The sequence below is a fragment of the Actinomadura sp. NTSP31 genome (genome assembly GCF_041951385.1).
Lineage (GTDB): Bacteria > Actinomycetota > Actinomycetes > Streptosporangiales > Streptosporangiaceae > Spirillospora > Spirillospora napierensis.
In genome coordinates this window covers 55,017-165,953 of the sequence record NZ_JBGNUT010000016.1, presented here as the reverse complement: position 1 = coordinate 165,953, position 110,937 = coordinate 55,017, and the positions used below count along the sequence as shown (strand labels likewise).

Below are 110,937 nucleotides of genomic sequence, written 5' to 3'. Positions count from 1 at the left end.
CTCGGTCGTCAGGTTGGCCGCGGCGGCGCGGATGTGGGCGCGCATCACCGATTCGGCCCAGTCGGGGTCGCGGGCGGCCAGTGCGGCGACCAGCTCGCGGTGGTGGTTCATGCTGCGGGCCATCGCGCCGGCGTCGTAGCGGCGGAACGTCCCGACGATCAGGGGGGCGTGCATGACCGACGTCAGCATCGCCGGGAGCCGCCGGTTCTGCGACGCCTCAATGACGGCGGCGTGGAACAGCGAGTTGAGCTGCGCGACGCGGGTGAGGTCGCCGTCCGCGACCGCCGCCTCCATCGCGTCGCACCGGGCCAGCAGGTCCGCCAGGACGTCCTGCTCCGGCGCCATGCGGGCCGCGCGCGCCGCCGCGTAGGGCTCCAGCAGCGACCGGAGCTCGAAGATCTCCTCCAGGTCCCGCCGGGTCCACCGGACGACCCGCGCGCCCCGGTGCGGCAGCACCTCGACCAGGCCGTCCGCGCCGAGCCGCTGCAGCGCCTCCCGGACGGGCGTGCGCGACAGCCCCAGCGTCTCGGCCAGCTCCGCCTCGCCGAGCCGGCTGCCCGCCGGGGCCTCGCCGGACAGGATCATCCGCCGCACCGCGTCGTAGGCGGCGTCGGTCGCCCGTGCCATCGAACCCCCTCTGCGCTGATTGCATGCAATATAGTCGCATCGAGGTCGAATCACGCAAGCTGGAGGCCGGGTTGCATACAACAGTGCTCGAAGTGGGGCCGCGCGACGGGCTGCAGAACGAAGACCGCGTGCTCACCCCCGACGAGAAGATCGCCTTCATCGCCCGCTGCGTGGACGCCGGGGCCCGCCGCATCGAGGCCGTCTCGTTCGTCAACCCCAAGCGCGTGCCGCAGATGGCGGGCGCCGAGGAGGTCATGGCCGGGGTCCCGCGCCGCGACGGCGTTTCCTACAGCGGCCTCGTCCTCAACCGGCGCGGCCTCGACCGCGCCCTTGAGGCGGGTGTGGACGAGGTGAACGTCGTGCTCGTCGCGTCCGACACCTTCAGCGTCCGCAACCAGGGCCGCACCATGGCGGAAATGCTCGACGTCTGGGACGACATCGCCGCCGCCGCACGCGACGCGGACGTCCCCGCCGGCGTCACCATCGCCGTCGCGTTCGGCTGCCCGTTCGAGGGCGAGACGCCGCCCGAGCGCGTCGCCGAGATCGCCCGCCGCGCGCACGCCGCCGGCGCGGCGGAGATCGCGATCGCCGACACGATCGGCGTGGGCGTCCCGGCGCAGGTCCGCGACCTCACCGCGCGCGTCGGCGACGCCGCCCCCGGCACCCCGCTGCGCTTCCACTTCCACAACACGCGCAACACCGGCTACGCCAACGCGCTCACGGCCGTCGACCTGGGCGTTCCCACGCTCGACGCCAGCACCGGCGGCTTCGGCGGGTGCCCGTTCGCCCCCGCCGCCACCGGCAACATCGCCACCGAGGACCTCCTCTACGCCCTGCACCGCAGCGGCGTCGAGACCGGCATCGACATGGACGCCGTCGCCGCGACCGGGACGTGGCTCGCCGGCCTCCTCGGCGAGCCCGCCCCCGCGCTGCTGGGCCGCGCCGGCGGCTTCTGACGAGCTAGCGGCGGTTCCTCGCGACGTCGAAACGGTCGAGGTCGTTGCCCAGCGTGATGCGGCCGCGGTAGCGGGCCTTCCGGGCGCTGGCGTCGGCGGCCTTCTGCCAGCCGGCGTTCGAGAGGACCGCCGGATCGGCCGGCGAGATGTGGCTGATCACGATGTGCCGGGCTCCCGACTCGACGCCGATCGCGCCCAGCTCGCCCACCTCGGTGTGGACGGCGCCGATGTGCTCGACGACCGCCGGCGGGTAGCCGATCGCGGCGACGGCGTCCCGGTGGAAGGCCTCGTGGACGAGGACGTCGGCGTCGTCGGCCAGCCGCGGGACGTTGGGCGACCGGGCGGTGTCGCCGGAGAAGACGATCACGCCGTCCTCGGTCTCGATCCGGTAGGCGAGCGCGGGGAACACCGGCCCGTGCGGGACGAGGATCGCGGTGACCTTGAGGTCGTCGTTCTCCATCACCGGGAACGGGTCCATCCTCGGCGCCGTGTTGGTCGCGCCGGCCCCGGCCGACGCGGGCGGCTGGATCTCGTGGGCCCGGACGTAGTCGGCCGGGTCGCTGCCCATGTGCTCGGCGATGAACCCGTTCGTGGAGTAGGCGAACGCCGCGTTCGACAGGCGCAGCATGGTCGCGATACCGGGGACGGGATCGTCCGCCTCGACCCAGTGCGACCCGGGCGGCGGACCGGCCGGCAGCCGGCCCGCCGAGCCGGGCCCGTACACGTCGATCGGCTTCTGGAACCCCTGCTTGCCCACGACTCCGGCGCTGAGCAGCGGGAACGAGAACAGGTCCACGGTGTGGTCGGCGTGCAGGTGCGTCAGGAAGATCGCGGCGAGGGACGGCATGGACAGCCCGGCCCGCATGAACTGGGTGACGGCCGCCCGTCCGGCGTCGATCACGTAGGTGCGGCCGTTGACGACCAGCGCGGACGCGATGCCGGTGCGGGCCGCGAGCGGCGGCGGCCCGCCGGCGGTGCCCAGCAGGAACAGCTCGGTGCCGCGATGGCCGGGGCGGCGGCCACCGGGTGCCGCCTGGGCGCTGGCGGCAGGGGCCAGGCCGGCGAGCGCGGCCGCGCCGCCGCCGAGGACGGCGGCCCTGAGGACCGCCCGGCGGCCGGAACGCGTGGTCTCGGAAGCCGGGGTTTCGGACGCCGGGGCTTCGGCGGGGCCCTCAGCGGGGTGGGATGCGCAGGTGCACACGGAGACAACCTTCGGCCGACGGGTGGATGCCTGGCGTTCGCTCAGGTCAGGGGTGTCATCTAAGGAAGCAGAGGGCGCGGTCGCGGCACCAGGTCACGGATGATCGTTATTCCGGATGCCGGTCATCGACGGAACGGATACCGGCGGTGCGCCGGGGCAGGGGTGTCCGGATGTGACAGAACCTCGTCGTGGCGGACATGGCGGCGCGCCGGTGACAATGGGCTCATGTCCGCACCGCACCGTGTCGTTGTCGCCGTGTTCCCGGACGTCGACCTGCTCGACGTCACCGGGCCCGCGGAGGTGTTCGCGCTCGCGAACCGGGAGATGTCCGGCGGGACGCCCTACGAGGTGCTGCTGGCCGGACCCGACGGCGGCCAGGTGCGCACCGGCGCCGGCGTCCGGGTCGCCACCGACCTGACGTTCGGGGAGGTCGGCGACCGGGTCGACACCCTGGTGGTGCCGGGCGCGGTGGACCGCGACGGCGCGCCGGTGATCGATCCGGACCTGGTCGGCTGGATCGCCGAGACCGCCGCGCACGCCCGCCGCGTCGCCTCGGTGTGCGTCGGCGCGCACCTGCTGGCCGCGGCCGGGCTGCTGGCGGGCCGGACGGCGACCACGCACTGGGCCACCGCCGACCGGCTCGCCGCCGACCACCCGGACGTCGACGTGGACCCCGACCCGATCTACGTCCGGTCGGGGAACGTGTGGACGGGCGCCGGCATCAGCGCCTGCATGGACCTGACGCTCGCCCTCGTCGCCGAGGACCACGGCGAGCGGCTCGCCCTCGCCGTCGCCCGTCAGCTGGTGATGTACCTCAAGCGGCAGGGCGGGCAGAGCCAGTTCAGCGTCCCGCTGTGGCAGGCCCCGGCCGAGCGCCGCGACCTGGACGAGCTGCGGGCGTGGATCACCGCGAACCCGGCCGCCGACCTGTCGGCGGCGGCGCTCGCCGACCGGATGTGCCTCAGCGAACGGCACTTCGCCCGGGTCTTCCGCCGGGAGACCGGCGCCACCCCGGCCGCCTTCGTGGAGGCGGCGCGGGTGGAGGCGGCGCGGCGGCTCCTGGAGGGCACCGACGAGCCCCTCGACCAGGTCGCCGGCGCGTCCGGGCTCGGCTCGGTCGAGACGCTGCACCGCGCGTTCAGGCGGCGCCTCGGCACCACCCCGGCGGCCTACCGGCGGCGGTTCCGCACGGCCGCCTGACCACCGTTTCCCCGTCCCGGCCCGGTCGGGCCGGTGCTGCACGCTGCCCGGATTTCCAGAATCACAGGAGGAATGAGATGACCGTTTCCACCACGCTGCGCCAGGTGATCGGCCTGGACGGTGCGCTGCCCAGGCTGTCCACCAGCGCCCTGGTCCTGATCGACTTCCAGAACACCTACCGCACCGGCGTCATGGCGCTGCCCGGCGCCGACCCCGCCCTGGACGCCGCCGCCCGGCTCCTCGACCGCGCCCGCGCGGCCGGGACGCCGGTGGTCCACGTCGTCAACGACGGCGGCGAGGGCAGCCCGTACGACATCCGCGCCGAGATCGGGCGGATCGACTCCCGCGTCGCGCCCCGGGACGGCGAGCCGGTCGTCGTGAAGGGCTTTCCGAACTCCTTCCACGAGACCGACCTGGCGGACGTGCTGAGCCGGCTGGACGCCGGCCCCGACCTGGTCCTCGCGGGCTTCATGACCCACATGTGCGTCCAGTTCACCGCGCAGGGCGCGTTCAACCTCGGCTACCGGCCCACCGTCGTCGCCGAGGCGTGCGCGACCCGGCCGCTGGCGGGCCCGGACGGCGCGCCGATCCCGGCCGACGCGCTGCACGCCGCCGCCCTCACCACGATCGGCGACATCTTCGGCCTGGTCGCCGCCCGCGTCACCGACCTGCCCGACTGACCCGGCCGCCCTGGCGAGGGCGCCGCGGGCGGAACCCGCGCCGGTTCCGCCCGCGGCGCGTCGTCCGCCGCGCGGGCCACGCAAGCGTCAGGCGCGCGACGGACGGGCGATCGTGAACCGGTCGATCTCCATGCCGTTCTCGGCCAGCGCCCGGACCGACAGCGTCGAGGTCCGTCCGCGCGACGCCGGGGCCACGTCGACCCGGATGAACGAGTAGCCGGTGAACCGCACCCGCGACCAGTGCACGGTCTCGGCGACCTTGTTGCGGTCCTTGTCCCAGACATAGGTGGCCACGGAGTCGAGCGGCTTCTCGTTGCCCTCGTAGGAGTCCGGCACCGGGAAGCTGTAGAGGCTCTTGCCCGCGCCTCCCGCCGTCACGTACACCACGCCGTCGCTCTCCGGACGGGCCGTGCCGCCGATCGGCACCTGCTTGCCGACCGCGTTGCCCTTGATGGCGTCGGTGCGCTCGTAGACGTGGTTGTGCCCGTTCACCACCAGGTCGACCTGGTACTTCTCGAACAGCGGCACCCACGCGTCGCGGGCGCCGCCCTCGGAGGCGTGCTGGTTCGTGGTGGAGAACGCGCAGTGGTGGAAGAACACCACGATGAAGTCGACGTCGCGGCGCTGCCGCAGCGACTTGAGCTGCGCCTCCAGCCACGCCGTCTGCTTCCCCTTGGACAGGCCCTGGTTCGCGGGGATCTCGTAGGAGACGTCGTTGGCGTCCAGCGAGATGACCGCGGTGTTGCCGTACACGAATGAGTACACGCTCGGCAGGTTCTTCGGGTCCGGACCGTTCCCAGGAAGCTGGAAGCGGGCCTCCTCGCCCCCGTAGCCGTTGGGCGAGTACCAGGCCTCCATGTCGTGGTTGCCGTACCCGACCATCCACGGCACCTGCTTAGCGACCGTCTCGGTCTGGGCGAGGAACTGGTCCCACGTCCGCACGTCGAAGGTGTCGCCCGTCTGGCCCGCCCCGGACGAGTCGGCGTAGCAGATGTCGCCGGCGTGCAGGTGGAACGCCGGGTTCTGCCCGAGGATCAGGCTGTCGTTGGCCAGCGCGTGGTAGCTGACGCCCTGGTCGCCGAACGCGGTGAAGGTGAATTTCGACCGGCTCGCGGGGGCCGTGGTGAACGTCCCGACCGTCCCGGCGAGGTGCGAGCTGGCCGGGTCGAAGCCGTCGTGTCCCACGCCGTAGTAGTAGGTCGTGCCGGGGTGCAGCCTGCTCAGCTGGACGTGCAGGTAGTACTGGGTGTAGTTCGGGCTCGAACCGACGCCGGCCGGCGTGTGGAGGCTGCGGACCTCCGCCGGGATGCGCTTCGACAGGTTCCACGGGTGCGTGCCGATGCGCACGAACGGGTTCTTCACCGCGACGGGGACCTGCCAGGACACGGTCATCTGCGTCCGGGGGTCGGCGCCGAAGGCGAGGTGCCGGCCGATCGGCGCCACGAGGGCCCCGTCGACGTGCTCGGGGGAGGGGGCCAGCAGCCGCGGGGCCGCCGGCGCCGACGCGTTCGCGGTGCCGGACAGCAGCCCGCCGGCGGCGAGGCCGCCCGCCGCGACCGCGCCGCCGCGCAGCAGGCCGCGGCGGGAGAACTTCGAGTGCAGGTATTCGTGCTGCTCCGCCATGCTCATGCGCTCGGCGAGGCGCTGGGGGATGCCCATGCGAGGAGTGTTCACGTTCGTTAGGGTGGCGAACGATTCGTGCGCGCGGGCGTCCGCGACATGAACGGACGGCGTACGACCCGCGGCGGGAAGATCACCGTTGGGCGAGACCCGCTGGTCGTGGCCGCCGCCCGTCCCCGGCGGGGCCCGTCAGGCGGGGAGTGCGAGGTGGCGTGGGTTGGCCACGGTGAGCTTGTCGATGGTCGCGGCGCGGATCGCCTCGACCACCTCGTCGCGGCGGTCGTCGAGGGTGCCGTCGCGGATCGCGGCGGCCAGGTCGGCGTCGGTGTCGCAGCCCAGTTTGCGCAGGCGGGTGGCGTGCGCGGCCTTGTGGGCCTCGCCCAGCAGCAGCTCGCGGCGCGCGATGCGCAGCGCGGACGCGGCCACCCGGGCGTGGAAGCGCAGCCGTTCGTCGGGCTGCTCGGCCTCCAGCAGGAACGCGCCGACGGCGTCGATGAGCGCGGACGCGTTCGGGCGGTCGTGCGGCGGCGAGCCGGGCGTCGCGGCGAGCGGGTCCCGGACGGTGACGGGCGAGGTGAGGCCGAGCGCGAGCAGGATGTCGTGCTCCTGCTCGCAGACCTTGCGTCCCAGCACGGCGTACTCGATGGACGTGTCGGAGCCGCTGAGGAACCGCTCGGCCTGGTGGCGGCACAGGATCGTCCAGCGGAGGGTGCCGTAGACCTCCCACCAGTGCAGCTCATCGGGGGTGGGCGGGGTGCCGCCGGCCTCGGCGTAGCCGGCGAGCAGGTCGTCGCGGGAGCCGAAGCCGCCGACCGGGTGCGGGGACCCGAACCGCCACGCCTTCACGCAGAGCCAGCCGAGGTCCTCGGCGGGGTCGCCGAGGTGGGCGAGCTCCCAGTCCAGGACGCCGGTGACGCCGTCCGGAGCGATCATCAGGTTGCCGTTGCGGAAGTCGCCGTGCACGACCGTGCGGCGCCCGGACGCGGGCGGGCGGTGCTCGCGCAGCCAGCGCAGCGCCAGTTCCACGGCGGGGCGCGGCTCGTCGAACGCCGCGTAGTAGGCGGTGATCGCGGTGAGCGGGTCCTCCTCGGGCAGGCCGGGGACGGGCGCCATCGTGTGCAGGCGGGCGAGGATGCCGCCGAGGTCGCGGGCCAGCCGCGGGCGGACCGCGGCGAACGCCTCGTCGCGCAGCAGCCGGCGCGGGATCGTCTCGCCGGACAGCCGCTCCATGATCATGAAGGGCGCGCCGGCCAGGTCGTCGCCGTGGTCGACCAGCGAGGGGACCGGGACGCCGGCGCGGGCGGCGGACGCCAGCAGCGCCGCCTCGCGCGCCATCGCGTCCGGGTCGGGCGACCCCGGCGGGTCGCGGCGCAGGACGAGCGGGCGCCCGTCCGCGTCGAACGACCAGGTCTCGCGGCTCGCGCCGCCGGAGAGCCGGTGCGGGTCCGTCACGTCCGCGCCGAGCCGGGCGGCGAGCGCGGACTCGACCGCGGTCACGCGCGGGCCGCGCGCTGGGCGGCGGCGAGGTCGCGCAGCGGGTCGCTGCCGCGGGTGTCGGCGTACTCCTCGATGCGGGCGATGCGCCCGGAGCCGTCCACGGTGACGAACAGGCACGCGGCGATCTCCAGGGGCGCCCCGTCCGGGAGGGTGCCGCGCAGGACGTGCCGCTGGACGTACCCGCCGGGCAGCTCGTCCCGGCGGATCTCCTCGTAGCGGAAGCCGCCGAGGTTGCGCGACAGCCAGCGGAGCGTGCGCAGGTTGTCGTCCACGCCCTGCTCGGCGCCGCCGCCGGGGCCGGGGCCGTTGTGCCAGATCAGCGCGCCGGGCGCGTAGAGGGAGCGGAGCGTGTCGGCGTCGCCGCCGGTGATGGCGGCGATGAAGCGGTCGGCGAGTTCCTCGTGCACGCGGGTCTCCTTCGGGGGAGTTCTCAGGGGTGGGGGCGCAGGCCGAGGGCCCGGACGTTGAGGGCGTCGAGGGTGTCCAGGAGCCGTTCGGTGTCGGACGTGTCGTCGCCCTGGACGAGCCAGAGGTACAGCGAGTGGTCGACCATCGCGGCGAGCGCGCGCGCCGTCATCTCGGGGTCGATGCCGGGGTCGACGAGCCCGGCCCGCTGCCAGCGCTCGATCGCGCGGGCGGACCGTCCGACGGACTCGGCGCGGTGCTTGCGCCGCATCTCCTGGAACTCCTCGTTGAACGTGGAGACCTGCTCGATGATCGCCATCATCTTGGCGTTGCGCCGGTACGCCTCGTAGTAGGAGCGGTTGGCGCGGCGGATGCGCGCGGCGGGCTCCAGGGCGGCGGGCTCCGGGGCGGCGGGATCGGCGCCGGGGGTGAAGGAGTGCCGCGTCATGTCCTCGAAGAGCCGGTCGGCGACCTCGAGGAAGACGGCCTCCTTGGACGGGAAGTAGGTGTAGAAGGAGCCGTAGGCGACCCTGGCGTGCCGGGCGATGTGCGCGACCCGGGTGTCGAGGAAGCCGCGCTCCTCGAAGACCTCGCGGGCCGCGGCGAGGAGGCGCTCCCTGGTGCGGGCGCCGCGCTCGGTCAGCGGCGCCTGCGGGCTCTCGCCGGCACCCGTGTCCGCCATCCCGTGGTTCCTTTCGCCGGGGGCCGCCGCCCCGCGGGGGGCTTGACAACCCGATGTTCGCAGGAACAGTATCCGAGCATCGAGCAAGTTGATATGACTGTCAAGTCAACTTCGGGGAGGCGCCGGTGCGGCCATGCTGATCAGCGACATCGTCGAGTACGCGGCCCGCAAGCATCCCGGCCGCGCCGCGCTCCGGTTCGAGGACCAGGTGATCGGCTACGCGGAGCTGCGGGACCGGGTCCGCCGGGCCGCCAACGCGCTGCGGACGATCGCCGAGCCCGGCGACCGGGTGGCCGTCCTGTCGGGCAACCGGCCCGAGTACGTCGACCTCTACTACGGTGTCCCCGCCGCCGGGATGGCGCTGACGTTCCTCAACCACCGGCTCCACCCGTCCGAGATCACCGCGCTGGTCGAGCACGCGCAGGCGACCGTCCTGGTCGTCAGCGGCGAGTACCTCGACGCCATGACCGAGCACCGGCACGAGATGCCCGGCGTCAAGGTCGTCGTCGGGCTCGACGGCGGCGGCGACCGCGGCTACGCCGACCTCCTCGCCGGAGCGGACGCGACCGAGCCGCCCCGCCCCGACGAGGACTCCATCGCCTGGCTCGTCTACACCAGCGGGACGACCGGCACGCCCAAGGGCGTCATGCTCACCCACCGCAACCTGGTCACCGGCGTGATCAGCTCCGCCGCGCAGTGGGAGATCCCCGACGACAGCGTCTTCCTGTTCTGCTTCCCGCTCTGCCACGTCGGCGGGTACGCCGTCCTCGTCAACCACATGCGCTCGGCCACCGTCGGGATCGTCCGGTCCTACGACAACGCGACGTTCCTGCGCCTCGTCGCCGACTGGAAGGTCACCCAGACCGGCCTCGCCCCGACCATGATCGCGTTCCTGCTGGACCACCCCGGCATCGAGGACCACGACCTCGGCACGCTGGAGGCGATCGGGTACGGCGCGTCCGCGATCCCCGCCGAGGTGCTGCGGCGCGGCATGGAGGTCCTCGGCTGCGACTTCTACCAGGGCTTCGGCATGAGCGAGCTCGGCGGCAACATCCTGTACTTCGGGACCGCCGAGCACCGCCGCGCCGCCGCCGGCGAGACCCACCTGCTCGCCGCCGCCGGACGCGTCATGGACCTCGCCGACATCCGGATCGTCGACGCGGACTTCAACGACGTCCCGGACGGCGAGCCAGGCGAGATGGTCGTGCGCTGCGACCAGGTGATGCGCGGCTACTGGCGCGAGCCCGAGCTGACCGCCGAGGCGTTCCGCGACGGCTGGTTCCGCACCGGCGACGTTGTCCGCCGCGACGCCGAGGGCATGGTCTCCATCGTGGACCGCATCAAGGACATGATCATCACGGGCGGCGAGAACGTCGCGTCCCGCGAGGTCGAACAGGTCCTGTACCGGCACCCCGACGTCGCGGACGCCGCCGTGTTCGGCGTCCCCGACCCGCGCTGGGGCGAGGCCGTCTGCGCCGCCGTCGTGCTGCGGCCCGGCGCGTCCGCGAAGTCCGGCGACGTCATCGCCTTCGCCCGCGAGCACCTCGGCGGCTACAAGGTCCCGCGCCGCGTCGAGGTGGTCGCCGAGCTCCCGCGCAACGTCGCGGGCAAGGTCCTCAAGCGCGACCTGCGCACCCGCTACGCCGCTCCCCTCTGAAGGAGGTCCCCCAATGGCAACGAACAAAGAGTTCGAGCTCGGCGGAATCAACCACCTCGCGCTCGTCTCGTCCGACATGCAGCGGACGATCGACTTCTACTCCGGCGTCCTCGGCATGCCGCTCATCAAGACCCTCGACCTGCCCGCCGGAATGGGCCAGCACTTCTTCTTCGACTGCGGCGGCGGCGACTGCGTCGCGTTCTTCTGGTTCCCGGACGCGCCCGACGGCGTCCCCGGCATCTCCGCGCCGAAGACCCGCCCCGAGCAGGGCGAGCTGCTCAGCGCCGTCGGGTCGATGAACCACGTCGCGTTCCACGTCCCGGTCGAGAAGTTCGAGGAGTACCGGACGCGGCTGCAGGAGAAGGGCGTCGAGGTCAGCCCCATCCTCAACCACGACGACAGCGAGTGGGGCGTCGCCCGCGAATTCAACGAGGAGGTCTTCGTCCGCTCCTTCTACTTCCAGGACCCCGACGGGATCCTCCTCGAATTCGCCTGCTGGACCCGCGCCTTCGACGAGTCCGACGTCTCGCACACGCCGAAGACCGCCGCCGACCGCACCGCCACCAAGGAGAAGAGCAATGCCGCGTCTGCGTGAAGTACCCCGCGCCGAGGTCACCGACGAGCGCATCCTGTTCTTCTACGACCACCTCTTCGCCCCGGACCGGGACCCGGCCGTCGACCACGGCACCGCGACCGGCTCGCCCGGCGACTGGTGGACGGTTTTCGCCCAGGACCCGGACGTGTTCAAGCACGCCGTCCGCGGCTTCGCCCTCTACCGCAACGCCACCCTCGACCCGGTGCTGCGCGAACTCGGGCAGTGCCGGGCCGGCTGGGCGCGCGGCAGCCAGTTCGTGTTCTCCCAGCACTGCAAGCAGATGCGGGCGCTGGGGATGTCGGAGGACCGGATCGAGTCCATTCCGCATTGGCAGACGGCCGACTGCTATTCGGAACTGGAGCGGGCCGTCCTCGCCTACACCGACGGGCTCGTCCTGGACGGCGGGCGCGTCCCCGACCGGGTTTTCGAGATCCTGCAGAAGCACCTGTCCGACAAGGAGATCCTGCAGCTCACCTACATCACCTGCATGTACGAGATGCACGCGACGATGTCCCGGGCGCTGCGGCTGGAATTCGACGACCGCCCCGAGCCGATCGTCGAGGTCGCCGCGCCCGAGGGCTACGGCACCCGCGACATCTCCGCCGACCTCACCGGGGGCAGTTGATGCTGTTCCCCGTGCCGAACCGGGTGCGGGACGTCCGCGACGCCGTCCACGCGTTCATGACCGAACGCGTCGAACCGGCCGAGCCCGCCCTCAATTCCGGTGACCGCGACACCCTTCTGCGACTCCGCGAGGAGGCGAAGAAAGAAGGGCTCTGGGCGCTCGGGCATCCCGAGGAACTGGGCGGCGGCGGCCTGCCGTTCCTCGACTACGTCTACGTCAACGAGGTCCAGGGACGCAGCGAATGGGGGCAGCTGGCCCTCGGCACGTTCACGCTCCAGGACTCGCTGATGCTGCACAAGTACGCGAGCCCCCGCTGGCGCGAGCGCTACCTCGCCCCGATGGTCGCGGGCGAGGTGTCCCCGAGCTTCGCGATGACCGAACCCGACCACGCGGGCTCCGACCCGACGCAGCTCCAGACGAAGGCCGTCCTGGACGGCGACGAATGGGTCATCACCGGACGCAAGTGGTTCACCACGGGCGCCGCGCAGGCCGCCTACACCACCGTGATGTGCCGCACCGAGCCCGAGGGGACGGCCCCGCACCGCGCCTTCAGCATGATCGTCGTGCCGACGGACACGCCGGGCTACCGGATCGTCCGCGAGACGCCCGTCCTCGGCCTCGAAGGCGGGCACTACGAGGTCGCCTACGAGGACGTCCGCGTCCCCGCCGACAACCTGCTCGGCCCGCGCGGGCACGGCTTCGTCATCGCCCAGGACCGGCTCGGCCCCGGCCGGATCTTCCACTGCATGCGCTGGCTCGGGCAGGCGCAGCGGGCGTTCGAGCTGATGTGCGCCCGCCTCGGCACCCGCGTCGCGTTCGGCGAGCCGCTCTCGGCGAAGCAGCTGATGCAGCAGCACGTCTTCGACTCCTACACCGAGATCCAGGCGTCCCGCCTGCTCACCCTCCAGGCCGCCGAGCAGATCGACGCGGGCGACCAAGCCCGCATCGAGATCGGCGCGATCAAGGTCGTCGGAGCCCGCATGCTGCACAACGTCATCGACCGCGCCATCCAGGTGCACGGCGCGGCCGGCCTCACCGACGACCTCCCGCTGTCGCGCATGTACCGGCACGCCCGCGAGGCCCGCCTGTACGACGGCCCCGACGAGGTCCACGTCCAGTCCACCGCGCGCCGGATCCTGAAGGCCATGGCGTGAAGATCACCCGCCGGGCGCTGATCTCCGGCATCGGCATGGCCGCCGTCCTCGGCCCGACCGGCACCGCGGCCGCCACCGGTCCGCGCCGTCCGCGAAAAGGAAGCAAAATGAAGATCACCAAGCTCGCGAGCGGCCTGCTGTTCCCCGAGGGCCCGACCGTCCTGCCGAACGGGGACGTGCTGGTCGTCGAGATCCACCGCGGCACCCTCACCCGCGTGAAGCCGGACGGCACCACGTCGATCGCCGCGACGACCGGCGGCGGCCCGAACGGCTCCGCGCTCGGCCCGGACGGGCGCGTCTACATCGCCAACTCCGGCGGCCTCCGCCGCTTCGAGGTCGGCGGCTTCGTGTTCGCCGGCGGCATCCCCGACGACTACACGGGCGGCAGCCTCCAGGCCGTCGACCTGGCCGACGGCTCCGTCGAGACGCTCTACACCGAGGCGGACGGCGTCCCGCTGCGCGGCCCCAACGACCTGGTGGTGGACGCCCACGGCGGCATCTACTTCACCGACTACGGCAAGAGCGACGGCGTCACCGGCGACAAGGGCCGCCTCTACTACGCCAAGGCGGACGGCTCGTCCATCAAGCAGATCGCCGGCGGCATGGAGGGCCCGAACGGCATCGGCCTGTCGCCCGACGGCACCCGCCTCTACGTCAGCGAGACCTACACGGCCCGCGTCTGGTGGTGGGACGTCGCCGGCCCCGGCGAGATCAAGGGCGGCCGGTCGCTCGGCGGCTCCGGCGGCGGCAACTTCCTCTACACCGCCCCGGACTACGTCAACTTCGACTCGCTCGGCGTCGACGGCCACGGGAACGTCTGCGTGGCGTCGATGGTGCACGCCGGGATCTCGATCGTCAGCCCGAAGGGCGACCTCGTCCGGTTCGTCGACATCGACGTGGACGGCGACCCGGGCATCACCAACATCACCTGGGGCGGCCCCGACCTGCGCACCGCCTACGTCACCGCCTCCAGCACCGGCCACCTCCTCAAGATCGAGAACTGGCCCTTCCCCGGCCTCCGCCTGAACCACCCCGCCTGACCCTCGAAGGCGCGGGCGGGGGAGGCCGTCAGGAGGACTTGACGTCAGGGTGCGTTGACGGAGAGGCTGTGGGACATGGTCACTCCTGAGGGCATCGAGAAAGAGTTCACGCTGCTGTCGGCGACGGCGCGGCACAACGAGCTGTGGGTGCGGGACGCCATGGGCGACCTTCCGCTGCTGCGCGAGGAGACCCTCGAAATGCTCGCGCTCGGCGAGGTCATCGCGCGCAAGGCCGTGTACGGGCGGCAGCTCGCGGTGCGGTCGGCGCGGGAGGCGGGCGCGTCGTGGTCGCAGATCGGGGCCGCGCTCGGGGTCAGCAAGCAGGCGGCCTGGGAGGCGCACGCCCACTGGATCGACGAGCAGGAGGAGCAGCACCGGCGCGCCGACTTCCGCGGACTGGACGAGGAGCAGGCCGCGCAGGAGCGCGAGCTGGCCGGAAGCGCCGACGAAGGCTGACCGCCGCCGTTGACCCCGCCGGTGGCCGGAGTTTCCGATGTGCGGTATTGGGAATTCTTGCCACTAGCGAGGGAACGGAGGCGCATGGTATGGAGGTCGTCCTTGAGATGACCCTGCCGAGGAACGCCGAGAGCGCTCCGCTGGTGAGGCATACGCTCGACGCCTCCCTGCGCGGCCTCGGCGTCCCGCCGGAGGTCCGCGCCGACATCGCGCTGGCGTTGGGCGAGGCGTGCGCGAACGTGATCCAGCACGCGACGGCGGGCAGGGCCTACGAGGTCAGGGCGCGGATGGACGGGGCCAAGTGCGTCGTCGAGGTCATCGACGGGGGCGCCGTCGTCAGCACGACCGAGGGCGGTGACGCCGCGCGGACCGCCCCGGGCTGGGACGCCCCGCCGGCGCCGCCGGGCGCCGAGCACGGGCGGGGCCTGCAGCTGATGCGGGCGCTCACCGAGGAAGTCCATATTCTCGATCGCGTCCAGCGGAACGGGGCGATCGTGCATTTCGAGAAATCGTTCGCCGTCTGACGCGGAAAGCCGCACGCGCCATTTCGCGCGAACGGCCCGGCGGTGGGCACCGCCGGGCCGTCCGCGTCCGGAACGGTCAGCCGGTGACCGCGAGGTCGTGGTGCCTGACCGGCTTCGGCGCCGGCGCCTCGGCGGGACGCTGCGCGGCGGCGCGGCCGCAGGTGGCGGACGCGACCCGCACGGCGCCCTTGCCGCCGGGCAGGTTCAGCTGCATGGCGGTGACGGCGAGCCGCCCGTCCGGCATCTGCTGCTGCTTGTTGAGGACGAGCGAGGTGCGCCCGACGCCCTCGACGTCCACCGGGACGGTCGTGTTGGGCGGCGGCGTGGCGTCCAGCCGCTTGCCCGCGACGACCGCCTGCGTCAGGTGCGCGCCGCCCCGGCCGTCGCGGCAGGTGGCGCTCACCGCGTCCGCCGCCAGCTTCGCGGTCGGGACGGCCAGGTCGGAGACGTTGGAGCGGGCGTTCGCCGGCGTCGCGTCCACGTTCAGCGCGGAGGCCCGGACGAACTTGGTGTGGTCCTCGCGCAGCAGGCTCTTGTGCGCGGCGCCGCGCTCGGACGAGACGGCGGGCACCGGCGGGACGGCGCCGAGCGGGCCGCTGACGGCCAGCCCGTAGGCGGAGCCGACCGGGTCGGACGGCGCGGACGCGCCGGCCGGGACGGCGGCGGCGGTGAGGCCGGCGGTGCCGAGGCCGGCGGCGAGCAGGCCGGCGGTGGTCATGCGTCTGAAGGCGTGCATGGATCGTCTCCGATCGTGTGTGGAGTCCGGGCGGACGGGACGGCCGCGCGGGGCGGTGATCAGCGGGGTCGGCTCACGCGTCGATGAACACGAGGCTTCCGAGCGGGACCTTGGCCAGGGACCGCAGCGCGTCCTGGGGCACGCGCACGCAGCCGTGCGTGACGGCCTTGCCGAACACGGAGCGGTCGGGCCAGCCGTGCAGCGCGACGGTCCCGGGGCCGCCGCCGAAGGTGTCCAGGGTGGCCGAGTGCGTGCCGAGCGGCAGCACCAGCGGGCTGGGCGTCTTCTTGGCGGGGGCGAGGTCGGCCAGCAGGAAGGTGCGGCCGGTCGGCGTCGGGGTCTTCGCGCCGCCGACCGCGACCGTCCAGGAGCCGGCGGCCTTGCCCGACTTGAGCAGGGTGAGCCGGCGCTGCGACAGGTCGACCCTGACGGTGTAGGGCGTGTGCGCGGTGAGCAGGCCCTCGGTGGTGCCGGAGATCCAGCCGCTGGCCCGGTTGGGCCGGCTGGGCAGCAGCACGCGCCGCCAGTCCCCGGAGCTCTGCACCACGGGCACCCAGGTCGGGCCGCCCAGCTCCTGGGTGGGCAGCGTGGCGACCGTCCGCCCGCCGGGCTTGTCGAGCACGGGGACGGGCTTGGCGGGATGGACGACGAGCCCGCCCGTGGAGCGGCCGGGCTCGGTGTCGCGCGGGGCGCCCTTGAGGCGGGCGAACGTGGTGGCCTCGGGGGCCTGTGCGGTGCCTCCCGCCGGGGCCTGCGCCGGGGGCGTGGCGCGCCTGGCGCCGTCCCCGGCGGACGCCGAGTTGGCGGAGGAGTGCCCGCAGCCGCCCAGCAGCAGCCCCGCGCCCGTCGCGAGCGCGCCCGCCGCCAGCGCGGCGCGCCTGGGCGCCCGCACGGCGGGAGCGGCGCGGGAGCGGCGTTCGGTCATCGCGGCCTCCCGGCGGACATTCCGGCCTTCCGGCCCGGCCGATCGGGAAAGGCATTGTCATTCGCCATGGAGCCGGATGCTAGTAGTGGTCACAGCCCGTGTTGGGTAAACGCCGAAAAAGAGCGCGGCGTGTCCGATGAAGTGACCGAATAATTGCCGTCTGTTTTCCGTTTACCGGGAGATTTGGCAATTGTAGGACTTTGCGGCGGGCAAGGTGGATTCTGGGGAGATGACGGAACCCGCGGGGAAGGGGGTCAGGCCAGCATGGGGAACGAGCCGCCGTCGGCGTCGCGGCCGGACGCCGCCTCGCGGAACTCCGCGAGGCCCCACAGCAGCGCCGCCCGCGCCGGGGCCGGCATCGCGTCCAGCACCCCGGCGAGCTCCGCGCGCCGCCGCTGCCGCAGCCGGTCCAGCAGCGCCTGCCCGTCCGGGGTGAGCCGGACGGTGACCTCGCGGCGGTCCCGGCCCGGGTCGCGGATCAGCAGCCCGGCCCCCTCCAGCCGGTCGCACAGCCGGCTCGCCGACGACACCAGCGCGTCCAGCCCGGTGGCCAGGCGGCTGATGTTGACCGGCCCGCGCTCCAGGATGAACAGCGCCCTGAGCTGCGTCGACGGGACCGGCACGTCCGGCGCGTTGTGCGCGTGCGACCATACGCTCATCAGCGCGAACGCGGCGTCGTCGAGGGCGGCAGCGGACCGGGCCGCGTCCTCACCCGACGTGTCCACCATGCCCTCCACTGTTACACACGACATTCCAGACGGCATCCCGGGCCGGTGGCGTCCCCGGGCGAGATGAGGATCCGATGCATTCCCGACCCGGGCGCGACGAAGCGTTCGAGGCGATCGAGAAGGCGATCTGGGCCGCCCGTCCGGACGAGCTGGTCGCCGCCGCCACCGGGGAGCTGGCCCGCCGGTGGCCCGGCGCGCGCGCCGAGGTACTGCTCGTCGACTACCGGCAGGCCTACCTCGTCCCCGTCGCGCGGGACCTCGCCGAGGTGTTCGGCCGCGACCCGGACGGCGGGGACGTCCCGCTGGACAACACCGGCCCCGGGCGGGCCTTCGCCGGGCAGCGGGCGATCCGGGAGCGGTCCGGGCGGATCGGCGCCGACGTCGTCCACCTCCCGCTGACGGTGCAGGGCGAGCGGCTCGGCGTGCTGACCGTCCGCCGCCCCGGGGAGGCGGGCCTCGGCGGACCGGAACCGGAATGGCTGTACCCGGCGGCGCACGCGCTCGCCCGCGCCCTGAAGATCGCCGACTCGGCCACGGACCTGTACCGGCGGGTCCGGCGGCGGACGCGGCTCACGGTGGCCGCCGAGATGCAGTGGGACCTGCTGCCCCCGCTGTCCCGCGACGCCGCCGGGTTCCGGCTGGCCGGCCAGCTCGAACCCGCCTACGCGGTGTGGGGCGACAACTTCGACTGGACGGCGTCCGGCGACCGGCTGACGCTGACGGTCAGCAACGGGATGGGGACCGGGACGACCGCCGCGGCGCTCACCCACCTGGCGGTCAGCGCGCTGCGCAACGCGCGCCGGTCCGGCGCCGGCATCGCCGAGCAGGCCGAGCTCGCCGACCAGTCGGTGTACGCGCTGCACCGGGGCGAGCGGAGCGTCGGGACGCTGCTGATGGAGTTCGAGCTGTCGTCCGGGCGGGTCCGGGTGGTCGACGCGGGCTCGCCGAAGCTGTACCGGATGCGCGGCAACCTCACCGAGGCGATCGAGTTCGACGAGCAGCTGCCGCTGGGCATGTTCGGCGACAGCCGGTACTTCGTCGAGGACTTCAGGGTCGAGCGCGGCGACCGGCTGGTCGTCGTCAGCGACGGGGTGCACGCGGCGCTGTCGCCGATGGGCGAGCCGTACGGGCCGGTCGCGCTGCTCCAGGCGCTGCGGGACACCCGGCTGCAGCTGCCGCCGGAGGCCGTCCGCGCCCTGGTCCGGCACTACGTCGCCTACCACGAGGGCGGCGAGCCGGCCGACGACGCGGTGATCGTCTGCGTCGACTGGGACGGCGACGCCGACGCGTACGACACCGACGGCGCGGCGGGCCAGGCGGGCGAGACGGGCGGGACCGGTGCGGCGGTTACCGGGGGAGCTTGACGACCGTCACGAAGAAGTCGTCGATCCGGCGGACGACCGACACGAACTGCTCGAAGTCGACCGGCTTGGTGACGTAGGCGTTGGCGTGCAGGTGGTAGCTGCGCAGGATGTCCTCGTCGGCCTCGGACGTGGTCAGCACGACGACCGGGATGCTGCGCAGGCCCTCGTCGGCCTTGACCTCGGAGAGCACCTCGCGGCCGTCCTTGCGCGGCAGGTTCAGGTCCAGCAGCACCAGGTCGGGACGCGGCGCGTCCGCGTACTCGCCCTCGCGGCGCAGGAACGCCATCGCCTGCTCGCCGTCGTTGACGACGTGCAGCGTGTTGGCGACCTTGTTGTGCTCGAACGCCTCGGTGGTCAGCAGCACATCGCCCGGGTCGTCCTCGACCAGCAGCACCTCGATGGGACGCGGCCCGTCATTCATTGTCGTCTCCGATGGGAAGGGTCCAGTGGAAGGTGGTGCCGGGGTCGCCGTCGCCGCGCTCGTCCTCGTCGAGCCAGATGCGGCCCCCGTGGTACTCGACGATCTTCTTGCACAGCGCCAGGCCGATGCCGGTGCCGGTGTACTCGTCGCGCGGATGCAGCCGCTGGAAGATCAGGAAGATCCGGTCGGCGTACCGGGGCTCGATGCCGATCCCGTTGTCGGCGCAGGTGAACAGCCACTCGTCGCCCTCCCGCCGGACGTCGACGGCGACGTGCGGCGCGGCGTCCGGGCGGCGGAACTTGATCGCGTTGCCGACCAGGTTCTGGAACAGCTGGGTGAGCTGGGTGCGCTCGCCCGGCACCGTCGGCAGGTCGGCGATCTCGACCCGCGCGCCGGTCTCCTCGATCAGCGAGCCGAGGTTGTCCACCGCCTGGCCGGCGACCTCGTTCAGGTCGATCGCGTCCTCGGGACGCGCCATGCGGCCGACGCGGGAGAAGCCGAGCAGGTCGTTGATGAGGGCCTGCATCCGCTTGGCGCCGTCCACCGCGAACTGGACGTACTGCCGCCCGCGCTCGTCGAGCTGGTCGCCGTAGCGGCGTTCGAGCATCTGGCAGAAGCTCGCCACCTTGCGCAGCGGCTCCTGCAGGTCGTGGCTGGCGACGTAGGCGAACTGCTCCAGCTCGGCGTTGGAGCGGCGCAGCTCGCCGGCCTGCTCGTCCAGCAGGACGGCCCGCTCGGTGCTGGTCCGCCACTCCTCGATGATCCGCCGCCGCATCGCGTCGATGATCACGGCGAGCTCGTCGATCTCGGCCGGCCCGGACACGTCCAGCCGGTGCGCGAAGTCGCCCTGCGCCACCTCGCGGACCTGCTCGCTCAGCGACGCGACGGGCCGCACGACCGTCCGCCGGATCACCAGGGCCAGCAGCAGCGCCGCCAGCGCGGTGATCGCCAGTGCCGCGCCGACCGACCACAGTGCGGTGTTCGCGCGGACCCGCAGCCGGTCGGCGGCCCTCTCATGCAGGTCGGTGATGCCGGCCTGCAGGGGCGTCATGCCGTTGCGGGCGCGGTCGAACAGCCCGCCGGCCTGCCGGCTCCGGCCGCCGGTCAGCCCGCCGCCGCCGCGCTGGGCCGCGACCGGGTCGGCGAACCGTGCGCGCCACTCCCGCGAGCCGGCGGTCACCTCGTCGACGAGGCGGACCACCCGGCCGCCGCCGGAGACGCCGGCCAGCAGCCGCCGCATCGTCGCGGCGGACCTCGCCTCCTGCGCGACCGCCGTCCGGTACTCGGCGAGCCGGTCCGAGCCGCCCTCCTCGGTGTACCGGCGGATCGCGGTGTCCTGCGCGGCGATCGCCGAGGACAGCTTGTACTGCTCCAGCGCGACCGGGTCGACCTCGTTCACCAGCGTGCCGCGCGCCTTGCCGGCCTGGTACAGCGCGGATCCGGCCACCGCGAACGCCGCGACCAGCAGGACGGCGAGGACGAGGGACCCGATCCGGTAGATCTGAACGAGCCGGACGCGGCGGATGCCGTACGGCCTGGGCAGCTCGGCGTCGGGCAGGACGACCGGCGGCGCGAGCAGCTCGGCCCCGTCGGCCGGGGCCTCGCCGGTGTGCTCCTCACCCCCCGCCGCCTCGTCTTCCTTGGCCTCGGTCCCGGCCTTGGTCTCGGTCTCGGTCTCGGCCTCGTCGCCGGGCTTGCGGGCGTCCGCCTCGGGCGGCGTCTCCTCGGGGCCGGCCGTCACAGCTCGCCCCGGCTCAGCATCAGCACCGCCAGGTCGTCGGACAGCACGTCTCCGTTCAGCCGCTCCGCCTCCGCGATCAATCCGTCCACCAGCACGTCCCCGCGCTCGCCGCGGGCATGCGCGGCGCGCGCGAGCTCCTCCAGCCCGGTCAGGTCGAGGCGCTCGCCGCCGTCGCCGACGCAGCCCTCGATCAGCCCGTCGGTGTAGAGCATGATCCCCCAGTCGTCGCCGAGCTCGATCTCCTCGGCCGGCCAGTCCGCGCCGGGGATCAGGCCGAGCGCCGGGCCGTGCGGGCCGTCCGGGAGCGCCCGCACGCCGGACGGGCCGAACAGCAGCGGGCACGGGTGCCCGGCCCGGTGCAGCCGGGCGGTGCGCCGGTCCGGCGCGATCGTGACCATGCACAGCGTGGTGAAGATCTCCTCGCCCCAGCGCTCGTGCTCCAGCACGGTGTCGAGCGTGGACAGCAGGTTGTCGCCGGTGTGCCCGGCCAGCACGAGCGTCCGCCACGCCATGCGCAGCCGCACCCCGAGGGACGCCTCGTCGGCGCCGTGCCCGCTGACGTCGCCGATCACGCCGTGCACGGTGCCGTCGCCGGTCTGCACGGTGTCGTGGAAGTCGCCGCCGAGCAGCGCGCGGTCGCGGCCCGGCCGGTACCGGGTGAGGTGGTGCAGCGTGCCGTCCCTGAGGATCGGGACGGGCAGCAGCCCGCGCTCCAGCCGCGCGTTCTCCCGGCCCACGGCGCGCGCCTCGACCAGCTGCCGCTCGGACTCGTCGGCCCGCTTGCGCTCGATCGCGTAGCTGATGGCGCGGCCGAGCAGCGCGCCGTCCACGTCCTGCTTGACGAGGTAGTCCTGGGCGCCGGCGGCGACCGCCTGCACGCCGACGTGCGCGTCGGCGAGCCCGGTCAGCACGAGCACGGCGGTGGTGGGGGCGCGGGCGATCACCTGGCGCAGCGCGTCCAGCCCGGACGCGTCCGGCAGGGACAGGTCGACGATCACGCACTGGACGTCGGGACGCAGGCTCGCCAGCGCCTCGGCGAGGGTCCGCGCGACGGTGATCTGCACGTTCGGCTGGACCTCGGTGAGCAGCTCCTCGAACAGGTACGCGTCGCCCGGGTCGTCCTCGACCAGCAGGAGATGAGGGGAGCCGGCCACCCCCGGAAGGCGTTCGGCACCGCGACTGTGCATCGCGGTCATACATCAGCTCCTTCGCCCCGGGAGGCCCCCGCAGGTGGGGGCGGCGTTGGTTGCCATCGAGCAAATATTACGGGCAGTCCCGCAGTGGCAGGACCGACACGCACACTATGGGGTGTTCCAGTACGGCGGTAACGATCGTCCTTTCCGGGCCACTTCCTGGTGATGGACACACCAGGAAGGACGGAGGAGCACCCGGTGGCAGACGAGGCCCCCGAGAGACGCTTCACCGCGATGTACGACGCCTGCCGGCAGCGGGTGTGGGCGTACGCCGCCGCCCGCGCCGGGCGGCAGATCGCGGACGAGGTGGTGAGCGAGACGTTCGCGGTGGCGTGGCGGCGGCTCGCGGACGTTCCCGACCCGCCGCTGCCGTGGCTGCTCGGCGTCGCGCGGAACGTGCTGCGCGACGGGCACCGCGCCGAGGTGCGGCGCGAGGCGTTCACGGCCGAGCTGGCCCGCTGGGCGCCGCGGCCCGCCGGCGACGTCGCCGAGGACGTGGCCGAGCGGCTCGCCGTGGTCCGCGCGATGGCGGAGATCCCCGAGGGCGACCGGGAGATCCTGATCCTCGTCGCCTGGCAGGGGCTGAGCCCGCGCGAGGCGGCCCGCGTCGTCGGCTGCTCGCCGGCGGCGCTGCGCGTCCGGCTGCACCGGGCCCGCAAGCGCCTGCTGCGCGCCGCCGACGACGGGCTCGACGCGGCCGGGCGCCCGGCCGCCACGGCGTCGCGGGCCGGCGCGCCTCCGGGCGGCGCCGGGCGCGGGGCGGCGGCGGAGGCGGTGGGACGTCCGGTACGTCCGCAGATGGGAATCGTCAGTGAGGAGAGGGCATGAACGACGTGCTGCGGACGCTGCGCGAGGCCAGGCCGGCGGAGCTGAGCCCGGACGCGCCGGTCGACGAGGGCGTCCGGCGATCGGAGCTGGCGCGCGCGATGGCGGCGCCGGCCGGTGACCGGGTGCGCGAGGCGCGGGTCCCGCGCCGGTCGCGGGTGCGGCCGATGTGGGGGCTCGGGCTGGCCGGCGCGGTCGCGGCGGCCTCGGTGGGCGTGGTCGCCGTCACCTCCGGCGGCGACGGGAACGCGCCGGTGCACGGGCCGGACGCGGTGCCGGAGGAGCGGCCCATGGACGCCCGTACCGTGCTGCTCGCCGCCGCCGAGAAGCTGGACGGGGCGTCGGAGCCGGTGGCCGGTGCGTACTGGCACAAGGTGGTGATCGGCAGCGACTCGATGGTGGCGACGGGCGCGGGCGGCGAGCGCTACAGCGTCGTTCTCAACGAGAAGTCCGAGGAGTGGGCGCCCGCGAAGCCCGGCCGCAAGATGGTCGCGCGGCAGCAGCGGCTCGGCGTCGCGCCCGCGACCAAGGCCGACGCGGCGGCGTGGAAGCGAGCGGGGTCGCCGTCGACCCTTTCGCTCCAGGTGGCGATCCAGCCGAGCGGCAAGGGCGGCTACAAGGCCATGAAGGTGTCGACCGGGCCGGGGCCGGTGGAGACGAGCCGGACCCCGCTCGTGGGCGGCGACAAGGTCTACTGGCTCGGCCGGAACGTGTCGATCAAGCAGCTGCAGGGCCTGCCGGCCGACCCGGCGCGGCTGAAGAAGGAGCTGCTGCGCTGGTACGGCGGGCACGACACCGAGTCGTCGAGCGTGCCGATGGCGGCGGACGCGTGGCTGTTCCGCGTCGCGGGGAGCCTGGTGACCGAGCTGCCGGTCACGCCGAAGGTGCGGGCGGGGGCGTTCCGGATGCTGGCCGGGCTGAAGACGGTCCGGTCGGTCGGGAAGGTCACCGACGTGAAGGGACGCAGCGGCAACGCGATCGGGATGGAGGAGAAGGAGCTGAGCGGGGTCGTCCGGCACCTGCTGGTGATCGACCCGGGCAGCGGAAAGGCGCTGGCGGAGGAGCGGGTGCTGGTGACGCCGTCCGCGAAGGAGCCGCGGCCCGCCGGGACGGTGCTCGGCTCCACCGCCGTGATCGCGATGGAATGGACGGATTCCGCGCCGAAGTGACCCGCCGGGCAATGGCGGGCGCCGGTCGGCGGGCGCGCGTTGGGAGGGGACGGTGCCGGGCCGTGACGGGCCGCGCGCCGTCCCTTCCGCCGCTTCCGGCCGGGGCCTTAATGGCCGGGATGTGATCGGGACGTGATCAGGCGCTTTTCGGAGTCCGGCGGGCGGTTCTCTGGACGGCCCGGCGCTGCGCGGCGGCGTTGCGGGCGCGGTTCAGGCTGTCGCGGACGCGGGCGGCGCCGCGCATTGCGGTGGTGGTGTCCTTGACGCGTCCGGCATAGGCGGCGAGGACCTCCTCGACGGGCGGCGGCTGCCATTCCTCCTTCGCGGTGACCGGCGGGACGGGGGGTACGGCGGGCCCTGTGGTGGGTACTGCGGCGGGCACCGCGGCGGGGGCGGTATTTCCGGGCACGGGGACGAGCGCGAGATGGGAATGGCAGTGCGGGCACTGCACCCCCGGATGAGTGTCTCTGCTCATAACACGAATCATTACCCGTGCCACTGACAAAACTGCGGCGCGCCCTTTTGACGATCACCCGTCAGCGGTCCGGCCGCCGGCGGGTCAGGGCGCGAGGGAGCGCGCGCCCTTGCGGGCGGCCGGCTGCGCCGACCGCCGTCCGAAGGACGAAAAGGGCTGGTGGGAGCGGTTGCGGCCGGACGCCTCGGGGTGCTGGTGGCGGACGAACAGCAGCCCGCAGCACACCAGCGCGAGGGCGACCGCGAGCCAGGCGGCCATCCGCCCGGCGCGCAGCCCGTACCCGCTGGTGATCCACAGCACGTGCAGGGCCCAGCGCCGCCACTGGCGCGGCTCGCTGCGCCGGCGCATCTCCAGCGCGCTGTAGCGGAAGTCGCGCGCGAGGCGGGCGCGGTCGGAGCCGGCCGTGGCGCGGGCCAGCTCCCGGTAGAGGGCCTCCAGCCCGCCGTCGCCGCCTCCCGGGCCGGCGGCGCCGCGCGCCAGGTCGTCGGCGAGCACGGCGCGGGCGCCGCGCCGGAGCCGCCACCGGCGCCGGGCCGGGACGGTCGCGAACGGGCAGTCGCCGCTGATCCGCAGCCGGTCGGGGTGGACGAGGCCGAGGAAGCCGCATCCGCTGAGGTCGACGTCGGCGAGGTGCAGGTGCGCCGCGTCCACCCGGCGCAGCGACACGACCCGGACCGCCGCCGGACCGGTCCACGACGCCGGCTCGGCGAGCCCCTGGATCGGGTGCGGCAGCGACCGGACGTTCACCGCCGCGTCGAAGCAGGCGCCCTCCAGGTCGAGTTCGGCGCGCCGCAGCCGGAACTCGGCCTCGCCGTGCACCGTCACGGCGCGCGCGCTCACCAGCCGGGCCGCCGCGGTCACCCGCAGCCCGCCGCGCGCCGTCGCGTCCGCGAGCGCGATCCGGCCGCCGGCGACCAGCGGGCCGAGCCACAGCCCGCGCCGGAACCGGGTGCGCTCGAACCGGGCGTGCCGGGCGACGCGGACCCGCCGGAACGACACGGCGCCGCCGAAGCAGGCGCCCTGCATCGCCGCGTCCCGCCCGAACCGGGCCCGGTCGAAGCAGGCGGCGCCGAAGAACACGGCCATGCGGAACGCGGCGTCGGCGTGCCAGAGGGCCTCGCCGAACAGGGCGTCCCCGGTGAACACGGCCTCCTCGAAGGAGGCGTGCCGGTGGAAGCGCGCCTCGTGGAAGGAGGCGTTGCCGCCGAACCGCGCGCCCCGGAACGAGACGTTGCCGAAGAACCGGGCGTCGAAGAACGAGGCGCCGCCGAGGAAGCAGGCGCCGTCGAACGAGCTGTCGCCCTCGACGCACGCCCCGCGCAGCACCGCGTGCGAGGGCAGCACGGCGCCGTCGAACCGGGTCCGGCCGAGGTGCGGGCGCCCGTCCGGGCCGGTGACCGCGTCGAGCACCGCGTCCAGCAGCCACCCGGGCACCGTCACGCCCCGCAGGTCGAGGTCGCCGCCGGGGCGCAGCCCGGCCGCGAACCGCGCGAACTCGGCGGGCGCGAGGTGGGCGGGGCAGCCCCCGAACCCGCCGGCGGCGCGCCCGGTGCATCCGTGGACGGCCGAGCACCGCGGCCACAGGACCGCGGTGGCAGGCGGAGGGGAAGGCTCGTGAGAGGTCACGTGTCCCGTTCTACCTACCGGGGGTTCCGGCGGGAAGCTCTCCGGGTGGCCAGGTCGTTACTTCCGCATGGTTACTGTACGCAGGGGAACGGCCACACTAGGACGTTGATTGGCCGTTTACCTCGCCTGTCACCGGTTTCGCCCAAGTCCCTGGTTCTTCATCGGGTTTGTCCTTGTGGTCGTACTGTGAGCGCATGGGGGAACGGAGCCGCTGGATCGCCGACCTGGACGCGCTTCCCGGCGACGCGCCGGACCTCGCGGACCGCCTGCTGCGCCGCCTCGTGGACGCGGGGATCGTGGTGGCCGAGCGGACCGACTGCGTGCTCGGCGACGTCCCCGGCGGGTACGCGCCCGGCCCCGCCGCCGGATCGGTGGTGATGGGCGACCCGGCCGGCTTCCCCGACGTGTGGCCGAACGGCCTGGAGATCGACGTCGGCCGCGGCGCCTACTACGGAACGATGCGCCAGGACGACCGGGTGCGGTGCCCGCGCTGCGGGGCGTGGCTGCCGTTCGAGACCGTCCTGGACGCGGTCGAGGAGTGGCAGTACGGCGGCGGCACGGACGTGCTGGCCTGCGCGCGCTGCGGTGTGCGGACGGACTTCAACGGGTGGCGGTGGCCGGTGCCGTGCGCGTTCGCGGAACTGGGACTGCGGTTCTGGAACTGGCCGCCGCTGAGCGACGCGTTCGCCGCCGACCTGGCGGGGTGGCTGGGCCACCGCCTGGTCGCCGGATCTTTCGGCACGTAGCGGGCAAAAACCGAGTGATCAACAGGAACCGCGGGCATGATCGACGTATCTGACTCCTCGCCGAAACATCTCTGTTCCACCGCTGTTCACCTTGGTCAGGAAAAATTGGGGACATGACCGTCAACCCGGGACACCATCTTCCTCGTGCCTCCGAAGCGCTGCCCGACGACCGCTTCCTCGACCGCGAAGAGAGCTGGTTGCGCTTCAACCAACGCGTCCTGGAGCTGGCGGAGGATCCGGAGCTGCCGCTGCTGGAGCGCGTCCGGTTCCTGTCGATCTTCTCGAGCAACCTCGACGAGTTCTTCATGGTCCGCGTCGCCGGCCTCGCCCGCCGGATGGCGACCGGCCTCGCCGTCCAGTCCGCCAGCGGCCGGCAGCCCCGCGAGGTGCTGGAGCGCACCGGCCAGGTCGCGCACGGGCTGATGCGCCGGCACGCCGCCTGCTTCCGCGAGGAGGTCCTGCCCGACCTCGCCCGGGAGGGCATCGAGATCCTGCGCTGGGACGAGCTCGCCGAGACCGAGCAGGAGCGGCTGCGCCGGCTGTTCCGCGACCGGATCTACCCCGTGCTCACCCCGCTCGTCGTCGACTCCGCGCACCCCTTCCCCTACATCTCCGGGCTGTCGCTGAACCTCGCCGTGATCGTCCGCGACCCGGAGACCGACGCGACGATGTTCGCCCGGGTCAAGGTGCCGCCGCTGCTGCCGCGCTTCTTCGAGGCGTCCCCCGACCGGTTCACCCCGCTCGAGGACGTGATCGCCGCGCACCTCGGCCAGCTGTTCGTCGGGATGGAGGTCGTCGAGCACCACGCGTTCCGGGTCACCCGCAACCAGGACCTGGAGATCGACGACGACATCAGCGAGGGGCTGCTGCAGGCCCTGGAGCGCGAGCTGCTGCGCCGCCGGTTCGGCCCCGTCGTCCGGCTGGAGGTCGAGGAGTCGATCTCCGCGGGCGTGCTGGAGCTGCTCACCACCGAGCTCGCCATCGAGGAGGGGCAGATCTACCGGGTCGTCGGCCCGCTCGACCTCGGCGGCCTCGGCGCCATCGCCGACCTGGACCGGCCCGAGCTGAAGTATCCGCCGTTCGTGCCGTCCAAGGAGGCGCTGCCGGAGGACGTCGGCATCTTCTCGGCGATCCGCGAGGGCGACGTGCTCCTCCACCACCCCTACGACTCGTTCACCACGACCGTGCAGCGGCTGATCGAGGACGCCGCCGCCGACCCCGGCGTGCTGGCGATCAAGCAGACGCTGTACCGGACGTCCGGCGACTCCCCGATCGTGGACGCGCTGATGAGCGCCGCCGAGGCCGGCAAGCAGGTCGTCGTGGTCGTGGAGCTGAAGGCCCGCTTCGACGAGCGCGCCAACATCGCGTGGGCGCGCAAGCTGGAGACGGCCGGCTGCCACGTCGTGTACGGGTTCGTCGGGCTGAAGACGCACTGCAAGCTCGCGCTGGTCGTCCGGCAGGACTCCGACGGCCAGCTGCGCCGCTACTGCCACATCGGCACCGGCAACTACCATCCGAAGACCGCCCGCCTCTACGAGGACTTCGGCCTGCTGACCTGCGCCCCCGACGTCGGCGAGGACGTCAGCGCGCTGTTCAACCACCTCACCGGCTACTCCCGGCAGAGCCACTACAACCGGCTGCTGGTCGCGCCGAACAGCCTGCGGTCCGGGCTCGTCCAGCGGATCGAGCACGAGATCGACAACCACCGCGCCGGGCACCGCGCGCGGATCCGGATCAAGTGCAACTCGCTGGTCGACGAGGTGATCATCGACGCGCTGTACCGGGCGTCGCGGGCCGGCGTGCCGGTGGACGTGTGGGTGCGCGGCATCTGCGCGCTGCGCCCGGGCGTGCCGGGGCTGTCGGAGACGATCCGGGTGCGCAGCGTCCTCGGCCGGTTCCTGGAGCACTCGCGGGTGTTCGCGTTCGAGAACGGCGGCGAGCCCGAGGTGTGGTTCGGCAGCGCCGACCTGATGCACCGCAACCTCGACCGCCGCGTCGAGGCGCTCGTCACGGTCACCGACCGCAGCCAGCGCGACGACCTGATCGCGCTGCTCGACCGGGCGATGGACGAGGGCACGCACGCCTGGGCGCTGGCCGGCGACGGCACCTGGACGCGCAGCGTGGCCGCCCCCGGCGAGACGCTGCTGGACATCCAGACCCACCTGGTGCGGAGCCGGCGCTGGAGGACGGTCGATGCCTGACGCCGGCGGCGCGGCGGGGCCGATCCGCGCGGCGGGCGCCCTGCTGTGGCGGGACGGCCCGGCCGGCCCCGAGTTCGCGGTGGCGCACCGCCCCAGGTACGACGACTGGTCGTTCCCGAAGGGCAAGCTCGACCCGGGCGAGCACGTGCTGCGCGCCGCCGTCCGCGAGATCGAGGAGGAGACCGGCCTGGTGCCGCGGCTCGGCCGGCGGCTGCCGGCCGCCGAGTACCGGCACGGCGAGCGGCCGAAGCGGGTCGACTACTGGGCGGCGCGGCCCGTCGCGGAGGCCGCGTTCACGCCGAACGAGGAGGTCGACGAGCTGGCGTGGCTGCCCGCCCGGGAGGCCGCGGAGCGGTTGAGCTACCCGCACGACGCCGCCCTGCTCCGCGCGTTCCTGGAGGGCCCGCCGCGCACCTGGCCGCTGATGATCGTCCGGCACGGGTCGGCGGGGGAGAAGCACGACTGGCGCGAGCCCGACGAGCTGCGCCCCCTGGACGCCCGGGGCCGCGCCCAGGCCGCCTCGCTCGCCGCGCTGCTGCACTCCTACGGCCCGGCGCGGCTGCTCAGCTCGGCGACCGCGCGCTGCCTGGAGACCGTCCTGCCGTACGCGCGCCGCGTCCGCGCCGGCGTCGCGACCGACGCCGCGTTCACGGTCGGCGAGACCGGCCCCGACCGCGCGCGGGACCGCCTGCTGGACCTGTTGAGCGACGCGGCCCCGACCATCGTCTGCACGCATGGCGAGAACGTGTCAGAGCTGGTCAGCGGCCTGTGCCGGGAGCTGGGCGAGAAGGTGCCGGACGACCCGGGCCTCCGCAAGGGGGAGTTCTGGGTGGCCCACATCGGCGCCGGCGCCCTCACCTCCCTGGAGCGCCACACCCCCTGAACCCGAGGCTCAGAGGGCGGGGCCGAGGGTCTGGGACCAGGTCACCGACAGCCTGTCGCGCGCCGTCTCGGCCGCGCACCGCTCCCACCCGTACAGGACACCGAGGTCGAACGCCTCGGCCGGGTTCCTGGTGCGCGCCGCCGCGGCCTTGAGGAACTCCATCGCGATGACGCCGTCCTGGTAGCCGCCCAGTACCTCCTGTATGCGCTTGGCGTCCTTCGCCACCCTCTTGGCCGCCACTCCCAGCACGGGCATGGCGAGCTCGGCGGCGTACCGCGCGCGCTTGGCCGCCTTACGGGTCTCGTGCCGCGCCACCTCCGCGTCCTCGGCGATCGCAATGGAGGCGTACGCCCTGCCCATCCGGTTCCACGACCGCGTCACCAGCTCGGGGAGCTCCTTGCGGGCCTTGCGCGCGGCGGCCTCCGCCAATGGCGGCTCCGCCACGATACGGTCCAGCTCGTCCAGCAGGGCGAAATAGCGGGGCTCCTTGAGGGCGGCGTTCATCCGCCTGTAGGCGGTGCGCTCCTGGCGGGCGAGATCGTCGAGCCAGGCGGGGGACGCGCCGTCCAGCCGCTCCTGGAACCGCGTCCGCAGCACCTCGCAGTCGCGGACCTCGCCCAGCACCGCCGCGAGCCACTTCAGCTCCGGCTCCAGCGGCTCCGTCCGCTCCTCGTCGAGGACGGGCCGGTACGCCTTCAGCGCGCTGCGGATCCGGCGGACCGCCACCCGCATCCGGTGCACGGCGTCGTCCTCGGCCAGCCGCGCCTTCGGATCGAACCGCACGACGGCCTCGACCTGCGCGGCGAGGTAGGCCATCACCGCGTCGCCCGTCGTCGCCGGGCCCTTGCCGTTGTCGATCGCCGCCACCAGCCGGCCCTTGCACGACGCCCGCGCCCGCGCCGCCTCCGAGGGCACGATCGCGTCGCCCAGCAGCCGGCCCAGCTTCGAGGACGACTTGGCCCGCCGCGCCCCCGCCTTCCGCAGCCGCTTGCCGACCGCCTTCAGCAGGTCCGCCGAGCCGTCCCCCAGCTCGACCTCGATCTCCCGCCACCGCTGCGCCCGCCCGTCCGCGGTGCCCTGCCCGTCCGCGGTGCCCCGCCCGTCCCGGCCGGTCACCAGGTCGTCGGCGACCTCCGCGAGCATCGCGCCGTCGGCCCCGTGCAGCCGGACGACCGTCCGCCGCGTCTCCAGCGTCGCCACCGGATCCAGCGGCGCGCCTCGCGTGTACGCCGCGACCAGCCCCGCGAGCCGCGCCGGAACGGCCCGCGGCCGCCCCAGCGGCGCCCTCAGCTCCTGCTTGCTGTCCGGCCCCGCCGGCATCTTCAGGTGCCAGCCCGCGTCCGCGCCGCCGCGCCGCCGCCGCAGCGTGATCCCGTGCGCGGCCAGCCGGAGGTCCGGCGTGTCGAAGTAGCTCGCGTGCAGCTCGACGACCTCCGGGTCCCCCGCCGACTCCGCGCCCGGCAGCCCGCCGAGGTCCGGAAGAACGAAATCGGCTCCGGCGTCGTACTTCTGCTCGATCTCCAGATGCCTTTCGGGCACGATCAGCTCCTTCGGGGGACGGGTCCAACGGCGGCGGGCACACCCGGATGACCAGCATTTCACGGCAAGGTGAACGGAAGCGGAAAAGTCGGCGGCCTACGATTCGTGCGTGCGCACCCTGGTCCTCTGGGACATCGACCACACCCTCCTCAACGCGGGCGGCCTGTCCGTGGACATCTACGCGCAGGTGTTCCACCGCGTCGTCGGCCGCCCGCCCGAACGCGTCGCCCCGATGGCCGGCCGCACCGACCGCGCCATCACCACCGACACGCTGCGCCACCACGGCATCGACCCCACGCCCGGCGTCCTCGCGGACTTCACCGACGCGCTCGCCCTCGCCTTCGAGGCGCGCGCGCACGAACTGGCGGCCCGGGGCCGGACGCACGACGGCGCGCGCGCCGTCCTGGAGGCCCTCGCCGCCCGGCCGGACGTGATCCAGTCCGTCCTGACCGGCAACATGGCGCGGATCGCCGCCTGCAAGCTGAAGGCCTTCGGCCTCGACGCGTTCCTCGACCTGGAGATCGGCGCCTACGGGATGGACGGCGTCGAACGGCCGCCGCTGGTGGAACTCGCCCGCGAGCGCACCGCCGCCAAGTACGGGGAGAGGTTCGGGCCGTCGAGCACCGTGCTGATCGGCGACACGCCGCACGACGTCCGCGCGGGCCACGAGGGCGGCGCCCGGGTCGTCGCGGTCGCGACCGGCGCCACGTCCGCCGCCGACCTGCGCCTGTCGGGCGCCGACACCGTGCTGCCCGACCTGACCGACACCGCGCGGGTCGTCGACCTGATCCTCGGCACCGCCGGCTAACGCGCTGCGCCGTCCCCCGGACGGGGCGCGGCGGTCAGCGTGAGGCTGCCGGGCAGGGCCGCCATGGCGTCGCGGAAGCGGGCCGCGAGGTCGGACGCCGCGGGCGGATCCGCCGCCGTGGCGGCCCAGGCCTCGAGGGCGTGCCGCCACGCGGCGACCATCATGTCGCCCGCCAGGCGGGGCCGCGCGTCGTCGGGCAGGTCGAGCCGGCGGTGCAGGACGGCGAGCACGGAGCGCATGGTGCTCTCACAGAAGTGCAGGCCGTGCGCGTCCATCGAGGGGGTCGCCTGGAGCAGGCGGTAGCTGAGGACGGCGCGGCCCGCCCACGCCTCGTCCGCCACCCGGTCCAGCGCAGCCAGCAGCGTCGACTCCATCAGCCCCAGCAGCGGGCGGCCGTCGGCCGGGACGTTCTCCAGCTCGTCGAGGAAGGTCCGCCACATGTCCTCGAGCGGCGCCATCGCGACGTCCTCCTTGCCGCGGAAGTAGCGGAAGAACGTGCGCTTGGACACCTCGACCTCGTCGCACACCTCGTCGAGGGTGACCCGGCCGAAGCCGTGCTCGCCGAACAGCGTCAGGGCCGCGTCGACCAGCGCCTGGCGGGTGCGCTGCTTCTTGCGTTCGCGCAGCGACGGAGCCGTTGTCATGGCCCCGAGTGTATCCGAGCGGCGAACGCTCCTTGCGCGCTTATGCCACTGAGTGGCATATAATGCTGATCGTTTCCCTCCTCGGAAGGTGGCACCCATGCGTGCTCTGCTCGTCGACCACTCGTCCGCGTCCGGCCTGCGCCTCGGTGAGACCGCCGCCCCCGTCCCGGAGCCGCACCAGGCGCTGGTCCGGGTGAGCGCCACCTCGCTGAACTTCGGCGAGGTCAGGCACGGCATCGCCGGCTCACCGGACGGCACCGTGCTCGGCTGGGACGCCGCCGGCGTGGTCGAGCGCGCCGCCGCCGACGGCTCCGGCCCGGCCGCCGGCACCCCCGTGGTGACGATCGGCTTCGACGGCGCCTGGGCGGAACTGCGCGCCGTCGACGCCGCCATGCTCGGCACCGCCCCGGCGGGCGCCGACCTCGGCGCGATCAGCACGGTCCCGGTGGCGGGCGCCAGCGCGCTGCGCGCCCTGCGCAAGTTCGGCCCGCTGCTCGGCAAGCGCGTCCTGGTGACGGGCGCGACCGGAGGCGTGGGCCGGTACGCCGTGCAGCTCGCCCGGCGCGGCGGGGCCCGCGTCGTCGCGTCCACCGGCGACCCGGCCGCGCACGGCGACGCGCTGCGCGCGCTCGGCGCCCACGAGGTGGTCGCGCACCCCGAGCAGACGGACGGCCTCGTGGACGGGGTGGTCGACAACGTCGGGGGCTCGCAGCTCGTCGCGGCGTTCGGCAAGCTGGCACCGCACGGCAGCCTGATCGCCGTCGGCCACGGGACCGGCGAACCGGAGACCTTCCCGTTCGGCGCCCTCTTCGGAAACGACGGCCGGCACGACCGGTCCCTCGTCACCTTCTACCTGCTCGGCGGCAGCATCGACCTCGCCGCCGACCTGACGTGGCTGGCCGGGCAGGTCGCCGCCGGGCACCTCGACCCCGGGACCTCCTGGCGCGGCGGCTGGGAGCAGGCGGACGAGGCCGTCGCCGCCCTCCTCGACCGCCGCCTGCACGGCAAGGCGGTCCTGGAGATGCGCCGCTCCGGTCCGGGCTTGTAGAACTTTGTCCATGCCTGAGCTCGTCCGTCCCACGACCGACGTCCACGCCTCCTTCCTCGCGGCGATGGCGGAATTCCGCGAGGAGGGGCGCGGCGGCCCCGACGACCGCAGCCAGATCGGCCACGACCTGCGCGACCTCGGCATCGAAGGACTGGCCGCCCCGGACGCCTTCGCCGCCTACGTCGCCCGCCTCAACGCCGAGCCGCTGCCGGAGACGCCGCGCCCCGAGGGCTTCGTGCCGTCCACCACGTTCTGGCTGGTCGACGGACCGGAGTTCCTCGGCCGGATCCAGCTCCGCCACCGGCTCACCGAATGGCTGCGCGACGTCGGCGGGCACATCGGCTACGACGTCCGCAAATCCGCGCGCCGCCGCGGCCACGCGTCCCGCATGCTCCGCGAGACCCTCACGTACGCCCACGGCCTCGGCATCGACCCGGCCCTCGTCACCTGCGACGTCGACAACCTCGGCTCCCGGAGGGTCATCGAGGCCTGCGGCGGCGTCCTCGAAGACGTCCGCGCCGGCAAGCGCCGCTACTGGGTCCCGACCGCCTAGAGCGCGAGCTTGAACCCTTCGTGGCTGCGGGCGAACCCCATCGAGACGTAGAAGCGGTGCGCGTCCTCCCGCCGCTTGTTGCTCGTCAGCTGGACGAGCGCGCAGCCGCGTGCGCGCGCCCTCGCGATCGCGCCGTCCATCAGCGTCCGGCCGAGCCCGCCGCCGCGCCGGTCCGCGCGGACCCGCACCGCCTCGATCAACGCCCGCTCCGCACCGCCCTTCCCGAGCCCCGGAATGTAGGTCGCCTGCAAGCACCCCACCACCGTGCCGCCGTCGACCAGCACCAGCATCTCGTTGCGCGGATCATCGTCGATCGCCGCGAACGCCCGCTCGTAGGCGTCCGTCACCACGACCGACGCCGGATCGACGACCTTCTCCTCGTCCGCCAGCAACGCCAGAACCGCCGGCAGATCGTCACGCGTCGCCGCCCGCACAGAAACCATGGCCCGACCCTAACCGCGTGGCACCCGCCCGCCGGACGGGTGCCACGGGCACTCGTCAGCAGCCGTTGAGCATCGAGGTGAGCGCGCTCTTCTCCGCGCTGTCCACGGTGAGGTCGTAGGACCACTTCACCTGCACCCAGGCGCGCGCGTAGGTGCAGCGGAAGGCCGTGCGGGACGGCTGCCACTCGGCGGGGTCCTTGTCGCCCTTCGCCTGGTTGACGTTGTCGGTGACGGCCCACAGTTGCGGGCCGCCGAGGTCGTTGGCGTAGTCCTGCCGGTGCGCGGTCGTCCAGGCCCAGGCGCCCGACGCCCACGCCTCGGCGAGCGGCACCATGTGGTCGATGTCGACATCGGCCGGCGACGTCCAGGTGGCGCCGTCGTACGGCGAGTACCAGGAGCCGGACGTCGGGTAGCAGGAGGAGTCCGTGCTCACGTTCGTCCCGTCGCGCTTGAGCACCGTCTCACGGGTGTTGCAGGCGCCGGAAATGGTGATCCAGTGCGGGAACAGCGAGCGGTCGTAGGAACTGGCATGCGATTCGGCGGCCACGGTCAGCTCTGCGAGCCGGGTGCGGGCCGTACTGGCGGACGGGATGTTCGGCGGGGTCGCGGACGCCGGTGCCTGCACGGCGACGAGCAGTGCGCCCAGCAGCGCCGCCGGCAGCAGGAACAGGAGCAGACGTCGCATCGAGGATGCCCTTCTGCGGCCGCCCACCGGCGGGGACCGGACTCCCCGAACAGGGCACGGGGACGACAGCCCCGATACCGTGACATTTAGGGCAACTCAGTTAAACGTCACTGATTGCCCAGAACGACCCCCCACCTTGGTCGAAACCTGTCGACCGAACCCCGCCACCAGCAGCAACCCCGCGCCCCACCCGACCCCCCGCCACAAAAATTCACCCACCCCGCCCCCCGCATTAACGCACCATTCCCGAGCCCACCAGCGCTTACCAAAATGGTTGAAGGAGACGCAAAGCCCGCCTAGAACCCGCGCGTGCAAGCCGCCCGCTCGCCGTCCATGTGACCAGAAAGGCGAGCATCACAAGGCAAAGGCCAGGGCCGCCTACATCAGGAACGAGCTCGCGGATGAGCAAGTCCGTGATGGACCGCAGGTCGTGGACATCGGTCGCATCCAGGAAATCGCGCACCTCGCGGACGAGCGTGGCGGCGCCCACGATCGCCGACGCCCAGCCCACCTGCTGCGTGTCCCAGCTCGCCCAGCACCGCATGATGCAGCCGCGACCTACCCGGGGTGACCCCGAAGGCGGTCTCCTTGGCCCGGTCGCCCAGTCGGAGGGGCAGGAAGAGGATGAGATTCAGTCACAAGTCGATATGAAGGCCGTCGTGAGCGATCTGCCATTCGGTCAGGTCGCTGGCCAGTGCCGTCGGTGATAAATGAGTAAGGATCAGTCTCTTGCAGGTGAAGCGGTCACGGTGGCGGTGGAGGGTGTCCAGGTCAAGGTGCCAGCGAGTCGGAGCGGGGCTGTAGCCCTCGCACAAGAACACGTCGACTCCGTCGGCCGCCTCCAAGAGGGCTTCGACCCACTCGGTGTCGCCGGAGTAGGCGACTGCTCCGGCCGCTGTCTCCACGCGTACGGCGTAGGCGGGGGCGCCGGAGGCATGACTTACCTCGAATGGCGTGATGCGCAGTGGCCCCAGCTCGCTGGTGCGTCGATCGGCGTGTTCCCTGACGTGGACGGTGAAGCGGCGCCGAATGGTGCTGGAGCCGGGGAACATCGTCTCCATCGCCTGTGCGAGCCGGGCGTCGGTTCCGGGCGGGCCGAACACGGTCAAGTCGCGGGTTCTTCGGCGAAACTGCCCGTCCAGGATGAGGAAGGGCAGCCCCGCGAAGTGATCACCATGCAGGTGGGTGATCAGCACCGTGTCGATCTCATTGGGCTCGATCCGCTGCTGCCGCATGGCGACCATGCTGGTCGCACCGCAATCGATCAGGACGTGTGGCGGGGCGGAAGCCTCCGTCCCCAGGGCGATGCAGGTTTGGAACCTGCCCCCGGAACCGAATGCATCACCGCTGCCCACAACCGTGACTCGCACCTGCCCACCTGTCCTTCCCCGACCTCGGCCTTATACCTCCATGGTCGCAAGGGGGCTTGCCTTATGGTCCCCGTGGGTTCCACGAATTCTGAAGGGTCATCTGGCGCGAGCCCAAGAGGGTGCCCCTGCTGGGTGAGCTTAAAAAGCCCCGCCGCACACCTCGCGATACGCCTCCCGGAGCTCACCCGCCGCCGGAACGCCCAACCCGTCCACCGCCTCCACGACCTCCGCCGCGCGCCAGTAGTTGGACGGCACCAACCGCCCGCTCGTCACGGCCTCCAAGGCCCGGTGCGCCGCCTCTTCGGGCTGGTCCGCGGCGACCAACGCCAATGCCAGGTCGAGCCGCGCGGACGCCGCGCGCCGTGGGCGTGCCGGTCCGCTGACCGGCGCCTCCAGCCGGGCGAGGACGCCGCGCGCGTACGGCTCCGCCGCCGGATCCCCGAGCCATGACAGCGTGGTCGCGGTGTAGGCGTCGCTCTTCGCCGGGTCGTAGCGGAAGTGGTGCTCGGGCCGCTCGGGCATGGCCAGCGGCGAGACGAGCCGCTCCACACGACCGAGCGCATCCCGCGTCTCCCGCCCGGCGCCGAGCCGCGCCCACGCCCGTCCCTCCTGCGCCGTCGCCTGGATGAACGCCGACCCGTCCTGCGGCGCGACCTCCTGCGCGCCCCGCGACAGCCTGACGGCCTCCCGATAGTCAGCATCGGTGAGGGCCTGCCACGCGCGCGTCTCCAGCGTCCACGCGACGATCTCGGAGTGCCCGGCGTGCTCGGCGAGTTGCGCGGCCGTCCGCAGCCGCGCGGCGGCCGCCGCCCGAGGTCGATGTCGCACGTCGCGGCCAGCAGCGACAGCCACGCCCCGACCACCACCAGGCGCCGCCGCTCGGCCAGCGTCATACGCGCGTCCATGAGCCGCGCCACGTACCCGAGGTGCCGCCGCGTCCGCGTGAGCAACTCGTCCGGCGCCGACCGCGGGTAAGCGGAGGCCAGCTCGTCCACCGTCAACTCCAACGCGACGAGCGTCCCTTCGCCCACATCGCTGGCCGCCACCCGCCGCGCCAACTCCAGCGCATCCACCTCGTCATCGCGCAAGGACGGGAGGCGTTGCCGGACGCGGTCGGCGAGTCGGCGGCGGTTAGCCCGTGCGCCTTCCGGGTCGGCCGCAGGCGCATGCCGATGCGCTTCTTCTCGGACACCGCAGTGCTCCCGGGCCAGATCGTGGGCGGACGCCCTCGACCCGTCCAGGGGAACACGGCACAAGCCGGTCAGGCACTGTCTTCCGGGTGCGGTTTGACGAACATGCCGCGACCGGGCGAGGCGACGATCAGGTCCTCGCCCTTGAGGACGTCCAGGGCCTTGCGGATCGTCTTCGGATTCAGGCCGTACTCCTGCTCCAGATCGACCAGCGAAGGCAGCCGGCCACCAGCGGTGAACTCGCCGGAGGCGATCCGATCGCGCAGGATCGCGGCGAGTTGCAGGTAGGGGGCCGTCACGTCGTTGGGGTCGATGGACATGATCGGAACGGTACGGGCCAGGGTGTGCCGCTCCAAGGTAGGGCGAACCATGGTGCACCAGGGTTCACTGGACCTACATTGCGTGACATGACGGATACTTCACGGCCCTCCGCGTCGGTGTTCGCGTGCTTGGGCGCGCTGATGAACCGGCTGGATCTCTATGACCTGGACGTGCGGATCGGGCGGTGCGGGCTGCACGTCTCGAACCCGCGGGCCGACGGCTGTTGCGAGGGGGCGCCGGAGCCGGCGGACATGATCACCTGCCGGTCGCGTGCCGAAGACGGCGGGCGGCTGTGGTTCTTCACCTCGTGGGGCGAGCCGATCGCCGAGGCGGAGCGGGTCGTGGACGCTGCCGTGATCATTGCGGGGCGTTTTGCGGGCGCGCGGCGTCTAGAAGCCCGGAGGGCGCCGGGGCCGCGTGGGCGGGTTAGGTGAGGTGGTATTTCATGCCCATGTGGGAGGGGCGGAAGCCGATCTTCTGGTAGAAGCGGATCGCGTCGGGGCGCTGGCGGTCGGTGGTGAGCTGGACGACGCGGCAGCCGCGGGCGCGGGCCTGGTCGATGGCCCAGTTGATCATGGTCTGGCCGAGGCCGCGGCCGCGCTCGTCGGCGGCGATGCGGACGCCCTCGATCTGGGCGCGCTCGCCGCCGGTGTAGGTGAGGCCGGGGATGTAGGTGAGCTGGAGCGTGCCGGCGACCGTTCCGGAGACGTCCGCCACGACGAGGAGGTTGTTGGGGTCCTTGTCGATGGCGGCGAAGGCGGTGAGGTAGGCCTCGGGGACTTCCTCGGCGAGTGTTTCGCGGGCGGCGCCCAGGGGATCGTCGGCCAGTAGCCGGATGATCTGGGGCAGATCGTCCGCCGTCGCCTCGCGGAAGGTCACTTCTTGATCACGCTGCACGTCACCAGGTTATCCGGGCGCTAAGTTGCAATGCTCACAACGACTTGTAGTACTACGGCTCGTAGTACTACGTTGGGTGGAGACCACCCCAGAGCGAACCGCCGGTGGCCTCCTCACCCGTGCCCCGCAGGGAGAAAGCCATGCACAACGACGAGAACGAGGAACACTGGACCGACCACGCCATCTGCCGCGGCGCCGACCCCGACCTGTTCTTCCCGATCGGGTACTCCGCGGAGGTGCTGCAGGCCCAGATGGACGTGGCGAAGGCCGTCTGCGCGAACTGCCCGGTGAAGGCGGAGTGCCTCGCCTGGGCGCTGCGGGTGGGTGAGCCGGACGGCATCTGGGGCGGGACGACCCCGGAGGAGCGGCGCTACCTGCGCCGGACGGCCGAGGCCCCCGCGCGGCGGCGGCTGCCGGTCATCGTGGTCCGCGGCGACGCGTCCGAGTCCGAGCACGCCTCCGCCGCCTAGGGCAGCAGGGCGACCTTGCCGACCACGCGCCGGTTGAGCAGGTCGTCCAGGACCTGGGGCGCGGACGCGAGGGGCTCCGTGCGCGGGGCCACCGGGTCGAGCCGGCCGTCGGCGACCATGGCGAGCAGTTCGCCGAGGAGGGCGCGCTGCTCGGCGGGGTGCGCCATGGACCAGGCTCCCCAGTCGACGCCCACGACGGCGCGGTTGCGCAGCAGGACCTGGTTGAGCGGGAGGGACGGGATGTCCCCGGACGCGAAGCCGATCACGGCGTAGCGGCCGCGCTCGCGCAGGGCGCGCAGCGCCGGGTCCGCGAGGGCGCCGCCGACCGGGTCGTAGACGAGGTCGACGCCGCCGGCCGACCAGGCGCGGGCGGCGGACTTGACGTCGGTGGCGTCGACGGCCGACTCCGCGCCGGCGGCGAGGGCGGCCCGCCGCTTGTCCTCGGACGAGGCGACGGCGAGCACGCGGGCGCCGAGGGCGGTCGCCACCTGGACGGCCGCGAGGCCCACGCCGCCGCCGGCGCCGAGGACGAGGACGGTCTCGCCGGCGGCGAGGGCGGCGCGGTCGCGCAGCGCGAAGAGGGCGGTGCAGTAGCTCTGGGTGAAGGTCGCGGCCCGCGGGAAGTCCAGCTTGTCCGGGATCGGCACCACCGCGTCGGCGGGGACGGCCACCTGCGACGCGAAGCCGCCGAGGCCGCACATCGCCAGGACGCGCGTCCCGTCGGGGAGGGTGCCGGCGACCTCGCTGCCCGGGACGAACGGGATCGGCGGCTTGATCTGGTACCGGCCCTGGACGAACAGGGCGTCCACGTAGTTGACGCCCGCCGCCTCGACGGTGAGCAGCACCTGGCCGGGGCCGGGCTCGGCGGGGGAGGTGTCCTTGACGGCGACGGAGCCGAGCTCCTCGCAGATCGCAGCGCGCATCCGTCCACTATGCCGGAAACCGAATCACGTTCACCATCGGGCACTCTCGCGGCGGCGCGGGCGTTGACCCCGGTGACGGCAGGATCGATCGGTCATACGGTGGCGACATGAGCTACATCCCCGACAGGCAACGCTCCGACGGGCTCGTCAAGGCCGGCACGCGCGCGCTGTCGGCGGCGGTCCTGATCGGGTCGGTCACGGCCCTGATGTGGGTCCTGGAGGGCATCGACGTCCTCGACGACGGCGCGCTGGACCAGTTCGGCATCCAGCCGCACGACGTCAACGACCTCCCCGACATCTTCACGGCGCCGTTCATGCACGCCGGGTTCCCGCACCTGATGGCCAACACGATCCCGTTCGCGGTGCTCGGGTTCATCGCGGCGGCGCGGGGGATCGCGAAGTTCCTGGCGGCGAGCCTGATCATCATCGTGGTCGGCGGGCTCGGGGTGTGGTTCTTCAGCTCGGCGAACACGCTCGGGTCCAGCATCCTGATCTTCGGGTTCTTCGGGTACCTGCTCGGCCGCGGCATCTTCGAGCGGCGGGTGCTGGACATCGTGATCGCCGTGCTGGTCGTCGCCGTCTACGGGACGATGCTGGTCGGCGTGGTCCCGAACGACCCGACGATCTCCTGGCAGGGGCACCTGTTCGGGCTGCTCGGCGGCGTGCTCGGCGCGTGGTTCCTGCGCCGCGGCCGGGTCGAGCCGTCCGGCGTCACCCGGGGGACATGAGGTCGACCGCGGACGGCGCCGCGTCGTCGCGCGGCGGTCCCGGCCGGACGCGTTCGCGCGGCGGCCCGGCGGGGCGGGGCGCGGTCAGCGCGGCCAGGCCGAAGGCGACGGGGATCCACGCCACCACCGACAGCCGGTCGAGTTCGTCGGCGATCGGGTGCATGGAGGCCACCAGCGCCCCGGTCAGCCCGGCGACGGCGAGCGGCCAGGCCGCGTCCCGGTGGACGCGGGCGAACAGCCCCGCCGCCGCGAGCAGGAACGCCGCGGGGACCAGCGGGTGGTCGAGCAGCCGCGGGCCTATGTCGCCCGTCCACAGGGTCCGCACGGCGTCGGCGAGGCGTTGCCAGGGGTCGGTCACGTCGGGATGGCGGAAATGCCATGTGAAGGTGTCCTGGAGGGTCTCGCGGACGCCCGGCAGGTGAAGCGCGGAACTGATCCACAGGTTGGCCGCGACGACGGCCGTCGCGATGCCGGAGACCGCGAGGAACGGCCGCCGCGACCGGACGAACGGCAGCAGCAGTACCGCCCCGGCGGCGAGAGCGGCGCCCAGCGCGACCCCGTTGGCCGGCTTGACGACGCACAGCAACGCCAGGGCGCCCGCCAGCAGCCCCGACGCGGCCGACACGGCGCGCCCGCGCAGCAGCAGGACCGTCCCGATCAGCGCGGTCAGGACGCAGAGCATCATCGGCGCCTCGGCCAGCATCCTGCTGGCCCACAGGCCCGTCGGCAGCAGGTAGAACAGGGTCTCCGCCAACAGGGCCCGGACGGGACCGAGGCCGATGACCAGCGCGAGCACAAGGACGGCGACGCCGCACGCGACGCCCAGCGCGGCCGTCGCCGCGGCGAACCCGGTCACGCCCATCACCCGGACGAACGGCGCCGCGAGCAGCGGGTAGCCCGGACGCGACGTGAAGATCCGCTGGAAGCGGGCGGGCGCCTCGCCGGGCAGCCTCGTCCGGTAGCCCAGGCACTCGGTGTAGGTCAGCGGGGGGCGCGGACGTCCCCGCTCCATCGCGACGCAGGCGATCTTCGCCGCCGTGCGGTCGGCGTCCGGCTGCGAGCGCCCCGCGTACCGCAGGGCGTCGCGCGCGTACCAGAAGGTGTCGGGGGTGGCGGTAGAGGCGGCGCCCGACCAGCGCAGCAGCCACAGCCCCGACCCGAGCAGCACCGCGATCACCACGAGCGCCGCCGGCCCCGCCCAGGGCCGGTCGCGCAGGCGGGGGAGCGGCGGTGCTCCCGGGTGGTCGACGTCCTCGGCGTCCGGATACCTCTGCGTCACGGCGCTCGCCTGCCCGCCCCCGAGACGGGCAAGCCGCGCATGCGCATCGATAACGAACAATTAGGACGCGCTATAGGCGGGCGACGGCGAGATGAGGTCGCGGTGGGCCAGGAAGGCCTCCTCGCCGGCCGCCATCGGCGCGGGGGCTAGTTCGGGCGGACGGTGACGTCGGAGACGACCGCGTCGCGGGGCGTCTCCAGGGCGGAGACCAGGACGCGGGCCACCGTGCCGGGCGCGGCGAAATCGTCCTCGGCGTAGGGATGGCCCTCCTGCGCGCGCACCTTCCGCTGCATCTCCGTGGCCGTCCGCCCCGGGTAGACCGTCGTGACGCGCAGCGCCGGCTCCTCCGCCCGCAACGAGTCGGCCAGCGCGCGCAGCCCGAACTTGCTCGCCGCGTACGCCGACCACTCCGGGTTCGCGCGCAGCCCCGCGGTCGAGTTCACGAACACGACGTGGCCCTCGGCGGCGCGCAGCGCGGGCAGCAGCAGCCGGGTGACCTCGGCGGCGGACACCAGGTTCACCGACAGGTGGTCCATCCACTCGTCCGCCTCCAGCAGGGCGACCGGCGACAGGTGGACGACCCCGGCCGCGTGGATCACGCCGTCCAGCCGGGCCGGCAGCTCCGCGCCGGCGAGCACCGCCTCGATCCGGCGCGGCTCGGTGAGGTCCAGCGGGACCGTGGTGACGGACGCGCCCGACGCGGCGACCGGCGGCGAGCCGGGCGCGATCGCGATGGACTGGGTGGCGGCGTGCGCGGCGCCCGTGCGCAGCCGGCCCGCCAGCGCGTCCAGCCGTTCGGGGGACCGGCCGGTGACGATCAGGTCGTGGCCGCGCTCGCGCAGCAGTTCCGCGACGGCGGTGCCGATGCCGCCCGTCGCCCCCGTGATCAGATACGTGCCCATGAGGCCCCATTCTCCTCGATCTCCGCACCCCGACGGACGTGCGGGGCGGCCGGTCAGTTCGGGCGCAGCACCCGGGTGACGCCGGCGATGAGCGCGGTGGCGAGCACCCAGCCGGTCGCGATCAGCGCGTAGGCGACCCAGCGGGACCAGTTCTGCGGGTCGAACGCCTGCTGCTGCCCGAACGTGTCGATGGGGATCAGCAGGTCGAGGGCGTAGACGAGCGCGTGGAAGTGCGGCTGCTCGGCCGGCTGCTTGATCCCCTTCGGGGGGTCGGCGGAGAACACCGCGGTGCCGGCGGCGAGCAGGACCGCGAACCACGCGAACGCCAGCCAGGGCCGGTAGCCGTAGCCGACCGTCCAGTCGAGGACGTGGTTCCACGCGCGGCTGACCGGGTTCACCTTGCGGCGGCGGGCGCGCAGCTTCGCGAGCTGCACCTTGCGGGCCAGGTCGTCGTGGCCGATGCCGTGGTACCAGGCGGCGAGCTGCTCGTACGGCTGGAGGTGGAACTCGGGGTCGCGGGCCACCCAGCTCAGCCGGTCCTTGAACTCCCCGCCGCGCAGCGTCTGGTAGGTGGTGCCGTTGAGGTACAGCTCGTCCGGCCAGACCGCCGGATGGTCCATGATCAGGTCGATCTTCGAGTACGACAGCGACACCCGGCCCTTGATCTTCTCCGCGGGCCACAGCAGCAGCTCGTCGCAGACCATGTGGCTCGCGTGCAGCGCCATCCGCGCCGGGTCGCCGGAGTCGAGCAGGCCCTTGGAGAACGACAGGATCCCGTTGAAGCGGGCGCTGCGTAGCCGGACCGTCCCGATGGCGTGGAAGCCCTGGCTGAACTCGCAGGTGTTCTCGACCACCATGTTCTGCCCGTCCAGCGCGATCCGCCCCGGATTGGACAGCACGGTGCCCTCCATGAACAGCCCGCCGTTCATCTTCGCGCCGACGAACCGGACCCCGCCGGTGATGTCCGCCTCCCGGATGAACGCCCCGACCTCCACGACGAGCCCGCCGCTGAACAGCGCCCACTTGTCCGGCGCGGACGCGGTGATCCGCGTCCCGTTCATCCGGAACCCGCCGAGCAACTGCGCGCGCGGCAGCCGCACCTCGCCCTCGATCTCCGAGCCGGACAGGCTGAGGTACCCGTCGGCCTGGAGCCCGCCGCCGTCGAAGCCCGGCATCCGGCAGCCGCCGAACCGCAGCTGCCGGGTGCGGGCGTTGGAGAACCGCGGCTCCTCGACCAGCCGGCACCGCTCCAGCCGCAGCTCGTGCTCGACGGTGCCGCCCGACACGTCCAGCTGCCCGGTGACGTACGCGCCGCGCAGCCGGACCGCGGCGACGTGGCCGGTGCGGGCCTCGGCCGCGCCGAGCAGCAGCAGACTGATGATCTCGGCCCGGACGATCCGGTCGGGCAGCGGCCCGGCGGGACGGTCGTCGCCGAGGACGACGCGGGCCCCGGTCGGGAACGCGGCCCACAGCCGGCGCTCGGCCGCGCTGAGTCCGGGGGGTTCGCTGAGACCGGGGGATGGGGGCACGGGAACCCTTTCTACGGGGAGACCCCCTCCGCGATCAACACCGCGGAGGGGGCCGGTGTCGTTCCCCCAGGCCGGGCCTAGAAGAAGCCGCGGCGGCGGCCGGCCTCCTGGAGGAAGCCGCCCAGCTCGCGCTCCCAGTCGGTGTGGTCGACGGTCGCGTAGTCGACGGTGAACCGGCTGAACGCGTCGTGGCCCTCGGTGAAGACGCCGCCGCGCTTGTCCAGCTCCAGCACGACCTCCATCGACTGCGGGTACGACACGAACGTCACTTCGAGCTGCTTGATGCCGTGCCCGTACTGGTGCGGCGGGTGGAACTCGATCTCCTGGTAGAACGGCAGCTCCTGGTGCACGCCCCAGATGCGGCCCTTCTCGCAGTCGGCGTTGCGGAACTGGAAGCCGAGGTTGGAGAACGCGGCCAGGAGGCGCTCCTGCGCCGGCAGCGGGTGCACGGCGATCGGGTCGAGGTCGCCCGGGTCGAGCGCGCCCGCGACCTCCAGCTCGGTGGCGATGCCGACCGTGGTGCCGTGCAGCGGGCGCCCGTACATGTGGGTGAGCGGCGCCTCCCACGGGATCGGGAACCGGAACGGGACGCTGTGCCGCATCCCCTCCTCCAGCTTGAAGCCGCCCGCGACCGGCATCTTCGAGTACTCGATGTTGGAGGTGTACTCGCTGTCGCTCGTCTCGACCTCGACCCGGGTGCGCAGGGCCAGGTTCACCGACGAGATGTCGGAGTTGTACTGGCCGCCGATGATGACGACCTCCCCCGTGACGACGCCGCCCGGAGTGGTGTTCGGGTCGTGCAGGGTCGTCTCGATGGACGGGCCGCCGATGCCCATCGCCTGCCGCAGCTTCTTGAAGACCAAGGTCGCCCTCCTGTGTTCCCGAGCACCCCCGGTGCTCCCGTCGTCCGATAGACGCAACTACGGGAGCCTACGTTCCATTAGGGCAGGTCGTCCGCTGAATCAATGCTTCCCGAGGGGGGACGACCCCCCGCGCCCCCCGGCCGACTCTGTCGGGTTCAGTGACCCCCACCGGCCAGGTTCAGGCCGATCACGCCGACGATGATGCAGGCGAGCGCACCGATCTTCATTGCCGACACCTGGTCGCCCATCAGCACCATCCCGAGCGTCGCGGTGCCGACGGCGCCGATCCCGACCCAGACGGCGTACGCGGTGCCGACGTCCAGCGACCGCAGCGCGAAGCTGAGCAGGCCGAAACTGGTCACCGCGAACACGAGGAACCCGGCGGCGGGCGGCCACTCGGAGAAGTTCTTGCTGGCCTTCAGGCACAGCGCCATCGCGACCTCGAACAGGCCCGCGAGGACGACGAGGATCCACGCCATGATGACTCCCGGATGCGTGAGACGGCACGGTCACGCGTCGTCTTCGCCTGCCGGGTACGGCGCACCTCGTCCGGGAGGGCCCGCATCGGGGCCCTCACCCGCGACAACGGCCCCGCTGGGCGGGGTGTTCCCGCCGGTGGCCGATCTCACCGGCGGGAACCGTTGCGGGTGGCCTCAGGAACGGCCCAGCGCGCGGTACTCCCAGCCCGCGGAGCGCCACTTCGCGGCGTCCAGCGCGTGCCGGCCGTCCACGATCCGCTTGTGCCGGACGACCTGCGCGAGCGCGTCCGGCTCGATCTCCTTGAAGTCCGACCACTCGGTCAGCAGCACCACGACGTCGGCGTCCTGCGCCACGTCGAGCGCGCTGTCGCCGTAGCGCAGCTCGGGGAACGCGCGCCGCGCGTTGTCCAGCGCCGCCGGGTCGAACACCCGGACGTGCCCGCCGAGCCCGTGCATGGTGCGCGCCACGTCCAGCGCGGGCGCGTCGCGGATGTCGTCGGAGTTCGGTTTGAACGCCGCGCCCCACGCCGCGATCCGCTTGCCGGAGATGCCGCCGAGCATCTCCCGGACGAGGTCGACGGTGCGGGCCCGCCGCCGCCGGTTGATGTCGTCGACCTCGCGCAGGAACGACACGGCCTGCCCGACGCCGAGCTCCTCGGCGCGGTGCGCGAACGCCCGGATGTCCTTCGGCAGGCAGCCGCCGCCGAAGCCGAGGCCCGGCTTGAGGAACTTGCCGCCGATCCGGTCGTCCAGCGCGAGCGAGTCGGCGAGGTGCTTGATGTCGGCGCCGACCGCCTCGCAGACCTCCGCCATCGCGTTGATGTAGGAGATCTTGGTGGCGAGGAAGGAGTTCGCGGCGACCTTCACCAGCTCGGCGGTGGCGAGGTCGGTGCGCACCACCGGGGTGCCCTGCTGCTCCAGGATCGGCTTGAACGCCGCGCGCAGCCGCTCCTCCGCCCAGTCGGACTCGACGCCGAACACCAGCCGGTCCGGGCGCATCGTGTCGTCGACGGCGAACCCCTCGCGCAGGAACTCGGGGTTCCACGCCAGCTCGACCTCCTCGCCGGCGGGCGCGAGCTCGTGGATGAGGTCGGTCAGGTTCCTGGCGGTGCCGACCGGCACCGTCGACTTGCCGACGACCAGCGCGCGCCGGGTCAGCGTCGGCGCGAGCGCGCGTACCGCCGCGTCGACGTAGGTGAGGTCGGCGGCGTCCGAACCCGGCTGCTGCGGCGTTCCCACGCACAGGAAGTGCACGTCGCCGAACTCGCCGGCCTCCTCGAAGGAGGTGGTGAAGCGCAGCCGGCCGGACTCCAGGGCCTTGGACAGCAGCTCCGGCAGGCCCGGCTCGAAGAACGGCACCTCGCCGGAGGCGAGCCTTTCGACCTTGCGCCGGTCGACGTCGACGCCGAGGACGTCGAAGCCCAGCACGGCCATGCAGATGGCGTGCGTGGCGCCGAGGTACCCGGTGCCGATGACGGTGAGCCGCGGGGACTCCGTCGGGTTCATTCCACTTCTCCTTCTTCACTGCTGACGGAAGAGACGACTCCCGATGGCTCTAGGAGCACTTGCCCTTGTTGATCAGTTCGCCGCCGGTGACCCTGTTGTCGCAGGCGACCGTGTTGCCGTCCGAGCCGAGGAAGATCCCGACGCCCTTGGCCCCGCCCAGGTCGATGACGTTGCGGCGGAAGACGTTGCCGGTTCCCCAGCCCTTGTACTCCTCGTGCGTCTGGAAACCGTCCTTGAGCGTCCTGGCCCCGCGGTTCCCCTCGATGACGTAGCCGTTGCCCTTGGCGTCGACCCACGAGTCGTTCACGCCGCCCCCGGAGAGCTGCGCGCCGTCGAAGACGTTCCCGACGAGCCGTCCGCCGGACGTGCCCTCCTTGATGTCCACCGCCTCGGCGGTGGCGGTGATCCGGTTCCCGGCGACGAGGTTGGCGTCGCTGGCGTCCGGCTTGCCCTGGGTGAGCTGCCCCCAGTTGTTGTGCGACGAGCCGAGGTACACGCCCTCGCCGAAGCGCGGGTTGCCGCGGCCCGTGCGGGTGATGGTGTTGTACTGCACCGCGTTGCCGGTGCTGAACGAGCGCAGGTGGACGGCCTCGTCGCCCACGTCGTGGACGTTCAGCCCCTGCACGACCGTCCCGCTGGTGCCGTCGAGCATGACGCCCTTCTGGCTGCGCGTGACGCTGAAGCCGATCAGCCGCCAGTGGCTCGCGTTCTGCAGGTGGAAGCCGTAGCCCTTGGTCATGGCGCCGCCGTCCAGCACGGACTGCGGCGTCCCGCACACGAAGATCGGCTTGGCCTGGGTGCCGGACTTCTGGCTGGCGTACTGCCCGACGTACCTGCCCGGCGCGAGCCGGATGATGTCGCCCGGCGCCGCCGTGTTCAGCCTCTTCTGCAGCTCGACGGCGCCGTGCACGGTCACCGTCGCCTTCGGGCACGCGACCCGCCGGTACGAGGACGGCAGCGGCATCGCCGGCGCCGGCTGCCCGACCCCGTTACCGGAACCGGACCCCGAGCCCGCTCCGGCCCCTGTGCCCGCCCCGGCCCCGGCCCCGGCCCCCGTGCCGGCGGGCGGCGCCTGCCCCGTCCCGGGGAACGGGTCGGTCCCGGCGGTGTCCTTGGACTCGCCGCCGCCCTGGGTGGCCAGCACGACCACCGCGCTCGTCGCGACGGCCCCCACGACCAGCACGCCCGCGAACTTCACATCGATCTTCAAGGTTCACCCCCGTCCCCGTGCACGCGCCCCCGCGCGTCAGGAGCACTTGCCCTTCGCCGTCAGCTGCCCGCCGGACACCTTGTTGTTGCAGCCGATCGTGTTGCCGCCGACCGTGTCGTTGATCCCGACGCCCTTGCCGCCGCCGAGGTCGATCGTGTTGTTGCGGAAGGTGTTGCCGGTGCCCCAGCCCTTGATGATCTGGTGCACCTGGAAGCCGTCCAGCGGCGTCTTCGTGCCCTTGTTGCCCTCGATCAGGTAGCCGTTCCCCTTGACGTCCACCCACGAGTCGTTGTGCTTGTCGCCGCCGGTCTTCGACCCGTCGAACACGTTGTTCAGGATCTTGCCGCCCTTCGTGCCCTCCTTGATGTCGATCGCCTCGGCGGTCGCCCGGATGACGTTCCCGCGCACCACGTTGTTGTCGCTGTTGTCGACCTTGCCGTCGGAGACCGACTTGAAGTTGGACTGCGCGGTGCCGAGGTAGACGCCCTCGCCGAACTTCTCGCGCCGCAGCCCGGTGTTGAAGACCTTGTTGTACTGGATGGTGTTGCCGGTGGAGAAGTCCCGCACGTGGATGGCCTCGTCGCCGATGTCGTGCACGCTCAGGCCCTGGATGATCGACCCGTTGGTGGTGTCGCCGACGACGCCCTTCTGGCTGTTCTGGATCGTGAAGCCGACCAGCCGCCAGTAGTTCGCCTTGTCCAGGTGGAAGCCGTAGCCCTTCTTGACGCCGCCGCCGTCGATGACCGACCCCTGCTCGCCGCACAGGAAGATCGGCTGCTGCTGCGTGCCGGACGCCGTCGCGACGAACTTGCCGACGTACTTGCCGGGGTTCATCTTGATGACGTCGCCGGCCTGCGCGCCCTTCAGCGCCTGCTGGAGCGAGTTCGCGTCGCTGACGGTCTTGGTCGGGTTCGGGCAGTTCACCTTGCCGCCGCCGTCCGGGACGGGCAGCGTCAGCGGCGCGCCGGCCTGCGCGCCGCCGCCGGACCCGCCGTCCCCGTCCCCGGAGTCGCCGCCCTGGTCCCCGCCCTGGTCGCCGCCGCCCTGCGGGGCGGGGCTGATCCTGCCGTCGGCGGAGGTCTTCTTCGAGTCGTCGCCCCCGCCGCCGGTGGTGAAGATCAGCACCAGCCCCGCCGCGACCAGCGCGCCGACCAGCAGGCCGATGATGAACTTGACATCGATCTTGATCGTCATTGCCGAACTACTCCTTGGATGACCGCTCTGGTGCGTCGTGCCGCCGTCGGCGCCGGGCTACCGCCCGCCGCGCGCACCGACCCGCTGACCGTCCTCGGAGGGGACGGTATCGGCGCGGCGGAGCAGCCGCACGGGCCGCTCCTCGAGCTTGTCCTGCTCCGCGTACGGGTGGGAGCCGAGGCTGCCGATGCGCAGCCGGGTGCCGCGGGACCGGAACATCGAGATGGCCACCAGCAGGAACACGCCGCCCCAGATGACGTTCAGCGGCTTGAAGATCCGCTTGAGCCAGGTCGTGAAGCCCGCGGTCTTGTGCCACCCCTTGATGTTGTTGTTCGCGTTCTGGTACTTGCCGGTGGCCCCGTCGAGGTCCATGACGCTCGTCCCGGCGCCGCTCAGCGTGTTGCCGGTGATCACCGAGCCGTTGACGTTGCCGCGCAGCGTGATGCCGTGCCGGTGCGCCGACTGCACCGTGTTGCCGTTGAAGGTGCCGTTGGCGTTGCGGATGTACAGCGCCGTCTTGCCGCCGCTGACGACGTTGCCGGACACCGTCGCGGCCGCCATGCCGTCCCGCACGACGATCCCCTGCCGGGCGAAGCCCTTGATCTGGTTCCCGGCGATCTGGATCCGGGTGCCCTTCGCGCGCGCCACGATCCCCATGTCGCCGCCGGTGATCCGGCTGTTCTGCACGGCGACGGCGGTGCCGCCGAGCAGCTCGACCCCGTACCGCCGGTTGTTGCTGGCGACGCTGCTGCTCACCAGGTTGTTGCCGAAGCTGGTGATCGCCTCGCCGGACGCCGACGGGCCCTCGGCGAGCGGCTCCCCGTTCAGCGTGAACCCGTTGCCGCCGTTGTCGCTGGACGTGCAGTTGGTGACGTGGACGCCCTCGGTCCCGCGCGACAGCACGAAGCCGTCCCCGCGGCTGGCGGTGACCGTGGTGTTCTCCAGCGTCGCGTTCTTGGCGAACCGGTGCAGCAGCACCCCGTTCACCAGGCTGTTCCTGATGGCGGTGTTGGTGATCTGCACCTGGTTCGACGCCGTCACGAACACCCCGTAGGCGTCGCCGTCGAAGCTGGAGTTGTCGATCGTCCCGCTGACCAGGCTCGCCGCCGGCACCTCGAACGTGCCGCCCTTGCCCGCCGCGCCCGCCGGGGTGACCTCGACCCGCTGGCGGTCGCCCTGCGTGGTCTCGTTCTGGCCGTCCGGCAGGGTCACCCGGTGCGCCGGGCCGGGGTCGGCCAGCTCGGCGGACGAGTCGGGGCGGTCCGAGCCGGTCAGCGCGACGCCGCCGGTGCGGCCGCTCCAGAAGCCGAGGTCCGACACCTGCGTGTACTTCATGTCGAAGCTGCCGCCGATGGCGCGGATGTAGGAGCGCCCGTCGGCGACCTGGGTGTCGGGCTTGTTGGTGTCCTCGTTCCAGCTGGTGATCCGGACCGGGTTCTGCGCCGACCCGTTGATCTTGACGGTGCCGCCCGCGCTGACGATCGAGGTGAACGCGCCGGGCACGCTGCGCATCCGGATCGTCAGCGGCCCGGTCGAGCTCTGCAGGATCAGCTTGCCGCCCGCCGCGACCATGATGTTGACGCTGAGCAGGTACGACCCGTCGCTCTGCTTCTGGAAGTCCTGGCCCGCGATCTTGACCAGTTCGGAGACGTAGTAGGGCTGGCTGCGCTGCGGGAGCATCAGCGTGCGGCCGTTGGCGGAGGCCAGCACCTGCGGGTTGCGGGCCTGCTGCGCCGCCGCGCCGCCGCCCGCGATGTCGGACTCCTGCTTGGCGCGGATCTGCATGACCCGCAGGTCCTCCTGGTCGACCAGCGTCGACTGCTGCCGCGCCGCGCTCGGGGACACGTCGTCGACCGCGGGCAGCCCCGCGTCCCGCTGGGAGTAGACGCGGTAGGCGTACGTCCCGCCGCCCGCGAGACCGAGCACCACCAGCGTCGTGACGAGCTTGCCGGCGCCGCCCTTCTTCTTCGCCGCGGCGCCGTGCCGCGGCCCGGACGGCCCGGCCGCCGGATCGGGCCCGGCGGACGGGGTCGGCCGGGAGACCGGAGTCGGCCCGCTCATGTCAGACCCCCCTTCGTTGCGGCTGCGGGACGCCGCCGCGCGGCGTCGGGTGCGGCGGCGTCGCCGGCGGCGGCACCGGGCGCGGACCGGTCGTCTGCGAGGAGTGCGGCGCGACCGGCTGCGGGCCGCGCGGCGGCGCCGCCGGGCGGCGCACGTTGCCGGGGACCGTCGGCGGCGCGGACGGCCCGCCGGGCGGCGGCGCCACGTGCCGGCCGGCGACGGGCTGGCCGGGCACCGGTGCGGCCAGCGGGTTGCCGCCGCGGCCGCCGGCCCCGGCGCCCGCCATCGCCGGCGCACCCGGCATGGCGCCCGGCATCGGGCCCGGCATCGGGCCGGGCCGCGCCGGCATCGGGCGCGGCTGCGGCTGCGCCGAGCGGCGCGGCAGGCTCCACACCTGCCGCTTCTCCATCGGCTGCTGCAGCGTGTAGGGGTGCAGCCCGAGCCGGCCGATGCGCTGCCGGTCGTTGCGCGCCCGGATCATCGAGAAGATGACCACGGCGAACACGCACGTCCAGATGACGTTCAGCGGCGTCAGGTACCGCTGGACCTTCATCCACAGCGACGCGGTGTCGTGCCAGCCGTCGTCGTTGTTGTCCTCCTTGGTCACCTTCCCGTGCGACCGGGAGGTGCTGACCGCGCTGGTGCCGGACCCGCTGAGGGTGTTGTCGCGGATCTCCGAGCCGCCCGCCGACCCGAGCAGCGAGATGCCGTGCGCGGTCGCGCCCTTGATCGTGTTGCCGAGCAGGGTGGCGGACGAGCCGCGCAGGTAGATGCCGGTGCGGGCGCCGTCCACGGTGTTGCCGGCGAGGTTCGCGCCCTTCACCCCGTCGCGCAGCGAGATGCCCTGCCGGACCTGCCCGGTCAGCTGGTTCCCGGAGATCTGCACGTTGGTCGCGGCGTCCCGGACGACGATGCCCATGTCGCCGCCGATGACCTTGCTGTTCTGCACCGACAGCTTGTCGCCGCCGAGCAGCTCGATGCCGTAGTGGCCGTTGTCCCTGGCCAGGCTGTTGTTGATCGAGCTGTCGCCGAAGCTCTCCAGCGACTCGCCGGACGCGGACGGGCCCTCCGCGAGCGCCTTGCCGTTCAGGGTGAAGCCGTTGTGGCCGTTCTTCTCCGCCGTGCAGTTGGAGACGCGGATCTTCTCGGTCGCCCGCGACAGCACGAACCCGTCGCCCCTGCTGCCGCGCACCGTCGTGTTGGAGATGGTGGCGTTCTTCGCGAACCGGTGCATGACCAGCCCGTTCACCAGGCTGTTCTGGATCGCGTTGCCGATGATCTGGGTCTGGTTGGAGCCGGACACGAACAGCCCGAACGCGTCGCCGGCGATGGTGGAGTTGCTGATCGAGCCGGTGACCAGGTCGGCGGCCGGGACGTGCGTCGCGGTGCCGCCGGGCGCCTCGGTCTCGATGTCGCCGGGGCCGCCGCCGGTGTTGCCGCCGTTCTGCTGCTGCTGTTGGCGCTTCTTCTTCGCCGCGTGCCGCTGGTCCTTGTTCAGGTGCTTGGTGGCGCTGGACGGGCGGTCGGTGCCGGTCAGCGCGATGCCGCCCGTCCGGCCGCTCCAGAAGCCGAGGTCGTTGACCTTCGCGTAGTCCATTTTGAACTCGCCGCCGACGGCGCGGATGTAGGCGCGGCCGTCCGCGACCTGCCGGTCCGGGGCGTTGAGGCGCGGGTTCCAGCTGGTGATCTGCACCGGGGCGCGCTGGGTGCCCTTGACCTGGATGGTGCCGCCGAAGCTGACGATGGAGCTGAACGCCCCCGGCAGGCTGCCCATCCGCAGGACCAGCGGGCCCGGCCCGCTGGACAGCAGGAGCTTGGCGCCGTCGGCCACGAACACGTGGATGCCGAGCAGGTAGGAGCCGTCCCCCTGGCGCTTGAAGTACTGCCCGCCGAACTTGGCCAGGTCGGCGACCGTGTAGGCGCGTCCGGTGGTCGTCGCCGGCAGGACCAGCGTCTTGCCCTGCGCGGAGCCGAAGATCTGCGGGCGCTTCCACTGCGCGGTCGCCTGCCCGCCGATCATCAGGGTCGCCGCGAGCACGGACCGCGTCTGCATGATCCGCTGGTCCTCCCGGTCGACCAGCGCGGCCTGCCGGTTGGCGTCGGCGACGGGGTCGGCGTGCGCGCGCGGCGCCGGCGTCCCGGGCAGCAGGCCCAGCGGGACGAGCCCGAGGCCGAGCGCGGCCGCGGCCGTGGCGAGGCCCCGCCCCGAGGCGCCGGGAAGGCGCGGGCGGAGGTTCGGGTGCGTCACCTCAGCCCACTCCCTGGAGCGAGCTCGCGCTCTGCCCGGCGCCGCCGACCTGGTCGGAGGTGCGGGTCAGCCAGCCCTGCTTGTTCATCGTGATGAAGGCGTACAGCTTGATCGGCAGCGAGATGCCGATGACGACGAACACGGTCAGGGGCAGCAGCAGGATCTCTCCGGGGTGCCGCTTGAGGTGCGACCAGCCGCGGACGCCGCGGCCGAGCAGCACCCAGCCGAGCGCCAGCGAGATGCCGATCGGGTTGAGGTTGTCGGCGATCCGGCTGAAGATCAGGTAGCCGAGGGTGACCGCCATCGTGACCGGGGTCAGCAGGATCTGCAGCACGGTGACCTTGGTGACGAACGGCGTCTTCCACAGCCAGCCCTTCCACAGGGCGGTGAGGTAGCAGCGGTAGGAGTTGCGGCTCCACCGGATGCGCTGCTTGAAGAAGGCCCGGAACGAGTCGGGGAACATCGAGATCGCGCGCGCCGACGACTGGTGCACGGTCTTGTAGCCCTGCGACAGGGTGAGCCAGGTGAGCCGGCCGTCGTCGCCGGCGATGCAGCGGCGGCCGAGGAAGAACTCGTTCTCCAGGTTCTCCACCACCGGCAGGATCACCGACCGGCGGTAGGCGGCGGTGCGGCCGGACAGGCAGGCGACGCCGCCCTTGGAGCCCATCGCCGGGACGTAGTCGTAGTAGCGCAGGTTGACCAGCCAGTCGGCGACGCGGCGCCAGACGCTGGTGGTGCGCTGGTAGACGTTCTGCTGGGTGCCGACGCCGCCGACCTGCGGGTCCTCGAACGGCATCTGCACCGCGTCCAGCAGGCCGGGCTGCCACCAGGTGTCGGAGTCGGCGAACACGATGACCTCGCCGCGGGCGGCGCGGATGCCGACGCCGAGCGCGGAGCGCTTGCCGGAGTGCTCGTAGACGAGCACGTGCAGCCGCGGGTCGGTGACCTGGGCGAGCCGCCGGTGCCCCTCGGTGTCGGCGACGTCGATCACGATGATGACCTCGCTGGGGTTCTGGGCGAGCCAGCTCTCCAGGCAGCGGACGAGGATCTCGGGGTCCTCGCGGTAGGACGGGACCACGACCGAGACGGTCGTCCGGAAGTTGTTGACCACCGGCTTGTCCATGCGGGACAGGATCACCCGGTAGAGCCAGAGCCCCCAGACGAGCAGCCCGGCGAAGCCCAGCGGAACGAACTTCCGCCAGTCGCCCCCGGCCGTCGCCCCCGCGACCGAACTCCAGGCGTCACTCAGCCACCCCGTGACAGACGACAAAACAGGTCCTCTCTCTCCCGTGGCGACGGAGCTTGCCGACTCTTGCGACCCCGTGCCACCTCAAGTAAGAGTGAGCAGACCAGCAAATGGTTCACCTTTGCCAGATTCGGCCACGCGTGCCCCATTGGGGGCGCTCTTTATCGGTGCGCCCGGATGCCCGTCAAGGACCGGCCGGGAATCGTTCGCCAACCGATGTGCTCGTAAGGTCCCGGACGCACGGGCGCCGCGATTCGGAAACACCCGACTGGGAGTTAGTGGCCGTGTATAGGGCTAGTAGTCCGAAAGGTGGTTGTTTGTCCGTATTTCCCTACGTCTCGGTAACCGGCTTGTGATTCGCGTCACGTTGAGCGACCGGTCGAGGCGCGGATGTGGCCTGCGTCCCGTGACGCGTCCGGTTTTGGGTGGTTGCCACTGGTTACCAGCGGGTAGCATGATGTCGAGTTACTGACCAGTAGACGTGTGCGGGGCCGTCCTGGCGCCGCCGGACCAGACGGAGTCTCGAATGGGGCACTACAAGAGCAACCTCCGGGACCTGGAGTTCAACCTCTTCGAGGTGTTCAAGCGCCAGGACCTGCTCGGCAGCGGACCGTACGCCGACCTGGACGAGGACACCGTGCGCAGCATCCTCGACGAGGTGAACCGGCTCGCCGAGGGCCCGCTGGCCGACTCCTTCGAGGACGCGGACCGCAACCCGCCGAAGTTCGACCCCGCCACCGGCGACGTCGCCATGCCGGAGAGCTTCAAGAAGTCGTTCAAGGCGTGGATGGACGCCGAGTGGTACCGCCTGGACCTCGCCCCCGAGTTCGGCGGCAGCGGCGCCCCCCGCTCGCTGACCTGGGCCGTCGCCGAGCAGGTGCTGGGCGCCAACCCGGCGGTCTACATGTTCGCCTCGGGCCCCGGCTTCGCCCAGATCCTCTGGCACATCGGCACCCCCGAGCAGAAGAAGTTCGCCGAGCTCGCGCTCGAGCGGCAGTGGGGCGCCACGATGGTGCTGACCGAGCCGGACGCCGGCTCCGACGTCGGCGCGGGCCGCACCAAGGCCGTCCAGCAGCCCGACGGCACCTGGCACATCGAGGGCGTCAAGCGCTTCATCACCTCGGCCGAGCACGACATGGCCGAGAACATCTTCCACCTGGTGCTGGCCCGCCCCGAGGGCGCCGGCCCCGGCACCAAGGGCCTGTCGATGTTCCTCGTCCCCAAGTACCTGGTGGACGTCGAGACCGGCGAGCTCGGCGAGCGCAACGGCGCCTACGTCACCAACGTCGAGAAGAAGATGGGCCTCAAGGTCTCCACGACCTGCGAGCTCACCCTCGGCGAGAAGCAGCCCGCGGTCGGCTACCTCGTCGGCGACGTGCACCAGGGCATCAAGCAGATGTTCCTGGTCATCGAGTACGCCCGGATGATGGTCGGCACCAAGGCCATCGCCACCCTGTCCACCGGCTACCTGAACGCGCTGGAGTACGCCAAGGAGCGCGTCCAGGGCGCCGACATGACGCAGATGACCGACAAGGCCGCCCCGCGCGTCACGATCACCCACCACCCGGACGTCCGCCGCAGCCTGATGACCCAGAAGGCCTACGCCGAGGGCATGCGGGCGCTGGTGCTGCTCACCGCCTCCTACCAGGACGCCGTGCAGGTCGCCGAGCACGAGGGCCGCCGGGACGAGCAGGCCGAGAAGATCAACGACCTGCTGCTGCCGATCGTCAAGGGCTTCGGCTCCGAGCGGGCCTACGCGCTGCTCGGCGCCGAGTCGCTGCAGACCTTCGGCGGCTCGGGCTTCCTGCAGGAGTACCCGGTCGAGCAGTACATCCGCGACTCCAAGATCGACACCCTGTACGAGGGCACCACCGCGATCCAGGGCCAGGACCTGTTCTTCCGCAAGATCCTGCGGGACAACGGCGAGGCGCTGAAGGTGCTCGCCGGCGAGATCAAGGCGTTCGCCGAGTCCGAGGCCGGCAACGGCCGGCTGAAGAACGAGCGGGCGCTGCTCGGCCGGGCCCTCGACGACGTGCAGGGCATCCTGGACCCGATGATCGGGTGGGCGCTCGGCTCGATGGAGAACCCGAAGGAGCTGTACCGGGTCGGGCTCAACACCTCCCGGCTGCTGCTCGCCCTCGGCGACCTGATCGTCGCGTGGCTGCTGTGCCGGCAGGCCGAGGTCGCCCTCACCGCCCTCGGCGGCGGCGTCTCGGACTCCGACCAGGCGTTCTACACCGGCAAGGTCGCCGCCGCGCAGTTCTTCTGCCAGACCGTGCTGCCCCGCCTCGCGTCCGACCGCGCCGTCACCGAGGCCACCACCCTGGACGTGATGGAGCTGCCCGAAGAGGCGTTCTGATCCGGTCCTGAGCCCCACCCGCCTCCCGCGGACTGGGAACGAGCGGCCCCCGCCACCCTCGGTGCGGCGGGGGCCGCTGCCGTTCCCGCGCCCCGGTCACTACTCTGGGCGCGTCCCCCCGCCTCCCCCCACCGAACCGGAGAAGCCGATGCCGGACATCCGACACCGCGTCTCTATGCGTCTCCCCCTGGCCGTGTCCCTCGCCGGGGTGCTGGTCGCCGCAGGCTGCTCCGACTCCGGCAAGGCGGGCAAGAGCGACCCGCCGACGGCCAAGGCCGGCGGCTCCACCACGCCCACGGCGACCGCCGCGGCGGCCGGGTTCGCCAGGGAGGGCTGGTTCGGCGGCGCGGACGGCCTGCACGCCCGGCTGCAGATCACCGGCGTCGAGCGGCAGGGCGCCAAGTCCGTCCTGAAGTACAGCGTGACCTCGCTCGACCAGGCCCCGAAGTCGGTGCCGCTCGAGATCGCCCTGGTCGACCCCGTGGGCGGGAAGCTGTACAAGCCGACCGCGACCACCAGCGGCGAGCAGTTCGCGCCCGGCGCCACCCGGCAGATGCAGGCCGAGTACCCGGCCGTCCCGCAGACCGTCCAGAAGCTCACCGCGATCACGCCGGGGACGGCCGGCGAGTACACCGGCATCCCCGTGACGGGCACGGGCGACTCTCCCGCCGCCGGCTCCGGGACGTCCGGCGGGAACCCGGTCGAGCTGTACGACATCACCGAGGGCGAGATCAAGGACGTCACGTCCAGCGGCACCGACGTGACGATGAACCTGCGCACCGACGTGCTGTTCGCGTTCAACTCCGCCAAGCTCTCCGGCCGCGCCAAGGCCGTCCTCGACGAGGCGGCGCAGGAGATCAAGGCCAAGGCCGACCCGGACAAGCGGCCGCTGTCCTTCGACGGCCACACCGACAGCAAGGGCAGCGACTCCTACAACCTCAAGCTGTCCCGCCAGCGCGCCGAAGCCGTCATGGGCGAGATGAAGAAGCGGCTCGGCAACGCGTTCAAGTACTCCGCGCACGGCAAGGGCGAATCCGAACTGATCGCCAAGGAGGGCGGCAAGGACGACGCGCAGGCCCGCGCCCGCAACCGCCGCGTCGAGATCTCCTACGTCGTCCGGCAGCAGACCGACGGCACCACCGGCTCCTCCACCGCCGCCGCCGGTGGGCGCGGCGGCACCACGGCGCCCGCCGCCTTCCGCGCCCAGGACGGCAACACCGTCGCCAGCCGCTACGGCCGCTTCGGCGCCGACAAGCGCCGCCTCGACGTCAAGCCCTTCTACCGCGACGGCGCCTACCTCGTCTGCGTCTTCACCATCACCGACGAGGGCCCCGGAACCACCCCGCCCAACGCGAACTACGCGCACAAGGACTACCCGGGCGGCGCGTTCACTTCGTTCTCCGTCCTCGCGCAGGGCGGCAAGGACGTCTACCGGGCCGTCCGCGTCGGCCCCGGCGACCCCGGCAAGCCCGCCGCCTACGTCGACCCGGGCCGCGCCACCTTCGTCACCGCCGCGAACCAGCCGCAGCGCGGCTTCGTCTACGTCCCGGCCCCTCCCGGCGACATCACGTCGGTCGTCTTCGACGGCGGCCCCTTCGGCAAGGTCCTCAACGTCCCGGTCTCGTGATCTCGCCCGGCGTCACGGCTTGGTGCAGCCGACCACTGCCGGCCACCCGTTGGAGTCCATCGTCGCGAAGGACACGGCCACGTACGGGCTCGGCGGCCGGTCGTCCGGCGACTTGGCCATCCCGGACGCGACCGGCGGTGACCGGCGGGAGTTGATGCGGGCGCATCTCACGGCCCCGGTGCCCGTGGAGACCGTTTCCGAGCCGCTGCGGCCGCTCGTCTTATGCCGGTGGCCGGTCTATTCCGGGTTCAATTCTCGTCCGCGAGGGCGTAGTGCCGCCTCACGGCGCCGAGGACTTCCCCTAGCCGGCCACGGGCCTGGGCGGAGCGCAGGTGATCCAGGTAGTCGCGGGATTCGATGATCTTCCCGTCCCGGACGCGAAGGACGAAGACCGCGGGAATGGTGAACGGCTCGCCGGTCTCCACCACGATTCCCTCGTACCGGAACTCGGCGACGATGACCTCGGGGTCCGCCGTCTCGTGGACGGCGATCCCGGTCGGTCGGCGGCGCAGGGTGTGCCCTGTAGGGGTGCCGGGCGGCGCGGTGAGCCCGAAGTGCGCGCGCAGTTCGTCGAGGGATCGCAGCGGGGGCGGCGCGAGCGGATGGAAAGGATGCTCGACATGGAGCCGTTCGGCGTAAAGGTCGATCACCTCCTCCCAGCGTTCCTCGCAGACGCCGTGCACAAGCTTCAGAAAGACCTCGCGGGGAGTCAGGGGTTCGGGCATGCGCCCAGGATAGTTCGTTGAGGAATTATTCGTCAACGAACTATCGGGTCGATCGCTCAGCGCGGAGCATTCGCTCAGGCGCTGGGCCACCAGGCCGGCCGGTAGGGCGCGGGCTCTAGGTCTGCCGAGCATGACGAGGGCGCGCGCCGGGGTGGCGCGCGCCCTTGTGTTGCTGGGGTTCTAGGGCTGGGACGGCAGGGTCTTGCAGGTGGAGGAGGACGGCTTGCCGGCCAGGCGGTCGGTCAGCCAGGTGACCGCGTCGCCCTGGTCGAGGAGGAGCGGCGCGAAGTGGTTCAGGAGCGTCTTGTCGCCGAGGTTCGGCAGGTCGACGGGGACGTAGCTGACGTTGCCGCCCTTGCGGCACCAGTCGGCGGCGAGCCGGCGTGCCTGCGCGTGGGGGACGATGTCGTCCTTGACGCCGGTCGTCAGCCGGACGGGCCCGGCGGGCTTGCGCGTGCCGATGCGCTGCTTGTCCAGGATGGCCTGCGCTTCGGGGAGGGCGGCGATGACGTCGCCGATGGACTTGCCGCCGACGCTCCACTTGGTGCTCGACGTGAAGCCGTACTTGAGGAGCACGTCGCCCACGCACATGGTGGACATGTCCTTGAGCGCGGCCTTGCCCGCCGCGTTGATGTTGGCGTCGACGATGCGGCGCAGGGCGGGGTCGGACTGGGCGAAGCCGTTGATCGACCAGCCGAGCGCCCCGACGAGCGCGCTGCCGTCGATGCCCTTCATGACGGCGGTCAGGTCGGCGGGCGGCGCGCCGGCGTAGGTGCCGGCCAGGTGGACGTCGGGCGCGTAGGCCGGCTGGAGTTCGGCCGCCGCGGCGCTGGCGCCGCCGCCCTGGCTGTAGCCGTAGAGCCCGACCTTGGAGTGCGCCGTGATGGACGCTCCCGGTACGGCGTGCGCGGCGCGGGCGGCGTCCAGCAGGGCGTGTCCCTCGTCGAGGCGGTTGACGTAGGTGTGGAGCCGGTCGGTGGCGCCGAGACCGACGTAGTCGGTGACGACGACGGCCGCGCCGGTGGCCAGCACCCGGTAGACGGCCAGGTCCTCGTACGAGACGGACATGGTGTCGCCGGTCAGCGTCAGCGGGTTCTGCAGGGAGTAGGACGGGGCGCACTGGTCGCCCTGGCCCATCGTCCCGGAGGCCAGCGCGACCAGGGGCCGGGGGCCCTGCCCCTTCCAGGCCGCCGTGGGTTCGATGTAGGCGCCGGTCACCGCGACGGGCTTGCCGTTGGAGTCGGTCGACTTGTACATCAGGCGCGTCGCCTTGCCGGGCAGCGGGCGGCCGTCCAGGCCCGGCAGGCTGAGCCCGAGCGGGAGCGGCTCGGTCCGGACGAGGGTGCCGTTGGACGGGGGCAGCGCGGCGGGCGGGGTGTAGAAGGCCGGGATCGTGACTCCCCGGGACACCACGGGCGCCGGGCCCGGGGTCGCCGCCAGGCTCGGTCCGGCCTGAACGGTCGCCGCGAGGGCGCCCGCCGCCGACACGGCCAGCGTCCTGCGCACCAGGGTTCCGCTTCTCCGCATGCTCGCTCCAGGTAAGGCTGATAAGAACCCACTTACTCTGTCATCTGTTGACGTTCAGTCCTATAAGCGGGGCGAGCATTCGGACCGCTCCAATCCACCTCCAGATGACATGCCGAAGGCGCGCGCCCCGGCCGGGACGCGCGCCTTCGGGTCGGAATCAGCCCCAGGCGAGCATGCGCAGGGGGTCCTCGAGCATGTCGCCGACGTCGCGCAGGACGCGGGAGCCGAGTTCGCCGTCGACGATCCGGTGGTCGAACGACAGCGCGAGCGTGGTGACCTTGCGGATCGCCAGCTCGCCCTCGTGCACCCACGGCATGTCGCGGATCTGGCCGAAGGCCAGGATCGCGGCCTCGCCGGGGGTGAGGATCGGGGTCCCGGTGTCCACGCCGAACACGCCGACGTTGGTGATGGTGATGGTCCCGTCGGACAGGTCGGCGGGCGACGCCTTGCCCGCCCGGGCCGTGTCGGCCAGCTCGGTCAGCGCGCGCGCCAGGCCGGGCAGGGAGAGGCCCTGCGCGCCCTTGATCTTCGGGACGATCAGGCCCCGGTCGGTGGCGGCGGCGATGCCGAGGTTGACGTACGGCTTGACGACGATCTCCGCGCCGGACGGGCCGTCCGCCCAGGTGGAGTTCACCATCGGGTGGCGCGCGACGGCGGTGAGCAGCGCGCGCGCGACGAGCAGGAGCGGGGAGACCTTGACGCCTGCGAAGTCGGGGAGTTCGCGGAGCCGGGTCACCGCCTCCATCGTGCGGGTCACGTCGACCTGGAGGAACTCGGTGACGTGCGGCGCCGTGAACGCCGAGGCCGACATCGCGGCGGCGGTCGCCTTGCGGACGCCCTTGACCGGGATCCGCTCCTCGCCCCCGGTCACGCGGGGCGCGGGCGCGGTTGATCCCGCCTGCGCGGCGCGGACGTCGTCGCGGGTGATCGAGCCGTTCGGGCCGGAGCCGGTGATCGTCGTCAGGTCGACGCCGAGGTCCCTGGCCAGCTTGCGGACGGGAGGCTTCGCCAGCGGCAGCCCGTTTTCCACAGGCTGTGGACGGGCGGGCGCCGGCGGCGCGGGCGCTTGCGGCGGCACCGGCGCGGCGCCGTTGGACGCCTTGCGCGCGCGTCGCTTGGTCGACCCCTCCCTGACCCCGTAACCGACCAGGACCGGCTGCCGTTTCGGCTGGTCAGGGGCGGTCATCCCGGGTTCGGCGGCGGACGGGACGCCCTCCTCGCGCATCGCCGCCGCCTGCGCCGGGGGCTCGGAGACGGGGGTGGCGACGCCGCCCTCGGCCCCGGTGTCCACCGAGATGATCGGCACGCCGACGTCCACGGTCTGGCCCTCGGTGACCAGCAGCTCGGCGACCACGCCCTCGAACGGGCAGGGCAGCTCGACGATCGCCTTCGCCGTCTCGATCTCCACGATCGTCTGGTTGATCTCGACGGTGTCGCCCGGCTGGACGTGCCACTTGACGATCTCCGCCTCGGTCAGCCCCTCGCCGACGTCCGGCAGCTTGAACAGTTTCGGGCTCACGGGCGTCACCACGCGAAGGTCCGGTCGACCGCGTCCAGGATGCGGTCCAGGTCGGGCAGGTAATGGTCCTCGAGGCGGGACGGCGGGTACGGGGTGGAGAACCCGCCGACCCGCAGCACCGGCGCCTCCAGCCGGTAGAAGCACGTCTCGGTGATGCGGGCGGCCAGCTCGGCGCCGAACCCGCTGAACACCGGGGCCTCGTGCACGACGACGCAGCGCCCGGTGCGGTTCACCGAGCCGACGACCGCCTCGATGTCGAGGGGGTTGAGCGAGCGCAGGTCGATGACCTCCAGCGACCGCCCCTCCTCGGCGGCGGCCGAAGCGGCCTCCAGGCACGTCTTCACCGACGGCCCGTAGGCCAGCACCGTGGCGTGCTCGCCCGGACGGACGACCTTCGCGTCATGCAGCGGCGCCCAGCCGGCGGCGGGGGAGTCGGTGTCGACCTCGGCCTTGTCCCAGTACCGGCGCTTCGGCTCGAAGAAGATCACCGGGTCGGGGGAGGTGATCGACTGCTGGATCATCGAGAACGCGTCGGCCGGGTTGGAGCAGGCGACGACGCGCAGGCCGGCGGTGTGGGTGAAGTACGCCTCCGGCGACTCGGAGTGGTGCTCGACGGCGCCGATGCCGCCGCCGCACGGGATGCGGATCACGATCGGCAGCGACAGCTTGCCGAGCGAGCGCATGCCCATCTTGGCGAGCTGGGTGATGATCTGGTCGGCCGCCGGGAACACGAACCCGTCGAACTGGATCTCGCAGACCGGGCGGTAGCCGCGCAGCGCGAGCCCGATCGCGGTGCCGACGATGCCGGACTCGGCCAGCGGGGTGTCGATCACCCGCTCCTCGCCGAAGTCCTTCTGCAGCCCGTCGGTGATCCGGAAGACGCCGCCGAGCTTGCCGACGTCCTCGCCCATGACCAGGACCTTCGGGTCGTCCTCCATGGCCTTGCGCAGGCCGGCGTTCAGCGCCTTGCCGAGCGTCAGGGTCTGCGCGGTCACGACGCGGCCTCTTCCTCGAACGACGCGAGGTAGGCGGCGAACCGCTCCTGCTCCTCGGTCATCAGCGGATGGTCCTCGGCGTAGACGTGCTCGAACATCGACAGCGGCGCCGGGTCCGGCATGGCCAGGCAGCCCTCGCGCAGCTCCTTGGCGACCTGCTTGGCCTCGGCCTCGACCTCGTCGAGGAACGCGGTGCCGGCGAGCTCGTTGCGGATCAGGTACGCCTTGACCCGCTCGATCGGGTCCTTGAGCTTCCACGCCTCCTCTTCGGCCTTCAGCCGGTAGCGCGTGGGGTCGTCGGTGGTGGTGTGGGCGCCCATCCGGTACGTGTACGCCTCGATCAGCGTGGGGCCCTGGCCCGTCCGCGCGTTCTCCAGCGCCTTCCTGGTGACGGCCAGGCACGCGAACACGTCGTTGCCGTCCACCCGCAGCCCGGGGAACCCGTAGCCCTGCGCGCGCTTGTACAGCGGGATGCGCGACTGCTTCTCCAGCGGCTCGGAGATGGCCCACTGGTTGTTCTGGCAGAAGAACACGATCGGCGCGTTGAACACCGACGCGAACACGAACGCCTCGTTCACGTCGCCCTGCGACGTCGCGCCGTCGCCGAAGTAGGCGATCGTCCCGCCGGCGGACGGCGTGCCGAGCACCCCGTCGCGCTGGACGCCCATCGCGTAGCCGGTCGCGTGCAGCGTCTGGCTGCCGATCACGACGGTGTAGAGGTGGAAGCCGTGCTCGGCGGGGTCCCAGCCGCCGTGGCTGACGCCGCGGAACAGCCCGAGCAGCCGCAGCGGCTCCACGTCGCGGCACCACGCCACGCCGTGCTCGCGGTAGGTCGGGAAGACCATGTCGTGCTCGGACAGCGCCCGTCCCGAGCCGACCTGCGCGGCCTCCTGGCCGAGCAGCGACGCCCAGAGGCCGAGCTCGCCCTGCCGGGTCAGCGCGACGGCCTCCCGGTCGATCCGGCGGACGATCACGAGGTCGCGGTACAGGCCGCGGATCTCCTCGGTGCTCAGGTCCAGCGGGTAGTCCGGGTGCTCGACGCGCTCCCCCTCGGGGGTGAGCAGCCTGACGAGCTCGGGTTCGGCGAGCTCGGGGGCGTCGGGCGCGCCGCGGACGGAGTCGATCGTCATTGATGGCACTCCTCGTTCGGGGCCGGTGCGCGGGATCGCCGCACGGCCGGCCGATGTCAGCGGCCTTGCCCCCGGTAAGGGACAAAAGCCACCAAAGACATCGTGGCAGACATCACACCCAGGGATGCAAGGGCCGCCGCCTATCCCTTACCCCGCTCCGCCGCGCCGATCCGCCGTGACGCGCGCCACCCCGCGCCGCGCCTCACTCGCGGGAGAGCGCGCGCGTCGCGCCGGCCGCGACGGTCAGCCCGAGGACCAGCCCGCCCGCCACGATGAAGTTCGCCACCCACTGGTAGACGCCGCTCGGCGCGAACTCGACCTCCTGGCCGAGGCTGCCGATCGGCAGCAGCAGGTCGAGCGTGTAGAAGAAGGCGTTGAAGTGCGGCTTGTGCCCGGTGTCCAGGACGTCCGGCCGGTGCACGGAGAAGACGATCGTCCCGAAGGCGAGCAGCCCGATCAGCCAGCTCGCGGCCCGGAACGGCCGGTAGCCGTAACCGACCAGGATGTCCTGGAACCAGCCGACCGCCTTCAGCGGGATGCCCTGCGTGCGGCGCCGGTCGCGGGCCTTCGCGAGCAGGACGGAGCGCCCGTCGGCGTCCAGGCCGAGGGAGCGGTAGGTGGCGGCGAGCCGCTCGTACGGCTGCGGGGCGTAGCCGTCGCTGTCGCGGCGCAGCCAGGCCAGGCGCTCGCGCGCGCCGAGCGGCGGTTCGAGCGTCTCGTACTGCAGGCCGTCGAGCTGGAGCCGGTCCGGCCAGGTCGCCGCCTCGTCCCGCAGCAGGTTGATCCGCGCGTACGACAGGTCCGTGGTCCCGGCCACCTTGTCCGCCGGGCGCAGCAGGACCTCCTCCGCCTGGACGCGCTGGAGGCTCAGCGCCGTCCCCTGCTCGTGCCGCAGGTGCGCGCCCCGCAGGCTGAGCTGGCCGGTGACGTGCGCGCCGGAGAAGCTGACCGCGCCGTGCGCGGAGAAGCCGTCGGAGCAGTAGACGTCGGTCTCGACGGTGAGGTCGTCGGCGTTCAGCGCGGTGCGCTCGGGCGCCGACAGCTGCGCGCCGACGAACGACAGGTAGCCGCCGACGCGGGCGCCGCGCAGCCGGACCTCGCCCTCCGCGACGAACCCGCCGTCGCAGAACACGTTCGCGGCCACGTCCAGCCGGCTCGCGTACAGCGCCGCGCCGGACGGGTTGTGCAGCCGCGCCTTCCGGAAGATCAGCTGGCCGCCGACGCGGGCGCCGGGCAGCCGCACCTCCCCGTTGGCGGCGAACCCCTGGTCGCAGTAGACGTTCGCCTCGACCGTCAGCCGGTCGGCGAGCAGCGCGTCCCCGCCCGGATTGGACAGCTGGACGCCCGACATGTTCAGGATGCCGGTGATGTTCGCCCCGTCCAGCCAGAGCCCGCCGGTGATCCGGCTGCCCTCCAGCCACAGATGGCCGTCCACCCGCGTGCCGGACGCGACCAGCCCCGGCAGCCGGCAGGCCATCAGGTGGACGCTGTTCATGCTGGCCCAGTACAGGTGCGGGGCCTCGTCGAACGAGCAGGACGTCAGCGCCAGCGGGACGCGCACCTCGGCGTGCCCGAGGTTCAGCGACCCGGTGATGCGGGCGCCGCTGAGCCGTACGGCGGCGACCCGGCCCGGCTCCGGCTCCACCGCCCCGACCAGCAGCGCGACCAGGACCTCCGCCCTGACCATCCGGTCATGTCCCCAGTGCGCGGCGTACCCGGGATCGTCGCGGGCCGGATCCCCGGACGACAGGTCCACGGATTCGCCGCTCGGGAACGCCTCCCACAGGCGGCGCTCCGTTGGGGTCAGGTCGTCGATGTTCATCGGACGGCTCCGGGGGATGCGGGCGGGGTGCGGACGGGGGTGCGAGTGGGTCGCGTGGGCCAATGGTGCCGTACGCTTCAGGATCGTAAGGAAAAGCGCAGATCAGTGAGGGGGCGACCGTGGCGCGTGTCGTCGTCGACGTCATGCTCAAGCCGGAGATCCTCGACCCGCAGGGCCAGGCGATCGCCCGGAAGCTGCCGCAGATGGGGTTCGACGGCGTCGTGGCCGTCCGGCAGGGCAAGCGGTTCGAGGTCGAGCTCGAAGGGCCGGCCGACGAGGCGGCGCTCGAGCGGGTGCACCGGATCGCCGGAACGCTGCTCGCCAACCCGGTGATCGAGAACTTCGAGGTCCGGGTGCTCTCGTCCGAGGAGCTCCCGCCCGACGACCTCCAGCAGGGCCTCCAGGGGGAGTCTCCGCAGGTCGAAGGGGGTCACGCGGACGCGCCGCAGGGCGGGGCGACGCAGGACGAAGGGCCCGGCCTGCCGTCCGAGGGCCTGCCCGGCGAAATGAAAGACCGGACAGTATAGCGGTTACGGAAGATTCCGGCGGGGAAGTCTTAGCTGCGTCGAGTCGTCGAGCACGCTCCGGGTCCGGGGGCCCTGCCGGGAGGCCCGGGGCATGACACGAGGTGTCCGGGGTGGATATGGAGTTCGCGCTCGCGCTGCCACGGGAGGCTCCGAGCATCCCGGTCGTACGGCGGGTGGTGGGGGACGCGCTGCGGGGGCTGGGCGTCGCCGAGGACTGCGTCGCCGACATCCTCGTCGCCGCCTCCGAGGCGTGCACCAACGTCGTCCAGCACGCCCGCGCCACCGGTGACTACCGCGTCGCCGGCCGCGTCGACGAGGGCACCTGCCTGCTGGAGATCGAGGACGGCGGCCACGGGCCCCGTCCCGTCCCACGAGACCCGGGCGTTTTGAGCGAATCCGGGCGCGGGATTAAAATCATGCGGGCGCTGGTGGACGATCTGGACATCGACCGCACGCCCGACCGGGGCACCATCGTTCACCTGCGGAAGCGCCTGACCTGGCGGGACGGGGCACTGGTGGACCGCCTCGACCACCGGCTCATGCACAGCGCCGGGTAGATTGGTACACGCGCGGGGGGATTGTGCGACGCGCGCAGCGGTGATCGGCGGATGAGACCCGACCGTCCCGGCCGCACCTCATTTCGGAGGAACAGAACAGATGGACGCTGCCCGGGTGGGGGTCATCACCTTCCCTGGTTCCCTGGACGACAAGGACGCCGCGCGTGCCGTGCGGCTGGCCGGCGCCGAGCCGGTCGCGCTCTGGCACGCCGACCACGACCTGCAGGGAGTCGACGCCGTCGTGCTGCCCGGCGGGTTCTCCTATGGGGACTACCTGCGGGCGGGCGCGATCGCCAGGTTCGCACCGCTGATGTCCGAGCTGGTCGGCGCCGCCAAGGCGGGGCTGCCGGTGCTCGGCATCTGCAACGGCTTCCAGGTGCTCTGCGAGTCGCACCTGCTCCCGGGCGCGCTGCTGCCCAACGCCGGGCTGCACTTCGTCTGCCGCGACCAGCGGCTGCGCGTCGAGAACGCCGGCACCGCCTGGACCTCGGAGTACACCGAGGGCCAGGAGCTGGTGATCCCGGTCAAGAACCGGGACGGCCGCTACACCGCCGACCGCGAGACGCTGGCCGAACTGGCCGACTCCGGCCGGATCGTGGCCCGCTACCTCGACCTGAACCCCAACGGCTCCCTCGACGACATCGCCGGGATCTGCAACGAGGCCGGCAACGTGGTCGGGCTCATGCCGCACCCCGAGCACGCCGCGGAGTCGCTGACCGGCCCGTCCACCGACGGGCTCGGCTTCTTCACCTCGATCGTCAAGAGACTGGTCAACGCATGAGCGAGCAACGGCCCAACGCCTCCGGCCGCGCGGCGCGCGACGCCGCGCACGACGAGCCGTCGCTGGACTGGCTGGACGAGCTGAAGTCCGACGCCGACGACCCCGAGCTGGCGCCGGTCGACCCGGCGGTCACCCAGGCCTTCGAGAAGATCCTGGAGGAGAACCGCCCGGCCGGTTCCGGCCCCGAGCCCGCCGCGCCCGCGCCTGCCGCGCCTGCCGCGCCTGCTCCGCCCGCGCCGCCCGCGCCGCCCGCGCCGCAGGGCCCGTTCACGGGGCCGCTGCCGGTGCTGAACGACGAGCCGGCCGCCCCCGGTCCCGCCGTCGGCCCCGCGTCCGACGCCGGCGTCACCTCCGAGGACTTCGCACGCGCGCTCGCCGAGGAGGGGAGCGCCGCTCCCGCCTCGCCGTACGCCGACCCCACGCACACCGCCCCCGACCTGGGGGAGTACGCCGCGTTCCCGCCGCCGCCCGAGTCGGGCAGCGGCCCGCAGCGCGTCGCCGGCCCCGGGACCGGTCCCCAGCCCGCCATCGGCTCCGGCCCCGGCCCGCAGGGCCCGCCGCCCGGCGCCTGGACGGGCCCCGGCACGGGCCCGCAGCCCGCCGTGAACCCGAACACCGGCCCGTTCCCGCCTGTCGGCACGGGCCCGCTGCCCGCGATCGGCTCGGGGACGGGTCCGCAGCCCGCGGTCAACCCGAACACGGGCCCGCTCCCGCCTGTCGGCACCGGCCCGCTGCCCGCGATCGGCTCCAGCACCGGCCCGCAGCCTCCCGTCGGCCCCGGCACCGGCCCGCTCCCGCGCGTCGGCACCGGCTCGTTCCCCGCGATCGGCTCCGGCACCGGCCCGCAGCCCCCCGTCGGCTCCAGCACCGGGCCGCAGCCCCCCATCGGCCCCGGCACGGGCCCGCAGCCCGCCGTCGGACGTGGCACGGGTCCCCAGCCGGCGATCGGCTCGGGCACCGGCCCGCAGCCCGCCGTCGGGCCCGGCACCGGGCCGCAGCCCGCGGTCGGCGGGCCGAACACCGGCCCGCAGCACGCCATCGGGTCCGGGACGGGCCCGCAGCCCGCCGTCGGCGGCGGCGCCCGGCTCGCGATCGAGTCGTCCGCCAACGCCGCCGCGGGCACCGACACCGTGGCCATCGCCGCCGCCTCGCCCGACCGCCCGCAGCCGTACGTCGAGCTGGGCATGAACGACGAGGAGTACCAGCGCGTCCGGCACATCCTCGGCCGCCGCCCCACCTCCGCCGAGCTGGCGATCTACTCGGTGATGTGGAGCGAGCACTGCTCCTACAAGAGCTCCAAGGTGCACCTGCGGCAGTTCGGCGACAAGGCCCCCAAGACCGACAAGCTGCTGGTCGGGATGGGGGAGAACGCCGGCGTCGTCGACATCGGCCAGGGCTGGGCGGTCACCTTCAAGGTCGAGTCGCACAACCACCCGTCCTACGTGGAGCCGTACCAGGGCGCCGCGACCGGCGTCGGCGGGATCGTCCGCGACATCATGTCGATGGGCGCCCGGCCGATCGCCGTCATGGACTCCCTCCGGTTCGGCCCGGCCGACGCCCCCGACACCCAGCGCGTCCTGCCCGGCGTCGTCGCCGGCGTGGGCGGCTACGGCAACTCCCTCGGCCTGCCGAACATCGGCGGCGAGACCGTCTTCGACGCCTGCTACGAGGGAAACCCGCTGGTCAACGCCCTGTGCGTGGGCGTGATGAAGCACGAGGACATCCAGCGCGCCGTGGCCCCCGGCCCCGGCAACAAGGTGATCCTCTTCGGCGCCCTCACCGGCCCGGACGGCATCGGCGGCGCGTCCGTCCTGGCGTCCGCGACCTTCGACGAGGAGTCGCACACCAAGCGCCCGTCGGTCCAGGTCGGCGACCCGTTCATGGAGAAGCTGCTCATCGAGTGCTGCCTGGAGCTGTTCCGCGAGGACCTCGTGGTCGGCATCCAGGACCTCGGCGCCGCCGGCGTCTCGTGCGCGACGACGGAGCTGGCCGCCGCCGGCACCGGCGGCATGCACGTCGACCTCGACGCCGTCCCGCTGCGCGACGCGACGCTGCGCCCTGAGGAGATCCTCATGAGCGAGTCGCAGGAGCGCATGATGGCGGTCGTGTCGCCCGACAAGGTCGACCGCTTCATGGAGATCTGCCGCCGCTGGGAGATCCCCGCCACCGTCATCGGCCAGGTCACCGACACCCGCCGGCTCGTCATGACCTGGCGCGGCGAGACGATCGTCGACATCCCGCCGGTCACCGCCGCCGACGAGGGCCCGGTCTACGAGCGGCCCCTCGCGCCCCCCGCGGACCTCGGCTCCCTGCAGTCCGACACCCCGGGCCGGCTGACCCGCCCGTCCAACGGCGACGAGCTGCGCCGCACCGTCCTGTGGCTCGCCGGCTCGCCGAACCTGGCGAGCAAGACGTGGGTGACCTCGCAGTACGACCGGTACGTGCTGGGCAACACCGTCCTCGCGATGCCGGAGAACGCGGGTGTCGTCCGGATCGACGACGAGTCGGGCCTCGGCATCTCCCTCTCGCTGGACGGCAACGGCCGCTACACCCGGCTCGACCCGTACGCGGGCGCCCAGCTGGCCCTCTCCGAGGCGTACCGCAACGTGTCCGCCACCGGCGCCCGGCCCCTCGCCGTGACGAACTGCCTGAACTTCGGCTCCCCGGAGGACCCGGGCGTCATGTGGCAGTTCTCCCGCGCCGTCGAGGGCCTCGCCGACGCCTGCCAGTACCTCGGCATCCCGGTGACCGGCGGAAACGTCAGCTTCTACAACCAGACCGGCACCACGCCGATCAACCCGACCCCGGTCATCGGCGTCCTCGGCGTCCACGACGACGTCCGCCGCCGCGTGAACATGGCGCTCACCTCCGACGGCGCCACGATCGCGCTGCTCGGCGAGACCCGCGAGGAGTTCGGCGGCTCGGAATGGGCGCACGTCGTCTACAACCACCTGGGCGGCCTGCCGCCGCTGGTCGACCTCAAGGCGGAGGCGGCCCTGGCCTCGGTCATGGTCACCGCGATCCGCGAGGGCCTGCTGACGGCCGTCCACGACCTGTCGGACGGCGGCCTGTCGCAGACCCTGGTGGAGTCCTGCCTGCGCGGCGGCCTCGGCGCCCGGATCACCCTGCCCGGCGACCCGTTCGTCACGCTGTTCAGCGAGTCGGTGGCCCGCGCCGTGGTCGCGATCCGTCCCGGCGGCGAGGCCCGCGTGGCGGCCCTGTGCGAGTCGGCGGGCGTCCCGGTCACCCAGATCGGCGTCGCCGGCGGCGACTCGCTCAACGTCACCGGCCGCGGCCCCGAGGGCGACCAGCAGGAACTCTTCACCATCCCGCTGGCCGAACTCCGCGAGGCCAACGAGCGCATGCTCCCCAGCTACGCCAGCTGAGCCACAGAAGGGGCGTCCCCGTTCGCGGGGACGCCCTCTCTAATGGACGCATGCCCCATGCGATCCGAACCGCCACCAGGGCCGACGCTCCCGCAATAGCCCACCTGCACCTGTCCTCCTACCGAGCCGCCTATCGCGGCCTCCTCCCAGACGACTTCCTCGCCGCCTACAACCTCGCCGAACGCGAGCGCCGCTGGAGCGAAAGCCTCCGCGACCCGACCCGCACCACCTTCGTCACAGCACCCGCCATTGTCGCTTTCGCCGAGATCGGCCCATCCCGGGACGCCCCCGACATGGGCGAACTGATGGCCCTGCACGTGGCCGAGCCGTACTGGCGCCACGGAGTCGGCGCCGCACTCCACGCTCACGCCGTCAACGCCCTCAAAGCCGCCGGCTTCCCAACCGCCGTGCTCTGGGTCCTCAACGGCAACCAGCGAGCCTGCGCCTTCTACGAGAAGACCGGCTGGACCTCCACCGGCGAAACGCGCCACCGCGCCCTCCGCGGCACCGAAGTCACCGAACTCCGCTACCGCCTCCAATGATCGTAACCTGGATGCGTGCAGGAGACCGTGACCCATGTGGAAATGACCGATCGTGACCAGCTGAACGCGGCCACCCCGGTGCAGGGCCTGGCTCTCGAGCCCCTCGACCGGACCTCGCCGCTGGTCCCCGACATCCTGGCCAGGGTCGGCACCCCCTACGGCTGGAAAAGCTCCCGCCGCACCCCCGAAGAATGGCAATCCTGGCTCACCGAGAACCCCCGCCGGACATTCACACTGGTGACCTTCGAAAGCGAACCGGCCGGCATAGTCGCCTACGACCCCCAGGACCACGAGGTCGAGATCAAGAGCTTCGGCCTGCTCCCCGACTTCGTCGGCAAGGGCCTCGGTGGCTACGCGCTGACGCTCGGAATCCAGCACGCCTGGGAACTGTCGCCCACGGCCCGAAGGGTGTGGCTGCACACCTCCTCGCTCGACCACCCCAACGCCCTGCCGAACTACCACCGCCGCGGTTTCCGCACCTACAAAACCGAAACCCTCCACCCCTGACCAAGCCCGCCCTTCCCACCCACGGTCAGGACTTGGGATACTCCCGGCCCATGGTGCTCCTGCTGTCCAACTCCATCGCGCAAACAAGAACCGTCCGCCTCCGCGACCTCGAAAACGCCCCGAACGTCCTCGACGGCTACCCGCACAAATACGTGGTCATCACGCACAAAGCACGGTGGAGGCGTGCCCGCAAGATCCCGCAGTTCTGCTCAGCGGTCGAGCACCTGGAGCCAAAAGGCTGGGAGCCAGTGTCCTGGAACCTCGGCACCCGCCGCTCCACCGTCATCCTCCGCCGCCGCGCCCCATCCCCGGACACGGAATAAGCCCGTCCTTTACCCGGAACCGAAGACGGTTAGAAGACGGAGATGTGGACGTGGTCGAAGTGGTTGGCGGTTACGCCGCCGCGGTTCTCCATCATGCGCCAGCCGGGGCTGCGGAGGTCGTAGATGCGCTGGCGCCAGATGATGTACTTGATGCCGAGGGCGCTCGCGTGCGCGATGGCGTAGGCGGCGGTGGCGTCGCCGTGGGCCTTGGCGGAGCCGGTGGCCATGACGCCGCCGGTGGTGACCATGAAGTCGCAGGCGTGGCCGGTGCCGTGGTCCTGCGGGTCGCCGGTGGTGCGGACGCAGCCGATCGTGGGGAAGGGGCCCTCTTCCTGGTCGATGACGGTCTTGACGTTCATCATGCGCGGGGTGACGCCGCCCATGCCGACGCTCGGTGACTGCGGCTTGTACTTCTTGACCAGGGTCTCGATGCGCTTCTTCTGCGCGGAGAGGTCCTTGATCTCCTTCTGCAGCTCGCTGATCTTCTGCTGGGCCTGCGTGCGGGCCTTGGCCTGCTCGTCGACGAGCTTGCCGATCTGCGCGACCTTCGCGGACTTGTTCTGCGAGAGGTGCTCGATCAGCGTGTAGCCGCTCAGCATGTCGGACGGATCGCCGCTGGCCAGCATGGAGATGGTGGGGCCCTGGCCGTCCGTCATGTACTGGGTGGCGGCCATCTGCGCGACGAGGGAGCGGGCGTCGTTGAGGTCGCCCTGCAGGCTCGAGGACTTCTGCAGCGCCTTCTTGGCGGCGTACTGGGCGTCCCGCAGCTTGGCGAGGTCGCCGCCGTAGGCCTTGTCGAGCTTGCTGATCTGGGCGTTGAGCTTGGCGAACTTGCCGCTGTCGCCGGGGTCGGACGGCAGGGCGGGAAGGGCGGGCGCGGCGGGCTGTGCGGCGGCGGAGTGGGCGGTGGCGCCGGCCAGCGGCAGGGCGACGGCCAGGACCGCCACGGCGGCGCGCCGGGTTCGTCTCCGGAGGGTGGAGGTGGGGGACTCCACGTCTGCTCCTCTCCGGCCGGACCCGGGGGCGCCCGGCCGAAACGCCAACGGACGGCAAAGCGCCGTCCTTGTCCTCGCCAAGGGTAAACGGCTGTGACCCCTGGGACGGTTCAACATCCGAGAAAGCCCGGCCCCCCCTTCGGGGAGCCGGGCCATCCTACGGGAGGTTCACAGGTTGCTCTTGTAGAGCAGCCGGTTGGCCTGGCTGCGCATGCGGCCGAGGACGTTCTTGGTGGACGTGTTGTTCAGCCACGTCTGCACCGTCGGGAACGAGGCCTTGGGGTGCGTCTGCAGGTAGAGGGCGGCGGTGCCAGCGACGAACGGGGACGCCATGGACGTCCCGCTCTCGAGGCCGGTCGTGTTGCCGGGCAGCGTCGAGCGGATGTCGTAGCCGGGGGCGTTGATGTCCACGCACTTGCCCCAGTTGGAGAAGGTGGCGCGGTTGTCGTAGGACGTGGTGGCGCCGACGGTCATGACCCAGCTCGCCGAGGACGGCGAGAAGTTGCAGGCGTCCTTGTTGTCGTTGCCCGCGGCGACGGAGACGAAGACGCCGGACTTGGACAGGTTCATGACGGCGGTGTTGAGCGCCGCGGACTTCGGGCCGCCGATCGACAGGTTCGCGACGGACGGCTTGGCGGCGTTGGTGCGCAGCCAGTTCACGGCGGCGACGATGTCGGACACGTAGCCCGAGCCGTCGCAGTCGAGGACGCGCAGGGCCCGCAGCTTGACGCCCTTGGCGACGCCGTAGGTCTTGGAGCCGATGATGCCGGCGACGTGCGTGCCGTGGCCGTTGCAGTCGGCGCCGCTGCCGTTGTAGCGGGGCGCGACCCACGAGACGGCGGCGCGGCCGCCGAACTCGGTGTTGCCGACGGCGAGGCCGGTGTCGATCACGTAGGCGGTGACGCCGTTGGCGAGCGCGTTGTAGCTGTAGGTCTTCGACAGCGGGCGCTTGCGCTGGTCGATGCGGTCCAGGCCCCAGGGCGCCGACTTCTCGGTGCCCTGGGCCTTGACGATCTGGTCCTGCTCGATGGCGGCGACGCGGCTGTCGTGGCGCAGCTTGTTGAGCTGGTCGCCGGTGAGCCGCGCGGCGAAGCCGTTGAGCGCGCCGTCGAAGCGCTGGGCGCCGGCGGCCTTGACCTTCTCGGCGGCCGCGGCGGCGGACGCGCCGTTCTTCATGGTGACGATGTACTGGCCGGGCACGGGGGTGCCCTCGGCCGCGGTCACCTTGACGAGGGAGGGGGAAGAGGAGTCCGCGAGGACGGGGAAGGCGGCGGCGCCGCCGATGCTCGCCGCGACGACGCCTGCCAGCAACAGCCTCCGGTGGACAGCCCGCAAGGCTTGGCTCCTTTTTGCCGGGGGGCCGCGGTCACGGCGGCCCGTCAGAAGATCGAGGAATTCGATCGAGGGCAAACCATAGCGGAACTATGCCGATATTTGCCGTCAAAGCGGACGTGTCAGTCGTGCCGACAAACGGCCGGAGTCGGCCGTCAACCGGAAGCGGCCGTCAGGAGACGGTTCCGATCCCGTCGCGGACCCGGCTCAGCCGCGCGACAGCTTCCCCGAGTAGGCGAGGGCGGTGCCCGGCCTGCTCCAGGAGTACCGGAGCGTCCCGTCCGGCTGCCGCTCGATCTTCACCGTCCCCGACGTGCAGGGCGCCGGGATGGCCAGGTCCATGGTCAGGGCGCTCTGCGTGCTCTCCTTCTTGAGCGTCAGCGTCCCGGTGCAGTTCTCCCGCGGGTACACCGCGCGGGCGGTGGTGGCGCCGGTCTGGAACGTGACCTCGATGGGGAAGGACGCGTGCTGCGCGCTGTTCACCGCCGTGCCCTTCCACGTGCCCGCGAACGGCCCCGGGACCGTGCTCACCGGCTGGTTGGCGGCCGTGTTGTTCTGGTTCGCGGGCGGGCCGCCGTCGTCGTCCTTCAACTGCGGCCACAGCACCAGCACGATGATGGCGATGCCGACGCCGACGCCGATGACCAGGGACAGCGCGACGCCCAGCACGTGGTTGCTGGGACGGCGCATCCTGCCGAAGGCCGGGAGCGCCGTCCCCTTCCGCGCGCCGCCGCCCTGGTCCGCCCGGAGCCCGGGGATGAAGTGCGACGCCGTGGTCTCGTCCGGCCGCTGCGGCATGTCGAGGGCGTCGAACGTGGCGGTCGGCGCGGGCTCGGGGTGGTCGGCGTGGTCGGGGACGGCGCTCAAGGTGGCGGTCGCGTCCGCCGACGGCGCGACCACGTTGAAAGTGGTGGTCGCCTCGAAGGCGGACGGGTCGAGCTCCGGCGCGGACGGTGCCGGGGCGTCCGGCTCGGGGCTCTGCTTCTCCTTGCCCAGGGGAGAGGAGGGCAGGAACCGTGAGAGCTTCCGGAAAGGACGCGACGGCGGCGGACTGAACGCGTGCCGCGCCGGCCCGGGGGAGAGCGGCATGTTGCCAGGAGGCGGCGGCCCGAATGGCGGCTGCTGCTGCGGTGCATGCGGAGGCCCACCAACATGCCCACCCAGAGGCACGCTCACAGGCGGTCCCATAGGCGGTCCCATGGGGGGTCCCATAGGCGGCCCCATGGGAGGAGGCGCCGATGGCGGCGGTCCTGTCGGGACACCGAGGGGCGGCCCTTGCACTGGTGGCGGCGCAGGCTGCCCCATGGGCGGGGAAGCGGGCCGAGGCGGCGCGGTGGGAGACACGGCGCCGGTGGCCAGTGCACGGCCTTCGACCACCATGGACGCGGGCATACGACTCGCGAGCGGGTTGGCCTCGTCCAGGAGCCGTCCGAGCACCTGCTTGGCGGTGGGCCGTGCGGCGGGGTCCTTGGCGAACGCGTCCCGCATCACGTCGTGTAGAGCTGCGGGCATTTCAGACAGGTCCGGGTCCTCGTAGATGATGCGCTGCATCACCTCTGAAGGAGAGCCGTCGCCGAAGGGTGCTTTGCCCGTTGCCGCGAACACCATGGTGGCGGCCCACGCGAACACGTCGGCGGCAGGCCCGATGCCGCTGCCGCCGAGTTGCTCCGGCGCCTTGTAGGCGGGGTCTTCGGTGATGCGTCCGGTGGGTGCGGCGTTAACGGCTTCCAAGGCGCGCGCTATGCCGAAGTCCGCCATCCGGGGCCCGTCCCTGCCCAGCAGGACGTTCCCGGGCTTCAGCCCATGGTGGACGGCGCCCGCCCGGTGCACGGCGGCGAGCGCGATGGCCGTACCGACGGCGAGACGCTCCACCACGGCGCCGCCCCGCTTGCCCTCCTCGTCCACGAGCTGCTGCAGGGACGGGCCGTCCACCCATTCGCTCACCACGTACGGGCGGTCGCCCTCCACATCGGCGCTCACGATCCCGGCCGTGCAGAAGCCGGACACCTTCTGCGCGGACGCGAAGGCGTTGGCGAACCGGGAACGGGCCACGGGCTCGCCGCTCAGCCGGACGTGCAGCAGCTTCACCGCGACGAGGCCGCCGGCCGGGTCCCTGCCGAGGAAGACGGCGCCCTGCTCGCCGACGCCCAGCCGGCCCGTGACCTCGTACGAGCCGAGCCGTCGCGGGTCACCGGGCTGCAGGGGCAGCGCCTCGGGCATCTGACGAACCTCCGTGTCCTCCGGGGACCGCGTCCCCGGCCTCCCCGTTCCCTTCACTCCCCCATGCCTGCACCGGGGTCCATTTTTACCGCCTGTGCGGCGTTCGAGCGTCATCGGCGGCCGAGCGCCCCCGCCGGACCGTGGCCCGGCGGGCGTCCGCGCTCCCACCGGCCGCGACCCGGTAGCGTCTGGAACGATGCCGCGAACACCGCTTTCCACCGCCGTGCTGGACGAGCAGCGCGCCGCCGTGGGCCTGCCGCCCTACACCGGCCCGGACGAGCCCGCCGCGCTGCGCCGGGCGGCCCTGCAGACCGTGCTGGCGGCCCTGGACGCGGGCCGGGCCGCGGACGGGGCCGGCGGCGCGTCCCGGCCGGTCGTCCGGGGCGCCGTCCGGTTCCTGCTGGACCGGCTCGCGGAGCTGGCGCCCGGCCGGTCGGTGGAGGTGCGCGTCCCTCCGCACGCCGCCGTGCAGTGCATCGACGGCCCGCACCATACCCGGGGAACACCGCCGAATGTGGTGGAGATGGACGCCGAGACCTGGATCGAGCTGGCGACCGGGCGGCTGAGCTGGGCGGACGCCCTGGCCGGCGGGCGGGTCCGGGCCAGCGGGTCCCGTGCGGATATTTCCGGCCATCTCCCGATCCCGCTTGATTGATCCGGCTTCCTGGCGCTGACCTGCGGTATTGGACGCAGAGTCCCATTCGAGGCCGATCTGTGCCGGCCGGGGTCTTGCCTGGGGCGCCGGGCGCTGCGAGCGTGGAGGCCGGCCATCGGGGCACCGCATGGGCGTGACGCCGTGCAGGAGGGTGGACCCGTGCTCGTTGCGCATTGGACGTTCGACGTCGAGACCGTGGACGGCCGCCGGGTGGCGGACGCCGCCGGAGGCGGGCCCGTCGCCGAACTCAACGAAACCGCCCAGATCGTCCCGGGACGGGACGGGGAGGCGCTGAGCCTGGACGGGCGCGGCCGGGCGCTGATCCCCGCGATGCCGCAGCTCGTCCTGAGCCAGGTGTTCGGGTTCAGCGTGGCGTTCTTCGTCCAGGTGGTGGAGGACCCGACCGGGGAGTGGCGCAGCCTGCTCTACAAGCCGGTGGCCGAGCACGACGCGCGCGCGCTCGGCATGTGGCTCTACCCGGACGAGATGCGCATGCGCGTGCAGCTGTTCACCGTCAAGGGCCCGGAGTACGTGGACAGTCACGCCAGACTGACCCCTGGGGAGTGGACCCACGTCGCCTTCGTCGTGGATCCCGAGGGGATGTTCCTCTACATCAACGGCCGTCTCGACGTCGGCTTGTCACTGGAGCACCCCGTCGTGACGCCCGCCGGCCCCATCTACCTGGGGAGCGAACCCACCAAGCCCGGCTTCGGCGGGCTGATGGACGATTTCCGCGTGTACGCATCCGCGCTCAACGCCGAGGCCGTGGTCGCACTGGCCGGCCAAGAGGAACCGGGCTAGAAGCCCGTTGAGGCGCCCGAAGTCTCCCGGACGAACGGGAACTCGTGCTCCACGCACCCCTGGCGCGCCGCGTCGTTCGGGTAGCGGGACGTGTCCCCACACGTGGCGGCTTTACTCAGCAGCCAGAACAGGGCCAGGGCGCCCAGTACGACGGCGACGCTGCAGCAGATGATTCCCGCCACAGCGGGCCGGCGCTCGGAGTGGCCCCGGACGAGCGCCACCGTCCCCAGGACGAGCCCCACGAGCGCCGGTATGAGCCCGAGAAGGCACAGGGCCAGCCCCGGCAGCCCGACGATGCCGAGCACCAGGGAGGCCCGTGCCAGCCCGCTCCGCCGGGGCGGAGCCGGAGGCGAATAGGTCTGGTACCCAGGCAGCGTCATACGTTCCTCCACGTGTCGGTCACCAGATTTGCGCGCGGACCCTGAAGCCCGTGCTCGCGGGGAGTAAAGGTCGGTTAAGGAGATCCACCGATCCGAGCAGGTGAAGGGGGCATCTAGACTGACGGGTGTGCCTCTCCGTGATGGACGTCTGAGCCACGAAATCGATCCCTCCGACCGCCCCCCGCAGGACGCCTGCGGTGTTTTCGGCGTCTGGGTCCCCGCGGACCAGGCGCCGAAGGCGGAAGTGAGCAAGCTCACCTACTACGGCCTGTACGCGCTCCAGCACCGCGGGCAGGAGTCGGCGGGCATCGCCGTGAGCGACGGCTCCCGGATCGTCGTCTACAAGGACATGGGGCTGGTCGCCCAGGTCTTCGACGAGTCGGTGCTGAACACCCTGCGGGGCCATATCGCCGTGGGCCACTGCCGCTACTCCACGACCGGCTCGCCGACGTGGGAGAACGCGCAGCCCACGTTCCGCTCGACCGACCACGGCGGGCTGGCCCTGGTGCACAACGGCAACCTGATCAACACCCCGGACCTGGCCGCGCGGCTGGAACCGGGCGTGCTGACCGCCACGACCGACACCGAGGTCCTGACCGCGCTGCTGGCCACCCGCGAGGGCGGCCCGCTCGCGGCGGCGCGTGAGGTGCTCCCGGTGACGCGCGGCGCGTACTGCCTCGTCTTCATGGACGAGGGGGTCCTGTACGCGGCCCGCGACCCCGAGGGCATCCACCCGCTGGTGCTCGGCTCGCTGGAGGACGGCGGCTGGGTGGTCGCGTCCGAGTCCGCCGGCCTCGACATCGTCGGCGCCCGGTTCGTCCGGGAGATCGAGCCCGGCGAGCTGGTCGCGATCGACGGCGACGGCGTCCGCTCCGAGCGGTTCGCCGAGAGCCGGCCGAAGGGCTGCCTGTTCGAGTACGTGTACCTGGCCAGGCCCGACACCGCGATCGCCGGGCGCAGCGTCCAGGCGACCCGGGTGGAGGTCGGCCGCCGGCTGGCCCGCGAGCACCCCGTCGAGGCCGACATGGTCATCCCGACGCCGGAGTCGGGAACGCCGGCCGCGATCGGCTACGCCGAGGCGTCCGGCATCCCCTACGGCCAGGGCCTGGTGAAGAACTCCTACGTCGGCCGGACGTTCATCCAGCCGTCGCAGACGATCCGCCAGCTCGGCATCCGGCTGAAGCTGAACCCCCTCCGCGAGGCGATCGAGGGCAAGCGCCTGGTGGTGGTGGACGACTCGATCGTGCGCGGCAACACCCAGCGGGCGATCGTGGCGATGCTGCGGGACGCGGGAGCCAAGGAGATCCATGTCCGCATCTCCAGCCCGCCCGTGTCGTGGCCGTGCTTCTACGGCATCGACTTCGCCACCCGGGCCGAGCTGATCGCCGGCAACCTCGCGGTGGAGGAGATCCGCGACTCCATCGGCGCCGACTCCCTCGGCTACATCTCGCTGGACGAGCTGATCTCCGCGTCGCGGGTCCCCAAGGACAACCTGTGCCGGGCGTGCTTCGACGGCGTCTACCCCATCCCGGTGGAGGACGCCGCCCGCGGCAAGCACCTCCTGGAGGTCATCCGATGACCTCCTACGAGGCCGCCGGTGTGGACATCGCGGCGGGCGAGCGCGCCGTCGAGCTGATGAAGTCGCGCGTGGCGCGCGCGCGGCGTCCCGAGGTCGTGGACGACGCCAGCGGCTTCGCGGGCCTCTTCGACGCCTCGGCCCTGCTGCGCTACAAGCGGCCCCTGCTGGCGACGTCCACGGACGGCGTCGGTACCAAGGTCGACCTGGCGCGGCGCCTCGGCGTCTACGACACGGTGGGGCACGACCTCGTCGGCATGGTCATCGACGACCTCGCCGTATGCGGCGCCGAACCGCTGTTCATGACGGACTACATCGCCTGCGGCAAGGTCGTGCCGGAACGCATCGCCGACATCGTCGGCGGCATCGCGGACGGCTGCGCGCTGGCCGGCTGCGCCCTGGTGGGCGGCGAGACCGCCGAGCACCCGGGACTGCTGGAGGCCGACGAGTTCGACATCGCCGGTGCCGGGACGGGCGTGGTGGAGGCCGGCGAGCTGCTGGGGCCCGAGCGCGTCCGGCCCGGGGACGCGGTCATCGCCATGGCGTCGTCCGGTATCCACTCCAACGGGTACTCGCTCGTGCGCCACATCCTGGCCACGTCCGATCTCACGCTGGAGTCGCAGCCGGCGGAGCTGGACCGGCCGCTCGGTGAGGAACTCCTCACACCGACCCGCATCTACGCGCAGGACTGCCTGGCCCTGACGCGGACCGGGGACGTCCGCGCGTTCGCCCACATCACCGGCGGCGGGCTCGCGGCGAACCTGGCGCGGTCCCTGCCGCCGTCCGTGGACGCCGTGCTGCGCCGCTCGTCGTGGGAGGTCCCGGCGGTGTTCCGGGTCCTGCAAGGCCACGGGGACGTGCCGCAGGCGGAGATGGACAAGACGTTCAACCTGGGCGTGGGCATGGCCGCCATCGTCGCCCCGGAGGCCGCCGACGAGGCGCTGCGGCTGCTGGCGTCGCGCGGCGTGCCCGCCTGGAACCTCGGCGAGATCACCGAGGGCACCGGCCAGGCCGTGCTCGCCTGAACCGATGCTCACCTGATCGGGTGCTCGCCCGCCCCGATGTTCGCCTGATCGCCTGATCGCCGCGCCCGCCGGACGTCCCTGGAGACGGCCGGTCGGCGCGCGGCGCGAAACGCTGAGCGCGGCACCGGCGCGCCCCGGGGACCGGTGGGTCCCCTGATGCGGCCGGGACGCCGAACGAGGCCTCAGGGCGCCCTGAGGGGCGCCGAAAGGCGGAGATCCGATGGCGAACGGGTGCCTACCGAACGAACGCCACCGCCCGCGCGAGCGGGCAGTGGCGTCTCGTCAGCCGGTCAACCGGAGGTGCCGTCCTTGCGCTCCTCGGTCCCGTAGTCATCGGCGTAGTCGGCGTACTTCTCGGCGAGCTCATCGTAGGAGTCGTCACCGGAGTCGTTGACCCCGAGTTCGTGCTTCAGGCGGTCGAGGTCTGTACCGCCGCTGTTGTACTTGAGCTGGCGGGCAACCTTTACCTGCTTGGCCTTGGCTCGGCCGCGACCCATTGGCTCGACCCCCTCGATGGTCAGGGCTTTCGTGGGCCCATCAACGCGCGCGTGTACCACACGAACCGGTGCCTGATGAGCCATGCGTCAGTCACGGATACAACCGTACCCGTTTTGCGCCCGGCTCGGTACATCGACGGTACGTGGCGGCGCTCCTGTTCGGAGAACCACAGTGTATCGGGTGGTCAGGAGTGCGTCGCAGGGTCATGCCGGTAGCCGTTCCGCGCGTTTCGGCGACGCTGAGCGACGGTCCGGTCACGCCGGAGCCGCGGCGGGCGGGTGGGGGGCCCCGCGGCGGCCGGGGTGAGCGTTCGCTCAGAGGAGGATGCCGCGCAGCCGGCCGATCTCCGACATCCGCCGCTCGGCGAGCCGGTCGGCCGCCACCGCCGGCGGGACGCCCTCGTCGGCGGCGAGCGCGAAGATCTTCCGGGTCGTGTCGTAGATCCCCGCGGCGCGCGCCTTGGCGCGGTCGAAGTTGAAGCCCTCGATCTCGTCCGCGACCTGGATCACGCCGCCGGAGTTGACCACGTAGTCCGGCGCGTACAGCACGTCGCGGTCGGCGAGGCGCTTCTCTATGCCGGAGTGGGCGAGCTGGTTGTTGGCCGCACCGCAGACGATCTTGGCCGTCAGCACCGGCACCGTGTCGTCGTTCAGGGAGCCGCCGAGCGCACACGGCGCGTACACGTCCAGCTCGGTGCGGACCATCTCGTCCTTGTCCGCGACGACGCCGACCTCCGGGTGCAGTGCCTGGACGCGTTCGACGGCCGCCTCGCTGACGTCGCAGACGACCACGTCCGCGCCGTCCTCCCGCAGGTGCTCCACCAGCCTGTGGCCCACCTTGCCGACGCCCTCCACACCGACCCTCTTGCCGCGCAGCGAAGGCGTGCCCCACAAGGTCTCCGCGGCGGCGCGCATGCCCTGGAAGACGCCGAACGCGGTCAGGATGGACGAGTCGCCCGCGCCGCCGTGCGCGACGGTCCGTCCGGTGACGAACCGGCACTCCCGTGCCACCACGTCCATGTCCTCACTGAACGTACCGACGTCGCACGCCGTGTAGTAGCGGCCGTTCAGCGACTGGACGAACCGTCCGTACGCGCGCAGGAGAGCCTCGGACTTGTCCTGGGCGGGGTCGCCGATGATGACGGCCTTGCCGCCGCCGAGGTCCAGCCCCGCCATGGCGTTCTTGTACGCCATGCCGCGGGACAGGTTCAGCACGTCGGTGAGCGCCTCCTCCTCCGACCCGTAGGGGTAGAAGCGGGTGCCGCCGAGCGAGGGGCCGAGCGCGGTGGAGTAGATCGCGATGATCGCGCGCAGGCCGCTCGCCTCGTCCTGGCAGAAGACGACCTGCTCGTGTCGGGGCTCTGTGCCCTTGTGGGGCGACCCGAAGACATTAGGCACGGTAGTGCCCTCCTCTCTGTCTGCAGATCAGACTAAGGGTCGCCGGTATGGCGTGTTCGCGGCATCTTTCCGTCCGGTCTCGTGTCACGATGCGGTGGTGTTTCCGTACGCGGCGTACCTACGGGTATATGAACCGGTGACCGCCTTCCCGGAGCCCGCGCGGACCCTGTGGACGGCCTACGCCGACTCCAGGCGGCGGCCCCGGCGGATCCACGCGCTCGGCGCCGAGCACCGCGACGCGGCCCGCCGCCTCGTCGGCGCGCCGCCGGAGGTCGCGCCGGACCGGGAAAGCCGGGACGCCTACGTCCGGCGCGTCGACGACAGGATCTACGTCTGCCCGTGGGAGACGCGGCTGCGGTCCTGGCTGGCGTTCGAGCGGTTCCGCGGCGAGCACGCGGCGGGGATCGCGGCCGCGTTCGTCCCGCCGCCGCTGGCCGAGCGCGTCGTCCGCGAGTTCGAGCAGTGGAAGCGGGCCGGCCGCGCGCTGCGGCCGCACATCCTGACCAGTACGTGGCACGTCCCGCTGGACTGGTTCGTGCCGTTCGCGCGCGGGGAGCGCTGCCTGATGCTGGGCGCGCCGGGCACCGGATACGGCGCGCCGGAGGACCCGTCCCGGGACGCGTCGCAGGAACATGCAGGTCATGGCCCTGCTACGGCGGCTCCGGCGCGTACCCTCATCTACGTCACCTCGATGGGGGAGGCGCGCCGCCGGGTCGCCGCCGCGGCACCGGTGGTGCGCGAGCACCTCGGCGACGGGTCGGGCGAGGTGTACCTGCTGTCGGCGGGCCGGCTGGAGACGCTCGCCCGGTGGCTCGGGGAGTTCCATCCCCGGGCGCTGGTGGAGCTGGACTACGGCGGCCTCGTCCACCTGCTGGACGACCGGACGCTGCAGGCGGACGAGTCGGTGGCGGAGATGGCGGTCGCCCTCACCGGGATGGAGCGCGGTGAGGTGGAGCTGACCGTCGCGATGTACAAGCGTCTCCTGGCGCGCTGGAGGCCCGTGCGGGCCCTCGAATCGGCGAACTAAAACAAATTTCCCGAATCCGCGCGCGATACGACTATACGTGTCGCTAGAATCACGCAGCGTGACCCAGGCATCACCGGACACGCGCAGCTCCCAGCCCCGGCGGGGATGTTTGCACGCAACTACCGCCAGGAACTTGCTTGTTGCGCTGAGTGGTGGCAAGGTTACACGTTGTGATGTCATAGTGGCTCTTTCGGGCCATAGGGGACATCAGTGACCGCGCGAGGATCAATCGCAGGATCGCTGTCATCGGTCCACGGAGGAGAGGCCGCAAACATGTCAGCACGTACGCCAGAGGCCGAGCCCCTGCTGACGCCGGCGGAGGTGGCGACGATGTTCCGCGTCGACCCAAAGACCGTCACGCGGTGGGCGAAGGCGGGAAAGCTCACGTCCATCCGCACGCTCGGCGGGCACCGGCGCTACCGCGAGGCGGAGGTGCGCGCGCTGCTGGCGGGCATCCCGCAGCAGCGGTCGGAGTAGCCGCTCCGGCCGGCCGGGCTCGAGCCGAGCCCTGCCGCAAGCACCCGGCCGAACAACTGGGGGGGCGGCCAGGAGGCCTCTGGACGACCTCGCGCGTGGGATTTTCGCGCGAGGACGGTGCGGCGGCCTCCTGGACGAACGGGCCGGGACCACGGTCATCCGAGAATCGCGGTCCCGGGCCGATCACCGTCCGGTCCGGATGTCCCGCTCGCGCACGCGGGCGGGACATCCTGTCTGTACGCGGGCGCCCCTGTCCGTACGCGGGTGCCCCGGGGGCCGCGGTGGTCCCGGATGACGGCGTGACGCGTGTGACCGGATGAGGTCACCGGTTCTTCCCGATGCGGAAGGACCGTCCAGCGGTCAGGCGCTCATCTCTTCCTGGGCGAGGCGGTCGAACAGCGCACCCGTCGACGGGTCGTGCCGGCCCGCCACGTTCAGCATCACCACGAGCTGGTCGACCACGAGCCGCTCCAGCTCGGGGCGGGACACGTCGCGGTTGTCCAGCCAGTCCAGGCCCGCCGTCTCGACGGCCGCCATCCACGAGCGCAGCGTGATGCGCAGGATCGGCGGCGGCGTCTCCATCTCCAGCGAGTGCAGGATCCGGTCCAGCAGGAGCTGCCGGATGCCGTCGACGATCTCCCCGACCTCCCCCGACCGGTCCGCCGGCCCGCCGCGCAGCAGCGCCGTGTAGCCGGCCGCGTGGCTCTCCACGAAGTCGAAGTAGCGTTCCAGCGAGAGCCGCAGCCGCTCCAGCGGCTTGCCCTCGGTGGGCGGCTCCAGCAGCACCGACAGCTGCTTGGCGGCGCTGCCGAGCGCCGCGAGGTACAGCTCGTACTTGCCGCCGAAGTAGTGGTAGACCAGCGCGCGCGAGGCGCCCGCGGCGGCCGCGACGTCGTCGATCGAGATGTCCTCGGGCGAGCGGGTGCTGAACAGCTGCAGCGCCGCCTGGATCAGTTCCTCTCGCCGTTCGTCCACGCTGAGCCTGCGGCGGCCTTGCCCGCCGCCCTGCCGGCTCCGCGCCTTACCGCCGGCCACCGCACGTTCTGCCACCTGCGCAGCGTATCCGAGCGCGGCGGGGGCGAACCGCCGCCGCACGCGCCCGGACGGCCTTTTCACCGGGTCGTGATCGCCCGCCGACGCCGCTGTGATCCGGAACACCACAGGCCGCAACTGGCATTGTCGTATGCCCGTTACTCACTGTTGCGACGATTCGGGGCGAAGGAGGGGCATCATGGCATCTCCTCCGCGGCGCAGGAGGCGCGCCGGCCCCCCGCGGCGCGCCGCCGCGGCAGGTCCCGCGAAGACCCTTTGAGGCATGCCTAGGCCCCCCTGGACGGAGTGCCATGTCAGCTGGTGAAGCAAGCCCCCCGCACGAGACGCCGGTGGCGGGAGAGGACGCGGTGCCCCCGCCGCGCGCCCCCGTTCCCGCGGCGCGCAGCGACGAGGGGAGGCCGGTGCCCGCGCCGAAACCGACCATCCGCAACGTCGCCGAGCGTGCCGGCGTCTCCAAGTCGCTCGTCTCGCTGGTGATGCGGGGGTCACCGCACGTGAGCGAACGGCGCCGGCAGGCGGTGCTGCAGGCGGCCCGCGAACTCGGCTACCGGCCGAACGCGGTGGCCCGCAGCCTGGTCGAGGGCCGCACCCGGCTGATCGGCGCGATCGTCGCCGACCTGCACAACCCGTTCTTCGCCGAGTTCCTGGACGGCCTGCAGGAGAGCCTGCACGGCGCCGGGCTGCGGATGCTGGTCGGCAGCGGCCGCTGGGACCCGCTGTTCGAGGCGGAGGCCGTCGAGGCGTTCCTGGAGATGCGGGTGGACGGGCTGGTGCTGCTCAGCGTCGTCCCGGAGTCGCTGAAGGAGGCCGCGGCGAGCGTCCCGGTGGTGGTCGTCGGCGAGCGCGACGTCGTCGGGGTCGACATCGTGGTGGACGACGACGAGCTGGGCGCGAGCCTCGCCGTCGACCACCTGGTCGGCCTGGGGCACCGGCGGATCGCGCACATCGAGGGGGCGCGCTCGACGACCGCGCGGTACCGGCGGGCCGGCTACGAGAAGGCCATGCACCGGCACGGGCTGAGCGAGGAGATCGTGGTCGAGCCCGGCGACTTCACCGAGGACGGCGGCTACCGCGCGGCCCGCGAGCTGCTGCGCCGCGGGCACCGACCCACCGCGATCTTCGCGCCGAACGACCTGGTCGCGACCGGCGCGCTGTCGGCGGCCGACGAGCTGGACATGTCGGTGCCCGGGCAGCTGTCGATCGTCGGCTACGACAACACGCATCTCGCCGCGATCCGGCACATCTCCCTGACCAGCGTCGACCAGCCGCGCCGGGACATGGGGAGGGTCGCCGCGGAACTGCTGACCGCGCGGATCGGCGACCCGTCCCGCGCCGCCAAGCAGAACCTCGTCGTCCCGCACCTGGTGATCCGTTCGACAACCGGCCCCGCTCCCGCCGTCTAGAGCGGCCCCTCGCGCCGCTCCAGCTCCCCTCGTGCCCGCCGCCTCCGGAGGGCCGCGCGTTCCTAGAAGTGGTGTTGCGCGGGTAAGGGGCCGGCCAAGCCTGCCGCATTCGCGGGCCCGCGCTCCCCTCGCGGCGCGTTAATGGACTCACGCCCGGCGTGGCGGGCGGGCGGCTCCGGTAGGGGGCCGCCCGGCCCGCCGCCCGTCCCGCCGGGCGGACAGGGGGTAAGGGTCGTGTCCACCCAAGGGGGTTCAGCTCGTGCGTGATCCGGAACTGGTGTCGTGCGCGCAGCGCGCGGCGAGCGAACTGGAGCAGGCGTGGTCGCAGTGGCGGCACGCGCGCGGCCTGGCCGAGCAGGTCTCGGAGTCGGTCGCCAGTTACGTCGCCCATTCGATCGACCATCCCTGGGGGCGCCCCCGCGTGGTCCTCGGCCTGGACGCCGACGAGGCGCGCGCCCTCGCGGCGCTGCTGGGCAAGGAGGACCCGCTCCTCTGACGCCCTCCTCCGACCCGCTTCACCGGCCTTCCCGGACCGGCCCGGTACGGTCGTCCCCGTTGCCCGGGTACGGCCGGAACTCGCCGCACCCGTTTCGCCGACTTCGTTTGACGAACTCCCCTCGGTGTGCAGACTGTCAGGGTCGGTAACGAAGTCATCACGGAGGACGGTCTGTGCGCATCCAACGAGGCGGCCCCGCGGTCGCCGGTCTCGCGCTGTGCTTCGGCGCCCTGGTCGCGTGCGGCGGGTCGTCCGGGGGCAAGGCGTCGCCGGCCGGTGACACCGCGGCACCGCCGACCGCGGGCGCGACGACGGGCACGTCGGCGGGCGGTCCCGCCTCGCCCAAGGGGTCCGGGGGGCGTCCGCTGGCCGGCAAGGTCATCGTGATCGACCCGGGCCACAACGGCGGCAACGCCTCCCATCCGCGCGAGATCGGCAAGCAGGTCTACGTCGGCAACGGCACCAAGGAGTGCGACACCACCGGCACCGACACCGCCGCCGGCTACTCCGAGCACGCCTTCACCTGGGACGTGTCGAACCGGCTGGCGAAGGTGCTGCGGTCCGCGGGCGCCAAGGTGACGCTGACCCGCAAGAACGACACGGGCGTCGGCCCGTGCGTGACCCAGCGCGCGGCGACCGGCAACGACGCGCACGCCGACGCGGCCATCTCCATCCACGGCGACGGCGCGGCCGCGTCCGGGCACGGGTTCCACATCATCGAGCCGCTGGCGGTCGGGAAGAACACCAGGATCGTCGCGCCGTCCGCCGAGCTCGGCACGGCGCTGCGCGACGCCTACCATTCGGGCACCGGCATCTCGTACTCCACGTACCTGGGCAACAAGGCCATCGACAGGCGCAGCGACCTCGGCGGGCTGAACATGTCGACCGTCCCGAAGGTCTTCATCGAGTGCGGCAACATGCGCAACAAGGGCGACGCCGCCAAGATGTCCAGCGCCTCCTTCCGCCAGCGCATGGCCGAGTCGTTGGCGAAGGGCTTCGAGAACTACCTGAAGTGACGGCGGCGCCGTCACGGGTCGAGGTGGCGGCGGGCGGTGACGACGACGAGGCCGCCGGCCACGGCGAGGGTGGCGAGGGCCGCGGCGAAGAGGGTGGCGCCGGTCGTCAGGCCGACGGCGTCGCTGAGGTAGCCGGCGGTGACCGGCAGCAGGCCGGCGGGGACGTAGCCGCCGATGTTGAAGGCGGCGTTGGCCTCGGCGAGGCGGCGCGGCGGGACGGCCGCGTTCAGCAGCGACAGGCCGCCGAGCTGCCCCATCCCCTGGCCGGCGCCCGCGAGGACGGCGGCCGCGGCGAGCGCCGCGACCGACGCGCCGTGGACGGCGACGACCAGCGCGGCCATCGCGGCGGTCGTGCTCACCGCGCCGGCCACCAGGATCACGCGCCGCCGCAGCCCCTGGACGGCGAACTGCACGCCGGTGGCGGCGGCGAACATGACGAACGCCATGCCTCCGGCGACGATCCGGTTCCCGGTGCCCAGCAGCCCCGACAGCAGTGACGGGCCGAGCGACAGGACGAACGACGTCGCGGTGATGCCGGGCGCGAACACGGCGATCCCCAGCACGAGCCGCATGGCGCTCTCGCGCGGCACGCCCGGCACCCGGATCCAGGTCCGCGACGCGGGCCCGGACGGGCGCGGCAGCGGCATCCGCAGCACGGCGAGGGCGGCCGTGACCAGCAGGACGGCCTCGACGGCGAACACGGTGACGGTCGGCGCGGGCAGCGTCTCGGACAGCAGGCCGGCGAGGAACGGGCCGAGCCCGGCGCCGAAGACCATCGCGGACGAGGCGAGCAGGGCCGCCAGCCGGCGGCGGTGCGGGCCGGCGACGTCGGTGACGGCGGCCATGCCCGCGGACACGACGGCGCCGACCGCGATGCCGGTCAGCAGCCGCGCGACGATGAGCGCGGCGACCGTGGCGGCGGTCGCGAAGACGCCGCAGGCGACGAGGGCGAGGGCGAGCGCGGGCAGCAGCACGGGGCGGCGGCCGAGCCGGTCGGACAGCACGCCGGACACCAGCAGCGAGCCGAGCAGCCCGACGATGTAGAACGCGAAGACCACCGTGAGCGTGCCCTTGGAGAAGCCGATGTCGCGCTGCCAGAGCACGTAGAGCGGCGTGGCCGCGTTCGACAGCACGAAGACGGCGGTGACGGGCCAGGCGGCGAGCCAGACCCAGCGGGCACCGGCCGCCGTCTGCGAGGCACCGGCGTCCGCGGGTGAGGTGTCGTGCGGGGCGCGGCGGCCGTCCCGCCTGCGGATCGTTCGGGCGTGCGGCATGGGGATCCCTTCGCCGGAGCAGTACGACTTTTTTCGAACTTAGCATGCAGTACGATGAAACTCGTACAAGCGGGAGAGGGGACGTGACCATGGCATCGACCACGCGGCCGGCGATCCGGGTGCTGCCGGAACCGCCCGGGCTGCCCGCGCCGCTGCCGGAGCCGGCCGTCGAGGACCTCCGGCTCGAGACGGTGCTGGGCGCGCTGAGCGGGCCGCTGCGGCTGAGCATCGTCCGCAAGCTGCTGCTGGAGCGCGAGGAGTTCGACCATCCCTGCGGCTGGTTCGGCTTCGACCGGCCGAAGTCGTCGCTCACCCACCACTTCAAGGCGCTGCGCGAGGCCGGCGTGCTGCGGCAGCGCCAGTACGGCCTGGAGCGCCGCAGCGAGGTGCGCGTGGACGACCTCGACGCCCGGTTCCCCGGCCTGCTCGACCTCGTCGCGGTCTGGGAGGAGCGTCCGGCCTGATCCGGCGGGACTCGCCGCCGCGAGTGGGACGCGGCGGGCGGACCCAGCGGGCAGGATGGGCGGATGCGTGATCTTCGGGAGGCCCTCCGCCGCGTCCGGGCCCGGTTCGACGAGGCGGGCTACACCGTCGACGGGGTGCGGGGGCTGCTCGGGCCGGTCGCCGGGGGCGCGCTGGCGCGGGACGAGATCGTCCCGGCGGTGCGCGCGACCCGGGGCGGGTCGCCGCTGGAGGTCCTGACCCGGCTGTTCTGGTTGCAGGTGCCGGTGGACGCGGACGCCGTCGACGCGCGCGACCTGCTCGCGGCGGGCCTCGCCGAGCGGTCCGGCGGGGAGGTCCGGGCGCTGCTGCACGTCGAGCCGCTGGAGTCGGTGAGCGGCGGCGGGCACGCCGGGTACGCGGTGTCGGATCTGAAGGTGCGTCCCGGCTCCGGCGCGGTCCCGGCGGACGATCACGTCGTGGGTGCGGGCGGCGCGTCGGGGAATCTCGCCCGGCTGGTTGTCCACAAGGCTGTGGACAACGTTCTCGACCTCGGCACCGGATGCGGGGTCCAGGCCGTGCATCTGCACGACCGGTTGCGCCCCGGCCGCATCACGGCGACGGACGTGAACCGCCGGGCGCTGGAGCTGGCCGCGATGAGTTTCGAGCTGTCCGGAATGGACGGCGTCGAGCTGCTGGAGGGCTCGCTCCTGGAGCCGGTGCGGGGGCGGCGCTTCGACCTCGTCGTGTCGAATCCGCCGTTCGTGGTGGCGCCGTCCGGTGACCGCCGGTTCACCTACCGGGAGTCCGGGATGCCGGGCGACGACTTCTGCCGGCGGCTGGTCGGCGCGGCGCCGGAGATGCTCGAAGACGGCGGATACTGCCAGCTCCTGGCCAATTGGCTGCATGTCGACGGCGTCCCGTGGGAGGAGCGCGTCGGCGCGTGGGTGGACGGCTGCGACGCGTGGATCGTCCAGCGGGACGTCCAGGATCCCGCCGAGTACGCCGAGTTGTGGCTCCGCGATTCCTGCGAGGCGGGCACGCCCGAATACCGGGCCCGCTACGACGCGTGGCTCGATCACTTCGAGCGGCAGGGCGTCACCGGCATCGGATTCGGGTGGATCACGTTGCGGCGCGCCGAGCGTCCGGCCGTCCGGATCGAGGAGCTGCGGCAGCCCGTCGAGCAGCCCGTCGGCGCCTATGTGGAAAGCGTCCTGGACGGGTTCCGGAATGCCGAAAAGTTGTCCACAGGCTGTGGACAGGTGCTGCGGGCCGCGTCCGGTCTCGTCCAGGAACAGGTCGGCGCGCCGGGCGCCGAGGACCCCGAACGCATCGTGCTCCGGCAGACCGAAAAGCTGGGCCGCGCCGCCGGCGTCGGGACGGTCGAGGCCGCGCTCGCCGGCGTCTGCGACGGCAGCCTCCCGCTCGACCGGCTCCTGGACGCGATCGCCCAGCTCACCGGCATGGACGCCGGTCAGGTCCGGGAGCACGCCGGCACCGTCCTGCCCGAGCTGGTCGCCGACGGCTTCTTCGAGGTGCCCTAGCGGTCTCCTGGCGGGCCCCTAACGCCGGACGACGGCCTCCATCGCACGGCCGAGGTCGCGATACCGGTTGATCAGCACGGTGAAGCCGATCGCCAGGTAGATGCCCGACAGCACCAGCCGCGCCTGCTCGGCCGGCAGCGCGAACTGGACCGCGAACAGCGCGAACAGCAGCGCCGCCTCCCAGCGCTTCAGGATCAGGTCGATCAGCAGGCCGAGGCCGAGGACGGTCTGCGCGGCGGTCAGCAGCACCTCCTCCAGCTGCCGCGAGTCCAGCGGCAGCGACCAGCCGCCGCCGCCCGCCCGGTAGGCCAGCGGCAGGCTGGCGATCAGCAGCGTCCACTGGTTGATCTTGCTGGACAGCAGCGCGCCGATCGCGTCGGCGTCCCGCAGCCGCCACGCGAACATCACCGCGACGATCAGCTCGGGCGCCTCGGACGCGAGCGGCGCGAGCCACTGCACCAGCAGGAACTCGTCGATGCCGAGCGCGGACCCGGCGTCCACCAGCGAGTTCGCGAACGGTTCGGCGGAGACGAACACCAGGACCGCGCCGATCGCGAACCCGGCCGAGCCGGCGGTCCGGCGCAGCCGGCGCGGCAGCGTGACGAGCCGGGCGGGGACCCCGACGAGGTCCGCCACGTCCTCGCCGCCGCTCCGGGCGATCCGGGCGAGGTAGATCGCGTACACGGCGATCAGGACGATCGCGATGTACCACCCGATCTCGGCGGTCAGCGCCGGGATGAAGCCGAGCACGGTCGCGAGCGCGAGGAAGCCCAGCTCGGTCCGGTGGTGCGGGGCCAGCCGCACGTCCCGCCGTTCCCCGCCTGCCGGCCGTGCCCGCCGCCGCCGGCCGTGGCGTCCGCCGCGCCGCGCGACCCGCCGGGCACCGAGCGCGAACGCCAGCACGACCAGCGCCCAGCCGACTCCGACCAGGAGCCGGTTCGCGCCCGTCATGTTGGCCGCGGCGTAGCCGGCGTAGTGCGGCTTCGAGCCCGCCGCGTACGCGTAGTACACGTCCACCGCGTACTCGGGCAGCACCGCGATCAGGGCGAGCAGCGCCAGCGCGAGCGCCCCGGAAATGTCGGCGCGCGCCGTCTCGGACGCCCACATCAGCAGGACGGCCGCCGCGAGCACCCCGGCACCGTAGATCACCGCGGCGGCCGCCGCGGGCGGGTGCAGCCCGGCGGCCCGCGTCACCACCGCCGGCAGCGCGATGACCAGCGCGGTCCCGACGCGGGCGAGCAGCGTCTCGCGGGACACCAGGTCGCCGGGCATACCTGCACCGTGCCCGGCGTCCTACCGCCGATGCCCACCGTTCGGCAAAGCGCCGATCTTCGTTGACTCGCCGCGGGCGGGCGTGGTCAGCGGCGGGCGGCCGTGATGGTGGGGAACGTGCTCGACTTCAGGCGGCGGGACAGGCCGCGCTGGACGCGGCGTGCCCACAGCGGCCCGCCGTAGATCATCCCGGTGTAGCCCTGGACGAGGGTGGCGCCGGCCCGGACGCGCTCCCACACGTCGCCCGCGTCCTCGACGCCGCCGACGGAGACCAGGACGAGCCGGTCGCCGGCGCGGGCGCGCAGCCGGCGCAGCACGTCCAGGGACCGGTCCTTCAGCGGCGCGCCGGACAGCCCGCCGGTCTCCTTGGCCGCCGCGGCGTCGCTGCGCAGGCCGGACCGCTCGATGGTGGTGTTGGTCGCGATGATGCCGTCCAGGCCGAGGTCGATCGCGAGGTCGGCGACCGCGTCGACGTCGTCGTCGGCGAGGTCGGGCGCGATCTTGACCAGCAGCGGGACGCGGCGCGGCGCGGACCGATCGGCGGCCTCCCGGACGGCGGCGAGCAGCGGCCGCAGGTGCTCCACGGCCTGGAGGTTCCGCAGGCCCGGGGTGTTCGGCGAGCTGACGTTCACCACGAGGTAGTCGGCGTAGGGGGCGAGCCGCTCGGTGCTCGCGACGTAGTCGGCGGCGGCCTCGGCCTCCGGGACGACCTTGGTCTTGCCGATGTTGACCCCGACGATCGTGCCGGGACGGCGGTTGCGGAGCCGCGCCGCCGCGGCCTCCGAGCCGGCGTTGTTGAACCCCATCCGGTTGATGACCGCCCGGTCGCGGGGGAGCCGGAACATCCGGGGCCGCGGGTTGCCGGGCTGGGGCCGTCCGGTGACGGTGCCGATCTCGACATGGCCGAACCCGAACGCGCCGAGCGCCGCGTAGGCGACGGCGTCCTTGTCGAACCCGGCGGCGAGCCCGAGCGGGCTCGGGAAGTCCAGGCCGAACGCGCGCACGGCGAGCGCCGGGTCGCGCGGCGCGAGGAGCCGCCGCAGCAGCGGCGCCGCGCCGGGCACCGCCTGGATCGCGCGCAGCGCCCGCATCGTCAGGTGGTGCGCGGTCTCCGCGGGGATCCGGGAGATGACCAGTGAGAACAGGAGTCGATACATCGCCCGCCAGTATCTCAGCCCGGCCGGGCGCGCCGCGCGGCGGCCGGTGGCGGCCGGCAGCCGGGCGGCGGTCAGCGGCCGAGGAAGGTGCGGCGGAGCGTCCGGCGGACTTCGCGGCTCGCCTCGCTCATCGTCCGGCGGACGGCGCGCAGCGGGTCGCGGACGATGACGCGCCAGGTCGCGCCGATGCCGCGCCCGATGGGGGCGAGGACGTTCGTCCCGAACCAGCGGAGCGGTATGACGACCAGCACGCGGACGGGCGCGACGATCAGGGTGCGCCACAGCCAGGACAGGACGCGGGCGGCGAGCCGCCACGTCCCGGCGATGCCCGCGCCGATCGGCGCCAGGACGTACCGCCACAGGGCGCGGGCCGGGACGACGACGAAGACGCGCAGGAGCCAGCCGAAGAACCGCCCGGTCTGCCGCCACGACCACGCGACGCCCGCCGCGAACACCCGCCACGCCGCGGCGATGCAGCGTCCGATCGCCCGGACGAGCCAGGCGAGGCCGAGCAGCGGCGGCAGCAGGACGTACCGCCAGAGCAGGACGAGGGGCAGCACGAAAATGACGGCCAGAACCCGCCCGATGCCCCGGAACAGCCACGCGAACCCGCGCCCGATCCACGTCCCCAGCCAGGCGAGACCCCGTCCGAGGGCGCGCAGCGGCCGGAGCAGGACGAGATCGAGGAACCGCCCGACCGGCGTCAGCACGTACCGGTAGAGCCAACGGGCGGTGATCGCGATGCCGAGGCCGAGCATCCGCAGCGGCCACCACAGGGCGAGGCCGAGCGGCCGCAGCACCCACCGGTACAGCGCGACGGCCACCGCCGCCGGGATCCGGACGAGCACGCGCCAGCACGCCGCGACGCCCCGCCCGATCAGCCTGAGCAGGTCGTACAGGAGCCGGAACGGCACCACGACGATCAGCGCGATCACCCGCGCCGGGACGACCAGCCACGCGGGACCGGCCGGCGCCGGGCGCTCGGGCTCGGGCGGCGGCAGCTTGGCGAAGAGGCCGGGGGAGCCGGGAGTTGCGGGGCCGGGCGGGCCGGGACGGTCGGGGATCGTCACTCCGTACCTCGTTCGTGGTGTTCGCGGGCTTTTGCTGGGACGCGCCCGGGGTTGAACCCGTTCCGTGCCGTTCACCGTACTGCTCCTCGATCAGGACACTCTGGAGGACACGAGATGCGTTTCCCACGTTGGGCGATCCCTTCCGCGGCCGCCCTCATCGCGTCCGGGATGGTGCTGTCGGCGTGCGGCCAGGAGAACGGGAACAAGCGGGGGAGCGCGGCCTCGGGGAGCAAGATCGCCGCGGATCCCGCCAAACCCGCTTCGCCGTCGCCGTCCGCCGCGCCGACGACCCTCGAGGTCGCCAGCGTCACCAGACTCGGCAAGGTCGTCACCGACGGCCAGGGCAGGACGCTCTACCGCTTCGACAACGACACCGCGAAGCCGTCCGCGTCGAGGTGCGCGGGCGCGTGCGCGAAGGCGTGGCCGCCGGTGTGGGCCACGACGTCCGCCACCCGGGTCAACGGGGTCGAGCAGTCGCTGGTCGGCAAGGTGCAGCGGCCGGACGGCAAGTGGCAGGTCACGCTGAACGGCTGGCCGCTGTACCGCTACGCCAAGGACCAGAGCCCCGGCGACGTCACCGGGCAGGGCGTCGGCAAGAAATGGTACGCGGCGGCGCCGACCGGCAAGAAGGCGCTGGCGCTCGCCCCGGCGAAGAAGAAGACGGGCAAGTGGAAGGGCTGGACGGTCGTCAAGGCCAAGAACGACCCGAAGTTCGGCATGATCCTCACCGACGGGGACGGCCGCACGCTCTACCGCTACGACAAGGACACCAGCAAGCCGCCGAACTCCACGTGCTTCGGCGCCTGCAAGAAGGCGTGGCCGCCGGCGGTGTTCAACGGCTGGAAGCACCTCAAGCTCGAGGGCGTCAGCAAGAAGGTCGTCAACTTCATCGAGCGCAAGGACGACGGCAAGTGCCAGCTCACGATCAACGGCTGGCCCATGTACTACTACGAGAAGGACACCCGGCCCGGTGACACCAAGGGCCAGGGCGTCGGCGGGATCTGGTGGCTGACCAGGCCGAGCGGCGCGAAGGTCATGACCGGCGCGGGCACCGGTTCCGGTGGCGGCACCGGCTCCGGCGGCGGTTCGGGTTACGGGACGGGCGGCGGCTACTGAGCCGCGGGGCGTCCCCCTCAGGCGAAGGCGCGGAAGGAACGCGGATCGGTCGGGGTCCGCGAGCCTTCCGCGCCTTCCTCATGCGCCCTGTGGCCCTGTGCCTTTATGCCCCCTGCTCCTGGTGCGCCTGCATCCCGAGCGCCCCGTTGCCGGTGAGCTTGGTAAGCGGGTTCGCGTGGCCGTTGACGCCGTGCTCGTAGGCCGTCTCGGCGTGCAGCGCCAGGTCGACGCCGCCGGTCTCGTCCTCGGCGGACACCCGGAAGCCCATCAGCTTGTCGATCACCTTGCCGACCGCGAACGTGACGGTGAAGGCGAACAGCCCGACGACCGGCACCGCGATGGCCTGCTTGCCGAGCTGGACGGCGCCGCCGCCGGTGAGCAGCCCGGACGCGCCGCCGGTCATCGAGCGGACCGCGAGCAGCCCGATGAGCAGCGTCCCGATGATCCCGCCGACGAGGTGGACGCCGACGACGTCGAGCGAGTCGTCATAGCCGAGCCGGTGCTTCCAGCCGACCGCGTAGGAGCAGACGACGCCCGCGACGAGCCCGACGGCGAGCGCGCCGAGCACGTTCACCGACCCGCAGGACGGGGTGATCGCGACGAGCCCGGCGACCACGCCGGACGCGGCGCCGAACGTGGTGGGCCGGCCGTCGCGGCGCTGCTCGACCAGCAGCCAGCCGAGCAGCCCGGTGCAGCCGGCGGCGAGGGTGTTGAGGAAGACGGCGGCGGCGGTCCCGTTCGCGGCGAGCGCGGAGCCGGCGTTGAAGCCGAACCAGCCGAACCAGAGCAGGCCGACGCCGAGCAGGACCATCGGCAGGTTGTGCGGCCGCATCGCCTCCTTGCGGAACCCGATGCGGGGGCCGAGGACGAGCGCCATCGCGAGCCCGGACGCGCCGGAGGCGATCTCGACGACGAGGCCGCCCGCGTAGTCCAGCGCGCCGAGGTCGGAGATCCAGCCGCCGCCCCACACCCAGTGCGCGATCGGCGCGTAGACGACCAGGGCCCAGACCGGGACGAACACCATCCAGGCCGAGAACTTGGCGCGGTCGGCGATGGCGCCGCTGATGAGCGCGGTGGTGAGGATCGCGAAGGTCAGCTGGAAGGTGACGAACAGCAGTGCCGGGACGTGACCATGGGGTGTCTCCGGGGTGATGCCTTTAAGGCCCGCGTGCTCGAATCCGCCGAGCAGGCCGAGCCCGCCGAGATCGTGGCCGAAGGCGAGGCTGTAGCCGGCCGCGAGCCAGGCGACGGTGACCAGCGCGACCGAGACCAGGCTCATCATGATCATGTTGAGGGTGCTCTTGGCGCGCACCATCCCGCCGTAGAACAGCGCGAGTCCGGGCGTCATCAGCAGGACGAGCGCGGTGCTGGCGAGCAGCCACGCGGTGTCGCCCGTGTCGATCCCCTTGGGCACGGCGTCTCCCCCTTCGCGGGTCCGGTGTCCGCCATCGAGAATCACCCGTGTCCGTTTCGTGTCTTATGCCGCTTTGTTTCGGCTGTGTTTCATGTTGCGGTTGCGTTGCCTTCTGCTCACCGCTCACTCTTCGCGTCTCGACAGTTACGCAATCCGGTGTTCTCATGAAATCGGACCCGCCATGGATGCGTTCCGGCGAAGCGCCCGCGCATGGTGGGTGGCTTCGGGAGGCCTGATGGTCGAGGGAGTCGGACGAGCGGAACGAACCGAACGGAACGGTCCACGGGGGCACCGCGGGACCGGACCCGCAGCACGCAGGACGGCGGCACCGCGCAGGACGGCGGCACTGCGCGCGGCGGTCGCGCTGGGGCTGGCGGCAAGCGGCCTCGCGGCCTGCGGGAGCGGCGGGACCCCCACCCTGAACTGGTACATCAACCCCGACAACGGCGGGCAGGTCAAGCTCGCCGACGCGTGCTCGAAGGCGTCCGGCGGCAAGTACCGGATCAAGACCTCGCTGATGCCGGACGACGCCACGCAGCAGCGCGAGCAGCTCGTCCGGCGCCTCGCCGCCAAGGACGACGGGCTCGACCTGATGAGCCTCGACCCGGTGTTCGTCGCGGAGGCCGCCAACGCCGGGTTCCTCCGCGCGTTCCCGGCGGCCGAGGCGGCGCGGTTCACGCAGGGCGTGTTCCCGGCGGCGGTGCAGAGCTCCACCTGGGACGGGAGGCTGTACGCCGCGCCGTTCTGGGCGAACACGCAGCTGCTCTGGTACCGCAAGTCCGCCGTGCAGAAGGCCGGCGTCGATCCGAACGCGCCCGACTTCACCTGGGACAAGATGATCGACACGGCGCTGCGCACCGGCGGCACCATCGGCGTGCAGGGCAACAAGTACGAGGGCTACATGGTGTGGATCAACGCCCTCGTCGCGTCCGCCGGCGGCCGGATCCTCAGCGACGCCGGCAGGGGCGACGACGCGAGGATCGACATCGACTCGCCGGCCGGCCGCGCCGCGGCGGCGATCGTGCACCGGCTGGCGAGCTCCCGGGCGGCGAGCCCGACGCTGTCCACCGACATCGAGGAGCAGGCCCGCGCCCTGTTCAACGGGGCGCGCGGCGAGTTCATGGTCAACTGGCCCTACATCTGGGCCGCCGACGAGAGCGACGCCAAGGCCGGCGTGATCAACAAGGCGATCCCGTCGGACATCGGCTGGGCGAGGTACCCGCGGGTCGCGCCCGGGCAGGACAGCAAGCCCCCGTTCGGCGGCATCGAGGTCGCGATCGGCGCGTACGGCAAGTACAAGGACACCTTCGCGGTGGACGCGGTCACCTGCATCACCTCGACCCCGCACCAGAAGGAGTACATGCTCGCCGAGGGCAACCCGGCGGCGCGTCCCGCGGTCTACGACGACCCGGAGATCAAGAAGCAGTTCCCGATGGCGGGGCTGATCCGCGACTCGGTCAACGCGGCGGCGCCGCGCCCGATCACGCCGTACTACACCGACGTGTCCGGCGCGATCCAGAGCCGCTGGCACCCGCCGGCGTCGGTGAACCCGAACTCGACGCCGCGCGAGTCCGCGACGTTCGTCCACCAGGTCCTGCGCGACCAGCGCCTGCTCTGAAGGGACCGACGATGACCGCGATACAGACCGCCCCGGCGGCCGGCGGCAGGTCCGCGGCCCGGCGGGCGGAGATCTCCGACCGCGGCCGCGCCGAACGCCGGCTCGGCCTGCTGCTGTCCGCCCCGGCCGTGATCGTCATGCTGGTGGTGACCGCGTACCCGCTGGTCAACGCGGTGTACCTGTCGCTGTTCAGCTACCGGATCACCGCCCCGGAGGACCGCCGCTTCGTCGGCCTCGCCAACTACGGGACGGCGCTGTCCGACCCGCTGTTCTGGCAGGACGTCCTCACCACGTTCGTCATCACGTTCATCACCGTCGCCGTGGAGCTGGTCATCGGGTTCGCGCTCGCGATGGTGATGCACCGGGCGGTCTTCGCGCGGCGCACCGTCCGCACCGCGATCCTGCTGCCCTACGGGATCGTCACGGTGATCTCGGCGTTCGCCTGGAAGTACGCCTTCGACCTGCAGTCGGGGTTCGTCAACTCCTGGTTCGGGCTCGGCGACCACGCCTGGTTCTCCGGCCGCTGGTCCTCGCTGTTCGTGATCATCCTCTCCGAGATCTGGAAGACGACCCCGTTCGTGTCGCTGCTGCTGCTCGCCGGCCTGGCGCAGGTGCCGGGCGACCTCGGCGAGGCGGCGACCGTGGACGGCGCGACGGCGTGGCAGCGGCTGCGCCGCGTGACGATCCCCAACATGAAGGCCGCGATCCTCGTCGCGGTGCTGTTCCGCAGCCTCGACGCGTGGCGGATCTTCGACAACGTCTTCGTCATGACGTCCGGCCAGCAGAAGACCGAGACGCTCTCGTTCCTCACCTACCGGCAGACGATCACCCGGACCGCGATCGGGCTCGGCGACGCCGTCGGGGTGCTGCTGTTCCTGTCGGTGGTGCTCATCGCGGTCGTGTTCATCAAGGGGTTCCGGGTCGATCTGGCGCAGGCGCGCGGCGAGCGCGGGGGAGGCGGCAAGTGATGGTGACCGCCCGTTCGAAATGGCTGTGGGCGCTGGCGTCCCTGCTGATCCTCGTCTGGACGGTGTTCCCGATCCTGTGGATCGTGATGCTGTCGTTCAAGCGGCCCGGCGAGATCGGCAACCAGAAGGGCTTCCTGCCGCACCACTGGACCTGGGAGAACTACCGGACGGTCTTCGAGACCGACCTGTTCACCTCCGCGCTGATCAACTCGATCGGCATCTCGGTGATCGCCACCGTCGTCGGCGTCGTGTTCGCGACGCTCGTCGCGTACGCGATCGCCCGGCTGGAGTTCCCCGGCAAGAAGGCGATCCTGTCGTTCGCGCTGGCCATCGCCATGTTCCCGGTGGTGTCGCTGGTCGGGCCGCTGTTCGACCTGTGGCGCGACGTCGGGCTGTACGACACCTGGCCCGGCCTGATCATCCCGTACATCTCGTTCGCGCTGCCGCTGGCGATCTGGACGCTGTCGGCGTTCTTCCGCGAGATCCCGTGGGAGATGGAGCAGGCGGCGCAGGTGGACGGCGCGACGACCTGGCAGGCGTTCCGCAAGGTGATCGTCCCGCTGGCGGCGCCCGGCGTGTTCACCGCCGCGATCCTCACCTTCTTCTTCTGCTGGAACGACTTCGTGTTCGGCATCTCGCTGACCTCGTCGGACCGCGCCCGGGTCGTCCCGGCCGCGCTGGCGTTCTTCACCGGCGCGTCGGAGTTCCAGCAGCCGACGACAGCCATCTGCGCGGCGGCGGTCGTGGTGACCGTCCCGATCGTCGTCATCGTCCTGGCGTTCCAGCGCCGCATCGTGGCCGGGCTGACGTCCGGCGCAGTCAAGGGCTGAGGGCCCGAGGGGGTTGAAGCATGGCCGCCATCACCATGAAGAACATCGTCAAGCGGTACGGCGACGGGTTCCCGGCCGTGAACGAGGTGTCCCTGGACGTGCGGGACGGCGAGTTCATGATCCTGGTCGGGCCGTCCGGCTGCGGCAAGTCCACCCTGCTGCGGATGATCGTCGGGCTCGAGGACATCACCGCGGGGGAGATGCGGATCGGCGAGGAGGTCGTCAACAAGATCGCGCCGCGGCAGCGGAACCTGTCGATGGTGTTCCAGAACTACGCGCTCTACCCGCACCTCACGGTGTACGAGAACATCGCGTTCCCGCTGCGCCTGGCGAAGGTGTCCGGTGCCGAGATCGACCGGCGCGTCCGCGAGACGGCCGAGCTCCTGGAACTGACCGAGCACCTGCAGCGCAAGCCCGCCAACCTGTCCGGCGGGCAGCGGCAGCGCGTCGCGATGGGCCGCGCGATCATCCGGCAGGCGAACGCGTTCCTGTTCGACGAGCCGCTGTCCAACCTGGACGCCAAGCTGCGCGGCCAGATGCGCACCGAGATCTCCCGGCTCCAGCGCCGGCTCGGCGTCACGACCGTGTACGTCACCCACGACCAGACGGAGGCAATGACCCTCGGCGACCGCGTCGCAGTGCTGCGCAAGGGCGTCCTGCAGCAGGTCGGCAGCCCGCGCGAGCTGTACGAGGAGCCGGTCAACCTGTTCGTCGCCGGGTTCATCGGCTCCCCGTCGATGAACTTCCTGCCCGCGTCCGTCGACGGCACGTCCCTCGACACCCCGCTCGGCCGCTTCGAGATCGGCGACGCCCGCAAGGCCGCCGCGATCGGCGGCCGGGAGATCGTGCTCGTCGGGATCCGTCCCGAGCACTTCGAGGACGCGGCGCTGGTCGGCCCGGACAAGAGGGCGCACGGCAGCGTGGTGCGGGCGCGCGTCGACGTGACCGAGTGGCTCGGCAACGAGCTGTACGCCTACGTCCCCTACGAGGCGCCGGCCGACCTCGCCGCGCAGCTGCGCGACCTGTCCCGCGAGCTGGACAGCGACCAGCTGCGCACGCAGGCCGTCGTGGCGCTGGACGCGGCGAGCCGGATCACGGCGGGCGAGGGCGCGGAGCTGTGGATCGACACCGCGAAGATCCACATCTTCGATCCGGCGAGCGGCGAGAACCTCACCCGCGACGAGGAGCGGGTCGCCGAGCTCTCCCGGGTCGCCGAGCACGCCCGCGAGGCGCAGCGCCGCGCGCAGCGCCCGGGTGCGGGCGCGGGCGCGGCGGCCGACCCGGCGGGCGGTGAGGGAGCACCGGTCACGAGCTGAACCTGTTTGGGACGATCGGAGCATGTACGAGCGCTTCGCCCACGAGTACGCCGCGCACGCCGAGGCGAGCCCCTACAACGCCCTCTACGACCGCCCGGCCGTGCTGGGCCTCGCCGGGGACGTGCGCGGCAGGACCGTGTTCGACGCCGCGTGCGGCCCCGGCCTGTACGCCGCCGAACTGCAGGAACGCGGCGCCCGCGTGATCGGCTGCGACGCGAGCCCGACGCTGGTCGCGCTGGCCCGCGAGCGCACCGGCGGGCGCGCGGACCTGCGCGTCCACGACCTGTCCGAGCCGCTCGGCTGGGTGCCGGACGGGTCCGTCGACCTGGTCGTGCTCGCGCTCGCGATCCATTACCTGGACGACCGCGTCGCCCTGCTGGAGGAACTGCGCCGGATCCTCGCGCCGGGCGGGGCGCTGGTGCTGTCGACCGAGCATCCGATGGCGAAATGGGTGCGGCTCGGCGGCTCGTATTTTACCACCGAGCCCGTCGAGGAGTCGCTCAGCGAGAGACGCGACTGGCCGGTGCGTTCCTGGCGCATGCCGCTGACGGCGATCTGCGCCGAATTCCGCCGCGCCGGCTTCCTCATCGACGAACTGCTCGAACCGCTTCCCGTTCCGGAGATGGAGGCCCTGTACCCCGACGACCACGAATGGCTGAACCAGGTGCCCGCCTTCGTGGCCTTCCGCCTGGTCCCGCGTCCCGCCTGACCGGTTCCCCGCCGCCTATGCTGGCGCGGTGCCGCCGATCTCCGCGCCCGTCGAACCGGTCACGCCCGATCCGCCGGGCTCGATCGACCGCCCGCTGCTCACCCAGTCCTGGCTGGACGTGGCGATGGTGCACTGGGCCGCCGACCCCGCTGACGTGGCGGAACTGCTTCCGGCGGGCGCCCGCCCGGACACCCTCGACGGCGTCACCTACGTCGGCCTCATCGCGTTCCGGATGCACGGCGTCGGCTGGCTCGGGCTGCCGGGCGTCCCGTATCTCGGGAATTTCGCGGAGACGAACGTCCGCCTGTATTCGGTGGACGGCCACGGGAGGCGCGGCGTCGTCTTCCGCTCCATGGACGCGTCCCGCCTCGTTCCCGTCCTCCTGGGGCGGGCCGGTTTCGGGCTTCCCTACCTGTGGTCGCGCATGTCGGTCCGCCGCGCCGGCGACATCGTCGCCTACGCCGGTTCGAGGCGCTGGCCCGGCCCGCGCGGCGCCCATTACCGAATGGTGGTGCGCACGGGCGAGCCGATCGACGAGCCGACTCCCCTCGAGCATTTCCTGACGGCCCGCTGGGGCCTGCACAACACTTTCCTGGGGCGCTCGCTGTATCTGCGGAACGCGCATCCGCGCTGGCCGCTGCACCGCGCCGAACTGCTCGAATGCAAGGAAGACCTGGTGGCCGCCGCCGGCCTGCCCGCCCCGCTCGGAGACCCGGTGAGCGTCCTGTTCTCCCCCGGCGTCCAAGCCCACTTCGCCCTCCCCACAGGCCCGGTGCGGACCTCGTAGAGCCCGGTCAGGCGCTCCCGATCTTGATGCGGATGCCTTGGCTGTTCTTGGAGGCGTGGAGTTCGAGGGCGCGTGGGGTGAACCCGCGCGGGACGTCGAAGAGCAGATTGGTGGTCGAGGACGACCCGGCGGGCAGTGTCCGGGACGCGGACGTCCCGTACTTCTTCGACCGGGAGGACCGGACGAGGAACGACCCGGGGTGCGCGCCGCCGTTGCCGTGGAGGTGTTGGGACGCGGCGTCCAGGCGGAGGGGGGTGGAGCCGGCGTTGGCGGTGGTCAGGCGGATGCGGCAGAGAGTGCCGTGGGGGGTGATGCCCTTGATCTTCAGGCCGCAGTGGGGCGCGGACGCGGTGAAGGTCAGGTCGCCGTCCTGGACCGGGGTGCCGAGGGCGCCCGGGACGGGGGCGGTGGCGTGCCGGTGGGCGGCGTAGCCGCCGGCGGCGAGGCCCGCGATCAGGAGGGCGACGAGTGCGGTGAGGATCCGGCGCGGGCCGGCGGTGCGGCCGCCGGCGAGCCGGATGTCGCGGATCGCGAGCCAGCCGATCTGCACGGTGGCCGCGAGGTCGGCGACCGCGATGAGCGGCAGCAGCCATCCGGCGGCGCCCCGCCGGTAGCTGTTGAGGATGAGCAGGACGGCGAACGCGGCGAGCGCCTGGACGCCGAGGACGGCGCCGAACGCCTGGAACACCCGGCGGACGGCCCGCACCGGTTCGGTGTGCCCGGGCCGGCGGGGATCGGGGGACGGCCAGCCGACGGGGCCGGGCGGGTCCGGGCGGGTGGGGGCGGTGACGAAGCCGGGCGGGTCCGGGTGGGTGGACTGCGTGTCGGGCACCGGCACCACCGTACGGGACCGCCGAATCCATGATCGTCTTTGGCCCGAAGCGGCCAGGTGACGCGGCGCGGGACCCCGCGCAATGGACCCGTGAGGCGGGAGGTAAGTTCTGCGACATGGGGGACTTGTGGGGGCGGTCTGTCCGTGTCGTCGCGGGGGCCGGGGTCCTGGCACTGCTGCTCGCCGGCTGCCAGAGATCGGCCGCGGAGAAGCCGGTGAAAGAGAAGCCGCAGGTCGCCGCGCCCGCCGTCCGGCAGCAGGAACCGGACGCGTCGGCGGTCTGGCGGAAATGGGGGCTGGAGCCGATGGCGCCGGCCCCGGCGCCGCCCGCCGACAAACCGCTGAAACTCTCCAAGAAGGGCCCGGCGAAGGTCTTCCAGAACGTGCCGACCAAGGACAAGGTCGTGTTCGTGACGCTCGACGACGGGCAGGAGAAGGACCCGAAGTTCATCGAGATGATGAACGACCTGAAAGTGCCCGTCACGATGTTCCTCACCAAGGACGACATCCAGGACGACTACGGGTACTTCAAGCCGCTGCAGGCGCTCGGCAACCGGATCCAGGACCATACGATCACCCATCCGGTGCTTCCCGGCCTCGGTCTGGAAGGGCAGAAGCAGGAGATCTGCGGTGACCGCGACGCCCTGGTCCAGCAGTACGGAACGGCGCCGACGCTGCTCAGGCCGCCGTTCGGGCGATGGAACTCGCTGACCCAGGAGGCGGCGCGCGAGTGCGGGATCAGCGGCATCGTGATGTGGGTGGCCTCGATGCAGATCCACGATTTCCAGTACGACGACCCGAACAGGGAACTGCATCCGGGTGACATCCTGCTCGCCCATTTCCGAGGGCGGGAGCAGCTCAAGGGCGAGACGATGACGCAGATGTTCGCGCACCTGCTCAAGCAGATCGAGAAGCGCGGATTCGCCGTCGGGCGGCTCGAGGACTACATCAGCGTTCAATGAACACGCGGACGCTCTTCACCGCGGAGTCGGCGGCGTCGGGAATGACCATTCCGGCGTCGACGCCCGTCCGCAGGTAGTCCATGACCGGGGCGTTGATCCGCTCGCCGGGCAGGACGGCCGGGATGCCGGGCGGGTAGGGTGTGATCATCTCGGCGGAGACGCGGCCGACGGCCTCGTCCGCCGGAACCTGCTCGGCGGGGCCGAAGAACGCGTCGCGCGGCAGCACGACCAGCTCCAGCCGCAGGTCGGACGGCGACGGCACCCGCACCTCGGGGACGCCCCGCAGCGAGTCGACGTTCTCGCGCAGGTCGCGGAGGGCGGTGAGGAGCTGCCCGACGGTGTCCTTGTCGTCGGCGAAGGTCAGCTGGGCGCTGATGCGGCGGTGGTCGGCCAGGTGCATGTTCACGTGGTGGTGCTCGCGCAGCCAGTCGGCGGCGCGGTAGCCGCTGGCGCCGAGGTCCGCGAGGTCGATGACGATCGGCAGCGGGTCGAGGTCCTGCGCGCGCCCCGGGCCGGTGAACGCGTCGCGGCCCTGCACGTCGAAGCCCATGTCCGCCAGCTCGGACCGGGCCCGGGCGGCGAGGTCCAGCGCGTTGCCGAGCAGCTCGTGGCCGTGCTCGACCATCTGGCGGCGCCATGCGTCCAGGCCCGCGTACAGCAGGACGGACGGGCTGGTCGTGCCGAGCAGGTCCTCGCGCGCACTGAGCACGTCCGGGTCGACCAGCGAGCCCTGGAGATGGAAGACCGAGCCCTGTTCGAGGCCGGCGCCCATCTTGTGGACGCTGGTCACGCACACGTCGGCGCCGGAGTCCATCGCCCAGGTCGGCAGGTCGGGGTGGAACGGCAGGTGCGCGCCCCACGCCTCGTCCACGATCAGCGGCTTGCCCCGCTTGTGGCATTCCTCCGCGATCGCCGAGAGGTGCGCGCACGTCCCGTACGGGGTGGGGCTGGTGACGAGGGCGCCGCGCGCGTCGGGATGCTCGTCCAGCCGGGCGGCGAAGGCCCCGGCGGACGGCGGGTGGGCCAGATGGCGGTCGGCGTCCCACTGCGGCTCCACCCAGATCGGGCGGATGCCGGCCAGGATCAGCCCGGACACCACGGACTTGTGCGCGTCCCGCCCGACCAGCAGCTTCTCGTGCGGGCCGGCGACCGAGAGCATCGCGCTCTTGACCGAGAGCGAGCTTCCGCAGGTGGAGAAGAACGTCTGCTCGGCGTGCACCGCGTCCGCCATCAGCTCCTGCGCCCGCTCCAGCACCCCGTGGCTCGACGTCCGGTCGTCCAGCCCGGAGATCGCGAGCAGGTCCGACCGGTACACCGCGTCGCCGAGCACCTCGCGGGCCCGCGGGTCGGCGCCGCGGCCCTGCTTGTGGCCCGGCGGGGTGAACGGGACCTGGCCCTCCCGGTGGTAGGCGGCCAGGGCTTCCAGGACGGGGGCGTGGGAGTGGTCCATGGGCTGCGTGTTCCCCGCCGCGGTCCGCTTTAACGGACGAATGGGCCGCCCGACACCGGGTAGGGCGACCGGCATGAACGATCGCATACCGGCGGAGGCGGAGCTGGCCTGGGAGGACTTCCACCGGCTCGTCAACATGACGTCCGACGAGCTGCGCACCTGGCTGCTGACGGACGCCTCGGGCGAGGAGGCGTTCCCGGCCGGCCCGGGAACCGGCGTCTCCGAGCTCGGCGCCCGCGTGGTGGACCTGCTGCGCAAGCGCAAGGTCGACCTCACCGACGGCGACGCCGACGTGATGCGGCAGGTCGTGGACTACGTCGAGGAGCATCTGGACGCCCCGCCGCCGGACGGCGCGAGCAACGAGCGCTGGCGGCACGAGCTGATGACGGTGGGCCACGACCCGCTGCGACCCGAGCCGTCCAGCGCATAGGAGGGGAGGATCATGCCGAACCCGCAGCAGCCCGAGATGAGGCGGTCCGGGCGGACCGCCGTGACCGAGGAGCCGGCGCCGGAGGCCACCGACCCGAAGTCGACGCGGGCCAAGGGCCGCGCGCACGGCACCGACAAGGGGAACAAGGGCGGCGGCAAGGGCGGCGGGACACCGCCGGACCAGCAGCCGGACCACCCCGAGTAGACCGGCGGGACGAGGCCGCCCCGGACATGATCGTCCGGGGCGGCCTCGGCGCGCGGCATTCCGGCCGGGACGGGAGGGCAGGGACCGAAGGTGTTGGAGGTTTCCCCAGGTCAGGGCCTCGTGCAGATCGGCGAGCTGCTGCTCGCCCTGGTGCTGTCGGCCTGCATCGGCCTGGAGCGGGGGCTGCGCAACAAGAGCGCGGGCCTGCGCACGCACACCCTCGTCGGTGTCGGCGCGGCGCTGTTCATGCTGGTCAGCAAGTACGGGTTCCAGCACGCGCCGGGGCCCGTGTCGTTCGATCCGTCCCGGGTGGCGGCGCAGATCGTCTCCGGCATCGGCTTCATCGGCGGCGGGCTGATCTTCGTCCGGCGGGACGCGGTGCGCGGGCTGACGACCGCGGCGGTGGTGTGGGTGACGGCGGCGGTCGGGATGGCGGCGGGCGGCGGGCTGTGGCTGCTGGCGCTCGCGGTGACCGGCGGGCATTTCGTCGTGGTGTACGGGCTGAGCGCGCTGACGCGGCGGCTGCCGCTGGAGCGGTTCCGGCCCGCCGGCCTGGCCCGGCTGCGGCTCGTCTACCGGGACGGGCGGGGCGCGCTGCGGCGGGTGCTGGTGGAGTGCACGCAGCGCGGGTTCGCCGTGCTGGAGGTGAACGTCGAGCGCGAGCGCCTGCCGGACGACTCCGACCGCGGCCGCGACGAGCGCCGCGACCGCGACGAGGGGTCCGGGCGGCGCGGCGAATGGAACGCGGTGGTGACGCTCGTGCTGGAGGGACCGGGC

General features: G+C 72.5%; 106 protein-coding genes, 1 pseudogene and 1 riboswitch (2 of these 108 running past the window's edge). Of the genes and pseudogenes, 53 read left to right on the top strand and 54 right to left on the bottom strand.

Annotated features, from left to right (window positions below; genetic code table 11):
• Nucleotides 1-627, bottom strand: the 5' portion of a protein-coding gene (locus ACA514_RS26680; RefSeq protein ID WP_375043969.1) for a GntR family transcriptional regulator. It extends 12 nt beyond the left edge of the window; the window shows 627 of its 639 coding nt (coding positions 1-627); the start codon lies at nucleotides 625-627; its stop codon lies beyond the left edge, outside the window.
• Between the two features lie 23 nt (nucleotides 628-650).
• Between ACA514_RS26680 and ACA514_RS26675 the strand changes: the two genes are divergently transcribed.
• Nucleotides 651-1,583, top strand: coding sequence for a hydroxymethylglutaryl-CoA lyase (locus ACA514_RS26675; protein WP_375043968.1), 933 nt, complete (start codon nucleotides 651-653; stop codon nucleotides 1,581-1,583).
• Nucleotides 1,584-1,587: 4 nt separating this feature from the next.
• On the opposite strand, the gene ACA514_RS26670 is transcribed toward ACA514_RS26675, so the two are convergent.
• A complete protein-coding gene (locus ACA514_RS26670; protein WP_375043967.1) occupies nucleotides 1,588-2,784 on the bottom strand; it encodes an MBL fold metallo-hydrolase in 1,197 nt (398 codons plus the stop codon).
• 225 nt (nucleotides 2,785-3,009) lie between these two features.
• On the opposite strand from ACA514_RS26670, the gene ACA514_RS26665 reads away from it, so the two are divergent.
• Together ACA514_RS26665 and ACA514_RS26660 are read left to right on the top strand one after the other, a co-directional pair.
• Nucleotides 3,010-3,984 (top strand): GlxA family transcriptional regulator, encoded by a 975-nt coding sequence (locus ACA514_RS26665; RefSeq protein WP_375043966.1) that lies wholly within the window; start codon nucleotides 3,010-3,012, stop codon nucleotides 3,982-3,984.
• Nucleotides 3,985-4,061: 77 nt separating this feature from the next.
• Entirely contained in the window at nucleotides 4,062-4,664 is a 603-nt protein-coding gene (locus tag ACA514_RS26660) for a cysteine hydrolase family protein (protein ID WP_375043965.1), read from the top strand.
• Between the two features lie 87 nt (nucleotides 4,665-4,751).
• Here the strand turns inward: ACA514_RS26660 and ACA514_RS26655 are convergent, their stop codons facing one another.
• From ACA514_RS26655 to ACA514_RS26640, 4 genes are all read right to left on the bottom strand, one after another.
• Complete coding sequence (locus ACA514_RS26655) at nucleotides 4,752-6,323, bottom strand: purple acid phosphatase family protein (RefSeq protein WP_375043964.1); 1,572 nt, start codon at nucleotides 6,321-6,323, stop codon at nucleotides 4,752-4,754.
• A 150-nt stretch (nucleotides 6,324-6,473) separates the two neighbouring features.
• Nucleotides 6,474-7,781 carry a phosphotransferase family protein gene (locus ACA514_RS26650; RefSeq protein ID WP_375043963.1) on the bottom strand — a complete coding sequence of 436 codons (1,308 nt, stop codon included), beginning with the start codon at nucleotides 7,779-7,781 and terminating at the stop codon, nucleotides 6,474-6,476.
• Nucleotides 7,778-8,188, bottom strand: coding sequence for a nuclear transport factor 2 family protein (locus tag ACA514_RS26645; RefSeq protein ID WP_375043962.1), 411 nt, complete (start codon nucleotides 8,186-8,188; stop codon nucleotides 7,778-7,780). Before ACA514_RS26645 ends, ACA514_RS26650 begins: the two co-directional genes overlap by 4 nt.
• Before the next feature lie 23 nt (nucleotides 8,189-8,211).
• A complete protein-coding gene (locus ACA514_RS26640) occupies nucleotides 8,212-8,868 on the bottom strand; it encodes a TetR/AcrR family transcriptional regulator (RefSeq protein WP_375043961.1) in 657 nt (218 codons plus the stop codon).
• A 133-nt stretch (nucleotides 8,869-9,001) separates the two neighbouring features.
• On the opposite strand from ACA514_RS26640, the gene ACA514_RS26635 reads away from it, so the two are divergent.
• The 7 genes from ACA514_RS26635 (at nucleotide 9,002) to ACA514_RS26605 (ending at nucleotide 14,919) form a co-directional block, all read left to right on the top strand.
• Nucleotides 9,002-10,525 (top strand): class I adenylate-forming enzyme family protein, encoded by a 1,524-nt coding sequence (locus ACA514_RS26635; RefSeq protein ID WP_375043960.1) that lies wholly within the window; start codon nucleotides 9,002-9,004, stop codon nucleotides 10,523-10,525.
• Between the two features lie 13 nt (nucleotides 10,526-10,538).
• Nucleotides 10,539-11,120 (top strand): VOC family protein, encoded by a 582-nt coding sequence (locus tag ACA514_RS26630; protein WP_375043959.1) that lies wholly within the window; start codon nucleotides 10,539-10,541, stop codon nucleotides 11,118-11,120.
• Nucleotides 11,104-11,745: a carboxymuconolactone decarboxylase family protein gene (locus ACA514_RS26625; RefSeq protein WP_375043958.1), complete on the top strand. Its 642-nt coding sequence runs from the start codon at nucleotides 11,104-11,106 to the stop codon at nucleotides 11,743-11,745. The genes ACA514_RS26630 and ACA514_RS26625 overlap by 17 nt, the downstream gene beginning before the upstream one ends.
• Nucleotides 11,745-12,899 (top strand): acyl-CoA dehydrogenase family protein, encoded by a 1,155-nt coding sequence (locus ACA514_RS26620; RefSeq protein ID WP_375043957.1) that lies wholly within the window; start codon nucleotides 11,745-11,747, stop codon nucleotides 12,897-12,899. Before ACA514_RS26625 ends, ACA514_RS26620 begins: the two co-directional genes overlap by 1 nt.
• Entirely contained in the window at nucleotides 12,896-13,939 is a 1,044-nt protein-coding gene (locus tag ACA514_RS26615; RefSeq protein WP_375043956.1) for an SMP-30/gluconolactonase/LRE family protein, read from the top strand. Before ACA514_RS26620 ends, ACA514_RS26615 begins: the two co-directional genes overlap by 4 nt.
• A 75-nt stretch (nucleotides 13,940-14,014) precedes the next feature.
• Nucleotides 14,015-14,395 (top strand): hypothetical protein, encoded by a 381-nt coding sequence (locus ACA514_RS26610; protein WP_375043955.1) that lies wholly within the window; start codon nucleotides 14,015-14,017, stop codon nucleotides 14,393-14,395.
• An 89-nt stretch (nucleotides 14,396-14,484) separates the two neighbouring features.
• Nucleotides 14,485-14,919, top strand: a complete 435-nt coding sequence (locus ACA514_RS26605) for an ATP-binding protein (RefSeq protein WP_375043954.1) — start codon at nucleotides 14,485-14,487, stop codon at nucleotides 14,917-14,919.
• Between the two features lie 76 nt (nucleotides 14,920-14,995).
• On the opposite strand, the gene ACA514_RS26600 is transcribed toward ACA514_RS26605, so the two are convergent.
• From ACA514_RS26600 to ACA514_RS26590, 3 genes are all read right to left on the bottom strand, one after another.
• Nucleotides 14,996-15,655: a choice-of-anchor P family protein gene (locus ACA514_RS26600; RefSeq protein ID WP_375043953.1), complete on the bottom strand. Its 660-nt coding sequence runs from the start codon at nucleotides 15,653-15,655 to the stop codon at nucleotides 14,996-14,998.
• 73 nt (nucleotides 15,656-15,728) lie between these two features.
• Entirely contained in the window at nucleotides 15,729-16,580 is an 852-nt protein-coding gene (locus ACA514_RS26595; RefSeq protein ID WP_375043952.1) for a L,D-transpeptidase, read from the bottom strand.
• Nucleotides 16,581-16,834: 254 nt separating this feature from the next.
• Complete coding sequence (locus ACA514_RS26590; RefSeq protein ID WP_375043951.1) at nucleotides 16,835-17,308, bottom strand: MarR family transcriptional regulator; 474 nt, start codon at nucleotides 17,306-17,308, stop codon at nucleotides 16,835-16,837.
• Between the two features lie 74 nt (nucleotides 17,309-17,382).
• Between ACA514_RS26590 and ACA514_RS26585 the strand changes: the two genes are divergently transcribed.
• Entirely contained in the window at nucleotides 17,383-18,672 is a 1,290-nt protein-coding gene (locus tag ACA514_RS26585; RefSeq protein WP_375043950.1) for a PP2C family protein-serine/threonine phosphatase, read from the top strand.
• On the opposite strand, the gene ACA514_RS26580 is transcribed toward ACA514_RS26585, so the two are convergent.
• From ACA514_RS26580 to ACA514_RS26570, 3 genes are read right to left on the bottom strand one after another with little or no spacing between them, the layout of a single operon-like run.
• Nucleotides 18,656-19,093 carry a response regulator gene (locus ACA514_RS26580; protein ID WP_375043949.1) on the bottom strand — a complete coding sequence of 146 codons (438 nt, stop codon included), beginning with the start codon at nucleotides 19,091-19,093 and terminating at the stop codon, nucleotides 18,656-18,658. The two genes, ACA514_RS26585 and ACA514_RS26580, sit on opposite strands and share 17 nt — an antisense overlap.
• Nucleotides 19,086-20,834 (bottom strand): ATP-binding protein, encoded by a 1,749-nt coding sequence (locus ACA514_RS26575; RefSeq protein WP_375043948.1) that lies wholly within the window; start codon nucleotides 20,832-20,834, stop codon nucleotides 19,086-19,088. The genes ACA514_RS26580 and ACA514_RS26575 overlap by 8 nt, the downstream gene beginning before the upstream one ends.
• Entirely contained in the window at nucleotides 20,831-22,030 is a 1,200-nt protein-coding gene (locus tag ACA514_RS26570; protein WP_375043947.1) for a PP2C family protein-serine/threonine phosphatase, read from the bottom strand. Before ACA514_RS26570 ends, ACA514_RS26575 begins: the two co-directional genes overlap by 4 nt.
• 195 nt (nucleotides 22,031-22,225) lie before the next feature.
• Between ACA514_RS26570 and ACA514_RS26565 the strand changes: the two genes are divergently transcribed.
• Complete coding sequence (locus tag ACA514_RS26565) at nucleotides 22,226-22,855, top strand: RNA polymerase sigma factor (RefSeq protein ID WP_375043946.1); 630 nt, start codon at nucleotides 22,226-22,228, stop codon at nucleotides 22,853-22,855.
• Nucleotides 22,852-24,021, top strand: coding sequence for a CU044_5270 family protein (locus tag ACA514_RS26560; protein ID WP_375043945.1), 1,170 nt, complete (start codon nucleotides 22,852-22,854; stop codon nucleotides 24,019-24,021). The genes ACA514_RS26565 and ACA514_RS26560 overlap by 4 nt, the downstream gene beginning before the upstream one ends.
• Before the next feature lie 136 nt (nucleotides 24,022-24,157).
• On the opposite strand, the gene ACA514_RS26555 is transcribed toward ACA514_RS26560, so the two are convergent.
• Both ACA514_RS26555 and ACA514_RS26550 read right to left on the bottom strand, forming a co-directional pair.
• Nucleotides 24,158-24,496: a hypothetical protein gene (locus ACA514_RS26555; protein WP_375043944.1), complete on the bottom strand. Its 339-nt coding sequence runs from the start codon at nucleotides 24,494-24,496 to the stop codon at nucleotides 24,158-24,160.
• A gap of 84 nt (nucleotides 24,497-24,580) precedes the next feature.
• Nucleotides 24,581-26,122, bottom strand: a complete 1,542-nt coding sequence (locus ACA514_RS26550) for a pentapeptide repeat-containing protein (protein WP_375043943.1) — start codon at nucleotides 26,120-26,122, stop codon at nucleotides 24,581-24,583.
• 194 nt (nucleotides 26,123-26,316) lie between these two features.
• Between ACA514_RS26550 and ACA514_RS26545 the strand changes: the two genes are divergently transcribed.
• From ACA514_RS26545 to ACA514_RS26535, 3 genes are all read left to right on the top strand, one after another.
• Nucleotides 26,317-26,868 (top strand): hypothetical protein, encoded by a 552-nt coding sequence (locus ACA514_RS26545; RefSeq protein WP_375043942.1) that lies wholly within the window; start codon nucleotides 26,317-26,319, stop codon nucleotides 26,866-26,868.
• 113 nt (nucleotides 26,869-26,981) lie between these two features.
• Nucleotides 26,982-29,069, top strand: a complete 2,088-nt coding sequence (locus ACA514_RS26540; RefSeq protein WP_375043941.1) for an RNA degradosome polyphosphate kinase — start codon at nucleotides 26,982-26,984, stop codon at nucleotides 29,067-29,069.
• Entirely contained in the window at nucleotides 29,062-29,952 is an 891-nt protein-coding gene (locus tag ACA514_RS26535) for an NUDIX domain-containing protein (RefSeq protein ID WP_375043940.1), read from the top strand. Before ACA514_RS26540 ends, ACA514_RS26535 begins: the two co-directional genes overlap by 8 nt.
• Nucleotides 29,953-29,961: 9 nt before the next feature.
• Here ACA514_RS26535 and ACA514_RS26530 read toward each other — a convergent pair whose 3' ends face one another.
• Nucleotides 29,962-31,491, bottom strand: a complete 1,530-nt coding sequence (locus ACA514_RS26530; RefSeq protein WP_375043939.1) for a CHAD domain-containing protein — start codon at nucleotides 31,489-31,491, stop codon at nucleotides 29,962-29,964.
• 109 nt (nucleotides 31,492-31,600) lie between these two features.
• On the opposite strand from ACA514_RS26530, the gene ACA514_RS26525 reads away from it, so the two are divergent.
• A complete protein-coding gene (locus ACA514_RS26525) occupies nucleotides 31,601-32,299 on the top strand; it encodes an HAD family hydrolase (RefSeq protein ID WP_375043938.1) in 699 nt (232 codons plus the stop codon).
• Here ACA514_RS26525 and ACA514_RS26520 read toward each other — a convergent pair.
• Nucleotides 32,296-32,943: a TetR/AcrR family transcriptional regulator gene (locus ACA514_RS26520; protein ID WP_375043937.1), complete on the bottom strand. Its 648-nt coding sequence runs from the start codon at nucleotides 32,941-32,943 to the stop codon at nucleotides 32,296-32,298. The two genes, ACA514_RS26525 and ACA514_RS26520, sit on opposite strands and share 4 nt — an antisense overlap.
• A gap of 97 nt (nucleotides 32,944-33,040) precedes the next feature.
• Here ACA514_RS26520 and ACA514_RS26515 point away from each other — a divergent pair, with 97 nt between their 5' ends.
• Both ACA514_RS26515 and ACA514_RS26510 read left to right on the top strand, forming a co-directional pair.
• Nucleotides 33,041-33,991, top strand: coding sequence for a zinc-binding dehydrogenase (locus ACA514_RS26515; RefSeq protein ID WP_375043936.1), 951 nt, complete (start codon nucleotides 33,041-33,043; stop codon nucleotides 33,989-33,991).
• A gap of 10 nt (nucleotides 33,992-34,001) precedes the next feature.
• A complete protein-coding gene (locus ACA514_RS26510) occupies nucleotides 34,002-34,544 on the top strand; it encodes a GNAT family N-acetyltransferase (RefSeq protein ID WP_375043935.1) in 543 nt (180 codons plus the stop codon).
• Here ACA514_RS26510 and ACA514_RS26505 read toward each other — a convergent pair.
• From ACA514_RS26505 to ACA514_RS26485, 5 genes are all read right to left on the bottom strand, one after another.
• A complete protein-coding gene (locus ACA514_RS26505) occupies nucleotides 34,541-34,987 on the bottom strand; it encodes a GNAT family N-acetyltransferase (RefSeq protein WP_375043934.1) in 447 nt (148 codons plus the stop codon). The genes ACA514_RS26510 and ACA514_RS26505 overlap by 4 nt on opposite strands.
• Before the next feature lie 55 nt (nucleotides 34,988-35,042).
• Nucleotides 35,043-35,672, bottom strand: coding sequence for an HNH endonuclease family protein (locus ACA514_RS26500; RefSeq protein ID WP_375043933.1), 630 nt, complete (start codon nucleotides 35,670-35,672; stop codon nucleotides 35,043-35,045).
• A gap of 635 nt (nucleotides 35,673-36,307) precedes the next feature.
• Nucleotides 36,308-37,027, bottom strand: a complete 720-nt coding sequence (locus ACA514_RS26495; RefSeq protein ID WP_375044028.1) for an MBL fold metallo-hydrolase — start codon at nucleotides 37,025-37,027, stop codon at nucleotides 36,308-36,310.
• A gap of 153 nt (nucleotides 37,028-37,180) precedes the next feature.
• Complete coding sequence (locus ACA514_RS26490; protein WP_375043932.1) at nucleotides 37,181-37,870, bottom strand: hypothetical protein; 690 nt, start codon at nucleotides 37,868-37,870, stop codon at nucleotides 37,181-37,183.
• 433 nt (nucleotides 37,871-38,303) lie between these two features.
• Entirely contained in the window at nucleotides 38,304-38,552 is a 249-nt protein-coding gene (locus tag ACA514_RS26485) for a GntR family transcriptional regulator (protein WP_375043931.1), read from the bottom strand.
• Between the two features lie 87 nt (nucleotides 38,553-38,639).
• Here ACA514_RS26485 and ACA514_RS26480 point away from each other — a divergent pair, with 87 nt between their 5' ends.
• Nucleotides 38,640-38,987 carry a hypothetical protein gene (locus ACA514_RS26480; RefSeq protein WP_375043930.1) on the top strand — a complete coding sequence of 116 codons (348 nt, stop codon included), beginning with the start codon at nucleotides 38,640-38,642 and terminating at the stop codon, nucleotides 38,985-38,987.
• Here ACA514_RS26480 and ACA514_RS26475 read toward each other — a convergent pair.
• The gene (locus ACA514_RS26475; RefSeq protein ID WP_375044027.1) at nucleotides 38,980-39,432 is read right to left on the bottom strand and encodes a GNAT family N-acetyltransferase; all 453 of its coding nucleotides are present in this window, start codon (nucleotides 39,430-39,432) and stop codon (nucleotides 38,980-38,982) included. The genes ACA514_RS26480 and ACA514_RS26475 overlap by 8 nt on opposite strands.
• A 158-nt stretch (nucleotides 39,433-39,590) precedes the next feature.
• Between ACA514_RS26475 and ACA514_RS26470 the strand changes: the two genes are divergently transcribed.
• Nucleotides 39,591-39,920 carry a WhiB family transcriptional regulator gene (locus tag ACA514_RS26470; protein WP_375043929.1) on the top strand — a complete coding sequence of 110 codons (330 nt, stop codon included), beginning with the start codon at nucleotides 39,591-39,593 and terminating at the stop codon, nucleotides 39,918-39,920.
• Here the strand turns inward: ACA514_RS26470 and ACA514_RS26465 are convergent.
• Nucleotides 39,917-40,843: an NADPH:quinone oxidoreductase family protein gene (locus ACA514_RS26465; protein WP_375043928.1), complete on the bottom strand. Its 927-nt coding sequence runs from the start codon at nucleotides 40,841-40,843 to the stop codon at nucleotides 39,917-39,919. The two genes, ACA514_RS26470 and ACA514_RS26465, sit on opposite strands and share 4 nt — an antisense overlap.
• A gap of 107 nt (nucleotides 40,844-40,950) precedes the next feature.
• On the opposite strand from ACA514_RS26465, the gene ACA514_RS26460 reads away from it, so the two are divergent.
• Nucleotides 40,951-41,571, top strand: a complete 621-nt coding sequence (locus ACA514_RS26460; protein WP_375043927.1) for a rhomboid family intramembrane serine protease — start codon at nucleotides 40,951-40,953, stop codon at nucleotides 41,569-41,571.
• Here the strand turns inward: ACA514_RS26460 and ACA514_RS26455 are convergent.
• From ACA514_RS26455 to ACA514_RS26405, 11 genes are all read right to left on the bottom strand, one after another.
• Nucleotides 41,555-42,850 (bottom strand): hypothetical protein, encoded by a 1,296-nt coding sequence (locus ACA514_RS26455; RefSeq protein ID WP_375043926.1) that lies wholly within the window; start codon nucleotides 42,848-42,850, stop codon nucleotides 41,555-41,557. The two genes, ACA514_RS26460 and ACA514_RS26455, sit on opposite strands and share 17 nt — an antisense overlap.
• Nucleotides 42,851-42,996: 146 nt before the next feature.
• Nucleotides 42,997-43,752 carry an SDR family oxidoreductase gene (locus tag ACA514_RS26450; RefSeq protein ID WP_375043925.1) on the bottom strand — a complete coding sequence of 252 codons (756 nt, stop codon included), beginning with the start codon at nucleotides 43,750-43,752 and terminating at the stop codon, nucleotides 42,997-42,999.
• A gap of 53 nt (nucleotides 43,753-43,805) precedes the next feature.
• Nucleotides 43,806-45,281, bottom strand: a complete 1,476-nt coding sequence (locus tag ACA514_RS26445; RefSeq protein ID WP_375043924.1) for a hypothetical protein — start codon at nucleotides 45,279-45,281, stop codon at nucleotides 43,806-43,808.
• A 77-nt stretch (nucleotides 45,282-45,358) separates the two neighbouring features.
• Nucleotides 45,359-46,144: a sporulation protein gene (locus tag ACA514_RS26440; protein WP_375043923.1), complete on the bottom strand. Its 786-nt coding sequence runs from the start codon at nucleotides 46,142-46,144 to the stop codon at nucleotides 45,359-45,361.
• Between the two features lie 155 nt (nucleotides 46,145-46,299).
• A complete protein-coding gene (locus ACA514_RS26435) occupies nucleotides 46,300-46,623 on the bottom strand; it encodes a DMT family transporter (RefSeq protein ID WP_375043922.1) in 324 nt (107 codons plus the stop codon).
• A 31-nt stretch (nucleotides 46,624-46,654) separates the two neighbouring features.
• A riboswitch (guanidine-III (ykkC-III) riboswitch) is annotated at nucleotides 46,655-46,721 on the bottom strand.
• A 76-nt stretch (nucleotides 46,722-46,797) separates the two neighbouring features.
• A complete protein-coding gene (locus ACA514_RS26430; RefSeq protein WP_375043921.1) occupies nucleotides 46,798-48,129 on the bottom strand; it encodes a UDP-glucose dehydrogenase family protein in 1,332 nt (443 codons plus the stop codon).
• Nucleotides 48,130-48,178: 49 nt separating this feature from the next.
• Entirely contained in the window at nucleotides 48,179-49,339 is a 1,161-nt protein-coding gene (locus tag ACA514_RS26425) for a hypothetical protein (RefSeq protein ID WP_375043920.1), read from the bottom strand.
• 36 nt (nucleotides 49,340-49,375) lie between these two features.
• The gene (locus ACA514_RS26420) at nucleotides 49,376-50,533 is read right to left on the bottom strand and encodes a nitrous oxide reductase family maturation protein NosD (protein ID WP_375043919.1); all 1,158 of its coding nucleotides are present in this window, start codon (nucleotides 50,531-50,533) and stop codon (nucleotides 49,376-49,378) included.
• Between the two features lie 57 nt (nucleotides 50,534-50,590).
• Entirely contained in the window at nucleotides 50,591-52,594 is a 2,004-nt protein-coding gene (locus tag ACA514_RS26415) for a right-handed parallel beta-helix repeat-containing protein (RefSeq protein WP_375043918.1), read from the bottom strand.
• A 1-nt stretch (nucleotide 52,595) separates the two neighbouring features.
• Nucleotides 52,596-54,842 carry a right-handed parallel beta-helix repeat-containing protein gene (locus tag ACA514_RS26410; protein ID WP_375043917.1) on the bottom strand — a complete coding sequence of 749 codons (2,247 nt, stop codon included), beginning with the start codon at nucleotides 54,840-54,842 and terminating at the stop codon, nucleotides 52,596-52,598.
• 1 nt (nucleotide 54,843) lies between these two features.
• Nucleotides 54,844-56,112 carry a glycosyltransferase family 2 protein gene (locus tag ACA514_RS26405; protein ID WP_375043916.1) on the bottom strand — a complete coding sequence of 423 codons (1,269 nt, stop codon included), beginning with the start codon at nucleotides 56,110-56,112 and terminating at the stop codon, nucleotides 54,844-54,846.
• Nucleotides 56,113-56,614: 502 nt separating this feature from the next.
• Here ACA514_RS26405 and ACA514_RS26400 point away from each other — a divergent pair.
• Together ACA514_RS26400 and ACA514_RS26395 are read left to right on the top strand one after the other, a co-directional pair.
• Nucleotides 56,615-58,447, top strand: coding sequence for an acyl-CoA dehydrogenase (locus ACA514_RS26400; RefSeq protein WP_375043915.1), 1,833 nt, complete (start codon nucleotides 56,615-56,617; stop codon nucleotides 58,445-58,447).
• Nucleotides 58,448-58,622: 175 nt separating this feature from the next.
• Nucleotides 58,623-60,074 (top strand): OmpA family protein, encoded by a 1,452-nt coding sequence (locus ACA514_RS26395; protein ID WP_375043914.1) that lies wholly within the window; start codon nucleotides 58,623-58,625, stop codon nucleotides 60,072-60,074.
• Nucleotides 60,075-60,322: 248 nt separating this feature from the next.
• On the opposite strand, the gene ACA514_RS26390 is transcribed toward ACA514_RS26395, so the two are convergent.
• The 6 genes from ACA514_RS26390 to ACA514_RS26365 all read right to left on the bottom strand — a co-directional run bounded on the left by ACA514_RS26390 (nucleotide 60,323) and on the right by ACA514_RS26365 (nucleotide 67,792).
• Nucleotides 60,323-60,799: a nuclear transport factor 2 family protein gene (locus ACA514_RS26390; RefSeq protein WP_375043913.1), complete on the bottom strand. Its 477-nt coding sequence runs from the start codon at nucleotides 60,797-60,799 to the stop codon at nucleotides 60,323-60,325.
• Between the two features lie 180 nt (nucleotides 60,800-60,979).
• A complete protein-coding gene (locus tag ACA514_RS26385) occupies nucleotides 60,980-62,326 on the bottom strand; it encodes a lipase family protein (protein ID WP_375043912.1) in 1,347 nt (448 codons plus the stop codon).
• A gap of 157 nt (nucleotides 62,327-62,483) precedes the next feature.
• Nucleotides 62,484-63,845 (bottom strand): dihydrolipoamide acetyltransferase family protein, encoded by a 1,362-nt coding sequence (locus ACA514_RS26380; RefSeq protein WP_375043911.1) that lies wholly within the window; start codon nucleotides 63,843-63,845, stop codon nucleotides 62,484-62,486.
• A gap of 5 nt (nucleotides 63,846-63,850) precedes the next feature.
• Nucleotides 63,851-64,840, bottom strand: a complete 990-nt coding sequence (locus ACA514_RS26375) for an alpha-ketoacid dehydrogenase subunit beta (RefSeq protein ID WP_375043910.1) — start codon at nucleotides 64,838-64,840, stop codon at nucleotides 63,851-63,853.
• Nucleotides 64,837-65,970 carry a pyruvate dehydrogenase (acetyl-transferring) E1 component subunit alpha gene (gene pdhA, locus ACA514_RS26370; RefSeq protein WP_375043909.1) on the bottom strand — a complete coding sequence of 378 codons (1,134 nt, stop codon included), beginning with the start codon at nucleotides 65,968-65,970 and terminating at the stop codon, nucleotides 64,837-64,839. Before pdhA ends, ACA514_RS26375 begins: the two co-directional genes overlap by 4 nt.
• Before the next feature lie 202 nt (nucleotides 65,971-66,172).
• Nucleotides 66,173-67,792 (bottom strand): hypothetical protein, encoded by a 1,620-nt coding sequence (locus ACA514_RS26365; protein WP_375043908.1) that lies wholly within the window; start codon nucleotides 67,790-67,792, stop codon nucleotides 66,173-66,175.
• A gap of 119 nt (nucleotides 67,793-67,911) precedes the next feature.
• Here ACA514_RS26365 and purS point away from each other — a divergent pair.
• The 7 genes and pseudogenes from purS to ACA514_RS26330 form a co-directional block, all read left to right on the top strand.
• Nucleotides 67,912-68,148 (top strand): annotated as a pseudogene (gene purS, locus ACA514_RS26360) (phosphoribosylformylglycinamidine synthase subunit PurS); the annotation flags it as partial.
• A gap of 287 nt (nucleotides 68,149-68,435) precedes the next feature.
• Complete coding sequence (locus tag ACA514_RS26355; protein ID WP_375044026.1) at nucleotides 68,436-68,876, top strand: ATP-binding protein; 441 nt, start codon at nucleotides 68,436-68,438, stop codon at nucleotides 68,874-68,876.
• Nucleotides 68,877-68,976: 100 nt separating this feature from the next.
• Nucleotides 68,977-69,657 carry a phosphoribosylformylglycinamidine synthase subunit PurQ gene (purQ, locus tag ACA514_RS26350; RefSeq protein ID WP_375043907.1) on the top strand — a complete coding sequence of 227 codons (681 nt, stop codon included), beginning with the start codon at nucleotides 68,977-68,979 and terminating at the stop codon, nucleotides 69,655-69,657.
• A complete protein-coding gene (purL, locus tag ACA514_RS26345; RefSeq protein ID WP_375043906.1) occupies nucleotides 69,654-73,043 on the top strand; it encodes a phosphoribosylformylglycinamidine synthase subunit PurL in 3,390 nt (1,129 codons plus the stop codon). The genes purQ and purL overlap by 4 nt, the downstream gene beginning before the upstream one ends.
• A 50-nt stretch (nucleotides 73,044-73,093) precedes the next feature.
• Entirely contained in the window at nucleotides 73,094-73,585 is a 492-nt protein-coding gene (locus tag ACA514_RS26340) for a GNAT family N-acetyltransferase (protein ID WP_375043905.1), read from the top strand.
• 15 nt (nucleotides 73,586-73,600) lie between these two features.
• A complete protein-coding gene (locus ACA514_RS26335; protein WP_375043904.1) occupies nucleotides 73,601-74,092 on the top strand; it encodes a GNAT family N-acetyltransferase in 492 nt (163 codons plus the stop codon).
• 50 nt (nucleotides 74,093-74,142) lie between these two features.
• Nucleotides 74,143-74,415, top strand: coding sequence for a hypothetical protein (locus ACA514_RS26330; protein ID WP_375043903.1), 273 nt, complete (start codon nucleotides 74,143-74,145; stop codon nucleotides 74,413-74,415).
• A 29-nt stretch (nucleotides 74,416-74,444) separates the two neighbouring features.
• Here ACA514_RS26330 and ACA514_RS26325 read toward each other — a convergent pair whose 3' ends face one another.
• The 3 genes from ACA514_RS26325 to ACA514_RS26315 all read right to left on the bottom strand — a co-directional run bounded on the left by ACA514_RS26325 (nucleotide 74,445) and on the right by ACA514_RS26315 (nucleotide 78,962).
• Nucleotides 74,445-75,410: a coiled-coil domain-containing protein gene (locus ACA514_RS26325; RefSeq protein WP_375043902.1), complete on the bottom strand. Its 966-nt coding sequence runs from the start codon at nucleotides 75,408-75,410 to the stop codon at nucleotides 74,445-74,447.
• 168 nt (nucleotides 75,411-75,578) lie between these two features.
• The gene (locus ACA514_RS26320) at nucleotides 75,579-76,745 is read right to left on the bottom strand and encodes a S8 family peptidase (protein ID WP_375043901.1); all 1,167 of its coding nucleotides are present in this window, start codon (nucleotides 76,743-76,745) and stop codon (nucleotides 75,579-75,581) included.
• Between the two features lie 204 nt (nucleotides 76,746-76,949).
• Complete coding sequence (locus ACA514_RS26315) at nucleotides 76,950-78,962, bottom strand: serine/threonine protein kinase (RefSeq protein WP_375043900.1); 2,013 nt, start codon at nucleotides 78,960-78,962, stop codon at nucleotides 76,950-76,952.
• Nucleotides 78,963-79,158: 196 nt separating this feature from the next.
• Here ACA514_RS26315 and ACA514_RS26310 point away from each other — a divergent pair, with 196 nt between their 5' ends.
• Together ACA514_RS26310 and ACA514_RS26305 are read left to right on the top strand one after the other, a co-directional pair.
• Nucleotides 79,159-79,617, top strand: coding sequence for a sterol carrier family protein (locus ACA514_RS26310; RefSeq protein ID WP_375043899.1), 459 nt, complete (start codon nucleotides 79,159-79,161; stop codon nucleotides 79,615-79,617).
• A 159-nt stretch (nucleotides 79,618-79,776) separates the two neighbouring features.
• The gene (locus ACA514_RS26305; protein WP_375043898.1) at nucleotides 79,777-80,418 is read left to right on the top strand and encodes a LamG domain-containing protein; all 642 of its coding nucleotides are present in this window, start codon (nucleotides 79,777-79,779) and stop codon (nucleotides 80,416-80,418) included.
• Here ACA514_RS26305 and ACA514_RS26300 read toward each other — a convergent pair.
• A complete protein-coding gene (locus ACA514_RS26300) occupies nucleotides 80,415-80,798 on the bottom strand; it encodes a DUF4190 domain-containing protein (RefSeq protein WP_375043897.1) in 384 nt (127 codons plus the stop codon). The two genes, ACA514_RS26305 and ACA514_RS26300, sit on opposite strands and share 4 nt — an antisense overlap.
• Nucleotides 80,799-80,925: 127 nt before the next feature.
• Here ACA514_RS26300 and purF point away from each other — a divergent pair, with 127 nt between their 5' ends.
• Both purF and purM read left to right on the top strand, forming a co-directional pair.
• On the top strand, nucleotides 80,926-82,377 hold the full coding sequence (purF, locus tag ACA514_RS26295) for an amidophosphoribosyltransferase (RefSeq protein ID WP_375043896.1): 1,452 nt from the start codon (nucleotides 80,926-80,928) through the stop codon (nucleotides 82,375-82,377).
• Nucleotides 82,374-83,399 (top strand): phosphoribosylformylglycinamidine cyclo-ligase, encoded by a 1,026-nt coding sequence (gene purM, locus ACA514_RS26290; RefSeq protein WP_375043895.1) that lies wholly within the window; start codon nucleotides 82,374-82,376, stop codon nucleotides 83,397-83,399. Before purF ends, purM begins: the two co-directional genes overlap by 4 nt.
• 290 nt (nucleotides 83,400-83,689) lie before the next feature.
• Here the strand turns inward: purM and ACA514_RS26285 are convergent, their stop codons facing one another.
• On the bottom strand, nucleotides 83,690-83,896 hold the full coding sequence (locus ACA514_RS26285; RefSeq protein WP_173101388.1) for a DUF3073 domain-containing protein: 207 nt from the start codon (nucleotides 83,894-83,896) through the stop codon (nucleotides 83,690-83,692).
• A gap of 315 nt (nucleotides 83,897-84,211) precedes the next feature.
• Nucleotides 84,212-85,294 carry a Leu/Phe/Val dehydrogenase gene (locus ACA514_RS26280; RefSeq protein ID WP_375043894.1) on the bottom strand — a complete coding sequence of 361 codons (1,083 nt, stop codon included), beginning with the start codon at nucleotides 85,292-85,294 and terminating at the stop codon, nucleotides 84,212-84,214.
• Nucleotides 85,295-85,391: 97 nt separating this feature from the next.
• On the opposite strand from ACA514_RS26280, the gene ACA514_RS26275 reads away from it, so the two are divergent.
• Nucleotides 85,392-86,321 (top strand): hypothetical protein, encoded by a 930-nt coding sequence (locus ACA514_RS26275; RefSeq protein WP_375043893.1) that lies wholly within the window; start codon nucleotides 85,392-85,394, stop codon nucleotides 86,319-86,321.
• A gap of 273 nt (nucleotides 86,322-86,594) precedes the next feature.
• Nucleotides 86,595-86,798, top strand: a complete 204-nt coding sequence (gene bldC, locus ACA514_RS26270; protein WP_012850682.1) for a developmental transcriptional regulator BldC — start codon at nucleotides 86,595-86,597, stop codon at nucleotides 86,796-86,798.
• A 360-nt stretch (nucleotides 86,799-87,158) separates the two neighbouring features.
• On the opposite strand, the gene ACA514_RS26265 is transcribed toward bldC, so the two are convergent.
• A complete protein-coding gene (locus ACA514_RS26265; RefSeq protein WP_344273361.1) occupies nucleotides 87,159-87,848 on the bottom strand; it encodes a TetR/AcrR family transcriptional regulator in 690 nt (229 codons plus the stop codon).
• Nucleotides 87,849-88,252: 404 nt separating this feature from the next.
• Between ACA514_RS26265 and ACA514_RS26260 the strand changes: the two genes are divergently transcribed.
• The 3 genes from ACA514_RS26260 to ACA514_RS26250 all read left to right on the top strand — a co-directional run bounded on the left by ACA514_RS26260 (nucleotide 88,253) and on the right by ACA514_RS26250 (nucleotide 90,766).
• Complete coding sequence (locus ACA514_RS26260; RefSeq protein WP_375043892.1) at nucleotides 88,253-89,254, top strand: LacI family DNA-binding transcriptional regulator; 1,002 nt, start codon at nucleotides 88,253-88,255, stop codon at nucleotides 89,252-89,254.
• A gap of 259 nt (nucleotides 89,255-89,513) precedes the next feature.
• Entirely contained in the window at nucleotides 89,514-89,750 is a 237-nt protein-coding gene (locus ACA514_RS26255) for a hypothetical protein (RefSeq protein WP_151542608.1), read from the top strand.
• A gap of 173 nt (nucleotides 89,751-89,923) precedes the next feature.
• Nucleotides 89,924-90,766, top strand: coding sequence for an N-acetylmuramoyl-L-alanine amidase (locus ACA514_RS26250; protein ID WP_375043891.1), 843 nt, complete (start codon nucleotides 89,924-89,926; stop codon nucleotides 90,764-90,766).
• 11 nt (nucleotides 90,767-90,777) lie between these two features.
• On the opposite strand, the gene ACA514_RS26245 is transcribed toward ACA514_RS26250, so the two are convergent.
• Nucleotides 90,778-92,040 (bottom strand): MFS transporter, encoded by a 1,263-nt coding sequence (locus ACA514_RS26245; RefSeq protein ID WP_375043890.1) that lies wholly within the window; start codon nucleotides 92,038-92,040, stop codon nucleotides 90,778-90,780.
• Between the two features lie 89 nt (nucleotides 92,041-92,129).
• Between ACA514_RS26245 and ACA514_RS26240 the strand changes: the two genes are divergently transcribed.
• On the top strand, nucleotides 92,130-92,504 hold the full coding sequence (locus tag ACA514_RS26240; protein WP_375043889.1) for an ArsR/SmtB family transcription factor: 375 nt from the start codon (nucleotides 92,130-92,132) through the stop codon (nucleotides 92,502-92,504).
• Nucleotides 92,505-92,567: 63 nt separating this feature from the next.
• Nucleotides 92,568-94,025, top strand: coding sequence for a methyltransferase (locus ACA514_RS26235; RefSeq protein ID WP_375043888.1), 1,458 nt, complete (start codon nucleotides 92,568-92,570; stop codon nucleotides 94,023-94,025).
• Between the two features lie 18 nt (nucleotides 94,026-94,043).
• Here ACA514_RS26235 and ACA514_RS26230 read toward each other — a convergent pair whose 3' ends face one another.
• From ACA514_RS26230 to ACA514_RS26220, 3 genes are all read right to left on the bottom strand, one after another.
• Nucleotides 94,044-95,297, bottom strand: a complete 1,254-nt coding sequence (locus ACA514_RS26230; RefSeq protein WP_375043887.1) for a sodium:proton exchanger — start codon at nucleotides 95,295-95,297, stop codon at nucleotides 94,044-94,046.
• 86 nt (nucleotides 95,298-95,383) lie between these two features.
• Nucleotides 95,384-96,454: a quinone-dependent dihydroorotate dehydrogenase gene (locus ACA514_RS26225; protein ID WP_375043886.1), complete on the bottom strand. Its 1,071-nt coding sequence runs from the start codon at nucleotides 96,452-96,454 to the stop codon at nucleotides 95,384-95,386.
• Between the two features lie 71 nt (nucleotides 96,455-96,525).
• Complete coding sequence (locus ACA514_RS26220) at nucleotides 96,526-97,524, bottom strand: hypothetical protein (RefSeq protein ID WP_375043885.1); 999 nt, start codon at nucleotides 97,522-97,524, stop codon at nucleotides 96,526-96,528.
• 114 nt (nucleotides 97,525-97,638) lie between these two features.
• Between ACA514_RS26220 and ACA514_RS26215 the strand changes: the two genes are divergently transcribed.
• A complete protein-coding gene (locus tag ACA514_RS26215; RefSeq protein ID WP_375043884.1) occupies nucleotides 97,639-98,640 on the top strand; it encodes a hypothetical protein in 1,002 nt (333 codons plus the stop codon).
• Nucleotides 98,641-98,743: 103 nt separating this feature from the next.
• On the opposite strand, the gene ACA514_RS26210 is transcribed toward ACA514_RS26215, so the two are convergent.
• Nucleotides 98,744-100,054 carry an ammonium transporter gene (locus ACA514_RS26210; RefSeq protein WP_375043883.1) on the bottom strand — a complete coding sequence of 437 codons (1,311 nt, stop codon included), beginning with the start codon at nucleotides 100,052-100,054 and terminating at the stop codon, nucleotides 98,744-98,746.
• A 235-nt stretch (nucleotides 100,055-100,289) separates the two neighbouring features.
• On the opposite strand from ACA514_RS26210, the gene ACA514_RS26205 reads away from it, so the two are divergent.
• From ACA514_RS26205 to ACA514_RS26180, 6 genes are read left to right on the top strand one after another with little or no spacing between them, the layout of a single operon-like run.
• Nucleotides 100,290-101,672: an extracellular solute-binding protein gene (locus tag ACA514_RS26205; RefSeq protein WP_375043882.1), complete on the top strand. Its 1,383-nt coding sequence runs from the start codon at nucleotides 100,290-100,292 to the stop codon at nucleotides 101,670-101,672.
• 11 nt (nucleotides 101,673-101,683) lie between these two features.
• The gene (locus tag ACA514_RS26200) at nucleotides 101,684-102,640 is read left to right on the top strand and encodes a carbohydrate ABC transporter permease (protein WP_375043881.1); all 957 of its coding nucleotides are present in this window, start codon (nucleotides 101,684-101,686) and stop codon (nucleotides 102,638-102,640) included.
• Nucleotides 102,640-103,470 (top strand): carbohydrate ABC transporter permease, encoded by an 831-nt coding sequence (locus tag ACA514_RS26195; protein ID WP_375043880.1) that lies wholly within the window; start codon nucleotides 102,640-102,642, stop codon nucleotides 103,468-103,470. The genes ACA514_RS26200 and ACA514_RS26195 overlap by 1 nt, the downstream gene beginning before the upstream one ends.
• Nucleotides 103,471-103,490: 20 nt before the next feature.
• Entirely contained in the window at nucleotides 103,491-104,786 is a 1,296-nt protein-coding gene (locus ACA514_RS26190) for an ABC transporter ATP-binding protein (protein ID WP_375043879.1), read from the top strand.
• Nucleotides 104,787-104,808: 22 nt separating this feature from the next.
• Complete coding sequence (locus ACA514_RS26185; RefSeq protein ID WP_375043878.1) at nucleotides 104,809-105,495, top strand: class I SAM-dependent methyltransferase; 687 nt, start codon at nucleotides 104,809-104,811, stop codon at nucleotides 105,493-105,495.
• Nucleotides 105,496-105,523: 28 nt separating this feature from the next.
• The gene (locus ACA514_RS26180; protein WP_375043877.1) at nucleotides 105,524-106,282 is read left to right on the top strand and encodes a YqjF family protein; all 759 of its coding nucleotides are present in this window, start codon (nucleotides 105,524-105,526) and stop codon (nucleotides 106,280-106,282) included.
• 7 nt (nucleotides 106,283-106,289) lie between these two features.
• Here ACA514_RS26180 and ACA514_RS26175 read toward each other — a convergent pair whose 3' ends face one another.
• A complete protein-coding gene (locus ACA514_RS26175) occupies nucleotides 106,290-107,114 on the bottom strand; it encodes a DUF4352 domain-containing protein (RefSeq protein WP_375043876.1) in 825 nt (274 codons plus the stop codon).
• A gap of 116 nt (nucleotides 107,115-107,230) precedes the next feature.
• Between ACA514_RS26175 and ACA514_RS26170 the strand changes: the two genes are divergently transcribed.
• Nucleotides 107,231-108,076 carry a polysaccharide deacetylase family protein gene (locus tag ACA514_RS26170; protein WP_375043875.1) on the top strand — a complete coding sequence of 282 codons (846 nt, stop codon included), beginning with the start codon at nucleotides 107,231-107,233 and terminating at the stop codon, nucleotides 108,074-108,076.
• On the opposite strand, the gene ACA514_RS26165 is transcribed toward ACA514_RS26170, so the two are convergent.
• Nucleotides 108,063-109,526: an aminotransferase class I/II-fold pyridoxal phosphate-dependent enzyme gene (locus tag ACA514_RS26165; protein WP_375043874.1), complete on the bottom strand. Its 1,464-nt coding sequence runs from the start codon at nucleotides 109,524-109,526 to the stop codon at nucleotides 108,063-108,065. The genes ACA514_RS26170 and ACA514_RS26165 overlap by 14 nt on opposite strands.
• Before the next feature lie 73 nt (nucleotides 109,527-109,599).
• On the opposite strand from ACA514_RS26165, the gene ACA514_RS26160 reads away from it, so the two are divergent.
• The 3 genes from ACA514_RS26160 to ACA514_RS26150 all read left to right on the top strand — a co-directional run.
• Nucleotides 109,600-109,956 (top strand): DUF3140 domain-containing protein, encoded by a 357-nt coding sequence (locus tag ACA514_RS26160; protein WP_375043873.1) that lies wholly within the window; start codon nucleotides 109,600-109,602, stop codon nucleotides 109,954-109,956.
• Nucleotides 109,957-109,968: 12 nt separating this feature from the next.
• On the top strand, nucleotides 109,969-110,160 hold the full coding sequence (locus ACA514_RS26155; protein WP_375043872.1) for a hypothetical protein: 192 nt from the start codon (nucleotides 109,969-109,971) through the stop codon (nucleotides 110,158-110,160).
• Nucleotides 110,161-110,250: 90 nt separating this feature from the next.
• A protein-coding gene (locus ACA514_RS26150; protein ID WP_375043871.1) for an MgtC/SapB family protein crosses the window boundary here: on the top strand, nucleotides 110,251-110,937 show its 5' portion. 90 nt of this gene lie beyond the right edge of the window; the window shows 687 of its 777 coding nt (coding positions 1-687); its start codon is at nucleotides 110,251-110,253; the stop codon falls past the right edge of the window.

What these genes read in the sequence shown, in the direction of transcription:
- ACA514_RS26300 (WP_375043897.1), bottom strand. Translation starts at nt 80,798, where the DNA reads ATGACGCTGCCTGGGTACCAGACCTATTCGCCTCCGGCTCCGCCCCGG.
- ACA514_RS26480 (WP_375043930.1), top strand. Translation starts at nt 38,640, where the DNA reads ATGACGGATACTTCACGGCCCTCCGCGTCGGTGTTCGCGTGCTTGGGC.
- ACA514_RS26485 (WP_375043931.1), bottom strand. Translation starts at nt 38,552, where the DNA reads ATGTCCATCGACCCCAACGACGTGACGGCCCCCTACCTGCAACTCGCC.
- ACA514_RS26420 (WP_375043919.1), bottom strand. Translation starts at nt 50,533, where the DNA reads ATGACGATCAAGATCGATGTCAAGTTCATCATCGGCCTGCTGGTCGGC.
- purM (WP_375043895.1), top strand. Translation starts at nt 82,374, where the DNA reads ATGACCTCCTACGAGGCCGCCGGTGTGGACATCGCGGCGGGCGAGCGC.
- ACA514_RS26540 (WP_375043941.1), top strand. Translation starts at nt 26,982, where the DNA reads ATGACCGTCAACCCGGGACACCATCTTCCTCGTGCCTCCGAAGCGCTG.
- ACA514_RS26155 (WP_375043872.1), top strand. Translation starts at nt 109,969, where the DNA reads ATGCCGAACCCGCAGCAGCCCGAGATGAGGCGGTCCGGGCGGACCGCC.
- ACA514_RS26545 (WP_375043942.1), top strand. Translation starts at nt 26,317, where the DNA reads ATGGGGGAACGGAGCCGCTGGATCGCCGACCTGGACGCGCTTCCCGGC.
- ACA514_RS26245 (WP_375043890.1), bottom strand. Translation starts at nt 92,040, where the DNA reads ATGCCGCACGCCCGAACGATCCGCAGGCGGGACGGCCGCCGCGCCCCG.
- purQ (WP_375043907.1), top strand. Translation starts at nt 68,977, where the DNA reads ATGGACGCTGCCCGGGTGGGGGTCATCACCTTCCCTGGTTCCCTGGAC.
- ACA514_RS26395 (WP_375043914.1), top strand. Translation starts at nt 58,623, where the DNA reads ATGCGTCTCCCCCTGGCCGTGTCCCTCGCCGGGGTGCTGGTCGCCGCA.
- ACA514_RS26230 (WP_375043887.1), bottom strand. Translation starts at nt 95,297, where the DNA reads ATGCCCGGCGACCTGGTGTCCCGCGAGACGCTGCTCGCCCGCGTCGGG.
- ACA514_RS26605 (WP_375043954.1), top strand. Translation starts at nt 14,485, where the DNA reads ATGGAGGTCGTCCTTGAGATGACCCTGCCGAGGAACGCCGAGAGCGCT.
- ACA514_RS26515 (WP_375043936.1), top strand. Translation starts at nt 33,041, where the DNA reads ATGCGTGCTCTGCTCGTCGACCACTCGTCCGCGTCCGGCCTGCGCCTC.
- ACA514_RS26595 (WP_375043952.1), bottom strand. Translation starts at nt 16,580, where the DNA reads ATGACCGAACGCCGCTCCCGCGCCGCTCCCGCCGTGCGGGCGCCCAGG.
- ACA514_RS26170 (WP_375043875.1), top strand. Translation starts at nt 107,231, where the DNA reads ATGGGGGACTTGTGGGGGCGGTCTGTCCGTGTCGTCGCGGGGGCCGGG.
- ACA514_RS26630 (WP_375043959.1), top strand. Translation starts at nt 10,539, where the DNA reads ATGGCAACGAACAAAGAGTTCGAGCTCGGCGGAATCAACCACCTCGCG.
- ACA514_RS26400 (WP_375043915.1), top strand. Translation starts at nt 56,615, where the DNA reads ATGGGGCACTACAAGAGCAACCTCCGGGACCTGGAGTTCAACCTCTTC.
- ACA514_RS26510 (WP_375043935.1), top strand. Translation starts at nt 34,002, where the DNA reads ATGCCTGAGCTCGTCCGTCCCACGACCGACGTCCACGCCTCCTTCCTC.
- ACA514_RS26200 (WP_375043881.1), top strand. Translation starts at nt 101,684, where the DNA reads ATGACCGCGATACAGACCGCCCCGGCGGCCGGCGGCAGGTCCGCGGCC.
- ACA514_RS26600 (WP_375043953.1), bottom strand. Translation starts at nt 15,655, where the DNA reads ATGCACGCCTTCAGACGCATGACCACCGCCGGCCTGCTCGCCGCCGGC.
- ACA514_RS26610 (WP_375043955.1), top strand. Translation starts at nt 14,015, where the DNA reads ATGGTCACTCCTGAGGGCATCGAGAAAGAGTTCACGCTGCTGTCGGCG.
- ACA514_RS26215 (WP_375043884.1), top strand. Translation starts at nt 97,639, where the DNA reads ATGCGTTTCCCACGTTGGGCGATCCCTTCCGCGGCCGCCCTCATCGCG.
- ACA514_RS26435 (WP_375043922.1), bottom strand. Translation starts at nt 46,623, where the DNA reads ATGGCGTGGATCCTCGTCGTCCTCGCGGGCCTGTTCGAGGTCGCGATG.
- ACA514_RS26185 (WP_375043878.1), top strand. Translation starts at nt 104,809, where the DNA reads ATGTACGAGCGCTTCGCCCACGAGTACGCCGCGCACGCCGAGGCGAGC.
- ACA514_RS26675 (WP_375043968.1), top strand. Translation starts at nt 651, where the DNA reads ATGCAATATAGTCGCATCGAGGTCGAATCACGCAAGCTGGAGGCCGGG.
- ACA514_RS26225 (WP_375043886.1), bottom strand. Translation starts at nt 96,454, where the DNA reads ATGTATCGACTCCTGTTCTCACTGGTCATCTCCCGGATCCCCGCGGAG.
- ACA514_RS26315 (WP_375043900.1), bottom strand. Translation starts at nt 78,962, where the DNA reads ATGCCCGAGGCGCTGCCCCTGCAGCCCGGTGACCCGCGACGGCTCGGC.
- ACA514_RS26235 (WP_375043888.1), top strand. Translation starts at nt 92,568, where the DNA reads ATGCGTGATCTTCGGGAGGCCCTCCGCCGCGTCCGGGCCCGGTTCGAC.
- ACA514_RS26660 (WP_375043965.1), top strand. Translation starts at nt 4,062, where the DNA reads ATGACCGTTTCCACCACGCTGCGCCAGGTGATCGGCCTGGACGGTGCG.
- ACA514_RS26560 (WP_375043945.1), top strand. Translation starts at nt 22,852, where the DNA reads ATGAACGACGTGCTGCGGACGCTGCGCGAGGCCAGGCCGGCGGAGCTG.
- ACA514_RS26655 (WP_375043964.1), bottom strand. Translation starts at nt 6,323, where the DNA reads ATGGGCATCCCCCAGCGCCTCGCCGAGCGCATGAGCATGGCGGAGCAG.
- ACA514_RS26190 (WP_375043879.1), top strand. Translation starts at nt 103,491, where the DNA reads ATGGCCGCCATCACCATGAAGAACATCGTCAAGCGGTACGGCGACGGG.
- ACA514_RS26430 (WP_375043921.1), bottom strand. Translation starts at nt 48,129, where the DNA reads ATGAACCCGACGGAGTCCCCGCGGCTCACCGTCATCGGCACCGGGTAC.
- ACA514_RS26355 (WP_375044026.1), top strand. Translation starts at nt 68,436, where the DNA reads ATGGAGTTCGCGCTCGCGCTGCCACGGGAGGCTCCGAGCATCCCGGTC.
- ACA514_RS26240 (WP_375043889.1), top strand. Translation starts at nt 92,130, where the DNA reads ATGGCATCGACCACGCGGCCGGCGATCCGGGTGCTGCCGGAACCGCCC.
- ACA514_RS26390 (WP_375043913.1), bottom strand. Translation starts at nt 60,799, where the DNA reads ATGCCCGAACCCCTGACTCCCCGCGAGGTCTTTCTGAAGCTTGTGCAC.
- ACA514_RS26195 (WP_375043880.1), top strand. Translation starts at nt 102,640, where the DNA reads ATGGTGACCGCCCGTTCGAAATGGCTGTGGGCGCTGGCGTCCCTGCTG.
- ACA514_RS26585 (WP_375043950.1), top strand. Translation starts at nt 17,383, where the DNA reads ATGCATTCCCGACCCGGGCGCGACGAAGCGTTCGAGGCGATCGAGAAG.
- purL (WP_375043906.1), top strand. Translation starts at nt 69,654, where the DNA reads ATGAGCGAGCAACGGCCCAACGCCTCCGGCCGCGCGGCGCGCGACGCC.
- pdhA (WP_375043909.1), bottom strand. Translation starts at nt 65,970, where the DNA reads ATGACGATCGACTCCGTCCGCGGCGCGCCCGACGCCCCCGAGCTCGCC.
- ACA514_RS26470 (WP_375043929.1), top strand. Translation starts at nt 39,591, where the DNA reads ATGCACAACGACGAGAACGAGGAACACTGGACCGACCACGCCATCTGC.
- ACA514_RS26620 (WP_375043957.1), top strand. Translation starts at nt 11,745, where the DNA reads ATGCTGTTCCCCGTGCCGAACCGGGTGCGGGACGTCCGCGACGCCGTC.
- ACA514_RS26205 (WP_375043882.1), top strand. Translation starts at nt 100,290, where the DNA reads ATGGTCGAGGGAGTCGGACGAGCGGAACGAACCGAACGGAACGGTCCA.
- ACA514_RS26365 (WP_375043908.1), bottom strand. Translation starts at nt 67,792, where the DNA reads ATGAACATCGACGACCTGACCCCAACGGAGCGCCGCCTGTGGGAGGCG.
- ACA514_RS26450 (WP_375043925.1), bottom strand. Translation starts at nt 43,752, where the DNA reads ATGGGCACGTATCTGATCACGGGGGCGACGGGCGGCATCGGCACCGCC.
- ACA514_RS26535 (WP_375043940.1), top strand. Translation starts at nt 29,062, where the DNA reads ATGCCTGACGCCGGCGGCGCGGCGGGGCCGATCCGCGCGGCGGGCGCC.
- ACA514_RS26555 (WP_375043944.1), bottom strand. Translation starts at nt 24,496, where the DNA reads ATGAGCAGAGACACTCATCCGGGGGTGCAGTGCCCGCACTGCCATTCC.
- ACA514_RS26285 (WP_173101388.1), bottom strand. Translation starts at nt 83,896, where the DNA reads ATGGGTCGCGGCCGAGCCAAGGCCAAGCAGGTAAAGGTTGCCCGCCAG.
- ACA514_RS26635 (WP_375043960.1), top strand. Translation starts at nt 9,002, where the DNA reads ATGCTGATCAGCGACATCGTCGAGTACGCGGCCCGCAAGCATCCCGGC.
- ACA514_RS26385 (WP_375043912.1), bottom strand. Translation starts at nt 62,326, where the DNA reads ATGCGGAGAAGCGGAACCCTGGTGCGCAGGACGCTGGCCGTGTCGGCG.
- ACA514_RS26415 (WP_375043918.1), bottom strand. Translation starts at nt 52,594, where the DNA reads ATGAGCGGGCCGACTCCGGTCTCCCGGCCGACCCCGTCCGCCGGGCCC.
- ACA514_RS26465 (WP_375043928.1), bottom strand. Translation starts at nt 40,843, where the DNA reads ATGCGCGCTGCGATCTGCGAGGAGCTCGGCTCCGTCGCCGTCAAGGAC.
- bldC (WP_012850682.1), top strand. Translation starts at nt 86,595, where the DNA reads ATGTCAGCACGTACGCCAGAGGCCGAGCCCCTGCTGACGCCGGCGGAG.
- ACA514_RS26330 (WP_375043903.1), top strand. Translation starts at nt 74,143, where the DNA reads ATGGTGCTCCTGCTGTCCAACTCCATCGCGCAAACAAGAACCGTCCGC.
- ACA514_RS26505 (WP_375043934.1), bottom strand. Translation starts at nt 34,987, where the DNA reads ATGGTTTCTGTGCGGGCGGCGACGCGTGACGATCTGCCGGCGGTTCTG.
- ACA514_RS26580 (WP_375043949.1), bottom strand. Translation starts at nt 19,093, where the DNA reads ATGAATGACGGGCCGCGTCCCATCGAGGTGCTGCTGGTCGAGGACGAC.
- ACA514_RS26640 (WP_375043961.1), bottom strand. Translation starts at nt 8,868, where the DNA reads ATGGCGGACACGGGTGCCGGCGAGAGCCCGCAGGCGCCGCTGACCGAG.
- ACA514_RS26625 (WP_375043958.1), top strand. Translation starts at nt 11,104, where the DNA reads ATGCCGCGTCTGCGTGAAGTACCCCGCGCCGAGGTCACCGACGAGCGC.
- ACA514_RS26460 (WP_375043927.1), top strand. Translation starts at nt 40,951, where the DNA reads ATGAGCTACATCCCCGACAGGCAACGCTCCGACGGGCTCGTCAAGGCC.
- ACA514_RS26520 (WP_375043937.1), bottom strand. Translation starts at nt 32,943, where the DNA reads ATGACAACGGCTCCGTCGCTGCGCGAACGCAAGAAGCAGCGCACCCGC.
- ACA514_RS26665 (WP_375043966.1), top strand. Translation starts at nt 3,010, where the DNA reads ATGTCCGCACCGCACCGTGTCGTTGTCGCCGTGTTCCCGGACGTCGAC.
- ACA514_RS26590 (WP_375043951.1), bottom strand. Translation starts at nt 17,308, where the DNA reads ATGGTGGACACGTCGGGTGAGGACGCGGCCCGGTCCGCTGCCGCCCTC.
- ACA514_RS26500 (WP_375043933.1), bottom strand. Translation starts at nt 35,672, where the DNA reads ATGCGACGTCTGCTCCTGTTCCTGCTGCCGGCGGCGCTGCTGGGCGCA.
- ACA514_RS26310 (WP_375043899.1), top strand. Translation starts at nt 79,159, where the DNA reads ATGCCGCGAACACCGCTTTCCACCGCCGTGCTGGACGAGCAGCGCGCC.
- ACA514_RS26160 (WP_375043873.1), top strand. Translation starts at nt 109,600, where the DNA reads ATGAACGATCGCATACCGGCGGAGGCGGAGCTGGCCTGGGAGGACTTC.
- ACA514_RS26165 (WP_375043874.1), bottom strand. Translation starts at nt 109,526, where the DNA reads ATGGACCACTCCCACGCCCCCGTCCTGGAAGCCCTGGCCGCCTACCAC.
- ACA514_RS26340 (WP_375043905.1), top strand. Translation starts at nt 73,094, where the DNA reads ATGCCCCATGCGATCCGAACCGCCACCAGGGCCGACGCTCCCGCAATA.
- ACA514_RS26570 (WP_375043947.1), bottom strand. Translation starts at nt 22,030, where the DNA reads ATGACCGCGATGCACAGTCGCGGTGCCGAACGCCTTCCGGGGGTGGCC.